Source organism: Leptospira kmetyi serovar Malaysia str. Bejo-Iso9 (assembly GCF_000243735.2).
Classification (GTDB): Bacteria; Spirochaetota; Leptospiria; order Leptospirales; family Leptospiraceae; genus Leptospira; species Leptospira kmetyi.
On sequence record NZ_AHMP02000004.1, the window covers coordinates 2,501 to 95,000 of the forward strand.

At 45.0% G+C, this 92,500-nt stretch carries 75 protein-coding genes and 1 other RNA gene (1 of these 76 only partly in view); 53 read left to right on the forward strand and 23 right to left on the reverse strand.

The window, feature by feature from the left end; all coding sequences use genetic code 11:
* Together LEP1GSC052_RS20230 and lsa26 are read left to right on the forward strand one after the other, a co-directional pair.
* Nucleotides 1-417 carry the 3' portion of a DUF1564 family protein gene (locus LEP1GSC052_RS20230; RefSeq protein WP_020986855.1) on the forward strand. The gene continues 105 nt to the left of window position 1, outside the view, so 417 of the gene's 522 nt are visible here — the last part of the coding sequence; its start codon lies off the left edge, out of view; its stop codon occupies nucleotides 415-417.
* Between the two features lie 195 nt (nucleotides 418-612).
* Nucleotides 613-1,353 (forward strand): surface adhesion protein Lsa26, encoded by a 741-nt coding sequence (gene lsa26 / locus LEP1GSC052_RS20235; protein ID WP_010574181.1) that lies wholly within the window; start codon nucleotides 613-615, stop codon nucleotides 1,351-1,353.
* A 100-nt stretch (nucleotides 1,354-1,453) separates the two neighbouring features.
* On the opposite strand, the gene LEP1GSC052_RS20240 is transcribed toward lsa26, so the two are convergent.
* Nucleotides 1,454-3,283 carry a M23 family metallopeptidase gene (locus tag LEP1GSC052_RS20240; RefSeq protein ID WP_010574182.1) on the reverse strand — a complete coding sequence of 610 codons (1,830 nt, stop codon included), beginning with the start codon at nucleotides 3,281-3,283 and terminating at the stop codon, nucleotides 1,454-1,456.
* Between the two features lie 17 nt (nucleotides 3,284-3,300).
* Between LEP1GSC052_RS20240 and lptE the strand changes: the two genes are divergently transcribed.
* From lptE to LEP1GSC052_RS20305, 13 genes are all read left to right on the forward strand, one after another.
* A complete protein-coding gene (gene lptE / locus LEP1GSC052_RS20245) occupies nucleotides 3,301-3,861 on the forward strand; it encodes an LPS assembly lipoprotein LptE (RefSeq protein WP_010574183.1) in 561 nt (186 codons plus the stop codon).
* 31 nt (nucleotides 3,862-3,892) lie between these two features.
* Nucleotides 3,893-4,375 carry a Fur family transcriptional regulator gene (locus tag LEP1GSC052_RS20250; RefSeq protein ID WP_002996754.1) on the forward strand — a complete coding sequence of 161 codons (483 nt, stop codon included), beginning with the start codon at nucleotides 3,893-3,895 and terminating at the stop codon, nucleotides 4,373-4,375.
* Complete coding sequence (tgt, locus tag LEP1GSC052_RS20255; protein WP_010574184.1) at nucleotides 4,372-5,496, forward strand: tRNA guanosine(34) transglycosylase Tgt; 1,125 nt, start codon at nucleotides 4,372-4,374, stop codon at nucleotides 5,494-5,496. The genes LEP1GSC052_RS20250 and tgt overlap by 4 nt, the downstream gene beginning before the upstream one ends.
* Before the next feature lie 70 nt (nucleotides 5,497-5,566).
* Nucleotides 5,567-5,902: an STAS domain-containing protein gene (locus LEP1GSC052_RS20260; protein WP_002745051.1), complete on the forward strand. Its 336-nt coding sequence runs from the start codon at nucleotides 5,567-5,569 to the stop codon at nucleotides 5,900-5,902.
* A 47-nt stretch (nucleotides 5,903-5,949) separates the two neighbouring features.
* Entirely contained in the window at nucleotides 5,950-7,596 is a 1,647-nt protein-coding gene (locus LEP1GSC052_RS20265; RefSeq protein WP_010574185.1) for a lipoprotein LipL71, read from the forward strand.
* A gap of 364 nt (nucleotides 7,597-7,960) precedes the next feature.
* A complete protein-coding gene (gene nadC / locus LEP1GSC052_RS20270; protein WP_020986871.1) occupies nucleotides 7,961-8,875 on the forward strand; it encodes a carboxylating nicotinate-nucleotide diphosphorylase in 915 nt (304 codons plus the stop codon).
* 1 nt (nucleotide 8,876) lies between these two features.
* Complete coding sequence (locus LEP1GSC052_RS20275) at nucleotides 8,877-10,901, forward strand: RelA/SpoT family protein (protein ID WP_020986856.1); 2,025 nt, start codon at nucleotides 8,877-8,879, stop codon at nucleotides 10,899-10,901.
* Nucleotides 10,902-10,914: 13 nt separating this feature from the next.
* Nucleotides 10,915-12,720, forward strand: coding sequence for an extracellular solute-binding protein (locus LEP1GSC052_RS20280; RefSeq protein ID WP_010574187.1), 1,806 nt, complete (start codon nucleotides 10,915-10,917; stop codon nucleotides 12,718-12,720).
* An 11-nt stretch (nucleotides 12,721-12,731) separates the two neighbouring features.
* Nucleotides 12,732-13,799 carry a hypothetical protein gene (locus tag LEP1GSC052_RS20285; protein WP_010574188.1) on the forward strand — a complete coding sequence of 356 codons (1,068 nt, stop codon included), beginning with the start codon at nucleotides 12,732-12,734 and terminating at the stop codon, nucleotides 13,797-13,799.
* A 178-nt stretch (nucleotides 13,800-13,977) separates the two neighbouring features.
* Nucleotides 13,978-15,279, forward strand: coding sequence for an adenylosuccinate lyase (gene purB, locus LEP1GSC052_RS20290; protein ID WP_010574189.1), 1,302 nt, complete (start codon nucleotides 13,978-13,980; stop codon nucleotides 15,277-15,279).
* On the forward strand, nucleotides 15,280-16,059 hold the full coding sequence (locus LEP1GSC052_RS20295) for a Rossmann-fold NAD(P)-binding domain-containing protein (RefSeq protein WP_010574190.1): 780 nt from the start codon (nucleotides 15,280-15,282) through the stop codon (nucleotides 16,057-16,059). It abuts the gene before it with no gap.
* Nucleotides 16,052-17,152 carry a helix-turn-helix transcriptional regulator gene (locus tag LEP1GSC052_RS20300; RefSeq protein WP_010574191.1) on the forward strand — a complete coding sequence of 367 codons (1,101 nt, stop codon included), beginning with the start codon at nucleotides 16,052-16,054 and terminating at the stop codon, nucleotides 17,150-17,152. The genes LEP1GSC052_RS20295 and LEP1GSC052_RS20300 overlap by 8 nt, the downstream gene beginning before the upstream one ends.
* Before the next feature lie 43 nt (nucleotides 17,153-17,195).
* Nucleotides 17,196-18,029, forward strand: a complete 834-nt coding sequence (locus LEP1GSC052_RS20305) for a sterol desaturase family protein (protein ID WP_010574192.1) — start codon at nucleotides 17,196-17,198, stop codon at nucleotides 18,027-18,029.
* A 4-nt stretch (nucleotides 18,030-18,033) separates the two neighbouring features.
* Here the strand turns inward: LEP1GSC052_RS20305 and LEP1GSC052_RS20310 are convergent, their stop codons facing one another.
* The gene (locus LEP1GSC052_RS20310; RefSeq protein WP_167593889.1) at nucleotides 18,034-20,073 is read right to left on the reverse strand and encodes a sensor histidine kinase; all 2,040 of its coding nucleotides are present in this window, start codon (nucleotides 20,071-20,073) and stop codon (nucleotides 18,034-18,036) included.
* Between the two features lie 346 nt (nucleotides 20,074-20,419).
* Between LEP1GSC052_RS20310 and LEP1GSC052_RS20315 the strand changes: the two genes are divergently transcribed.
* The gene (locus tag LEP1GSC052_RS20315) at nucleotides 20,420-21,034 is read left to right on the forward strand and encodes a hypothetical protein (protein WP_010574195.1); all 615 of its coding nucleotides are present in this window, start codon (nucleotides 20,420-20,422) and stop codon (nucleotides 21,032-21,034) included.
* A gap of 20 nt (nucleotides 21,035-21,054) precedes the next feature.
* Here the strand turns inward: LEP1GSC052_RS20315 and LEP1GSC052_RS20320 are convergent, their stop codons facing one another.
* Together LEP1GSC052_RS20320 and LEP1GSC052_RS20325 are read right to left on the reverse strand one after the other, a co-directional pair.
* Nucleotides 21,055-22,944: a hypothetical protein gene (locus LEP1GSC052_RS20320; RefSeq protein WP_010574196.1), complete on the reverse strand. Its 1,890-nt coding sequence runs from the start codon at nucleotides 22,942-22,944 to the stop codon at nucleotides 21,055-21,057.
* A gap of 27 nt (nucleotides 22,945-22,971) precedes the next feature.
* Nucleotides 22,972-23,973 carry a glycosyltransferase family 2 protein gene (locus LEP1GSC052_RS20325; RefSeq protein WP_010574197.1) on the reverse strand — a complete coding sequence of 334 codons (1,002 nt, stop codon included), beginning with the start codon at nucleotides 23,971-23,973 and terminating at the stop codon, nucleotides 22,972-22,974.
* Between the two features lie 206 nt (nucleotides 23,974-24,179).
* Here LEP1GSC052_RS20325 and LEP1GSC052_RS20330 point away from each other — a divergent pair, with 206 nt between their 5' ends.
* From LEP1GSC052_RS20330 to LEP1GSC052_RS20345, 4 genes are read left to right on the forward strand one after another with little or no spacing between them, the layout of a single operon-like run.
* Nucleotides 24,180-24,521 carry an STAS domain-containing protein gene (locus LEP1GSC052_RS20330; RefSeq protein WP_000695903.1) on the forward strand — a complete coding sequence of 114 codons (342 nt, stop codon included), beginning with the start codon at nucleotides 24,180-24,182 and terminating at the stop codon, nucleotides 24,519-24,521.
* A gap of 14 nt (nucleotides 24,522-24,535) precedes the next feature.
* Nucleotides 24,536-27,550 (forward strand): LIC_11026 family protein, encoded by a 3,015-nt coding sequence (locus tag LEP1GSC052_RS20335; RefSeq protein ID WP_010574198.1) that lies wholly within the window; start codon nucleotides 24,536-24,538, stop codon nucleotides 27,548-27,550.
* 13 nt (nucleotides 27,551-27,563) lie between these two features.
* Nucleotides 27,564-28,190, forward strand: a complete 627-nt coding sequence (locus LEP1GSC052_RS20340; protein ID WP_010574199.1) for a DUF1318 domain-containing protein — start codon at nucleotides 27,564-27,566, stop codon at nucleotides 28,188-28,190.
* A gap of 3 nt (nucleotides 28,191-28,193) precedes the next feature.
* On the forward strand, nucleotides 28,194-36,014 hold the full coding sequence (locus tag LEP1GSC052_RS20345; protein ID WP_010574200.1) for a TolB-like translocation protein: 7,821 nt from the start codon (nucleotides 28,194-28,196) through the stop codon (nucleotides 36,012-36,014).
* Nucleotides 36,015-36,030: 16 nt separating this feature from the next.
* Here the strand turns inward: LEP1GSC052_RS20345 and LEP1GSC052_RS20350 are convergent, their stop codons facing one another.
* A complete protein-coding gene (locus tag LEP1GSC052_RS20350) occupies nucleotides 36,031-37,134 on the reverse strand; it encodes an aminopeptidase (RefSeq protein WP_040913871.1) in 1,104 nt (367 codons plus the stop codon).
* On the opposite strand from LEP1GSC052_RS20350, the gene LEP1GSC052_RS20355 reads away from it, so the two are divergent.
* The 8 genes from LEP1GSC052_RS20355 (at nucleotide 37,133) to LEP1GSC052_RS20395 (ending at nucleotide 45,074) form a co-directional block, all read left to right on the forward strand.
* Nucleotides 37,133-38,239, forward strand: a complete 1,107-nt coding sequence (locus tag LEP1GSC052_RS20355) for a S1C family serine protease (protein WP_040913868.1) — start codon at nucleotides 37,133-37,135, stop codon at nucleotides 38,237-38,239. The two genes, LEP1GSC052_RS20350 and LEP1GSC052_RS20355, sit on opposite strands and share 2 nt — an antisense overlap.
* A gap of 33 nt (nucleotides 38,240-38,272) precedes the next feature.
* The gene (locus LEP1GSC052_RS20360) at nucleotides 38,273-39,577 is read left to right on the forward strand and encodes a pyridoxal phosphate-dependent aminotransferase (RefSeq protein WP_010574203.1); all 1,305 of its coding nucleotides are present in this window, start codon (nucleotides 38,273-38,275) and stop codon (nucleotides 39,575-39,577) included.
* Nucleotides 39,561-40,403 carry a glutamate racemase gene (gene murI / locus LEP1GSC052_RS20365; protein ID WP_156892158.1) on the forward strand — a complete coding sequence of 281 codons (843 nt, stop codon included), beginning with the start codon at nucleotides 39,561-39,563 and terminating at the stop codon, nucleotides 40,401-40,403. Before LEP1GSC052_RS20360 ends, murI begins: the two co-directional genes overlap by 17 nt.
* 1 nt (nucleotide 40,404) lies before the next feature.
* Nucleotides 40,405-40,968, forward strand: coding sequence for an RNA polymerase sigma factor (locus LEP1GSC052_RS20370; protein WP_010574205.1), 564 nt, complete (start codon nucleotides 40,405-40,407; stop codon nucleotides 40,966-40,968).
* Nucleotides 40,969-41,267: 299 nt separating this feature from the next.
* Nucleotides 41,268-41,900 carry a cupin domain-containing protein gene (locus tag LEP1GSC052_RS20380; RefSeq protein ID WP_020986879.1) on the forward strand — a complete coding sequence of 211 codons (633 nt, stop codon included), beginning with the start codon at nucleotides 41,268-41,270 and terminating at the stop codon, nucleotides 41,898-41,900.
* A gap of 155 nt (nucleotides 41,901-42,055) precedes the next feature.
* Nucleotides 42,056-42,652 carry an adhesin Lsa19 gene (lsa19, locus tag LEP1GSC052_RS20385; protein WP_010574207.1) on the forward strand — a complete coding sequence of 199 codons (597 nt, stop codon included), beginning with the start codon at nucleotides 42,056-42,058 and terminating at the stop codon, nucleotides 42,650-42,652.
* A gap of 30 nt (nucleotides 42,653-42,682) precedes the next feature.
* The gene (gene purM, locus LEP1GSC052_RS20390; RefSeq protein WP_084492283.1) at nucleotides 42,683-43,807 is read left to right on the forward strand and encodes a phosphoribosylformylglycinamidine cyclo-ligase; all 1,125 of its coding nucleotides are present in this window, start codon (nucleotides 42,683-42,685) and stop codon (nucleotides 43,805-43,807) included.
* A 73-nt stretch (nucleotides 43,808-43,880) separates the two neighbouring features.
* Complete coding sequence (locus LEP1GSC052_RS20395; protein WP_020986853.1) at nucleotides 43,881-45,074, forward strand: chloride channel protein; 1,194 nt, start codon at nucleotides 43,881-43,883, stop codon at nucleotides 45,072-45,074.
* Here the strand turns inward: LEP1GSC052_RS20395 and LEP1GSC052_RS20400 are convergent.
* Nucleotides 45,071-46,003 (reverse strand): sensor domain-containing diguanylate cyclase, encoded by a 933-nt coding sequence (locus tag LEP1GSC052_RS20400; RefSeq protein WP_010574210.1) that lies wholly within the window; start codon nucleotides 46,001-46,003, stop codon nucleotides 45,071-45,073. The genes LEP1GSC052_RS20395 and LEP1GSC052_RS20400 overlap by 4 nt on opposite strands.
* A 739-nt stretch (nucleotides 46,004-46,742) precedes the next feature.
* Here LEP1GSC052_RS20400 and mutL point away from each other — a divergent pair.
* The 4 genes from mutL (at nucleotide 46,743) to LEP1GSC052_RS20425 (ending at nucleotide 50,694) form a co-directional block, all read left to right on the forward strand.
* On the forward strand, nucleotides 46,743-48,533 hold the full coding sequence (mutL, locus tag LEP1GSC052_RS20410) for a DNA mismatch repair endonuclease MutL (protein ID WP_010574212.1): 1,791 nt from the start codon (nucleotides 46,743-46,745) through the stop codon (nucleotides 48,531-48,533).
* Nucleotides 48,502-49,122 (forward strand): YqaA family protein, encoded by a 621-nt coding sequence (locus tag LEP1GSC052_RS20415; RefSeq protein WP_010574213.1) that lies wholly within the window; start codon nucleotides 48,502-48,504, stop codon nucleotides 49,120-49,122. Before mutL ends, LEP1GSC052_RS20415 begins: the two co-directional genes overlap by 32 nt.
* Nucleotides 49,123-49,198: 76 nt before the next feature.
* Entirely contained in the window at nucleotides 49,199-49,426 is a 228-nt protein-coding gene (locus tag LEP1GSC052_RS20420; protein ID WP_010574214.1) for a hypothetical protein, read from the forward strand.
* Nucleotides 49,423-50,694, forward strand: a complete 1,272-nt coding sequence (locus LEP1GSC052_RS20425; protein WP_010574215.1) for a replication-associated recombination protein A — start codon at nucleotides 49,423-49,425, stop codon at nucleotides 50,692-50,694. The genes LEP1GSC052_RS20420 and LEP1GSC052_RS20425 overlap by 4 nt, the downstream gene beginning before the upstream one ends.
* Here LEP1GSC052_RS20425 and LEP1GSC052_RS21370 read toward each other — a convergent pair whose 3' ends face one another.
* Both LEP1GSC052_RS21370 and hisC read right to left on the reverse strand, forming a co-directional pair.
* On the reverse strand, nucleotides 50,695-50,874 hold the full coding sequence (locus LEP1GSC052_RS21370; RefSeq protein ID WP_020986877.1) for a hypothetical protein: 180 nt from the start codon (nucleotides 50,872-50,874) through the stop codon (nucleotides 50,695-50,697).
* 216 nt (nucleotides 50,875-51,090) lie between these two features.
* A complete protein-coding gene (gene hisC, locus LEP1GSC052_RS20435; RefSeq protein WP_020986861.1) occupies nucleotides 51,091-52,194 on the reverse strand; it encodes a histidinol-phosphate transaminase in 1,104 nt (367 codons plus the stop codon).
* Nucleotides 52,195-52,346: 152 nt separating this feature from the next.
* On the opposite strand from hisC, the gene LEP1GSC052_RS21505 reads away from it, so the two are divergent.
* Nucleotides 52,347-52,517, forward strand: a complete 171-nt coding sequence (locus LEP1GSC052_RS21505; protein WP_010574217.1) for a hypothetical protein — start codon at nucleotides 52,347-52,349, stop codon at nucleotides 52,515-52,517.
* On the opposite strand, the gene LEP1GSC052_RS20440 is transcribed toward LEP1GSC052_RS21505, so the two are convergent.
* From LEP1GSC052_RS20440 to LEP1GSC052_RS20450, 3 genes are all read right to left on the reverse strand, one after another.
* Entirely contained in the window at nucleotides 52,518-53,675 is a 1,158-nt protein-coding gene (locus LEP1GSC052_RS20440) for a M48 family metallopeptidase (RefSeq protein ID WP_010574218.1), read from the reverse strand.
* Between the two features lies 1 nt (nucleotide 53,676).
* Complete coding sequence (locus LEP1GSC052_RS20445) at nucleotides 53,677-54,639, reverse strand: YjgN family protein (RefSeq protein WP_010574219.1); 963 nt, start codon at nucleotides 54,637-54,639, stop codon at nucleotides 53,677-53,679.
* 81 nt (nucleotides 54,640-54,720) lie between these two features.
* Nucleotides 54,721-56,331 carry a peroxidase family protein gene (locus LEP1GSC052_RS20450; protein ID WP_010574220.1) on the reverse strand — a complete coding sequence of 537 codons (1,611 nt, stop codon included), beginning with the start codon at nucleotides 56,329-56,331 and terminating at the stop codon, nucleotides 54,721-54,723.
* Nucleotides 56,332-56,526: 195 nt separating this feature from the next.
* Here LEP1GSC052_RS20450 and LEP1GSC052_RS20455 point away from each other — a divergent pair, with 195 nt between their 5' ends.
* Nucleotides 56,527-58,236 (forward strand): EAL domain-containing response regulator, encoded by a 1,710-nt coding sequence (locus LEP1GSC052_RS20455; RefSeq protein ID WP_010574221.1) that lies wholly within the window; start codon nucleotides 56,527-56,529, stop codon nucleotides 58,234-58,236.
* Between the two features lie 121 nt (nucleotides 58,237-58,357).
* Complete coding sequence (locus tag LEP1GSC052_RS20460; protein ID WP_010574222.1) at nucleotides 58,358-58,747, forward strand: response regulator; 390 nt, start codon at nucleotides 58,358-58,360, stop codon at nucleotides 58,745-58,747.
* 211 nt (nucleotides 58,748-58,958) lie between these two features.
* Here LEP1GSC052_RS20460 and LEP1GSC052_RS20795 read toward each other — a convergent pair whose 3' ends face one another.
* Nucleotides 58,959-63,392, reverse strand: a complete 4,434-nt coding sequence (locus tag LEP1GSC052_RS20795) for a PAS domain-containing protein (protein ID WP_010574223.1) — start codon at nucleotides 63,390-63,392, stop codon at nucleotides 58,959-58,961.
* 661 nt (nucleotides 63,393-64,053) lie between these two features.
* Between LEP1GSC052_RS20795 and LEP1GSC052_RS20475 the strand changes: the two genes are divergently transcribed.
* The gene (locus tag LEP1GSC052_RS20475) at nucleotides 64,054-65,616 is read left to right on the forward strand and encodes an LA_0442/LA_0875 N-terminal domain-containing protein (RefSeq protein WP_010574225.1); all 1,563 of its coding nucleotides are present in this window, start codon (nucleotides 64,054-64,056) and stop codon (nucleotides 65,614-65,616) included.
* A 31-nt stretch (nucleotides 65,617-65,647) separates the two neighbouring features.
* Nucleotides 65,648-67,723, forward strand: a complete 2,076-nt coding sequence (locus LEP1GSC052_RS20480) for a methyl-accepting chemotaxis protein (protein WP_010574226.1) — start codon at nucleotides 65,648-65,650, stop codon at nucleotides 67,721-67,723.
* Between the two features lie 371 nt (nucleotides 67,724-68,094).
* Here LEP1GSC052_RS20480 and LEP1GSC052_RS20485 read toward each other — a convergent pair whose 3' ends face one another.
* On the reverse strand, nucleotides 68,095-69,144 hold the full coding sequence (locus LEP1GSC052_RS20485) for a hypothetical protein (protein ID WP_010574227.1): 1,050 nt from the start codon (nucleotides 69,142-69,144) through the stop codon (nucleotides 68,095-68,097).
* Nucleotides 69,145-69,300: 156 nt separating this feature from the next.
* On the opposite strand from LEP1GSC052_RS20485, the gene LEP1GSC052_RS20490 reads away from it, so the two are divergent.
* From LEP1GSC052_RS20490 to LEP1GSC052_RS20505, 4 genes are all read left to right on the forward strand, one after another.
* On the forward strand, nucleotides 69,301-69,654 hold the full coding sequence (locus LEP1GSC052_RS20490; protein WP_040913875.1) for a hypothetical protein: 354 nt from the start codon (nucleotides 69,301-69,303) through the stop codon (nucleotides 69,652-69,654).
* Nucleotides 69,629-71,011, forward strand: coding sequence for a PP2C family protein-serine/threonine phosphatase (locus LEP1GSC052_RS20495; RefSeq protein ID WP_010574229.1), 1,383 nt, complete (start codon nucleotides 69,629-69,631; stop codon nucleotides 71,009-71,011). Before LEP1GSC052_RS20490 ends, LEP1GSC052_RS20495 begins: the two co-directional genes overlap by 26 nt.
* A 7-nt stretch (nucleotides 71,012-71,018) precedes the next feature.
* Nucleotides 71,019-71,792, forward strand: a complete 774-nt coding sequence (locus LEP1GSC052_RS20500; RefSeq protein ID WP_010574230.1) for an enoyl-CoA hydratase-related protein — start codon at nucleotides 71,019-71,021, stop codon at nucleotides 71,790-71,792.
* Nucleotides 71,793-71,999: 207 nt separating this feature from the next.
* Nucleotides 72,000-72,455 carry a DUF192 domain-containing protein gene (locus LEP1GSC052_RS20505; RefSeq protein ID WP_020986860.1) on the forward strand — a complete coding sequence of 152 codons (456 nt, stop codon included), beginning with the start codon at nucleotides 72,000-72,002 and terminating at the stop codon, nucleotides 72,453-72,455.
* A 53-nt stretch (nucleotides 72,456-72,508) separates the two neighbouring features.
* Here the strand turns inward: LEP1GSC052_RS20505 and LEP1GSC052_RS20510 are convergent, their stop codons facing one another.
* Nucleotides 72,509-73,114 (reverse strand): DUF3332 domain-containing protein, encoded by a 606-nt coding sequence (locus LEP1GSC052_RS20510; protein WP_010574232.1) that lies wholly within the window; start codon nucleotides 73,112-73,114, stop codon nucleotides 72,509-72,511.
* A 177-nt stretch (nucleotides 73,115-73,291) separates the two neighbouring features.
* On the opposite strand from LEP1GSC052_RS20510, the gene LEP1GSC052_RS20515 reads away from it, so the two are divergent.
* From LEP1GSC052_RS20515 to LEP1GSC052_RS20530, 4 genes are all read left to right on the forward strand, one after another.
* On the forward strand, nucleotides 73,292-74,746 hold the full coding sequence (locus LEP1GSC052_RS20515) for an MBOAT family O-acyltransferase (RefSeq protein WP_010574233.1): 1,455 nt from the start codon (nucleotides 73,292-73,294) through the stop codon (nucleotides 74,744-74,746).
* 198 nt (nucleotides 74,747-74,944) lie between these two features.
* Nucleotides 74,945-75,304 carry a PilZ domain-containing protein gene (locus tag LEP1GSC052_RS20520; RefSeq protein WP_040913877.1) on the forward strand — a complete coding sequence of 120 codons (360 nt, stop codon included), beginning with the start codon at nucleotides 74,945-74,947 and terminating at the stop codon, nucleotides 75,302-75,304.
* Between the two features lie 83 nt (nucleotides 75,305-75,387).
* Nucleotides 75,388-75,990: an RNA polymerase sigma factor gene (locus tag LEP1GSC052_RS20525; RefSeq protein ID WP_020986867.1), complete on the forward strand. Its 603-nt coding sequence runs from the start codon at nucleotides 75,388-75,390 to the stop codon at nucleotides 75,988-75,990.
* A 5-nt stretch (nucleotides 75,991-75,995) separates the two neighbouring features.
* Nucleotides 75,996-76,559 carry an LIMLP_12425 family protein gene (locus LEP1GSC052_RS20530; RefSeq protein WP_010574235.1) on the forward strand — a complete coding sequence of 188 codons (564 nt, stop codon included), beginning with the start codon at nucleotides 75,996-75,998 and terminating at the stop codon, nucleotides 76,557-76,559.
* Nucleotides 76,560-76,562: 3 nt separating this feature from the next.
* On the opposite strand, the gene LEP1GSC052_RS20535 is transcribed toward LEP1GSC052_RS20530, so the two are convergent.
* The 3 genes from LEP1GSC052_RS20535 to LEP1GSC052_RS20545 all read right to left on the reverse strand — a co-directional run bounded on the left by LEP1GSC052_RS20535 (nucleotide 76,563) and on the right by LEP1GSC052_RS20545 (nucleotide 78,496).
* On the reverse strand, nucleotides 76,563-77,504 hold the full coding sequence (locus tag LEP1GSC052_RS20535) for a tetratricopeptide repeat protein (RefSeq protein WP_010574236.1): 942 nt from the start codon (nucleotides 77,502-77,504) through the stop codon (nucleotides 76,563-76,565).
* A gap of 64 nt (nucleotides 77,505-77,568) precedes the next feature.
* Nucleotides 77,569-77,856: a ribosome hibernation-promoting factor, HPF/YfiA family gene (hpf, locus tag LEP1GSC052_RS20540; RefSeq protein WP_010574237.1), complete on the reverse strand. Its 288-nt coding sequence runs from the start codon at nucleotides 77,854-77,856 to the stop codon at nucleotides 77,569-77,571.
* Nucleotides 77,857-78,046: 190 nt separating this feature from the next.
* On the reverse strand, nucleotides 78,047-78,496 hold the full coding sequence (locus LEP1GSC052_RS20545) for a tetratricopeptide repeat protein (RefSeq protein WP_010574238.1): 450 nt from the start codon (nucleotides 78,494-78,496) through the stop codon (nucleotides 78,047-78,049).
* A 127-nt stretch (nucleotides 78,497-78,623) separates the two neighbouring features.
* Between LEP1GSC052_RS20545 and rnpB the strand changes: the two genes are divergently transcribed.
* The 3 genes from rnpB to LEP1GSC052_RS20555 all read left to right on the forward strand — a co-directional run bounded on the left by rnpB (nucleotide 78,624) and on the right by LEP1GSC052_RS20555 (nucleotide 81,072).
* Nucleotides 78,624-79,017: RNase P RNA component class A (gene rnpB, locus LEP1GSC052_RS20800), an RNA gene on the forward strand.
* A 153-nt stretch (nucleotides 79,018-79,170) separates the two neighbouring features.
* Nucleotides 79,171-79,599, forward strand: coding sequence for an acyl-CoA thioesterase (locus LEP1GSC052_RS20550; RefSeq protein ID WP_010574239.1), 429 nt, complete (start codon nucleotides 79,171-79,173; stop codon nucleotides 79,597-79,599).
* Nucleotides 79,600-79,713: 114 nt separating this feature from the next.
* On the forward strand, nucleotides 79,714-81,072 hold the full coding sequence (locus tag LEP1GSC052_RS20555) for a peptidase C69 family protein (protein WP_020986874.1): 1,359 nt from the start codon (nucleotides 79,714-79,716) through the stop codon (nucleotides 81,070-81,072).
* Here the strand turns inward: LEP1GSC052_RS20555 and LEP1GSC052_RS20560 are convergent.
* Nucleotides 81,059-81,778, reverse strand: a complete 720-nt coding sequence (locus LEP1GSC052_RS20560) for a TerC family protein (protein WP_010574241.1) — start codon at nucleotides 81,776-81,778, stop codon at nucleotides 81,059-81,061. The two genes, LEP1GSC052_RS20555 and LEP1GSC052_RS20560, sit on opposite strands and share 14 nt — an antisense overlap.
* A 73-nt stretch (nucleotides 81,779-81,851) precedes the next feature.
* On the opposite strand from LEP1GSC052_RS20560, the gene LEP1GSC052_RS20565 reads away from it, so the two are divergent.
* The gene (locus LEP1GSC052_RS20565) at nucleotides 81,852-82,415 is read left to right on the forward strand and encodes a SelL-related redox protein (protein WP_020986869.1); all 564 of its coding nucleotides are present in this window, start codon (nucleotides 81,852-81,854) and stop codon (nucleotides 82,413-82,415) included.
* A gap of 65 nt (nucleotides 82,416-82,480) precedes the next feature.
* Here LEP1GSC052_RS20565 and LEP1GSC052_RS20570 read toward each other — a convergent pair whose 3' ends face one another.
* Nucleotides 82,481-82,915 carry a universal stress protein gene (locus LEP1GSC052_RS20570; protein WP_010574243.1) on the reverse strand — a complete coding sequence of 145 codons (435 nt, stop codon included), beginning with the start codon at nucleotides 82,913-82,915 and terminating at the stop codon, nucleotides 82,481-82,483.
* Between the two features lie 160 nt (nucleotides 82,916-83,075).
* On the opposite strand from LEP1GSC052_RS20570, the gene LEP1GSC052_RS20575 reads away from it, so the two are divergent.
* Entirely contained in the window at nucleotides 83,076-83,927 is an 852-nt protein-coding gene (locus tag LEP1GSC052_RS20575; protein WP_040913878.1) for a hypothetical protein, read from the forward strand.
* 187 nt (nucleotides 83,928-84,114) lie between these two features.
* Entirely contained in the window at nucleotides 84,115-85,917 is a 1,803-nt protein-coding gene (locus LEP1GSC052_RS20580; protein WP_010574245.1) for a methyl-accepting chemotaxis protein, read from the forward strand.
* Between the two features lie 49 nt (nucleotides 85,918-85,966).
* Here LEP1GSC052_RS20580 and LEP1GSC052_RS20585 read toward each other — a convergent pair whose 3' ends face one another.
* Both LEP1GSC052_RS20585 and LEP1GSC052_RS20590 read right to left on the reverse strand, forming a co-directional pair.
* Nucleotides 85,967-87,436 carry a M20 family peptidase gene (locus LEP1GSC052_RS20585; protein ID WP_010574246.1) on the reverse strand — a complete coding sequence of 490 codons (1,470 nt, stop codon included), beginning with the start codon at nucleotides 87,434-87,436 and terminating at the stop codon, nucleotides 85,967-85,969.
* Between the two features lie 3 nt (nucleotides 87,437-87,439).
* Complete coding sequence (locus LEP1GSC052_RS20590) at nucleotides 87,440-88,918, reverse strand: amidohydrolase family protein (RefSeq protein WP_010574247.1); 1,479 nt, start codon at nucleotides 88,916-88,918, stop codon at nucleotides 87,440-87,442.
* A 118-nt stretch (nucleotides 88,919-89,036) separates the two neighbouring features.
* On the opposite strand from LEP1GSC052_RS20590, the gene LEP1GSC052_RS20595 reads away from it, so the two are divergent.
* The gene (locus LEP1GSC052_RS20595) at nucleotides 89,037-89,696 is read left to right on the forward strand and encodes a TetR/AcrR family transcriptional regulator (RefSeq protein WP_010574248.1); all 660 of its coding nucleotides are present in this window, start codon (nucleotides 89,037-89,039) and stop codon (nucleotides 89,694-89,696) included.
* Between the two features lie 42 nt (nucleotides 89,697-89,738).
* On the opposite strand, the gene LEP1GSC052_RS20600 is transcribed toward LEP1GSC052_RS20595, so the two are convergent.
* Both LEP1GSC052_RS20600 and LEP1GSC052_RS20605 read right to left on the reverse strand, forming a co-directional pair.
* Nucleotides 89,739-90,101 carry a hypothetical protein gene (locus LEP1GSC052_RS20600; protein ID WP_040913880.1) on the reverse strand — a complete coding sequence of 121 codons (363 nt, stop codon included), beginning with the start codon at nucleotides 90,099-90,101 and terminating at the stop codon, nucleotides 89,739-89,741.
* Nucleotides 90,102-90,277: 176 nt separating this feature from the next.
* A complete protein-coding gene (locus LEP1GSC052_RS20605) occupies nucleotides 90,278-91,258 on the reverse strand; it encodes a patatin-like phospholipase family protein (protein WP_010574250.1) in 981 nt (326 codons plus the stop codon).
* A 154-nt stretch (nucleotides 91,259-91,412) separates the two neighbouring features.
* Here LEP1GSC052_RS20605 and LEP1GSC052_RS20610 point away from each other — a divergent pair, with 154 nt between their 5' ends.
* The gene (locus LEP1GSC052_RS20610; protein WP_020986866.1) at nucleotides 91,413-92,423 is read left to right on the forward strand and encodes an LA_2444/LA_4059 family outer membrane protein; all 1,011 of its coding nucleotides are present in this window, start codon (nucleotides 91,413-91,415) and stop codon (nucleotides 92,421-92,423) included.
* The last annotated feature ends 77 nt before the right edge of the window (nucleotides 92,424-92,500 follow it).

Below are 92,500 nucleotides of genomic sequence, written 5' to 3' on the forward strand. Positions count from 1 at the left end.
TCTCAAAGGAACCTAAAAAAATTGGGCTCTCCGTCGGATCTGAACGTTCCCAAAGAATTAGTCCCTTATTTGGATAAAAGAATTCGAAGCGCGGGCTCCATGAGATTACTTTTAAATCAATGTATCTACAAGAGATCGGTTTTGTTTTTGATTCAAAAGCAGAATACCGGGGAAAAAATCTTATATCAAAAACAAAAACTCGAACTGAAACGTTATCCTTTTCGTCCGTTTGAAGACGATTGGATCGAACTTAGGAGACTTGCTTTTCTTCACGGAGTGTCCATGTGTCGGATGTTCGTTCGATTGCTCGAAACTGATCTTTATCCCGAATCTAAATTTGCGGAGAATCCGGTTTTCGAAACGATTCCTTCGGAAGTTATCGGCGAACAAAAATCTCATAAAAATACGGGGACCTAAGTTATAGCTTGGGTTCTTTTTTATCCGTTTCAAGGAAGAATGAAATATTCTCAAATTCAGAATATACAAGTTTGTGGAACGTCGATTCTCCACAAAGGATCTAATTTTCAAAATTAGTCAAATATTTCTTGAAAATGAAGATTCTCCCCTTACGGTGTTCGAATCTTAGAATTTAAGAAAATTTTGGAGTGTATAATGTTCAGAAATTTAAAAAGAATCAGCGTTTTAATTTTCTCCATAGGTTCCTTGTTTTTTTCCTCTTCCGTTTTCGCTTTAGGAACTTATTCGGAAGGTTGGGCTGTCGTTAAACTCGTTCAATTCGAAAGCCGCGGATTGATTTTCGATTCTTACGAAGGGCTTATCGAATTTACGACCTTTGAAAAATCCGAAAAATGTGAAGCGGCGAAAGACGAATGTTTTGCTCCTCTTCGGGAAAAGGTTGAGTTTTCGGTTCGTCCCGAGAATGGAGAAGTCGTAAATTTTTTAAGTAACAACCTGAACCAAGAAATTTTAGTTCAATATAGAATTCATAGACTTGAACCGATTGCGCTTTCCACCGATTTCGAAGTCGTTGCGGCGCAAAGGCAGGTTACGATCATTCCTAAAGAAGCGGTGGATAAAATCATCGTGGATAAGACCGGGTCAAAAAGAAATTTCTCGGTGACGGGAAGAATTCTCCAGTTGGAATATCAAGGAACTGCGATTGGAACTTATGAAGGTTTGTATCTGGACGAGGTTCGCGGTAAGGTTCATCCTTTTTCGGTTACCAATGAAGAAGTGGCTAAATTCGCTTGGAATACGATGAAGTTCGGCACGAAATATTTTATCGGGGTTTCCGTTGCTTTTGCGACCGGTTGGAGAAAGTCGGATTACGATATCTTCGAAATCAATTATAAATCTCCGGCGGGCGGGGTTTATTCGGATACGAAGAAGTAGGGTTTTGATGCGAGACTTTTTCGAAGGGGACGGTTTACCGACCTCTTCGAAAAAATCTTGAGATTCCATAAAAGTTAAGATAAAAGCCGTCGGTTCGTTTTTATCCTTTTTCGCCTTCTTGAGTCTTTTCCAAATTGATAAGGTCGGTTAACCACTCGGAAACATTTCCAGCCCGATCTTTGATTCTTGCCTGCAATAAAAATCGTTTCTTAAACTTTCCAAAGGATTTCGGAATCTTTACCAAGATCATTTTACGATCGGATTCGAATTCGTAAGGAAATACTTCTCCGTCCAAAAGGATCTCAGCCCCACCGGCGTAGCCGGAGCCGATGTCGGAGACGGAATACATTCTTTCTATAACGGAAGATGGTCGGACCTCCGGCGTAAATCGATGACGGGAGATCAAAAACGGATGGTCGATTCTCGGTTTAGAACGATCTTCCAAAACCGCAATGATTCCGATCTTATTTAGAACCGCACTGATTCCTCCTCCTTCTGGAGAAGTTTTTAAAATCACCCAGCGTTTGGTTCCCTCTTCGAGTAGATAAAGATTTTCTCCTTTTCCAAAGCGTTTGTTTTTCCAAAGAAGTTTCGCTTCTCCAGACCAACTAATTCCGGTTGACTCGATTTCGAAGAGTTCGCTTTTTAAAACCAAACCATCCGGCAACGTGTTTTCGGGCGGAGTTCCGACCCTCTCAAAAAGAATATTCCCTTTACCGAACGTATTTCCCTTCGGAGTTTTTAACAAAAACCTTCCGTCTTTCGAAGAATATTCCGTTGCAATGGTCTTTTCCGAAATCCCTTTGGACCCAGAATTCAGAATTTTAATCTTTAAAGAAGAATGATTCTCTTCCTTGTCGCCCGCGATTATTTCCAAGGAAATCTCTTGGTTTTCCGGAAATTCTCTCAGATCGATACTCGATTTTAACGACGGAAATAAGTTATAAACATAAACGGGCGGATTGAGAGAGGAACGATTGGAATCATAAATGGATTGATGATCTCTCGCTTCCGCGTAACTCATCTTTTCGAACTTTCTTTCATAGAGAATTCTCCCTTCGGATAAAAGTCTCGCGAAATAAAGGTTGTTCTTGTTCCGAGAATTCATTCGATCGAATGCTCCCAGTTTGATTCTCACTTCTCCACCGACCTTCAGAGGTTCTGGATCGCTCAACTCGTAGATTCCATTCTCCTTTTTCTTGAGCGGCATCCGAAATTTTTGGCCATCGGATGAATCGACGTAAAGAACTAACAATTCGGGCGGAGTTCCGTCCCGATCGTTCATTCTTAGATAAGCGAGAGGATTGAACGTGTCCCCATTTCCGTGAAGTTCGAAATGCAAATGAGGAACTCCGGTCCCCGATTCTCCGATTCTTGCGATCGCCTGTCCTTGTTTTACGAAGAATTTGTGATCTAAAAATTTTACAGAGAAGATTCCGTCGTTGAGAAGATGGAGCGCTTGTCTGAGATTCTCGAGTTCTTTTTTGGCGCCTTCTAAGTTGAAAAGATGCGCGAACTTTGCTCTGAGTCCGGATGCGGATCGGACCATCAAATTGAGTCCGTAGCCGGTCGGTGATTCCGAAACGGATTCTACTACTCCGTCGAATGGAGCGATGGCCGGAAGACCGTTCAAATGAAACGTCTTAAAGTCCGCGCCCATATGAAGGTGATGCGTTCTATATTCTGCAAAAGAACCGGAGATCGGAGTTTGAAACTCCATCGGGAATCGGAGTTTTCCCTGCAACTCAGGAAATAGTTGTAATTCTGGTCGGTCCTCCGCCCTCAATCCCTGAAAAGTCCAGATCAACACAAGAACGTAAGCCGAAAGCGCGGAGAATCGTTTCATCTTCCGAAAAAACTGGACTGAAAATCGAAATTTGTAAAGTCGAAAAGCGTTCCGAAAAAACTCCTTGCGCGGAGGTCCGACCAAGAAAGATCCTTCTAAGTATGTTCCTGGCCCGACTGGCAATTCTCCTTTTAGTCATCCTCACTACTTACAACTGCACCTATTTCACAAGAGAACCCAGAAATCCACCGAAGATCGACGGAGTTCCAATTCCGGACGATCAAAGAAGATTGTATGTGCAGAATTTCAGAAACAATTCTTACGGAATGGGCGTACAAACTCTTCTTACGGAACTCGTTCGTGCGGAAATCGACACGAGGGGAAGATTCATCCAAACCAGAGAAAAGTCCATCGCGGCTTATCGACTTTATGGAGAAATCGTACATTATCAACTCGTCGGAAATCTTCTCGATCAGGGAGGACAATCCATTTCGAGAGAAATGTTGATCATCGTTCGACTCGAATTGCAGAAGGCGGGCGGACAAAAAATAACCTTGGAAAGGGAAGAAATTCCGGTTAGAATTATCTTCTCCGATCAAGTCGGATTTAGAGAGAGTGAGAGCCAGGCTCAAGCTCGTCTTTTGAAAATAATGGCGATTCGAATCGCCGAGGAGATGGAAAGAGCTTGGTATTTTTCTATTGCCGGGAAGATCGATCCCTGATAATCTTGACCCGCCCCTTGAGTAATCTCTTATGAATCGAGAAAAACAGGAAGCCATTCTAAACAAAACGGAACCCGCGGTCCGCATGGAAATGCAGACATTTTCGGAATACCTTCAGAAGGAAGGTCTAAAAATCACGAACCAGAGAATGCTCGTTGCGGAAAGAATTTTTTCTCTCCACAATCACTTCACTGCGGAAGGACTTTTGGAGGAATTCAAGGATCAAAGGGATCAAATCTCCAAGGCAACGATCTATAGAATTCTTTCGATCATGGTATCTGCCGGTTTGTTGCAGGAACACAACTTCGGAAAAGATTATAAATATTACGAACATATCATCGGACACAAACATCACGATCATATCATCTGCACCGTCTGCGGAAAGATCGTAGAATTTGTGGATGAAAGAATCGAACAACTTCAAGAACAAGCCGCAAAAGACAACGGTTTTAAAATTACAGGACATAGCTTGAACATCTATGGAACCTGCAACGAGCATTCTTCCGGTAGATGATTTTTAAGACGACTTCCGAAGATTCTCAGACAAGAGCCAGAACCGGAATTCTCGAACTGAACGGTGTAAAACTGGAGACTCCGGTTTTTATGCCCGTCGGTACAAGAGGAGTCGTAAAGACTCTTTCGATGGACGATCTCGAAGAACTTGAGTATTCTTTAATATTAGGGAATACATATCATCTCTATCTTCGTCCCGGTACGGATGTTTTGGATCAGTTCGGAGGTCTTAAAAAATTCTCCACTTGGAAAAAAGCTCTTCTCACCGACAGCGGCGGTTATCAGGTCTTCAGTCTCAATTCTCTTTTTAAATACGAACAAGACGGCGTTCGTTTTCAATCTCATATAGACGGAAGTCGGCACTATTTCACTCCCGGTTCGGTCATCGATATTCAAAGAAGTATCGGTTCCGACATTATGATGGTGCTCGATGATTGTGCTCCTTTCGATTCGAGTCCGGAAAGACTGAGACAATCTTTGGATCGAACGCATCGATGGGCGGAAATGTCGGTGGAATATTGGGAGAAGAATAAGAATTCTCAACATCTTTTCGGAATTTTCCAAGGCGGCATTGATCTCGATTCTCGTTTGGAGAGTTTGAAAGCGATCGCATCACTCCCGTTTGACGGAATCGCGATCGGAGGACTTTCGGTCGGAGAACCTCGCAAGGATTTCATCCGAATTTTGGACGGTATTTCGACCCACACGGATCGTACTCGACCTCTTTACTTGATGGGAGTGGGAACCGTTCCGGATATTTTGGATGGAGTGAAGAACGGAGTCGATATGTTCGACTGTGTACTTCCGACCCGAAACGCAAGAAACGGTCAAGTTTTCACAACACTCGGAAAAATTAATTTGAGAAATGAGAAGTGGAAGAACTCGGACGCACCTATGGACCCGAATTGCGGCTGTAAGGTGTGCAAGAGATATAGCATCGGGTACATCCGACACTTGCATCACGTCGGAGAGATCACTGCATTCTCACTTTCAACGTATCACAATTTATATTTTATGAAAAGTTTTCTCTCTGAGATACAAAAGTCCATTCAAGCGGGAGAATTTTTAGAAACTTATGCCAGATGGAAAAATTTGTACGAAAAGCCTGAATTTTCCGGTTGACTATTTACAGAATCGCCTTTCCTTTAGTAGAGCTGGCCGGAAAGAGACAGAAAGGAGTTGCTGATTATTTATGGAAATAACCAGAAGAGAAAGCGGGAACATTGTGATTCTGGACATAAACGGAGAGATCGATCTCTACAATGCCCCAGAGATTAAAGATGTAATCGCTAAACTCATCGAGGAACAAAAATATTATACCATTATCAATCTGGAAAAAGTTTCCTACATTGACTCGTCTGGTATTGGTGCACTGATTTCCAGCCTCTCCAACCTGAAGAAGTATCAGGGTGGACTTAAAATTATCAACGTCTCCGGCTCTGTAAGAAAGGTGTTCGAGCTTACCAAGCTGACTTCCTTTTTTGAGATTTTTGATAATGAGGCAGAAGCAGTATCTGCCTTTAAGTAAGATCGGATTATAATTTTATCCTACCTTTTCTGAAACCTGGTGCCGCAATGAAATCAACACAAAGAAAAATATTTTCTTCTTTTATAATCTTACTCGCAGGATTCCTCATTTCCTGCGGGGCTGAACTCCCCATTCAGGAGTTGAGCGACGCGAAAAACTCTATTACAAGAGCCAAAGCTGCGGGCGCAGAAAAATACGCTCCCGGAGAATTGGAAGAAGCTCGTAAAAGTTTATTAACCGCGCACCAAAAAGCTTCGGAAGAGGATCTCGGAGAAACGAAAAAATCTGCGGAATACGCAAGAGCGAAAGCTTTAGACGCTTCCGAAAAATCGTTTCCGTCTTCCGTAGATGACGCTCGCAAAGAATCTACGGCTGCAATCGATTCGGCCGACGAAGCCTACGCTTCTCAGCTTGCTTCCGAACCTTACAACGCTTCGGTTCAACTTCGTAAAGAAGGGGATACTCTTCGCGAAACCGCGGACAGAACCTTGGAATCTTATCCGAGAGAATCCGGCGACGACGCAAAACTAAGAACCAGACTTGCGGCCTTCGATCAGTACGAAGCTTCTCGTCAAAAATATGCGGATTCCAAAAAAGCCGCAGACGAATCCAAAGTATTAGCGCTTTCTCAAAAACAACAATTGATCGATTCTCTTGCGGATATCGAAAAGAATCTGAACGACGCGGATAAATACGCGGAAGGAAAAGATCCAGAAGTTGCGGAAACCAAAAGTCGTTTGGATGGCGCAAAGTATAAGATCGAAGAAGGAAAGATCAAAGAGGGTTATGCGGAAATCGATGATATTCGTAAGAAATCCGGCGAACTTGTCGCAAAAAATATCAAAGCTTACGCTGAGAAACAAAAGGAACTTGCGAAACAAAGTGTAGCAAGTGCGACCACAAAACTTGCATCTTTTGATAAGAATAAAGTCAACGCTTCCAGAGATTTCCAAGTTTCTTACCAAAGAGCGGAAGAAAATCTGAAAGCTGCTGAAGAATCCAGAGTATCCGCTGAAGATTTATATTCTTCCGAAAAATACGAAGATTCTATCTCTCGCTCCGAAGAAGCGATTCGTCTTTCCAGAATCGTAGTGGATCAGTCCACCGAACTCGCAGAGAGAATGGAAAGAAAAACGACCGGCGATAAGGTTGCAGGACGCGACACAAAAACCGGTGACGACAAAAAGAATAGTACTAAGAATCAAAACACGACCGAAGGAAAAAATTCTTCCACAAAATGGGGAGAAGACGGTTTACCGGAAGGTTGGAAACGTTATGTGGTTCGTAAAAAAGTTCCTGCGGATTGTCTCTGGAGAATTTCCAAAGATAAAAGACATTACGGAACTGCTAAGCTTTGGAGAAGAATCTACGAAGCGAACCGCAGCAAAATTAGAAATCCGAATTTGATTTATCCGAAACAAGTTCTTTTGATTCCGCCTAAAAAAGGACCGACTAAGTTTGATAAGAGTCAGGCTCCGAGTAAGAAAAAGCCTACTGCAGAAGAAGTAGAGGCAATCGAGCAGAATCAAAAACCAGCGGCTCCGGAAGAATCCGAGTCGGGGGAACCGGATAACAAAAAGAAAACGGAAACAGCTACTCCACCTCCAGCGGAAGATAATTCCGACGCGGCAGGCGGGGAAGAAGCTCCTGAAGAAGAAAACGGAGAAGAGGAAAATCCGGAAAATCTTCAGTAGTAAAGAAGCTGAGAGTTTTCAGAAGAAAGGCTTGGTAGAAATACCGGGCCTTTTTTGTTTTCGGGGGATGTGGGCGGAGTTACGACCACTTTCTCAGTAAATCGGCGCTGCGCTCGAGAACTCGGCGCGGCAAAATTGTTTTAACGCGCATCCAAAGTATTCGATCTTTCGACATTCGACGATCTATCCTGTACTCCAAAAGTGGTCGTTACTCCAGCCACAAAAAAACTTCCGTTGACATTCACGAAAAATTGAAATCCCGAACCTCGCATTTGGTAAAGATTTTGAACAAAAAGAAATTGAACTTAACTTGGAGAAGCTACGACAGACGCTTATTTTAAAATCACCTTTGAAATTCACTTGATTGTGGCTTTCGCATTGTAAAACTTTCTTTTGTAGTCAAATGAAACGCGCTTATACTCATCCGATCTCTTCCGTAAGCTATCAAGACTATGAAACCCTGGTAAAACTCGCCTGGGAAGAAGATTGCCCGGAAGAAGACATCACATCCGTATCTCTATTCTCACCCGACCAAAAAGCAACCGCAAGTTTGAACGCAAGAGAACCCGGAATTCTCTGTGGAACAGGAGTATTAGAAGTTTTGAATGTTCTTTGCGGAAACGGAATCCGGTCGGAACATTTTAAAAAGGACGCGGAGAATTTTCAAAAAGGCGAAACACTTCTGAAAATTCACGGAAGCCTCGTTCATATCTTGAGAATCGAAAGAATTCTTCTTAATTTTTTACAATATCTTTCCGGCATCTCCACTCGAACCGGAGAAGTCGTTCAAAAATACGGACAAAAGGGTCTGATGATTTTGGACACGCGTAAAACTCTTCCGGGTTATCGCAAGCTCGCAAAGTATGCGGTTTACTGCGGAGGCGGAAGCAATCACAGGCTCAATCTTTCCGAGATGGCGATGATCAAGGACAATCATCTCGCGATGTATTCTTCCTCGCACGAACCGGTTGGAAAAATCAAAGCTCGTTTTCCGGGAAGAATCGTGGAAGTGGAGATCGATTCCCTTTCACAACTCGAAGACGCGATCGGTTCAGGAGCGGAAGTGATTCTACTCGATAATTTTTCATTGGAAGATACGAAGTCCGCGTATTCCATTCTCAGGCAAAAGGCGCCTAACGTGCAGATTGAATTTTCGGGAGGAATCACTCCGGAAAAACTAGAAGCTCTTTCCGAGTTTTCAGGAGCGGGCGTGAGCATGGGTTATCTTACGCATACGACCCGTTTTCTGGATCTCGGTCTGGACATAGAACAACATTGAGATGGGATTTGTGAAGGCGCCCGCCACAAAAGACATGCTCCTCGAAGGAGTTCGCGAAACGCTCGGAGATCACGCATACGATTTCGTTCAAAAGGCGTATAACGTATCCGAACAAGCGCACCAAGGACAGTTTCGTCTATCAGGAGAACCTTATATAGTTCATCCTCTTCAGGTCGGATTCATTCTTTACGAACTCGGCCTGGACGAGAAGGTGATTTGCGCCGGACTTCTTCACGACGTAATCGAGGACACGGAATATTCCCGCGACGATATGATCCGAGATTTCGGAGAAGACATCACTGATCTCGTGGAAGGCGTCACAAAAATTTCCAAGATCAAAAGCCAGTCTAAGGAAACCGAAGCGGCCGAGAATATCCGCAAGATCATCGTCGCGACGATCAAGGACATTCGAGTCATTCTCATCAAACTTGCGGACAAGACGCACAACATGCGGACTCTTTCCTTTCAACCTCCCGAAAAACAAAGAAGAATCGCACAGGAAACCCTTTCCTTGTACGCGCCGATCGCGGGTAGATTGGGGATTTATAAAATCAAATCGGAACTCGAAGACCTTGCGTTTCAGATTCTCAATCCGGAAGAATATCAGGAAGTTAAGAAGAATATCAACTCCAAGAAATCGGAAAGAGAAGGGTTTATCGAAACCCTGAAAATCATTCTTCTGCAAAGACTTTCCGAAATTCAGATCGAAGCGGACGTCGACGGAAGGGCGAAACATTTTTATTCCATCTACCGCAAGATGAAACTGAAGGAAAAAACCTTCAACGAAATCTTCGATCTTAGAGCGATTCGAATCATCGCCAACGAAGTGAAGGACTGCTACGGTGTATTAGGAATCGTGCATACACTTTGGAACCCCGTTCCGGGTCGTTTTAAGGATTACATCGCGACTCCGAAGACGAACATGTATCAATCGCTTCATACGACCGTGATCGGGCCGGACGGAAAACCTCTCGAGGTTCAGATCCGTACGCGTGAAATGAACGACATCGCCGAATACGGAATCGCGGCGCACTGGATGTATAAGGAAAGCAAACCTTCCGCATCCGGAAAAAGCGTCAAAGTGAAGTGGCTCGAACTTCTCAGTTCTTGGCAGGATTCGGCTCTTGATCCGAAAGAATTCGTGGAAGAACTCAAATACGATCTTCACGAAGACGAGGTTTTCGTTTTCACACCGAAAGGGGAAATTCTTCAGTTACCGAAGGGCGCGACCATTCTCGACTTTGCGTTTCGAATTCATACCGATGTCGGTTTAAAAGCGAAGGGCGGAAGAATCAACGGAAGAATGCTTCCTCTCCGAACCGAAATTCGTTCCGGAGATCAGATCGAAATCATCACCGATAAAAGAACAAAACCTTCTCCGATTTGGTTGCGTATCGTTCGAACTCCTTCCGCGAGACAAAAACTGCGCGCTTACTTTAGAAGACTTCGAGAAGAAACGAAAAAGGATCTTCAACAAGAAGCGGAGTTTGCGGCGGAGATTACTCTGAACGCGGAAGTTTTAGAGGAACTCAAGAAAAAACCTTCTTCCAAACCGGCGAAACAAATCGACTTGGATGCGGGCAAGGTGATCGTCGCAGGTCTTCGCGGAATTCCGGTTCGACTTTCCGGTTGTTGTTCTCCATTGCCGGGCGACGAGATCATCGGTTTTGTCACTCGGGGAAGAGGAGTGAGCATTCACAAAAAAGGATGCGCGACCGCGAAACAACAGGAACAGGAAGAATCCATGCGGGTCATCACGGTGGAATGGGATTATGGTCAAAGCGAATCGATTCCCGTGATGATCGAAGTGAAGTCGAAGGATCGACAAGGTATCTTTATGGAAATCGTGAAATCGATTTCCAACACACAAACCAATATCCGGGAGTCCAAGGCGAGCACCGATCAACGAGGAAATTTGGTCGCGAGTTTCGAAGTGGACGTCGAACATTTGGATCAGCTCAAGGAAATTCTGAGCAATCTCAAACAGATCCCGGACGTGTATCAGGCGCATAGAATTAAGAATTAAACGAGGTAGTTACTTGAAAAAAATATTATATTCCGTTTTTTGCATTCTTTTTGTTCTTTCTTGTTTCTTCGTTTTAAACTGCGGAGAAAAGGAAGAATCCGAAACCTCCGCGGTTGTGGAAACCCTTCCATGGAACGGAAATCCCGATTCCATTCCGGTCGCTCTTCGCGGACACAACCCGATCGCTTCTCTCGAAGCGAAGAAAGGCGGAACGTTCCGTATCTACAGTCATCAGTTTCCGAAATCCTTGAACTATTATTTGGATCAGATGTCTACCACGGCTCATATCTTCGGTCTGATGTTCGAGCCTCTTTTGGATTATCATCCGCTCACTCTCGAACCGATTCCTCATCTTGCTTCTTCTTGGAGAATTTCTCCGGATAAAAAGAAATTCGTTTTTACGATCGATTCCAACGCGGTTTGGTCGGATGGAAAACCGATCACCGCCCACGATGTGTTGTTCACATACGAAACGTTGATGGATAAGAACAACAATACCGCCGTTTTTAGAATCGATCTTTCCCGTTTTGAAAAACCGGTCGTTTTGAGCGAACGAGAAATCGAGTTCACTCAAAAGGAAATTCATTGGTCGAACTTCAATACGATCGCGAACTCTCTTTATATTCTTCCCGCTCACTATTACCAAGGCAGAAACTTCGATAAGGAGAATTTCGATTTTCCAGTCGTTTCCGGTCCTTACTCCATGCTCTCCGCTAAAAAAGGCCGTTACGTAAAGATGCGTAGAAGAGGGGATTATTGGATGCGTGCGTATCCTTTTTACAAGGGAGTGGATAACTTCGATACGATTCTTTTTAAGGTGTATAACGAGGAACCGATCGCATTTCAAGCATTCAAAAAAGGTGATATAGATATCTATCCAACGTATACGGCTTCCTTTTGGGTAAAGGACGCAGTGGGCGAGAAGTTCGACGAGAGTTATATTCTCAAGCAGAAGATCTACAACTCGAAGCCGATCGGTTTTCAAGGTCTTGTTTTCAACATGAGAAGGGAAATCTTTTCGGACGTAAGAGTGCGTAAGGCGTTCGCACATCTTGTGGATCGAAAACTTCTGATCGAAAAACTCGCTTACAACGAGTACGAACCCACGAACGCATTCTATCAGGATCTTTGGAACGGTTCTTCTCCGAATCCTCCGATCGATTTCGACGTAAAAAAGGCACGGGAACTTCTCGCGCAAGCTGGTTGGAAAACGAACTCGAAAGGGATTTTGGAAAAGGACGGAAAAGAATTTCGGTTTAGCATTTTGGAACGCGATAAAAAATCCGAAAAATATCTGACGTTGATTCAGGAAAGAGCGAAAGAAGTCGGAATCGTTATCAATCTGGAAGCGACGGATCTCGCGGAATGGAGTTCTCGTATGGATAAATACGATTTCGATATGACCTGGGCCGCTTGGGGTGGAGGAATCTTTAAGGATCCGGAAGCGATGTGGTATTCCAAATACGCGGAAGAAAAAGGTCAGCCGAATCTTTCCGGTTTTAAAAACGCGGAAGTGGACAAACTCGTCGAACAACAAAGAACGGAGTTTAACGTTCCGAAACGAAACGAAATTTTGAGAAAAATAGACAAGATTCTCACCGCGGAAGTACCTTATGTTCTTCTTTGGAACACGAGCGCGACCCGGATCATGTATTGGAATCGTTTTAAGGCTCCCAAAAATCCTCTCGGTAAATACGGAAGCGAAAAGGAAGCTTCTTCACTTTGGTGGTTGGATCAAACACAATCCTCCAAACTGGACGAAGCCATTCTGAAGAAAGAAAAACTTTCGTCCGTGCCGGAGAAGGTTTACTTTCAGTAATATTCAAAAATATGAATAAACGGAATCGACTCGGAGAATTAGGCGGCGTCATTCGTGATTTTCTTAGCTCTCCTAAGATTCCGAACTTTATCGAGCTTCTCGAAAAGGGGCTTGATAAGGAACTTTTTTACGATCCCGAAAAGACGAGACCCGAAATTCCGATCGAGGACCTTCCGGTCGATTATCGTCTGCGAGAATCCGGTCTCGTTCGTAAAACATACGAGAGATTCTTCCCCGTTTCGCATCTGTTTCGCATAACGCATCGTTACGACCGGGAATATCTCGACAACTTCATGCCTCTTTCCGCCGAAAAATACATCGGAAGAGGTTCGTATAAATTCGTCTACGCTCTTCCCTGGAATCAGGTCGTTAAGATCGGTAAGTCCAAACTTCCTTCCGATCCGATCTTCGGTTCGTTATACAAACACGTGAATAAGAATCTGGATCGATATCTGAAAACGGAAGAGATTCAACTCATGGATTTTTTGAAATCCAAAACCTGGACGAGATCCGCTAAGGAAGACATTCACTTTAAGTTTTCGCGTTTGGGTTTGGAAAGGCTTCATTACTGGAAGTTGAAATCTTTGATTCCCGATCTTGTTCTTCCGACGCGGTATTTTATGGGGCTTCGTGCGAGAAGAACCCCGTTCGGAATTCCTATTCTTACCTTAACTCCCTGCGACAACCAAAACCTTCTTCCCGGAAAACATCTGAAAGAATTCATCCGACTGAATGAAAAGATCCGACAAAACCCTTTGCAGGACGCATTCTTTCCGAAATGGAAACTGAGTTTCGACACGCATAAGTTCGGAGTGATCAGTCGCTCGAAGTTGAAAAAAATCGCTCTGGATTTTCATCGAGTGATCGAAGTGACCAAACATTTGGCTCAAGAGGAAAAGTTGATTTTCGATATTCATTCCGAAAATATCATCATTACGTTTCCGGATTTTTCCCTGAAAATTTTCGATTATCATGTTTTCGACGAACATCTTTACGAGCCGAGTAAGGAGAATCCTTCTCCCGAGATCGATCATATCAACACGATTCGGGAATTCGTCCGTTCTTTCGAGCTTGGTTGAAAGAGGTCGGTAGACCGTCCACTTTCGGCAATACCGGATTTCTTCGAGCGCACAAAAGGGCCGGAGTTCCGTCCACATCGCGGCTCCCACGTAGTTTGTAGGCCCATTTTTCTTTTTACAGAATGACCTTCCGTGGAAGAGTGGATTTGGACCGAAATTCCAAAAGGAACCTGTAGAAATGATCGATCGTTATTCCAATCCTGAAATTTCCAAAATCTGGGAATTAGAGAACAAATTCGAAATTTGGAAAGAAATAGAAATTCTCGCCTGCGAAATCCGAATGAAACGCGGAGAAGTTCCGGCCGAAGATTTTCAAGAGATCAAATCGAAAGCGAAGTTCAAGGTGGACGAGATTCTCGAAATCGAAAGTAAGGTTCATCACGACGTGATCGCGTTTTTGACGAACATGAATTCCTACATCGGACCCGCGGGAAGACACGTTCACTACGGACTCACGTCATCCGACATCGGAGACACCGCTCTCTGCGTTCAGATGGTTCAGGCGATGGATCTCATCCTGAAAAAAACGGACGCGCTCATCGCGGCGGTCCGCGAAAAAGCGATTCAATACAGGGACCTTCCCTGTATCGGAAGATCGCACGGAATCCACGCGGAACCGATGACGCTCGGACTCAAGTTCGCATTATTTTTTGAAGAATTAAACCGAAATAGAAAAAGAATGGCCGACGCTCGCGACGAGATCGCGGTCGGAAAACTTTCGGGCGCGGTCGGAACTTATTCCAACATCGATCCCGAAATCGAAGCGTATGTTTGCGAGAAGATGGGACTCAGAGTGGACCCGATCGCGACGCAGGTGGTTTCCAGAGATCGTCACGCGTTTTATCTTTCCGTTCTCGGCGTAACCGCTTCGTCTTTGGATAGAATGGCGACGGAGATTCGACTTCTGCAAAAGACGGAAGGAAGAGAAGTGGAGGAACCGTTCTCCGCAGGACAAAAAGGATCTTCCGCGATGCCTCATAAAAGAAATCCGGTGATCTGCGAAAGAATCTCCGGTCTTTCCAGAGTGATTCGCGCCAACGTAAACGTAGGATTACAAGACGTTGCGCTCTGGCACGAAAGGGACATTTCACATTCTTCCGCGGAAAGGGTGGTGCTTCCCGATTCCACCATCGGACTCGAATACATATTGGATAAGATGTTATTCGTGATTAAAAACATTCACGTATATCCGGACGCGATCGAAAGAACGTTAGGCGTAACACGTGGTCTGATCTTTTCTCAAAAGGTTCTTCTCGCTTTGATCGAAAAGGGAAAGATCGTAAGAGAGGACGCGTATCTGATCGTTCAGGAACACGCGATGGCCGTTTGGGCGAACCAATCCGAAACGCTCAAAACAAGACTGGAAAAAGACGCAAGGGTCAACAAGGTCCTCACACAAAAGGATCTGGACGAAATATTCAAGATAGAACCGTATCTCGAAAAAGTGGGATTGATTTACAAACGACTGGGCCTCGAATAGATGCGGATCGGAATTTTCGGTTTAGGTTATACCGGAATTCGGATTTCCGAAACGTTAAGATCCAAAGAAAACGTGGAACTGAACACGTTCTCTTCAAACACGACCGTTGCAGGAACGAGAATATTCGATTTTTCGAATGCAGATTCCTTAAAAAAGTTCGGGGAAGAATTTTCACAAAACTTCTTCGATCTTTGTATCGTAACGTTTCCGATTCAAAAACTTTCCGATCCGAATTCGTTTATCAATTTGGTGTTTTCTTCCTGTAAGAATCCCGTTCTGATCGGAACCACGAGCATTTATCAAAGGGTTCCCGATATCGTCGAAACGACTCCTCTTCAGGAAGACCACGACCGGTTTGCGGTCGAAAAAGAATGGCTCCAAAGAGGAGGTAAAATTCTCAGGGTATCCGGAATCTACGGACCGTTGAGAAACCCCGCGGATTGGGCGAGAAAGGGACTCGTAAAAAAAAGTTCGAGACAACTCAATCTGATTCACGGAGACGATATTGCGCGAACGATTTTCCTGTTAGTCGAAAAGATCGAAAGGGAAGGAATCGAGAGCGTTCCGAACGTTCTCAATCTTTCGGACAATCAATGGCATACTTGGAAAGAAATTTTTTCCTTTCTGGAAGAACACGGAAAAATTTCCAAAACGGAGATCGAAGAATCGCCGAAAGAGGATTGTTTTATCGACAGCGAACGGATTCGAAACCTGCTTCCTGATTTACAAACAAAAGACTTTTGGGCAGAGTTGGAAAATCTGGAAGGAATCAGTGATTAGCGAAATTACGAATATTCTCCATTTCTTTTCCATAGGCGGACTCGTTTCGCTTTTCATTTTTTTTCTGGCGCGTTATTGGTACGATATTCGGGGAAGAATCGCGGTATGTTTTATCGTGACCATTCTCGCGTATCTCATCTTAAACTTGGATGTGAACGTTCAAATTCCTTTTCTCGCGCGCAACATTCTGTTCCTGTGTCTGCTGGCTCTTCCGTTTTTTTATTGGCTGATCACCTTAGCGGCGTTCGACGATCATTTCGAAATCAAAACCTGGTTTTGGTTTCTACTGATCGGCAAGTTGATTATCTCAGCGGTCGTCACGTATCCAGAACTCGGGCAAATTTCGCTTCGCGGTCCCGTGGAATCCGAAAGAACTCTTTCCCGAATTTTATTACCTTCCATCTTTTCTCTCGGTTTCGTTTTGGCCGCGATCATACAAACGTATATCGGAAGAAAGGACGATCTCGTCGAATCCAGAAGAACTCTTAGACAAATCCACATTCTCATTTCGGGAACAGTGATTGCGCTTAACATTTTTTCGCATCTGTTCTTACGCGGAAAAGAATTGTCCGAAATACTCGATCTGATCAACGGACTTCTCGCTTGGGGATTGATCCTCGCGTTTCACTTTTTGATGTTCGAGTTGAAGGAAGGTCTAATCCAAAAACGGGAAGGTGCGGTCGAAGAGGAAAAAACTCCCCCGGTTGATCCGGTTCTTCAGAAAAAGCTAATAGACGCTTTTGAAAAAGAGAAGATGTATCGTTCGGAAGGACTTACGATCCGAAGTCTCGCCGAAGAACTTCAGGTTCACGAATACAAACTCAGAAGGTTGATCAACGGCAATCTGGGTTTTCGTAATTTTAACGATTTTTTAAACCGATATAGAATTCAGGAAGCCTGCGAAATCTTATTGGATTCGGAAAAGGACGAGATTCCCGTTATTCGAATCGCGATGGATCTGGGTTATCAATCCCTCGGTCCTTTCAACCGCGCCTTTAAGGAACTTACGTCCTTTACGCCGACCGAATATAGAAAAAACCGCGTGGAACCGAAAATAAACCTGAACGATTTTGAAAAGAGTAAGCTTAAATAGGGGTTTCAGTTCATAATCAAATCCTATAAAGGGGAGAATGGAAATGGAAGAATTGCTTTCTAAGGTCGGTTACTCCGGCTTCTTCGGAATCGTCTGGGGAACCCTGTTGATACGTTATCTGCTCTTTGCCGGAACCGCCTTCTTGGTCGTTTGGATTTTATTGGGTAAAAAACTTTCCCACAAATTGATCCAGGGTAAAAAACCGGAACGGGAAAAGATTCTTCACGAGGTTAAGTATTCCCTGATCACTTTTTTGATCTTCGCGCTTTCGGGCGTGTTCACCGCTTGGTCTCAGGTGAACGGATACAATCTGATCTACGACGACGTTTCCGATTACGGAATCGGTTATCTGATCTTCAGCGTCTTCGCTTTGATTCTTTTTCACGACACGTATTTTTATTGGACGCATCGTATGATGCATCATAAACTTCTGTTTAAAAGTTTCCATTTGGTTCATCACAAGTCGACCAACCCTTCCCCTTGGGCGGCGTTTTCGTTTCATCCTCTGGAGGCGATCGTGGAATCGGGAATCATTCCGTTGGCTTCGGTGATTCTTCCCTTACATCAGGGAGCGATGATCGTTTTCTTCGTTTATATGACTTCGCTTAACGTTTTGGGTCACCTTTCCTACGAACTTTTTCCCTCCTGGTTTTTAAGAAGCCGATTCACGAATTGGCATAACACGACCACACACCACAACATGCATCATAAGTATTTCAACTGCAACTATTCCCTCTATTTCAATTTTTGGGATAAGGTTATGGGAACCAATCACGAGAAATACAAAGAAACCTTCGAAGAGATCGCTTCGAGGTCTTCTGATTCGTCCGATTCTACATTAGAAAAAGTGAATTCGGAAGGAACGGTCGCGGCTTAATAAATTATTTCTGACCCGTAGGAGGAAAGGAAACGGTCGTCGTAAAACCTTCGGCGCTCGTGGATTCCTCCAGGGTTCCTTTCAGCTGATGCGTAAGTAATTGTACGAGTTCGGTTCCTAAGGAATCCTTTTTCGGTTGAGAATTCGGAGATTTTCCCGGACCGTTGTCGGTCACTTCGAGACGGGAATAGTTTCGATCGTCGAGTTTAAAACTTACGCTTAATTTTTTCAAACCTCGGATTTTCGGAAACGCATGTTTCATCGAATTCGTGATGAGTTCGTTGAGAATCAAACCCAAAGGAATCAGAATCGATTGGTTGAGAACGATCGAATCGCAGTGAACGTCGATCTGAAGTTCGGCCTCATCGTATCCGAAAAAACGCATCAGGTTCGAGATCAGCTTTCGGATGTAATCCGGAAGAAACGTCTGGCTCTCGACACTTTTTGAATATAACGTTTCGTGAATCATCGCCATCGAAGCGATTCGATTCTGACTGTCCTCCAAAACCTTCTTCGCGTTCGGATCCTGGGAATACTCGGATTGTAACCCGATCAGACTTGATAAAACCTGCATATAGTTTTTCACTCTGTGATGGATTTCCCGGAGTAGAAGTTCCTTTTCTTTAAGTGAATTGCTGATCAATTCTTCCGCTCGTTTCGGAAGAGAATAGTCGATGATAACCCCTTCCAAACCTTGCAACGTTCCGTCGGCGGCAAAAACTCCGATTCCTTGTTCGAAACACCACTGGATGCTTCCGTCTTTTTTGCGGATTCTATACGTGATTTGGTACGGAGTCTGGGATTCCACCGAAGACGAGACCCCCGTTGCCACCTCGTCGCGATCCTCTTCCACAATTATATCACCGAAATCTAATATTTTTTTTTCTATAAAATCCTCGGACGAATAACCGGTCAGTTGAAGACAACCTTCGCTGATGTATTCCATCGTCCAATGAGGAGGATCGTTTTTACAACGATAGACGATTCCGGAGATATTGCTGATGATCGTTGAGATCTGTCTTTCGCTTTCGCGGAGTTTTTCCTCGACCTGTTTGAACGACGTGATGTCCACGATCATCGCGAGCGCACCGTCGTAATTCCCCTGATCGTCGTAAAGCGGATTGGCGGAAGCGATCGCGTATTTTTGTTCGCCTTTTGCGTTTACGAAATTGTATTCCGAAATTTCGCTGATTCCTTTTTTTCTCGCCTCCAAACGATCGGCGACGGCCTTTCTACGTTCGGGTTCGACGATGTCCAAGATGTTTCGACCGACCATCTTATCGGGATCGATTCCGTATAATTCTCCGATTTTATGATTGGCAAAGGTCGTACTTCCTTCCCGATCCAAGATCCAAATTCCTTCCTGGGAAGTGTCTATGATTTTCTTATATAAGGAATCGAGTCTGTTCTCCGATTCTCTGGACCATTCGAAGTATATGATTAAAATTGAAATCGAACTCGTTAGACGAAACAGGCCTCCGAGTAAAAATCCGAAAACCGCAAGTTCGGGGACCGGTCTCAAAACGGGATAGTCGATGATATGAATTCCCCAAAGAATAAAGTTCCAACCTCCGATGAGGGTTCCCTTATAATGAGAGGAAGGAAGTTTGAGAAGAATCAAACCGGAATAAATATGCGCGGCGCCGACGATGATATAAATCGGAGTCGAAGCAAGATCGGAACCGGGGAAATAAATTTCTTCCAGGATCGTCCAAAAAATTCCGATCGGAAAGATCCAGTAGATCGTTTTAGGAAATTCTTTTTTGCTAAAAAGAAACGTTCCTAGGAGTAAAAAGAACGCGCGGGTCACGTCCGAAGAATGGATTAGGACGGAAATCCACGCGTTTTCCTCGATCGCCGCTCGGAATAAATTTCCGGAAAGAAAAACCAATTGGAAAAACCAGGAAAGAAACCAGAATAGAAGGAACTTATGTTTTTCCGTCCAGTAAAGAAACAAATAGACTAAGTTGAGTATGATGACCGTCGTTAATGCGAAAAGAATGGAAGGGATAATCCAAGACGGTTGCATGTTACTTGAGAACAAGGTCAGATTAACCCATCCTTCCGGTTTCCGGCAATCCATTTTCCGAGAGTAAGGATTTAATATTCAAAATCCTGCATTTAGTTTTAGCGTTTTAAACCGAATTGAAAGCGGAACCGCTCCCTCAAAGAAAGGATCTTATTTGTTAAGACGGTAATTTTACGATGGATTCGGCTTTCTTTTCGCGCAGGCTCGTTTCCATTCGCGCCGAAGAACGCGATTTCATAATCTCGAACACCTCTTGACACATTTGTTTCATTTTAAATCAATGAAAAGAGGATTCGAAAGAATCGTCCGTTCTTCCGTGTTTTGTTTCGGATTTCAGACTTTGATTGATTAGGAAAAATGTATGCTACTTAGAATTGTCTTTTTTTGTATTTTGATCCAGATCGGATCCGTTTCCTGTAAATCGAAGGAGGAAGACAAGTTGACCGGAGCCGAGTTCGCGGCCTTAGTCGGTCTTCTCGGAAGTTACGGACAAACCAATCAGGACGCGGATACGGCTTGGGGAATCGTCGCAGCTGCGGGAAAATTCAGAACCGATTTGATTCTTACCTATGGCGCGTCTCAAAACGTAACCGATACTTGCCCCGGCGGAGGACAGGTCACCGTCACGGGAAGTTTTACGAAACCTTCCGCGGACACGCTCGTAAATCTTCAGTATCAATTTCAAAGTTGTAAAATTTTATTGGATGCGAACGTTCCGAGTTTTGTTCGAAGCGGTCTTACGTTGACTTCGGATTATACGATTACGGGAACGATGACCGAGTCCGGTTCTTACAATTCCTCGACGACGAATCTGAATTACACGGCGACGAATCTTACCGTCGTAGGTTCTCAAACGAACACTGGTTACGTGTTGGGATCTCCCGCAACGATTTCAAATTCGAACTGCGAGATCACGATCCATAGGCCCGCAAAGGGTCTAAACGGAACGATCTGCACAAGAAGTTTTGCATATTAGAATAAAATAATATTCTTTCGTTACTGGATCGAATATTCCCGAAGACAATAGTTGCCGGAAGGATGTTTATATTCCTTTTTGAGAACCGTATTTTTCCCGACCGCCGCGGAACGGATCGCGAACTTCTCCATCATCTCCTTTTGAGCGCAGGTCGGAGCGATTACGAGAGCGGATGAGAATTCTTCCCAGGACTTCCACTTGTGTCTGGAATCGTTTCTGTATTTTCCTTTGGAGAACGTTTTCATTCTCATAAGAAGGTCGATTTCCGAAGCGATCAAACGGCCCTTCTTGTCGAAGTTAAAGTCCTCGTGAAATCCGTTGAATACGATGTATTTTCCTTCGGGGGAAATTTTCGCGGTTAAGTCTCTCGCGGGTTGAAACAGATCCGTTTGAAATCCTTTCAGACAAAAATACTGAACTTTTTCGAAACTATCGCGAAGAAGTCCGCCTTCCCGAACATACAAACTTCCGCTCCAAACGAACACGACCGTTCCGAGGGTGATCGCGGCGATCCGAACGTTTCTGGATTCGTCTTCGATAAAACGAAAGATCCAAAGCGCAAAGACCGTAAACAAAGCCGGTAAAGGGGGGAACACATGTCTTAACTGTTTATTGCCCGTCGTCGCGTCTATGATGATGTATTGCAAAAATAGAATGCAAGTGATCGCAGTTAACGGATCTCGAAGCGTTTCGGTGATCGAAGAAAGAAGATTTCCCTTGTTTTCTTTGATTCTGTTTTTAAAAAACCAAAGAATCAAAAACAGAACCCCGAAGAAAAAGATCCGAAAGACCCAAGGTTCTTGGAACACGTGACTGACCGGGCTTGTCGTCGTAGGCGAGGAGAATAAGGCGAACACGAAACTTTTTACGTATTCGTTTACGATCATCTGCGCGTTGATCAGGCTCATCACCCGGTCCGGATTCGCAAAGATCCACGCGAGAGAAGGAGCGATCGCATAAAGATAGATTGCTCGGATCGAGGAAGGTGCGATCTTTTTCCATTCTTCCCGTTTGGAATATAAGAAAAGATTAAAGTCGATGAACAATAAAACCGTGCAGTAATAGATGATGAGTTTGAATTGTCTCTGATCGAGATTTAGATTGGTTACGACCCGGAGCACGGGCAGAGACAACACGAGCAATACCACGAGAATTACGAAAATTCTCCGTAAACCCTTGTATCGAGCGGTCAGAGAAAACTTTAGAATTTCGGAATATTCTTTCGGCTTGGAAACGACCTCGTATACAAAGATCGCGATAAAAAGAAGAAGTCCGTACGGATATTTCGTAAAAAATAAACCGAACAGCGAAAGAAAGACGGACCATTCTATCTTTTCCTTGGGATCGAATTCGTTTCGGAATACGTCCGTTTCCGTTTGTCGATAGATCTTATAAAGAGTATAATAAGTCCATAATAGAAAAAACATTCCCTGCGTTTCAAGCATGGACGAAAGACTGTAGGAAGGAGCCTCGGTCGTATGCAGGGTCAACGCCAGAGTAAGAATCGAAGTCAGACCGGCCTTAAAGAACGAACCCGTAATTTGATAAACGACATAGAGAATCGTGGGAAAGCAGATAACGTAGAAAACCAGTCCCAAAAAAGAATCCTTCCAGGTGATCGGCATATCGCCCGGAGTCAAAAGAAGCAACAAGGACAAAAGCGAACGAAGAGGAGGCCAAGTGGGGGATTCTAAAAACGGAAAGAAGGCCCTCCAGAGTTTGAAGTCCCGGAAGTCCTGAAACTGATCGAGAACCACGTTGAGACGGATGTTTTCATCCCAGGTCAAAAGGTCCTTGAGACTGCAGGTCCGAATGAAAATCTCCCAGTTGCGAAATCCCATATAAAACGCAAGTCCCAAGGAAACGAAACAGAGCAGAAGACCCGGAATCAGAAGTTTGTCTTTTTTCATATCTATCTCCAGAGGGAAATCGGGCGTTTAGGATTTTTTCTTTGCGGTCGTCGATTTTTGTTTTTTCGAAACGGAGGAATAAACGTCCTCGATCACGTAAAGCGGTCTGCTTTTGGATTCGTCGTTCACTCGGCTCAGATATTCTCCGATCATCCCGAGCGCGAGCAGTTGTGTTCCGCCTAATATGAGCACTACGATCATCATAGAACTCCAGCCGGTGATCGTTTCGGAAGTGAAAATTCTCAGGTAAATGACGAATAACGCGTAGATCGCGCCGCCGAACGCGGTGAAAAATCCGAGATACGAGGAAAGTTTCAGCGGAGCCGAGGAGAAGGAAGTGATTCCGTCTAACGCGAATTTGAGCATCTTTCCTACCGAGAATTTGGTCACGCCTTCGAAACGTTCTTCTCTTTCGTATTCGAGCCCGGTTTGTTTAAAACCGATCCAGGATATCAAACCTCGGATATAACGGTGTTGTTCCCGCATGGAACAAAGAACGTTCGTAACTCTTCGGCTCATGATTCTAAAATCTCCCGTGTCGATCGGAATGTCGAAGCGGGTGATCTTCTTTAGAATTCTGTAAAATACGTGAGCGGTCAAAAGTTTGAACCAGGATTCTCCCGGTCTTTTTTTCCGTTTCGCGTAAACGACGTCGTATCCTTCGAGTAGTTTCGCGTAAAGATCGCTTACGAATTCGGGAGGATCTTGAAGATCTCCGTCCATCACGACGACCGCGTCTCCGAGAGCCGTGTCGATTCCCGCGGTGATCGCGGTCTGATGTCCGTAATTTCTGGAAAGATTGACGAGTTTATATCCGTTCGTCTGAGAACAGAATTTTTTGAGCACCGAAAAACTTTCGTCTCTCGATCCGTCGTTCACGAAAAGAATTTCTAAGTCGTCTTTTTTAAAGGAATGTTCGGAGCTTAAGAGATCTTGCAAAATGCCGAGTCTTCTCGTAAGTTCGGGAATGGTTTTTTCTTCGTTGTAGATGGGGATGACTACGGAAAGGAGAGGAGGTCTTTCGGCCATAAGATGTACCCGTAAGGATCGTAGAAGACGGCTTTTTGTCCAGAATTATTCCCCCGATTCATGCAAGCTATCGTTTGCTACACTTGCGGACTTATCAGTTTTAACGGATAGGTTTTTGCCCTGATTTTTAGTGCTCCGCGAAAAATTCTCTTTACAAATTGCCAGGAAATTAAATTATACTTGCATCCAATATCCAAGTCAGGGTTATGAAAATCAAAGTCACCACTAAAAACGACGTCCACATCATCAAGATTGAAGGGCCGATAAAAGCGGGAAATGAGTTCGAGTTAGGTCAAAAAATCGAAGAGTACATTTCCAAAGGTGACGTTCCGAAATTTATCATCGATTTGAAAAAAGTTCCCTTTATCAACTCCGCCGGACTCGGTATGTTCCTCAATATCTACAAACATATCGACGGCTTAAAAGGAAGAATGGTCTTTACCAACTTGAATTCCGATATAGAGAACTTAATGGAGATTACAAAACTCGCCAGCATCTTCGAAATCTACAAGACGTTGGAAGAGGCACTTGAATCTTTCGAATACTGATTCGTTCAGAAGTCGTGGAAACTTTCAAACGTCATTTCCAAAAACATAGACGACTCTACTTTTCTCTACTTAGTCTATTAATTATTTACAAACTCGCATTCAACCGGTTTACGGGCCAACTCGTAGTATCCAAGATTCTGCAAGGTTCCATACAAGGAACCGCGAGTTTTACGGTAACGAAATTCTCGCTTCTCTACGGAATCACTCTCGAAAATCTTCTTCTCAAATCGGACTCGAGCTTCGAAGAACGACCGGTTCTTTCCGTAAAGGAGTTGGATCTTTCCTACAATCTCCCTTGGATCTTTTTCGGAAGAGCCAAACTTTCCAGAATCGCGGTCGTGGGTTTGCAGATCGGTCTCAGACAAAAAAAGGGAGAATGGAACCTCGCAAAACTTTTCGCTTCCTCCAAAGAAGAACCGAAACGGGAAGAAGCTCCTTCCTCGCCGCTGGAAGAGATTTCGACTTACGTGCCCGTAAGCGCTTATCTCGGACTCGAACTCAAAGACATCTTCGTTCACGTCGTATCGGACTCGGGCGCGTCCTCTTACAAAGCGGGGATCGACGGTTTTAATCTCGCTTTGGAATTGGATACGGTACGATTTCGAAAAATTCCGTTGAACGTGCGGATTCTTCAGCTAATCGACGTTATACGCTTTCGGATGAATCCCGAAAAAACGGTGCGGATTTATTTCGAAGACGATTCCAAATCCTTGGACCAACCGTTTCGACTCGGTCTCGAGTTGTCCCGAGACGATTCCGTTCCCGGCGGTTTGTTGATCTCGAAAGCGGATATCGGTTCGGATTCGGTTCCGATTCGTGTTCGCAATCAGCTTTTGGCTCCGTTCGGATTCGGACTCAAATATCAACTCGGTTATCTGGAAAAAGAGGACAAACTCAAACTCGAAAGTCTCGAACTCAAGGTCAACCAGGACGTTTGGTTGTCGGGTGCGGGAGAAATTTCGGGAGTTTCCTCCAAGGAAAGAAACGTTCAGTTTTCGATCCGGAATTCATCCATTCGTTTAAAACCTTTATCCGATTTTTTGTCCACGATCCCCGGAATTCCGAAGATGGTTTTGGACGGAGAATTGCGTTTGGCTCCGATCACCGTTTCGGGTAAGGACACGCGTTTAAAGTTGAGCGCGGATATTTCCGCAAAGGATCTTTTGATTTCCACCGGCGGAAAAAATCATAGGATTCCCGAGTTAAAACTCGTGGCGGATTCCATTCTTCATCCGCTTACGGAAGAATCGCCTAACGCGAGTAAGCCGATTCCGCTTCTGGAGAATCTGGAACTCAAGGAATTTTTAGTAACCTACAACGGAATACAGTTGGCCGCGACGGGAAGTATTCGTCACGGAACGGAACTCGACCTGGATCTTGCGGTTCAGAACTTAAATCTTACCGATTACGTAAAAACACTGAACGGAATTTTGGGTCTTCAGATGAAGATCGGAGGAACATTCCGTTCTTTGAATGTGAACGGTTCGGTCCAGCTCGCGGGTTTTCGTTTTCCGATGGGAAGAGGAAAGTCTTCTCCGATTCCGGCCAACTTGGATTTGAAATCTCAGATTCAATTCGGAAAACCGTTCGTTCCCGATCTGATCCGCTTGGATTCTCTTTCTCTCGTTACGAAAGGTGTGGAAGGAAAGGAATCTCTTTCGATCGCTTCGAACGGAACGATGTATCTTACGAAAGGGTTTCGGATGAATCTTCCTTCTCTCGTTTTAAAAACGGAGTTGGATCGTTTGACTCCTACCTTACCACTTTCTCTTCGAGAAAGTCTGGTTCCGGTCCGCAATAATCTCGGAAACAAAATCACTCTTACGGGCGGGGTAGATTATTCGATCGTGGACGGGGCGCAATCGATTTTAGGGAAACTTCTTTTTGACTTACCCGGAATTCAGGTTCGAGATTTAAAAGCGGATCTCGACGTAAAGATCGCAAAGGATTCTTCCATCAGTTTGCCTCGGTTCGATCTTTCCGCGTTCGAATCCAAGTTTAGAATGGATGTAAGCGGTAATCTAAGAAATGCTTCCAAGGGAGAAGAGGGAGTTTTCGGCGATTTGATTCCCGATCTGAAAGGAAGTATCGTTTTAAAATCCGATAAAACGACTTATCTTTTTAAGGGAATCAGCTTCGAGGGGCTTTTTGCGATTCAGTTCCGTTTAAAAAATTCGATCGCGAACGGAAGTCTCGTTTCCAAAAATTCAAACTTCGGTTATGCGAACGCGTTTTGTCCCGGCGAGGATTGTAAACTCTATCAGATCGAAGGATTGAACGCTGAGTTTCCCTTCGTTCACGATCTTTCCGTGAAAACGACTCAGAATCTGATCGACGGAAACAAGGAAAAGTTTATCAAAACCTACGGAAGAATTCCGGTTCCGAATCTGACGATCAAACAAATCGTCGGAACACATCCTTCCATCAGCGGAATTCCCTTCGACTACGTAAAACCCAGAAACGGTCAGCCCGGTTTGTCCGCGAGAATCGACTATTCGGAGAATTTTCTTAAATTAGAATATTTGAAAGTGTTCACGTTAGACGGTCTTGTCAACGGAAAGGATATTCTCGTGAACGTCGGCGAGGGAAAACCGGAAAAGATGGAATTCAGCGCGGTCGTTCAGATCAAGGACATCGATCTAAAACAACTTCTTCCCCCGAAAAGCAGATCCAAGATAGACGACGGTAAGATCAAGGCCGATCTGAACGTCTCGGGAAGAAATCTCGCCGATCCGATTCCGAACATCAATCTTTTCTTCAGCGTTTTTCAGATCGGTCAGGATTTCGCGAAAAGCGCGGTAAACATATTTACTCCTTCGAACATTTTTACGGATTTTATCTACAACAGTTACGCGGTGGACAAGATCGAAGTGGAACTTTCCAAGGGGCTCGTCTACGCGGTCATCCAGTTCAAACGCTCCATTTTAAATACGATCATCAATTTGGAAAACAGCCAGATCTCCCAGCAGAGAATGCCTCTCGCCAATTTCTTGAAGCGGGCAAGATCCGAAATCGACACGTATCAGTGAGGACAAGCCGACTATGAAACGTAAAACTCTAAATCAGAACATTCTAATATTCTTATTTTTAATTCCGTTTTTCCTTGTTGCCGTATCGGGCTGTATCATCAAATCGCCTCTGATTACGTTCACTCAGACCCAAACCTCCTCCGAAAAACAGATGATCGGAGAGGATCGGATTCTGGAAAAAGACGGTTGGCTTATCTCTTCAATCAAAACTTCCTCCGCGGGTTCCGAGGTTTGGAAAAAGGATTTTTCCGGCGATAACTACGCGGGAGGAGATAAGAATATTCTAATATCCTTAAGGGCTCTTGCTTATCTCGCGCCCGAAATCAAAACCTGGAAAGAGGAAGGTTTTTTAGCGGAGGGTCTCGACGGAAAACTCAGGATCAATCCCGCAACTTCCGAAGCGGGGATTAAAAACGAACTTTCCAAAAAAGAGATCAAAGCGCGGATCGATTCTCTTGTGGCTCTTGCCAACGAACACAGAAGTAAGGTGATCGCTTTCCGATCGAATCCGGATTCCAAAGCGCCTAACAAGGAAAATGCGGAACATCTTAAGAACCATCTCGAACAAACCTGGTATCGCCTTGTGGAAAAGGGCGAATACTACGAAAAATCTCCCGGCAAATGGATTCGCAAGGAGTAGGTCATGTTTCGTCTTTGGCTCCGCATTCTTTTTTGTTTCTTCTTTTTTTATCATTGTTCGGTCTTTCGCGCGTCCGCAAAGATCAAACCTCTAGAGTTCAATTATTCTTCGATCGCGGTAAACTACTTCACGCCCGAAAACGAAAAACCGTTTCCTTTGACGGTGCAAAGAGGGAACAACCTTTACAACTCCACGACTTCGGACGGACGTTATCTTTTTTATACGACTGGTCAAAAGGGAAATTACGACATTTGGTTTCGCGATTTAAAAAGTTCGATCACCGTTCCCGTTACGGAACATCCCGCGCCCGAGTTCAAACCCGCGATCAGCCCGGACGGTAAAAAACTCGTATTCGTATCGGAACAATACGATTCTTCCGGGGATCTTGTTCTTTTGGAAATGGATCCGAACTATTGGGCGGAAAAAATTCTTCAGGGGAAACGTTTTCTAAATTCGGATTTTATAATATTAACGAATCCTGATTTTGACGAGCCGGGCAAAAAGGATTCCTTTACGGACACCGATCCTTCTTTTTCGCCGGACAGTCGCCATCTCGTTTTTTCCACGGATCGTTTGACTCCTGGGATTCAGAATCTCGTCGTGTTGGATACGGAAGGAAAACAACCGATGAAACTTCTCACACAAAACGGAGGAGCTTCTCCCGTCTGGTCCGCGGACGGAAGTTCGATCGTTTATCTTTCTTATCAGGAGGGACCCACGGGCGATATCTATCTTTTGGACGTTTCTTCGGGTAAGAATGAAAGGCTTACGAAAGATTCTTATCTGAACTTTTCACCTTCTTTGTCGAACGACAAAAGATATTTGTATTATACTTCCATTCGAAACGATTCGAACGGAAACGGACGTTTGGACGAACGGGACAACAGTCTCATCGTTCGAAAGGATTTGAAAACCGGCGGAGTCCGTCAGTTGACCGGTGGGAACGATTCCTTGTTCGATTCCAAATTCTCCTCTTTCAATGGAGGATCGGTTTTATTCACTGCAGCATATTATAATACTCTAAATATTTATTTTATTCCGGCCTCCGGTTCCGTTTCCAAAGAAAAGGACGTGATTTCCCAATACGAACTCGCTTTGAAATACAGGGACAAACAGAGTTTCGAGGATTTTCTTTTGGCGATCGACGCCATCGAGTTTTATTTCTCGGAAGATCCCATTTATCCTTTGATCCGCGCCAAGGCCCTTCTTTTGAAATACGAAGAGGCGAAAAACGGAGGAAGAACGGGCGTCGCCGAAACTACAAGAAAGGAAATTCTTTCCTCCCGATTGCATCCCGTGAACGGACTCGCCTACGGTTTGTCTCTCGTTCAGGAAAGAAAGAATTCGATTCCGTCCGCGATCCAGGAACTTAGAAAATACTACGATCAGATCCGTTCGGTCTCTTCCGTCGATAAGAACGTCTTGGCCTCGCTTTTGGAAGAGGAAGCTGATCTGTATCGAAAGTCCGGAAACGTGGAACGTTCCCTGCAAGTATATGATGAAATTTTAAATCGTTATTCTTCGTATTATCGGATTCGGGACATCTATCGAAAGTCGGGCGATCTTCAGTATAAGAACGCGTCCTTGCGCGGTTATAAAATTCCGGAAACTTTTTTTACGGTCGCGAACGATCCGCAGATCGGAAAGGAAGACTTAAGACTTCTGTACGAACAGATCGATCGGGAAGTGATCGCCGGTAAGAATTTTGCGGAACGAACGAGCGCCGCGGAAATTTCCATCGTTTCGAATTCTCTCTCCCAAAAATCCAAACGTCTGAACGAATATTTTTTATACGTAAAGTCTCTCGGTTTGAACGGCAAGGGTTCTTTCGAGGAAAGCAACGCCTTGTTAAACACGTTTTTATCCGGCGTTCCCGAAACCGATCCGCTTTTTTTAAAAGGACATCTTTTAAAATCGAACAACTTCAAAGGCCTCGGAGAAGTGCAGAAGTCCTTCGACGAATTGAGGATCTATCTTGAAAAATACGATCCCCTTCTCGGAGTCGATTTGGACGAAAAGGAAATCGAACGTTCCTTTATCTATTTCGAAAACAAGGCTCGGGATCACGACCGTAGAGGAAATCTTCAGGACGCGGCCTTTCATTATTTCTACAACACGGAGAACATGTTTCTCGTCAAAAGCAGAAACTTGTTTCTGGAAACCTTATATAAGGAATACGCGGTATATTATCAAAGGATGATGGTCGATTCCGTCTTTAAACTTTCGGGATCGTTGAGCGAAGAGAAACAAAAAGCGCTTTTGAGTCAGTTGGACGTGATCGACATCGCGAGCGTCGATCCCTTGGCGGAAGAGGGACTCGCCTATATCAATCAATACTATAAGATCGCCGTTCCGAGATCTAGACCCGTTTTGGATTTGGCGACGTTATACGGTTATTCGTATTATCTGGTCAACCGAAGTGTGATCCGCGAAACCTATTACAACGCCGCGAACTCCATGACGTCCGCGAGAAAGGAAGAGATTCTCCGCGACTTTAAACAAGCCGAATACGAACTTCGATGGATCATATTCGCAGATCCGAGATACTACGAAGCCTACCAGCTTTTGGGTTGGATGTATCAGTATGTGGACATTTTGAAAAACAGAAAGTCCGGCGAGGATCAACCGAACGACGAGGAAAAATACTCGAGCGTTTATAAGAAGTATTTTCCCGAAAAGAATTTCGAGGAGAATATAGAACTCTACAGCCAGGTTCTTGAACTTCTCGGCGAGAATTTCGAAAACAAAAAAGCGTTGTCCGATCTCAGGTTGAACCTCGGAAATAATTACTTTCTTTTGAAGAATTATCCGAGAGCCAACGAACAGTATTCCAAGGTGGATTCTCTTTCCGATTATATCATTTCGAAAACCCAATTCGAAAACTATCGTCAGAAGGCGATGTTTCTTTTTAACTCGGCGAGATCCTCGATCTACGTGGCCGATTACAAATCCGCGGTGGGAAAGCTGAAAGCCGCCTCCAATCTCTACTTCGAAAACGAATCCAAAAAGACGATGATCGGAAAGGACAGCGCGGAAAAACTCCAGCAATACAAACTCAAACTCGCATTGTTGTTCACGTTAACCGGTCTTTCGTATATGGAATCGGGAGAATTTTTGAACGCGATTCTTTATTACAAGGACGCGCTTTCATTGAACGGGGAAAACGGATGGATCGATCCGGTCAATCTCCATAACGGATTGGCGCTTTGTTATCAAAAATTAGGAAAGTTTAAACTGTCCGAAACCCATTTGAGCGAAGCGGATAGAATCGTTTCGAATCGGGGAAGCATCGGCTGGATTCCGAAAGGCGTAAAGTTGACCTTTTGGGATTATTTTTGGGACGTCATCTGGGAAGTCGCGCTTCCCGACGGAGTTCGAATTTCGGGAGAAGGAAGATTTCCCGAAGCGATTTCCCCGCAGTTTCAACCGTTGATGACGAGCGGAATCCGGGTCAACAATCTGATCGCTTCGATGGAAGTGGAAAAGGCGATCGAAGAGATCAATTCTCGCCTAACGTATGTTCGTTCCAAAAGTCTGGAATCGACGCTTGCAGGTTCCTTAATACAGTCCAATTCGTTTAACGATTTGGGCTATCTTCATTTTAAAAGGGAAGAATTCTCCAAGGCCGTAAAAATTTACGAACAAGCGGAGGAGTTCGAAACCGACGCCGGCTTCGCTTCCAAGGCGAGAACATCGTTCAAACGCGCGCTTTATTCCTACTTCGGTCATTTGGAAAACGCGAAGGAAGATCCGAAGTCGGAGTTGGAAACTTTGGGCGCCGCGGCGGATCGTCTGCTTTCCTCCAAGGAGAATTTTATCAAGTCCTGTTTGGGGGATTCTTCGTTTCAGGAAGAATTGATCCTTTCCGAAACCAAAAAATGTATATTAAGATTTTATAATTCGTATTCGGACCACGATCCGATTCTCGCGCTCGTTTATTATTACCAAGGAGAACAACATTTCCGTATCGGAGACGTTTTATCGGGGTTCGAATTGTTCGGAAAAGCCGCCGGTCTTTTGGAAAATCCGTCCCAGGTTCCCAAGGAAATCGTAGGACTTGCGGGAGATCCGTATTCGAGAAAGGAAAGAATTCTTCATTCGATCAGCAGAGCCAATCTTTATACGAGACTAGGGGATTCGGAAAAGGCGATTTCCGTTTTGGATTTATCGTCCGAGTCCGCAAACGAATTTTATTATATTCAAGAATGGATCGAAGCGCTCGTGACTCAAGCGGAGATTTTCCGAAAAGAAAAAAGTTATTCCAAGGCCAAGGAAAAAATCGATCGGGCGAGTGCGCTTCTTTTGTCTCATCCGCATTTGATAAGCGAACTTAAGTATTTTGTAATACGAAGGCTGTTTAAGATCCAATCGGAAATCAATTTCGAATCCGGTAAATCCGCCGAAGGATTTAAGAGTTTGGATCGATTGCAACGATTGAATTTGTATCGTCAGTTCGTAAAAATTCCCCACGAATCGGAAAACGAAGAATTTACCGAAGCCGTATTAAAACTTCAGAATTTACTCAAGAAACAAAAGTCCGTCTATGCTTCCGTTCAAACGGCTCTGGAAAAAAAGGAAAAATCGGAATCGCTCATTCGGGATTATCAAGTTCTTTCCAAGGAACTGGAAAAGGAATTGGCTTTGATCCAATCGACCAATCAAAACCTCGACGGTTATCTTGGAATTTTTTCGGAAGAACCTTCCGCCGCGACGCTCTTGAACGCGGGCGAGGGTTATCTGAGAATCGAAACGTCTCAGGACAAGTTTAGAATTTATAAGGCCGCAAACGGCAAAGAAGAATATCTTGAATCGAAAGGAAAACTCGAAGACGGTATATTACAAAACGTAGTTTCGGGTAAGATTCCTTTTTCTTCTCAGAAGACTTGGTTTGTACAACTCGGGGATCATATCGAACTGGAAAAAATTCGAAACGTTCTTCCCGAAAAATTCTCTCTCGTGTTTAGAACCGCGCATCTAAGGCCCTTGCAGGAAAAAGATCAGAGAACCCTTCGAAACATCGCGGTCTTGAACGGAGCGCCTAACGCCGATTCAACGCTGAACGTCCGCAAAATGGGTTCGGGTGTGAATTTAATTTCAGGTCGATGGGAAGAAGTCGCCTTGGACGCCGATCGATTGTTGTTGGATACGGATTTGGTTGCAAGTCCTCTGCCGAAGATCGGAGGGGACAATTCTTTCGGGGAAACCTATTCGTCGAACCGTCTTTCGATCCGAAATCTGTTTCACAATAGAAACGAAATCTCCTCGGCTCTTTTTTACGAGGACGCGGTTTTGGATCTCGGAAAAATTTCGGAAATCTACGAAGTGTTAAACGCATCAGGAATTCGTAATGTAGCGATTTGTGATTCCAAAACGAACTGTAAAATGGTTTCTCCCGAAACGATTCTTTCGGGGAACGTTCCGGGAACTCTTTTGTTGGGTTCGAGTCTGCTTCGGAAAAAAGACAATTATCGATCGAACGAAAATCTTCACGAAGCGGCGCGCGAACAAGAACGAAAAGAAAACGTTCGAGACGCGTATACGCACGCGTTTTCCTTTCGATCCTTTCAGAAAAATCCGGACCCGGTCGCTTCGGGAGAATTGGATCTTCTTCGTTTAAAATGGAAACTTTTCTCCGGTATTTCGATGAAGGAAATCTACGGAGATCATTTAAAAAACTCCAAGGATGAAAGCTCGAAAGATTCGATTCTGTTTTCCGCGCTTTTGACCTGTTATCTGGATAAAAAACCGGAGCTTTGTTCCTCTGGTTCTCCGAACGATCTCAAGGACGTTTCCAAAAAGAATCTTCTCAATTCCTTATATTCTTTTGCGAACGGGGCTCCGGTTTCTCCGTCTTCGCTCAAGATCGCGGACAAAACGATCGCTTCGTTTTACGATCCTTATTTATATTATAAGAATATTCTAAAAATTGCAAGAACCAATTACGAACCCGAAGTGGGGGAGTTTGCGGCCAAAGTCGCGCTCGAACTTTCGAACGATTCCGAGGAAACCAAGGAAGTCGAGGAGATTCTACAGGGTTTATACGCGCAGAAATACTTTCTACAGGGCGCGACACTCAGCAAAAATCAAATTCAACGCAAGGAAGAATTGTATCTGATTCTCTCCGGTAACTGGAAGGACGCGCTCGAACTTTTGAAAAAGAAGGAAGACGAGGAGGATACGGGAAGGTTCCGCGAAAGATTATTCCGAAATTGGAAAAGCGAAATCACGGGCGCGTGGTTTTCTCCGTATTCTCTTTATTCCGAAGTGCACGGAAATTCGTTTCAACTTTTCGAATCCCTCGATCCGGAAGAAAGAAGTCTTTTGTATCATTTGATTTTGTATTCGGTTCCGTTTCAGGAAAACGAAGAAGTGGATCTTCTCGCGGATTCTTTGGTCGGGTACGAATGGAATACGGGCGCGAAGTCCAGAGCGCTTCGTATGGTTTTGGGTTACGCTCAGGCGCTTCTTTCCAGGGGAGAATTGAGGAAAACCGCCGACTGGATCGATAAGATCGGGTCCAAGTTTAAGATCGGAAACGATTTTGCAAGTATATTCAAAGACAAGAATATTCTAATGAATAAACTCGCCTTTCATACCGGAAAAACTCCGGAAGGAGTCGGCTCCGAAGAAAAAACGGAATGGATTTCTTTGTATGAAAAGGCCGCTTCCAAATCTCCGAACGAGTTTATCGAATTTCTAAACGCAACGGTTCGTTCCAAACGGGGTAAAAGTTTTAGTTCCAAGGAAAGAATCGAACTCGGAGATTTTATCACCTATCTGCAAAGGCTTTGTTTTAAAAAGAATAACTCCGAAGTGTTTTTCGATCTCGCGGTTGCAAAGGATTTCTTATCGCTCGCACGTCCTTTGATCTTAAATACGAATCCGGATTACAAGGACATCGGAACGTTTACGTCCGTTGCGGAAAGGCTTAAGGAAAAACTTCCACCCGATCAGGAATTTCTCGCGGTGATGGACTTGGGTCTTGAATCCTTTTACATTCGTTTTTTAAAAGGAAAGTCGAAAGGGGATCTTGCGTTTAAGGACAATCGAAAACTCAGAGCGTCCGTGTTTCAGTATTTGGAAGAATCGGCTCGGGGCGGTTACGAGGTTCTTCTGCGCGAAGAATTGGAAAACGAATATAGAAGAAACATCAAACTCACGAAAAACAAACTTACGTATCTGTATTTGAGTTCGTATCATTTTAGAATTCCTTTGGTGCCGAGAACCGAGGATAAATTCTTTCTTGTAACGGACCCGGAAAGTCTTCTCGTAAATCCCGTTTTTTCCACAAAGGAAGAATTCGTTCCCGACTATCAGATTCAATTTTTAGCAAGTTCCAAACCGCAAGAGGCTTGGAAAAAATCCCTGAAGGATTTGGAAGTTTTCGAAGCGGGTTCGGGTAAGTTGGGCGGCGATTCCAAAAGTCGTCTTTATATTCTTCAGGAGCCTTTGGAGATCGTAAATCAGGTCAGTTTGAACTTTGCGGGAGGTTCTCTTCCTAACTCATACGGCACTTTGAGAAAGGGAAATTGGATTTTTACTTCCTCTTATTTGGATGAGGAACGATACGATATTCAGAATTACAGGGATTCTTTTTATTGGATCGCTCAGAATTTTTTAAGCCCCGGCGTGATCTTTATCGGAGATCAAACGGATACGGCCCATGTCGACTTTTTGAAACGTTTTACGAAACGGAGCAACACCCGGATTCCTTTGTATATCCGTTTTCAGGAAACCTTGGACGCGATCAAGGAAGCGCATCCTCTGGATCGGGTTTGGAACGGTTATCGACTGTATACGAACAGCATTGTATTAGAAGAATAGAATATTCTTCTTTTTTTTATGAATCGCTTTTGAGCAGTTTTTTTCTTTCCTCGTTGGAAAGATCGATGAGCGCCCGCATTCTTTCGTGAAACTTTGCGAAGTTCCGATCCGCTTTTTCGAACTCGCGATGGAAAAAATCGGTTCCGGAATGATACCGAAGATATCCTACGAAGTCCTCGTTGTTCCAGTTTCTCGCCGCGAGTTTATCGAGACGGATCGTCTTAAATTCTCCCTTTGCGGCCAAAAGAGAATTTTTAAAGTCTTCCAGGATTCTTTTTTTCCCTTCTAATTTTTCGGAATCGGTTCCGGAGCTTTCGTATAACGTTCCGAGTTTAGCCGCGGTTTGTACGAGAAAAACTTTGAGCTTTTTCGATTCTTCCTTTTTTAAAAGAATCTCCTTTTTGATCGGACTTTCCTTTCCTTCCGCCGATTCCAGATAATGAAACGCTCCTTCCTCTTCCACGAAGCTCGCATAACTCTCGTTAAAGAGAGAATCTCCGGGAAAATAGACGGTCGCGTGCGCCATCTCGTGAAACACGAGTGAGGCGATCTCGTGCGGTTTCGCGTCGTCCAACTGGGAAGAGAAGATCGGATCTTCGAACCAGCCGAGTGTGGAATATCCGGCGGTGATTCTGATTCTCGTGTCGAACCCTTTGTCTTTCAGTTCCTGTTCTTCCCGTTTCGTTTTTTCTAAATCGAAAAATCCTTTATAGGGAACGGTTCCGGCGATGGGAAACCACCACGTATAAGATTCCAATTTGAGAGGATAACACGCGGATACGTGCCAACCCAATTCTTCCCGATCGAGCCCCACGAACGACTTGAATCCGGCGGAAGGCGCGAGTGAAAGTTCCTTGATTCCGTATTCCCGAAAGGATTCCACTTCTCTGAGTTTGATTTTTAATTCTTCCTTTGCGGACGGATCTTGTAGGATCGTCTCGATCGATTTTCGTTTTAGCAAAATGTCGAGTTGTCCCGTTCCTAAATGCCAGAGATAACCAACGCAGTTCTCGAGAGTAAAACATAAAAAGAGAAGCGACGCGATTCTTCCCAATCGTCGCGAAGTTTTCGATTTACACTTGTTCTTCGAACGAGGAGAATCGAATTTAGGTTCTATTATGGAATTTATACGTTCCCTTCCTAAGGTCGTCGTTTTTAACGGAGTTCTTTTGGTCGTTCTCATTGGAGTTCTGATTTTTCCCAAGGAATGTTCGTTGTCTTCTCTTTTCTCCGGCAAAAGGCCGATCAGCTACGGAGAACAAAAGTCCGCGATCGAAATCCAAAATTCTTTTCGCAACGTTTATCATCTCGTTAAGGATTCGGTGGTTTCCATCCGTACGAAAAAAAGCGAATCGATCACGAGCCCGTATCACTACTTCGATTTTAGAAACGAAAGACTGGCTTCGTTCGGAAGCGGTTTTTTCGTTCATGAAAAAGGTTATATTGTCACCAACTACCACGTCATCGAAGGCGCGGAAAGTATCGAAGTCATCACCTCGAACGGTAGCGTTCATTCCGCGAAATACGTGGGAAGTCACGAACGCGCGGACATCGCTCTTTTAAAAATCCGGGAAGGTTCCGGTTTACGGCCCATCGTTTTCGGAGATTCGGACCGGATCGAAGTGGGAGATTGGGCGATCGCGATCGGTTCTCCCTTCGGTCTCGAACGTTCCTTCAGCGTGGGAGTGGTCTCCGCGAAATATAGGGAGGATTTGGACGAAACCGGTCAGACGCATATCCAAACGGACAGCATGATCAACCCGGGAAGTAGCGGAGGTCCGCTCTTAAACATCTACGGAGAAGTAATCGGAATCAACCGGTTGATCCGAAGCGAAACGGGTCGGAACTCCGGCATCGGTTTTGCGATTCCGAGCAACTATGCGTTGAAGATTATCCGAATGATCGAGTCTAATCAGGGCAGACATATTCGCCCGGCGATTCTCGGAGTGATGGCAACGGTTCCGCTTCCCGATCATAGAATCGCTTTGGGCATTCCCGATTCTTGGACGGGGGTCCTCGTGTACGATATGGATCCTCAGTCTTCGGCGGAACTCGGAGGAATCAAACGTTATGATTTTATTCTCGAGGCGAACGGAGCCCCGATCAAAAATATTAATGATCTGCGCGAACAGGTTGGAATAGTGGGACTTGGGGGCAAGATCAAGCTCCGTATCTACCGGGAGAAAACGATGCTCGAACTTCCGGTGAAGTTGATTCAAAAATAGCGGTTTTAGAATTTTAGAGGAAAGAAAGACGGGATGAGAAGAAACATCGTTCACAGCGGAGCGGACGCTCTGATCTATGAAATCAGACAGATCGTAGCCGTCGCGAAAAAACTGGAGGCGCTCGGTCTTCAGATCACTTACGAAAACATAGGAGATCCGATTCAAAAGGGAGAATCCATTCCCGATTGGATGAAGGAGATCGTTTCCAATCTGGTTCTAAAGGACAAGTCCTGGGCCTACACGGCCACGCAGGGTTACGAACCTACGCGCAAATTCCTCGCCGAAAAAGTAAACGAACGAGGCGGGGCGCAGATCACCGCGGACGATCTTTTATTCTTCAACGGACTCGGAGACGCGGTCGCAAAAATTTTCGGATTTATGAGAAGGGAAGCCCGCGTGTTGGGGCCAAGCCCCGCTTATTCCACGATTTCATCCGCGGAAGCCGCGCACAGCGGATATGAACACCTAACGTATAATCTTCTTCCAGAACACAACTGGATGCCGGATCTCGAGGATATCGAAAACAAGGTTCGTTATAACGATTCCATCACGGGAATTCTTCTCATCAACCCGGACAATCCAACCGGTGCGGTATATGATAAAACCTTAATGAAGGATATCGTAAAGATCTGTGAAAAATACGATTTGATGCTGATCTGCGACGAAACCTACGCGCACGTGAACTATTCCGATCACGGGCCCTTACATCTTTCCGAGGTCATCGGAGATAAGGTTCCGGGAATGGCGCTCAGGTCCATTTCCAAAGAATTTCCTTGGCCGGGCGGTCGTTGCGGTTGGCTCGAAATCTTCAACAAGGACAAGGACCCCGTTTTCAGCCGTTACGTAAAATCGTTGTTAGACGCAAAGATGCTCGAAGTATGTTCGACCACACTTCCGCAGATGGCGATTCCGGAAGTTTATTCTCATCCGGAATTCATTCCGCATCTGAAACGAAGAAACGAAAAGTTTAAAAAACGCGCGCACGCCGCCACCGAATACTTCTCCGGTTTAAAGGGCGTAAAGGTCGTCGAGCCTAAGGGAGCTTTTTATCTTACGGTCGCTTTCGACGACGGAGTTTTGAATTCCAAGATGAAGTTGAACGTGGAAAACAAAAAGGCGGACGAATTCATCCAACCGTTGCTCGCATCGGCGGCGAACGACAGAAGATTCGTATATTATCTGCTCGCTTCCACGGGAATTTGCGTGGTTCCTTTGTCCGCGTTTTGTACGCTCAAGGACGGGTTTCGCGTAACGTTACTCGAGGAGAACGACGAAAAATTCGACTGGATCTATAAGACGCTTAGAGACAAGATCGGTGAGTATATCGCGTCCGCTTAAAATCGGATTGATGGATTCCGGGATGGGCGGCTTGTCCGTTCTTAGGGAACTCCTGAAATACGATTCTGAAATGGAAATCGTATATTACGGAGATCTAAAGAACAGTCCTTACGGGGAAAAACAAGCTTCCGTCGTTCTGGAACTCGTTCGAAACGTATGCAACTTTTTGCAAGCGGAGAATGTGGACGCGATTCTTCTCGCGTGCAACACCGCGACCTCCGCGGCCGCGGAAACTCTCCGAAAGGAATTTACCGTTCCCATTTTCGGAATGGAACCAGCGATCAAACCTGCGATTCTCCAGAACCCCGGAAAAAAAGTAGCGTTACTCGCAACACCCGTCACTCAAAGAGAGGAAAAGCTCCAAAGGTTAAAGGCGGAACTCGGCGCGGAAGAATTGATCGTTCCCGTATCCTGTCCCGGACTCGCCGGTCTTGTGGATAAGGGAGAATTTGCCGAGGCCGAAAAATATCTTCTTCCGATTCTCGCGGATCTTCGGGAAAAAAAAGTGGAGAATCTCGTTCTCGGTTGTACACATTACGTTTTTCTAAAACAGATAATTCTAAAGAACTTTCCGGAAGTTAAGCTCTACGACGGAAATTCGGGAACCGTAAAACATCTTTTGAATTCTCTCGAAGCGAACTTGAACCTGAATGTGAATTCGAGCACAAACGCAAACGCAAACGCGACTGCGAACTCGAGCTTGCGTTCCGAAGAAATCCGCTCCGCATCGGGGCGAGTTCCTCATTACACGTTGATCTTAAACAGCGACGAAACCTTTCATTCCCGATTGGCCGCCGATCTTTTAGAATCTCCGAGCAAGGTCTAAGATGTCCTTCGAGGCGGAACGTCTCATCGAGGGAATCGTTCGCAAGGAACAACGTTCCTTGGAAAAATTCTACGATTTATACGGACCGATGCTTTATTCGGTAGTTTATAAAATTCTAATGGATCGGGAAGAAGCGGAAGAGGTTCTCCAGGAAGTTTTCACGATTCTCTGGACGAAAGCCGAACAATTCGATTCTTCCAAAGCTTCTCCCTTGACCTGGATGACTACGATTGCGCGTAACGCGGCGCTTTCCAAAATTCGATCGGTCGATCATAGAACGAGAAAACAAAGTTTTGAATTTCAGGAAAGTTTTGCCGAGAATTCCAAGGTCGCACAGGATTCCGTTTTTCAAAACGCATTGGATTCGAATCTGAGGGAAAAGGTCAAACAGGCGATTTCCGGTTTGGCTCCGGAGATTTCGATTCTTTTGGAAGAGGCGTATTGGAGCGGGCTCAGTCAAAGCGAGATTGCGAAGAAATATAACCTTCCTTTGGGGACGGTTAAGTCGAGAATTCGGTCGGGTTTGATGGAACTCAGGGATCGGTTGAAGGATTGGTCGTTTTGATTTTTTGTATGAGTTCCTACATTTTTAGTGAAACCGCGCGCCCCACCCTCGTTGGGTGGTGGCGGTGAGGCGGTGGGAAGGAAATCACCGCAAAATCTCCGGTATCAGAAAAATCGAATGCGAACAAGAAGAAAAACATTTCTAAAAATTGTAGGAACTCCTACAAAACCGGACGCCGGTGTAAAAAAAATCGATCCGATCGGAATTTTCCGGGATAAAATCAAGTGGGAGTTCCTACATCGGAACCGATCGAAAGGAAACGTCGAAACAATGAATCGCAGAACTGGGAAAACGAATCTATGACGAACCCGAATTCCGACCCGATCGAACCGACGGAAAGCTGGGAAGATTTCGTCTTTCCGAAAGAAGTTTTTTCTTCTTCAGAGGCGGAGTTGGGCTTGGAGGACGTTTTTCATCTGTTCGGACTTTCTTCGATGGAGGAGTTCCGACCCCGTTCTTCCCTAAGGAATAAAATTATTTCCAAGGTCTTGCAGAGCAAGACCGGCTCAAACGATTCTTCCGCTTCGACGAGTTCATCCGCGTCGAACATTTCGAACGTTTCGAACGAAAAGAATGCGCGGAACTCCGACTTTTTATTCGTACGCAAATCGGAGGAATCGCTCTGGAAACAAAGCGCGTTCGAAGGAGTGGAATATAAAATTCTCAACCGAGATTCTTCCCGCAACACCGTAACCCTGATGATCCGAATGGAACCGGGCGCGGTATTTCCGGCGCACCCGCACGGAAGCGCGGAGGATTGTTTTCTCGTAAGCGGCGATTTGAAAATCGCGGGAACGACGATGTCGGCCGGAGACTTTCACAGAGCGCCGGCGGGATCCAAACATAAAAAATTCACCACTTCTCTCGGAGCGGAATTCCTGATCGTATCGGGAGAATCCGACTTCTCCGAATCCGAGAAATTTTTTTCCTAATTTTTGAAAGCCGATTCTTTGGAAATAAATTTCCAAAAACGAAAAAAGTTTTTTTGAAATAAATTTCCAAACTTTATATTAAAAATTCGATCCGTTTTTTTCGAACTAGAGTATAATACGAAAACTCCTCCATAGAGGATTCATCGGAGCAATGAATGATCCGTTTATTAACCGCGATTGCGGTTTTATTCTCTTTCACCGTTTGTAAACCGAAGGTCGCCGAAAGTTCGGACGCGGTTGTGACCTTTCTCAAAGGAAAGGCTTCCGTAATCGGAACAGGTAAGGAACTTTCTCCACTTGCAAACGTAACCGAAAAACAATCCGTGAAAACGGATTCCGAAGCGGTTCTCGATCTTACTTCCAAACTCGGAAGCTTTCGTTTGTTAGGCGGAAGCACCGCAACCTTAGCGACTCTCAACGCGGAGAGCGCATCCTTTCAAGTTTCCGAAGGAAACGTTTTGATCAAGGCGGGTAAACTCGCAAAAGGTCAAAGCCTTCTTGTGGATACGCCGACCGTAGTCGCCGCCGTTCGTGGAACCCAGTTTTGGGGAAGAGTGAACGGTAAGGACGAATCCGGAACCTTTGCCGTTCGAGAAGGCGCCGTCGAGATCACTCGTAAGTCCGACAACGCAAGAGTATTGATCGAAGCCGGACAAGCCGTGGATCTCAAGCCGGGCGAAAAAGATCTAAAACCAAGAACCGCCGCCAAGGAAGAATTAGCAGCGATGGAGCAGATCGACCAAATGAAATGATTTCCTGAATTCCCGAATCTTCGTCCTTAAGTGCCGGATTTCCTAGTGGGTCCGGTTTTTTTTTGTGTGCAGGGATTTTGTCTTTTCCAAGCTATTCTAAAAAAGAACCGGGAACGGAGAATGGAAGAAAAGATCACATACAAAAGCGCGGGTGTGGACACCGAAAAGGGAAGAGAGTTCGTTCAAAAGATCAAACGAAACGTAGAATCCACGCACGGACCGAGAGTTCTCGGCGGTCTCGGCGGTTTTGCCGGAGCTTACGACGTAAGCGTTCTAAAAAAATTCAACCAACCCATTCTTCTTTCCGGAACCGACGGTGTCGGAACAAAGATAGAACTCGCAAGATTATTAAACACGTTCGATACGGTCGGCATCGATTTGGTCGCGATGTGCGTGAACGACATTCTCGTCTGCGGCGGAGAACCGTTCTTCTTTTTGGATTATATCGCCTGCGGAAAATTGGATCCCGAAAAGATGGATCAAATCGTCGCGGGAATCGTACAAGGATGCAAATTGTCTAATGCTTCCTTACTCGGTGGAGAAACCGCGGAACATCCCGGAACGATGAAGGAAGACGAGTTCGACCTCGCGGGTTTTGTGGTCGGAGCGGTGGAAAAGGATCTGATGATCGACGGTTCCACGATCCAACCGGGCGATAAAATTTTAGGATTGGAATCGAGCGGTCCTCACAGCAACGGATTCTCGCTCATTCGTAAACTTCTTTTGAAAGACGGAAAACAACTTCCATCCGATCCCGAACAGGTAAAATTCTTAAAAGAATACGCGCTCAAACCGACGCGCATCTACGTTCAAAGTATATTAAAACTTTTGCAAAAGGTTCCCGTAAAAGGAATGGTTCACATCACCGGAGGCGGTTATCAGGAAAACGTTCCTAGAGTTCTTCCGAAGGGATCCCAGGCGAAATTTTTCAAGGATAGAATTCCTTCCGGATATTTTTTCGAAAGATTAAAAAAAGATCATAAACTCGACGAGTTGGAAATGTTCGCCACGTTCAACATGGGGATCGGTTATATGGTGATCGTGTCCGAAGAGAACGTTCCTTCCGCGAAAGAATTTTTGGAATCCACCGGAGAATCGGTTCACGAAATCGGAGAGATTCTTTCCGGTAATAAAGAAGAAGTAATCTTCGTCTAACAACGCATCTATGGTCACGATCGCAGATCTTCTTCGGTCCCGTGTTCTGGTATTCTCCAGAAAAAACCCGTTTATGCTTTCGAGACTCACTTTTTTTTACGTGATTCTCGGGATCGCGGGCGGACTTTTTTCGGCCGCGTTTTGGATGTTGCTCGAATATCTTACGCATTTCGCGTCCGCGATTTCCGGGATTTATACGATTCCATTTATGACGGCCACGGGGTTGCTCGTCGGACTCATCATTCATTTTCTCGGAGAACCGGGAGAAATCTCATTAGTAATCGATAATATACGATTTAGAGGCGGAAAGTTGGAAGCGAGTCAGAATCCTTCCATGGCTCTTTCCTCGATCTTAAGCATCTCTTCGGGAGGAAGCGCCGGTCCCGAAGCCCCTCTCGTTCAGATCACCGGATCTTTCGGAAACTGGTTCGCCGAAAAACTCGGGTTAACAGGAGAAGAATACAGATCGATGACCATCGCGGGGATGGCCGCGGGTTTTACTTCGTTGTTCGGTTCTCCGTTGGGAGGCGCGTTATTCGCTCTTGAAATCCTGCAACACAGACACGTGGTCGAATACTATAAAGCCCTTCTTCCGGCGTTTTTATCCAGCACGTCCGCGTTTTTTGTCTTTCTTTGGATGACACACGCGGGTTTACAACCCACTTGGCAGTTTCCGCAGTACGTTCCCGGGGACATTCAAGATTTCTTATATGCTCTTTTACTCGGCGCTCTCGGCGCGCTTCTCGGATGGATGTTTCACGGTTTGTTCATCGCCAATCGTTGGATCTATTCCAAAATTCCGGGACCGATCTATTGGAAGACCTTGCTCGGCGGCGCGGTTTTGGGATGTATCGCTTGGCAGATTCCTTTGACCCGATTTTTCGGGCACGACCAACTCAATCAAATCGTGGAAGGAAAGTTCACTCTCGTTTTTTTAACGGCTTTGATCTTCTGGAAAACGTTTGCGATCACGAGTACGGTTGCGAGCGGTTGGAGAGGAGGGATAATCATTCCCTTGTTTTTTATCGGGGCTTGCGCCGGTAAACTTTTGTTCGGAATTCTTCCCACCGAAAACGAATCCTTTCTGATGATCTGTCTGATGGCTGCGGTCAATTCTTCCGTGACCAAAACCCCGATCTCCACCACGATTTTGTTATCCGAACTCACCGGTCTTTACAGTTTTACACCGGTGTTGATCGCAAGTTTGAGCGGTTACTTTTTATCTCCTAAAGAACCGTTTATCAAAACTCAAGGAAAAGAAGTTTAACCGCATTCGATTCCGGAAGCGTGCGTGCTTCGATTTCTTCCGTGGATCTTGGAATGATACAAGGCCTTATCCGCGGATTCGATCAGATCGGAAAGTTGATTCTTATCCTCCAGCGAGTGTTTCGATTTTCCGAGGAATGTCGCGACGCCGACGCTGATCGTCACGGGCTTTTTCTCCCAGGAGAATTCTCGGGTGATTTGAAGAAGACGTTCCGCGATCAAGATCGAATTTTCTTCGGATGTTTCGGGCAATGCGACGATGAATTCTTCTCCGCCGTATCTTGCAATCACACTTTGATCCGATAAGGCTTCGCTTAACAAAGAGGAAAGTTGGATGAGAACCTTGTCCCCTGCGGGATGGCCGAACGTATCGTTGTATTCTTTGAAGTGATCGACGTCGATCATCATCAAAGAAAAGAATGTTTCGCGATGACATTGAAGTAATGCCCGAAGATTTTCCGTAAACGCTCTTCTGTTTTTCAAACCGGTCAACGGATCGGTCGAAGCTTGTTCGAACAATCGATCGTTCGCTTCCTTTAATTCTGCGGCGAGTTGGCTGATTTTCCGATTGGCTTCGATCGCTTCCGTGATGTCTCTTCCCGTCACGTAGATAAATCCGGCGGCCGTATCCGGAAACGCGGTCCAAGAAAAGAATTTATAACTTCCGTCCGCACATTGAAAGCGATTTTGAAACGAAAGAGTCGGAAGTCCCTGATTCAATTTTTCGAATTCTCGGGAAGTGGATTCCATATCTTCCGGATGAAGCAGGTGAAACGGTTGTTTCCCCACGAGTTCTTCCGCCTTCCATCCGAGGATTCGTTCAAACGACGGGTTGACCTGTAAGACGGTTCCGTCCAATCTCTGGATCGACAGTAAGTCTAAACAATTGTTGACCAACTTTTCCAGATCGTATTCTTTCTTGTGATTCATCTCTTCCGTTCCTTCGGGCTTTCGAAAACCGGAACATTATATTCAAAATATATAAACTAGTTTCGGCTTTGTTTTTTATAAACTTAAGATGTGCGGTTTTTCATAAACCATTATGCGGATTCTTTCGTTTTTTATTTTGTTTTTAGAACTCTTCAAGATCGGATCTTGTTTTTCGGTTTTGTCATCTCGAGAATTCGTTCGCCCGTGATTCGGAGTTTATGGTTCTATTCTGACAAAGGTCCGTTCGGATTTAAAATTTGAATCTTTTCAGATTTGAAAGATGTTCTTTGGATTATAATATGATTTTCAAGTTTTTGTGATTTTTGGCAATTTCGAGACTTGTTTTTAGGGTTATTTAGTATATTCGAATATATGAATGTTTATTTTTGAAGTTGTTCCGTTGGAATCGATTTTTTTCGCGGCTTTGCGTTTACGAGCTCGGTTGGCCGAGCGGTTTAGAATTGCGAACCTAATGTAAACTCGCCATTCTTGCTTTAGCTTGTTGTTCTCCACAAAGAAGGTTAAGATTCTCGTTATCACATAAAATTCTCTGCTGGATTTTTTTAAAAGCAAGGGTTCCTGGTTTGGATTTAGATAACTCAAAAAAATTCTTTTCTGAAAATTCCAACCTTGTGAATCGTAGCTCGGAAATATTTTTTTAAAAGGGGCGGATTGGGAGGGAATTTTCTAAAATTCTCAGCTGACAGCCTTGGTCGGAATTCCGACATTGGAACCATCCATGGGGAAAATTCAGGAACTCAGTCCGGAACTCATCAATCAAATCGCGGCGGGAGAAGTCATCGAATCGGCTCATTCCGTCGTAAAAGAACTTATGGAAAATTCCATGGATGCTGGCGCGACGCAGATCGACGTGGAGTCCAAGGACGGCGGACTTTCCCTTTTGAGAATTACGGACAACGGTTCGGGAATCGATCCGGAAGATTTGGAAGCGGCGCTCAAACGTCACGCGACGAGTAAGATCCGAGATTATAAAGATCTCGAAAGCGTACTGAGTTACGGATTTCGCGGAGAAGCCCTTGCGTCCATCGCATCGGTGTCCCGCCTAACGTTGGAAAGCGGAACGAAGGATCGAAAAACCGCTTGGAAGATTCGTTCCATCGGGGGAACGATTTCCGATCGGGAAGAAATCCCCGGATTTACGGGAACCAAAATTCTCGTGGAAGAATTGTTCTTCAACACGCCGGTCCGGAGAAAGTTTTTAAAATCGATCCGATCCGAGGATAAAAAAATCCGGGATCGAGTTACGACTCAGGCTCTTGCCAGAGAGGACGTTCGCTTTCGTCTTTTTCAAGACGGTAAAGAAGTTTACGTATTGCCTTCCCGAGAAAATAAAAAGGATAGAATCATCGATCTGTTCGGTGAAAACTTTCGAGATCATCTTTTGGAAGTGAGTCTGGAAAGAGGAGGGATCAAAGCCTACGGTTATATCAGCGATCCCGATTTTTATAAATCCAACAGAACAGGACAATTCATCTTTATCAACGGAAGACCGATCGAAATCAAATACAGCTCCGTTCTATTAAAAAAGGCTTATGACGAACTTCTACCACCGAACGGACATCCGTATTGTTTTTTATTTTTCGAGATCGATCCTTCGAGAGTGGACGTCAACGTTCATCCGGCAAAGAAGGAAATCCGCTTTTTGGACGAGGAAGGTTTTAACGGATTCTTTCTTACCTTGATTCAAAAAGAATTGAGATCGAGCACCCCCGTCAGTTTTTTGGAATTGAAAAAACGTCTTTTAAAACCCACGCCCGATACGTTTAAAACGAGTTCGCTTTATCAGGCTCATTCTTCTTCGCGCGCCGGGGAAAGTCCTTTGCTCAGCCGCGAACTTTTTAACGAGGTTCCGAGACAGGAAGGATTCGAACTCGATAGAATGGGCGCGGGAGCTTCTTTATCCGCTTTGACGGACGAACGAGTAAAACATTCTTCCTTTGTTCCCAAAAAACATTTCGGAGTTTTGTTCGAGACATTTATTCTCGCGGAAGCGGAAGACGGTTTTTATATCATCGATCAACATACGGCGCACGAAAGAATCCGCTACGAAGAGGTTCTTAGAAAACTCGAAAAGAAGAACTACGGAATCCAACCGCTTTTGACTCCGATTCGTATCGACGTTTCCAAACAGGAACAGGAAGAGATATTAAACCGAAGAAAAGAATATGAGGAAGTCGGAATCCACTTGGATCCGTTGGGCGAAGACAGCGTGGTTCTCCGAGAAATTCCCGCATATATGGAACCCGGAGAGGAAAAGGAAATCATTCTCGATTTTTTAAACCGAACCGAAGGAAAGGAATCCACCGAACCCGAGTTATACGATCTTATGGCGAAGTGTGTGGCTTGTCGTTCCGCGATCAAAAAAGGGGATCATCTCTCCGATCCGATTTTAGCCGAAATATTAAACAGACTGAGTTATTGCGAAAATCCTTCCCGTTGTCCGCACGGAAGACCCACCCTAGTAAAGTTGAGCAGAGATGACCTCGAAAGAATGTTCCACAGAAAATGAAGAAGTTCCGGGAAAAGAACCGGATCGAGTCGTACGTAAATTATTCCGCCAAACGTTAGTCGGAATCGTGATTCTCGTATTGGGAGTCGTGTTTTTGGCGCGTGTTTTTCCGGAACCCGTGCTCGCCGTTTCCCAAAAGTTCATCGAGATCACCGGAGTTTTCGGGGTGGGGATCGGAATCATGCTCGCTGATTCTTTACACGTTTTTATTCCGCCCGACGTGTTTTTGATGATCGCGGTGGCCGGTAAACTCAATTCGATTCTCGTGATCGTTTCGGCTTCGATCGGAAGTTTGATCGGAGGAACCGTATCGTATCTTACCGGAAGAATTCTTTTACCGAAGATCGAAGGTGTGGCGAGCTTCGTAAAAAAACACGAACAGAAATTGGAACACTATCTGCATCGTTACGGATTTTGGGCCGTCGTATTGGCCGCCTTGACTCCGCTTCCGTATTCCTGGGTTTCTTTGGCGGCAGGTGCGATGAAAATGAGATATCTTCTCTTTTTTCAGGGTTGTCTTTTTCGAATTCCGCGTTTTATAGTATTCTATTATCTGATTCAATTCGGTTGGGTCGGGGGCGGAATGTGAGATCTTTTTTCGGTTTCGATCAGTCCGATATAAGAAAGAATTTTTTGAAGAATCGTTTGTATCAAAGGTAGAATCTTTGGAAGCCAACCAGCCCAATCTATTTCCGAAAACGAGAGAGGAAGTCATCCGAGAAAATCTGGATCTGTTCGATCTTCCGATTCGAATTCAGGCCTTGATCGAAAACATTCTTCAGGGAAATATCCGGGAACAATCCCTGGTGTGTTGTCACAGCGCCTGCGACGTTTGCAACGCGACCATACGAACCTGTCTTAGAAAAATCAAAAACGAGTTGGAACTTAGTTGAGCGATCTTTTTACAAAGAAGCCGATTCCGCCGCTCGCTCATAAAATCCGTCCTTCCAACTTCGAAGACGTAATTGGTCAAACAAGAGCCACAAAACAACTCGTCAATTATCGTTCTCCCGTATCCATCATACTCTACGGACCGCCCGGCACCGGCAAATCCACGTTAGCCGGAATTCTATGCAGAAAATGGAATCTTCCCTACGTGGAATACAACGCCGTATCCACGGGAGTCGCCGAAATCAAAAAACTTTTGGAAAGAGCGGAAAGGGAAGGAACGATTCTTCTTTTCTTGGACGAGATCCATCGTTTCAGCGCGTCTCAACAGGACAGTCTTTTGAAAGGAGTGGAAACGGGGCATCTCGTGTTGATCGGAGCCACGACCGAAAATCCGGCGTTTCGAATCACAAGACCTCTTTTATCCAGATGTCAGATCCTAAAGATAGAACCTCTTTCCCTGGAGGAACAATCCTCCCTTTTGGAAAGAGGAATTCAAAATTTGGCATATTCCATAAATCTAAACAAGGACGCCAAGGAAACTCTGATCCGGTTTTCGGGCGGGGACGGAAGAAAACTTCTCTCCAATCTCGAGGGAATCAGTTTCAGTTTTCCGGAGAATCATACGATCACACAAGCCGACGTGGAGGAATATCTCGAAAGCCGCGTGATCGAATACGATAAAAGCGGAGAATCGCACTACGACGTGATTTCCGCGTTTATCAAATCCGTACGCGGAAGCGATCCCGACGCGGCGTTATACTATCTTGCGGTTTTACTCGAAGGCGGAGAAGATCCGCTTTTTATTATGCGAAGACTGATCATTCTCGCGAGCGAAGACGTAGGAAACGCTTCCATCAACGGATTGCCCTTGGCGGTTTCCGGCTTACACGCGTTAGAGGCGATCGGAATGCCGGAAGGAAGATTGATTCTCGCGCACGTAACCACGTTTCTTGCGTCTTGTCCGAAATCGAACGCGAGTTATAAAGGAATCGGAGCGGCTCTTTCTTTCGTAAGAGAAAAAGGAACGGGGATTCAAATTCCGAACCGTCTTAGAAACGCTCCCACCTTCTTACACAAAAAAGAAGGAGCCTCCCAAGGTTATATTTATCCCCACGATTTCGGCGGATTTAAGGAACAAAATTATTTCCCGGATCAGTTCGCGGACGATCCGCCTCGTTTTTATTTTCCAACCGGAAACGGAGCAGAATTGAAACTCAAAGAATACTTGGATAAGGTTTGGGAAAAAACTCCCTGGAAGAAAGGAAGCTGATTATTTGTCGTAGAGTTCCGGGCGAACTTTGACTTGTTTCGTTTTGGATTCCAGTACTTGGAAACCGGTTTCCGTTTCGTTCGCGTTTCGACTCGAGTCCGAGTTCCAATGATACGCCACCGCGTGTTGGTTTTGGATCGGCTCTTTTATTTTTTTGTGTTTATACTCAGAATTGAACATTTTTCCTCCTTGGGTCGTAAGACCGCCAAGGTTTAGTAATCGTTTCGTGCTTTTCGGTAAAAATCTAAATCTTTTTTTTAAAGATAGAATGGCGATTCCGTTACAAAACGGTTTAATCGCGCAATGGGTCGTAAGACCGGACCCGAACTGCAAAGAAAAATCGAACCTTTTCTAAGATCGACGTTTTGTCGGTCCAAATAAAACGAGGCTCTTTTTTTAGTTGAATTCTTTTTCCAAAGCGGAAAGAACTCGGTCGTTTTGTTCCGGTCTTCCGATCGTGATTCGAAGCGCGTTTAAGTCGTAACTTTTCAAGTCGCGTAGAATGATTCCCTGACGTAAAAGAGACTGCGAGATTTCGGAGGACGTTCTGCCGTGTTTTCTTGCAAAAAACGTAATGAAGTTCGCGTACGAATTCGCAAATTCTATACTTTGTTCCGAAGCGAATTTTTCGTATCGTTTCATTTCGTTTAGATTGATTTCCAGATAAGAATCGACGTGGGACTCGTTCTTCAACGCTTCGGTCGCGGCGAGCGCGGAAAGATTTGCGACGCTGAAAGGAGGGCGCATCTTATACAGATTGGAAATTAATTCCTTACTTCCGATTCCGTAACCGATTCTCATACCGCCGAGTCCGTAGACTTTTGAAAAGGTTCCCGTGTAAAAAACGTTCGGAAAAAGATCGGTGACTTCCTTTGCCGGAATGAACTTGTCCTCGTTCTTTTTTTTGCCGAATTCCATATAAGCCGCGTCAATGACGACTAACGTATCCGGGGAAATCTTTCTTAAAAATTCGTAAACGTCCGATTTGGAAAGCGCGTCTCCCACCGGGTTGGACGGAGTACATAAGAAGATGATCTTCGGACGAACCGACTCCGCAAGATCCAAAAATGCGTTTAGATCGTGTTCGATCGTTTCCGTGGAATGAACCTTCGCGCCGCATTGAAGCGCGTAGATCTTATACATCGCGAACGTGATCCGATTGATCAAAATCGGATCTCCCGGACTCAAAACGCATCTGCACGCGAAATCCAAAACCTGATCGCTTCCGTTTCCGGGAATGATCCGATCCGGGGTGACTCCGAACTTGGAGGCAAGCGCGGTTTTCAAATCCAAATAAGAATCGTCCGGATAATACGACATCGTGGACGCCGCGTTTCGAATCGCTTCCACAACCGCCGGGGCCGTGCCGAACGGATTTTCGTTGGAACCTAGTTTGACGACGTCCTTCGGATCGATCCCGAATTCTCGGACCACGAGTTCGATGGGTTTGCCTGCTTCGTAACTTTTGAGCGAGCTTAGAATGGGTTGAAATGGGATCATCTACTCCCATGCTTTTTTGAGGAAAAAATTTGGGAATCGATTTAAGAATAAATTCGCGTAGGACTCGGAAAAATAATTTCGGTTCGTTGTATTCCCGATTTTTTTCCCTCTAATCCTAAGTATTCGTTCAATATAAAGAATCTGGTATCAAGATGAAAGACACGCAGTTACGCAGAGAAATGGAAGAAGAGATTTTAGATCGTTTAGAGGACTTTTCAAACGGAGAAATTCTGATCCAGGAAATTCTCAAGTCGTTCGAAAACTTCGATCGAGCGTTAGGAAGTACGGTTCAAGAACTCTTTCCCCTGGACGACAAGGAATAATTAAGAACAACTTTCTCGAATCGATTTCCAAGAATCGATACGGATTCCCCTTTGCTTTCCGGGAAGACGCTTCGCATACTCTTTTGCCCTTCGGATTCTACTTTGATTGTCTGGATGTGTGCTCAACCAATCCACAATTTTTTCGGCGTTCCATTCTTTTTCGTCCTTCCGGGTCGACTTATCGTTTTTGGTTTGGGAAGAATTTTTCGAAACCTTCGATTCTTCCCTTTCGAAAAAATCGATAAAACCTCCGAGACCGACTCCCGATTTTTTTAAGATATCGAAGGCTTGTTCGTCCGCTTCCTCTTCGAATTCCCTCGAATACCTAAGAACGGTTAACGTGTTCACGATTTCCGTGATCGTCTCCAAGGTTCCTATGTCGTCGAATCCGATTCCGATCGAAAGTTTGATTACGAGCGATATTCCCAAAAGACGGATCATCTGACGGATTCCGTGACGGCTTTCGACGTGGGAAATTTCGTGAGCGAGTATGGCCGCGATTTCTTCGGGGCTTTCCGATTCCTCGATCAAACCCGAGAACACGTAGATTCTTCCTCCCGGAAGTGCGAATGCGTTTATATCAGAAGTTCTTAATATTTTAATGGAGAATTTATCCCTCGTTTTCGGCGACACGATCGTGTTGCGGATCTTGTTCACGCTTTCGCGCAGTTTCGGATTCTTACATTCGGGGTAGTTTGTTTCGAATCGTTTCGAGATCATTTCTCCGAGTGCTTTGTCCGCCGATTCCGGAACGAGAACGTAGATTTGATCGAGTTTGTTTAAAATCAGAAATCCGATTCCGAACGCGAGAAGTCCTGCGATCAAAATCTGTTGAAACGCGGGAAGCAAAAGAAATCGGGAAAGAAGTCCTTTTAAATCCGTTCCGAGTTTTCGTTTTCTGTATTTCTGAAGGAGATCCGCCTTTTCCTTCGAGAAGAACGTGAAGATGAGATCGTTTCCGAGTTCATGATGATCCGCGAGTTCGAGTCTGTATTCGTTTCCCAGCTTTTCCAGGGAACGGATTTGTGTATAAGAAAAATGGAATGTATTGTTTTCTTCCGAGTTCGTTTCTGCTACGAAGCTGAATCCGGTTTCGTTCGGAACCAAATTTCCCGAAACCGGTTTTGCGGATTTACCGTCGTAGTAAAGGTCGGGCACCTTAGTTTCCGAACACGGAACTGATCGCTTCTCCGGCTTCCTGCAATCCGTCCGCCAACGCGTTCGCATACGGATCTTTTACGCTTTGAATCGCGGATAAGTTCGGAGAGGATTCCAAAGATAACGCTTCCGTAAAAATTCTCATGGAGCGAAGATACGCCCAGGGAATTCCGATCCCCAAAGTGAACACGACTAAAAAGATCGAAATGAACGCGTTGAGAAAAACCGTTCCTCCTTTGAGATCGGAGCGGAAAGAAATTTCCTGAAACTTCGTGTGATTCCAAAAATAGTTATGAAGATTCGCTTCGAACCAGAAGAGATAAATTCCCGCGGTAAACGGAGTGAAAAAGATTCCCTTGAGATAAATGAAGAATAATTCCTTTCCCTTTCCGTGATACTGAAAGTCCGCGTTTCCCAAATGAGAATGTTCTACGAAGAATTTTTCGAGTTTGTTGTAAAACCAAGGAGAATAGATTCCGAGCGTAACTAAGGATAAAAGCGCGTTCGGAATAAAAAGTCTCACGAGATGTCTTACCTTTCCGCTGAATCGAAACCGGATATTGTTAAACGAAGTTCTACTTAGGAAATACCTTCTCGATCCGATCGCGATATACGGGATCGCGAGAAGAATACTGGAATATAAAAGAAGAGTGAAAAGAATCGTAGCCCAAAGTCCGAGTTTGCCGCTTAAAAAAAACAGACCCGCAAAGACCAAACCGAAAAGAGCGATGATTCCCATTCCTTTTAGGAATCCGATAAAATTCTCCTTACCGGTTCCGTGATAATCGAATCTCTGATTTTGAAACAACAGATGTCTGTGAATGAATTTTTGAGTATTTACCTTGGCCCAAAAATAATAAACGCCCGCAGTGATGATCGTAAAGAATATATTCTTAAGATAAATGAGAAACAGTTCTTCTGCCTTTGCATCGAGTGAAAAACGATTTGCCGATTCGGGCCGCATAGTGGTCTCCTAAACTTGTAGATCGATCAGGATAGCGGCCGATTCTTTTCGTTCAAGAAAAAAATTTCCGCGCCGCCCCGTTTAGGCAGTGAGCTTCCGATATGTGGAAACGAAGTCCTCGAAAAACTTGGATTGATCGAGGGCGTAATCCAATACCATCGCTCTGGTTTCGTCGTTTTTCAAAAGTTCCCGGTCGTTCGGGATCAATAGAGGGCCTTCGAGTCCGGCCTTGAGAAGAACGTGAAAGTAACTATTGTCGAAGTTATACGGATTCGACGTAAGAGATTCGTTGCCGAGCCATCCGATCGTACGCGCGCCCGAAATCAAAACCAGATCCCGAACTCCGAGTTTCATCTTTTGAAGACAAGGAAGCTGATCCTTTTGCGTCTGCATGCCCAAGGGAAGAATCTGAACGACTTCGTTTATCAATTCGTCCTTTCTTCCGGATTCGATCGCGATTCTCGGTCCTCCCGATTTTTCGATCGCGACCGCTCCCGCGAGCGCGAGAAAATCCGCGAACGAAATCGGAACCTGGGAACGTTCCACAAACGTTTCTTTGGCTTCTTTGATTTGATAATAATTCTGAACGAGATCTCCGTTTTCCGGAAGTTTGGCGAAGTCTCGAAAGGATTCCGCGGCGGACAATCCGATCCATTCGTTCTTTTCGTTAAAGAGAGAAGAAAGATGATACACGAGTTTCAACCAGCTTCCCGTTTCCCGTACGAGTATGATTCTTCGGAGCGCGTTTCTCGCTTCTTCCCAAGCGTTCACGCTCGCTTTTTTGCGGATCTCCCGGATCTCGTAGAGTTTATATTCTCCCGTTTTTCCCTTGAGTTGTGTGGAGAAGGTTCTTCCTTTGAGAACTCTTTCCTTGATCTGTTCGTACAGAGATTCGGAGATAAGAACGGAAGTTCCTGCCTTTTTCGTTTTCGATTCGATCCGACTCGCTATGTTGACCGAATCTCCGATCGCGGTGTAAGACATGTTCGCGGGATGTCCTAATTGTCCTAATATGCAAGTTCCGTAATGTACTCCGACTCCGATCCGAAACGTTGTGTGAAAATGCGACTTTAGATATTCGTTCAAAGAATAGAGTTCCAACTCCATTTCCTTCGCGGCTCGAAGTGCGGAAAGACATACCTCTTCGGGAGATCCTCCTTCCACTCCGAACAACGCCATCAATCCGTCCCCGATATACTTGTCGATTTTTCCGCCGTGTTTTAATACGATATCTCCCATCTTGTAGAAGTATCGATTGAGAATATGGATCACGTCGTAGGGAAGATGCGATTCCGAAAAACCGGTGAAGTCCCGAATATCGCTGAACAAAATCGCGATCTCCTTTTCTTCTCCCGAAGTTTCCGCAGAACCGGGAATGGTGAGATTGTAATCCTCGTCGTCCAAGACGATTCTTCTGACTCGAACGTCCCCTAAAACCTTGGCTTGGCAAGCGAGTCGAACCGCCTCGGGAAAGCCTTTCTTTTGCGACAGATCTTTTTCTTTTTGTTCCGGTTCGGATAAATTGGAAGGATTTTCCAAAACTAAGACGCGGCAAGTGGAACAACGAGCGTTTCCTCCGCAAGCGTGCGTATGAGGAATCGAATTCGATAGACTAATTTCCAACAGGCTCTGGGGCGCGGAATTTTCAGGTAAACTAATTTCTTTTTCGTTTTCGAAATTTACGAGAATCATTAAAACCTTCCGGATTTGACGGGGATATAAAAAAATAATTGGCGTCTTATATGGAAGAGTAGAATTGCGGACTCGGTTGTCAATAGAAGAACTCGACCGAACGTTGCGGAGCGGCTTCCCGAAAAAACTAACGCGAGTTTGCGGGGATCGGAAGTGAAAACATTGTTAAACGAATTATTGTTTTAGGATCGCTGAATGGACGGAAACCAAAATTCTCCCGAAGAAAATAAGGATTCAAAGCCGGTCATACTTTTGGTCGACGACGAACTGATCATTTTAAGAGGTTTAAAAGAACAACTTAAACTTGCGTTCGGTAAGGACTATGATATCGAAACGGCGGAAGACGCGGAATCGGCTTGGGAAATTTTGGAAGAATACTCCGAGAAGGGAATCGATATTCCCGTGGTTGTCTGCGACCAAGTGATGCCCGGAGTCAAAGGGGACGAACTTCTCATTCGAATCCACAATAAGAATCCGGAGATTCGAAAGATCATGCTTACCGGTCAGGCTTCCGCGGACGCGGTCGGTAACGCGTTGAATCACGCGAACTTATACAGATATTTATCCAAACCCTGGGATTCGAACGATTTGATTCTCACCATCCGAGAGGCTTTGAAGTCCTTCTTTTCGGATCAATCCCTTACGGAACTCAATCGCAAGTTGGAAACGACTCTTTTATACGATCGGGACACCGGTCGTCCGAATTTGGAAAGTTTAAGAAGGGCCTTGGACGCGCGCGAGTCCGAGGGTTTACAATCCACTCTTGCGGTGATTCGGATCGAATCGTCCACGTCTACGACGCACCATTTCGGAGTGGGAGTATATCATAAAGTACTCAGTCAATTTTTGACCTCTCTTTCGACGTTTATGGGAAAGTCGGGAAGACTGTTTCATCTTTATCAGGACGAGGTCGCGGTTCTTTCGGACGTGGAGGAAAGCAAGTTCCATTCTTTGCTGGTGGCGTTTCGGATTCTTTTGCGTTCGGAATACATAGAAGCCGACGGAATTTCCTTTCGTGTGAACGTTTCGATCGGAACGGCGACCCATCAATCCGCTTTGTATTACAAGGCTCGGATCGCGATGATGCACGCGGCGCAAAACCGGGAACTCGAACTGATGAATTATTCCAACGCGATGGAAGAAGGGGATCAATATCAGATCAATCTCGTTCTCGGAAGAAAATTGAACGACGCGATCAACGCGGGGAACGTGATTCCTTATTTTCAGGGAATCTACGACAACAAACTCGAAAAGATTACGAAATTTGAATGTCTTGCGAGAATTCAGGAAGGGGATAAAGTATACTCCCCGGCGAGTTTTATTTCCATCGCGAGATCCACGGGGATCATCCGTCTTCTGACTCCGATTATGATCGAAAAGTCGATCCGCTATTTCGCAAAGTATCCGGAATATTCCTTTTCGGTGAACATCTCCGAATCGGATCTGGAAAAGAAAGGTTTCGCGCTTTGGGTCATCAGCCGTCTGCAGCACTACGAAATCGACCCGAGTCGTCTAACGCTGGAAATACTCGAAACGGACCGTCTTCGCGGGGGAGAAAGGGGTTTGGATACCTTGAAGGAACTCAAGGAATGCGGTTGTAAGATCGCGATCGACGATTTCGGAGTGGATCAATCCAATTTCGAAAGGTTGATGGAAATCGATCCCGATTATATCAAGATCGACGGAAAATTCATCCAAGGAATCCATCTGAGCAAAACTCCGTTCCTTCTCGCCTCTGCAATGACGGAGATGGCTCATCGTATCGGTGCCAAGGTAATTGCCGAATTTGTAGCCGGAAAAGAGGAATTTGACACCGTTCGATCCTTAGGTGTGGAATATTGTCAGGGTTATTATATCATGCAACCGGCTCCGGAGATTCTTCCCATCCCTCAAGTTTCGTTATAACGTTGTTTGTCGTTTTTTTCCAAAATTCGCTTGCCATTATTTTTTTTCCAAATAACGTAACGCCTTGCGTTTTTTGCCAAATAGGTGAGTCGAATAGAATAGGTGAGGGTGAGTACTTCAGTTGGATAAGGCGATTCTTTTTGTAGACGATGAAGCTCTGATCCTGATGAGCATGAAGTCCCAGGTAAAACGTCATCTGGGAGACGGGTACAGGTACGAAACGGCTCTGGACGCCGGTGAGGCTTGGCAGATTATCGAAGAATTAATTCACGAAGACGTAAGAATTCTGATCATCATTTCGGATTGGCTGATGCCGAACGTAAAGGGCGACGAATTCCTAAGACAAGTGCACAGTAAATATCCGGACATTCAAAAAGTGATCGTGACCGGTCACGCGGACGATTCGTCCATCGAAGCCCTCAAGAAAGAAATCAATCTTCGTTCTTATCTCAAAAAACCTTGGGACGAACGAGAACTCGTTTCCACAATTACCACTGCATTAGAAGGTTGAGCGCGCCCTGTCGAACGACCCATTGGAAGTGAGACGCTGAGTTAGGAAGCGTTTCATTGAGTTTCTTAAACGCGAAAGCGGTTCAAATCAAAAGCCAGCGGAGCGCCTGGCGTTGATCCTCAGCGCAGCCGAGCAAAGCGACCCCAGAACATGCGATATTATTCTGTCTTAAGCGCAGCCCAGCAAAGGGCCTCACTTCTCGCCTCCAAACTCAACGTTCGATCGGTAAGAATATCTTAAACGAAGTATTACCGGGAACGCTTGCGAGTTCGATTCTTCCTTCGTGTTTTTGAACGATCTTTTTCACGATGTCCAAACCGAGTCCGCTTCCTTCACCGGGAGCCTTGGTCGTAAAGAACGGTTCGAAAATTCTTTCCTGAATCTCGTTCGGAATTCCAGGGCCGTTGTCCTTAACTTCCACCATCAATTCTTTCCCGAGATTTTTCAAACGAAGAAGAATCGTTCCCTTAAACTGCATCGCCTGCAAGGAATTGTAGATAAGATTGGTCCAGATATGCAATAGGTCGTCCGGAAAACAGAGAATCGGTTCCACGTCTTCGAAGTCCTTTTGAAGATCCACGCCCTTTTTGAGTTGGTTGTGATAGATCGTAAGAACGGTTTCGATCGTGTCCTTGACCGAAGCGGAGATCTTTTCCCCGGCGTTGTCGAAGTGGGAAAAGTTTTTCAACGCGTAAAGAATTTTGGAGATTCGATCCACGGCCACTTGAACCGTTTTTGTGTTCCTAAAAAAGTAGGATTCGAGCGCGGAATATTCCAGGATCAACGCGGATTGTTCCAAAAGGAGAAGAGGAATAAACTTCTCGTTCAATTCTCCCAATCCCATGTCGACTAACGTGTCCGCGTAGGAAACCGCGAGTCTTGTGGGGATTTTTTTGGATTCGAGTACGCTCGTGATCGCTTTTTTGCGGTTCCTTTGTTCCATTCCCGTAAAGTGTTCGTTGCTCTGAATGGCTCGCTCGATGAACTCCGCCGACAATTCCCGCATCTCTTTGTTTAGAGTTCCCATCGCGATCTGAACGTCGGGAAGAAGAGATCTGAATCTATTTAAGCATTCTTGAATATTCTGATTGGATGCCTGAACGGCTCCGATCGGGTTGTTGATTTCGTGCGCGATTCCCGCCATCAATTGTCCGAGCGCGGCCATCTTCTCGGATTGGATCAACTGAGACTGCGTTTTTTTCAGGTTATCCAACGTGTTTTCGAGTTCGTTTTTTTGAATCTCGATCAGTTTGTTTCGGACACGGATCTCGTCGTTGATGATTCTCAATTCTTCCGCTTCCTTAAACGGAGTCGTGTCCACGATATTGATGGAAAAGAACGTGCTTCCCTTGCTTACAAACATTCTCTGGCTGATGATGGCAGGAAAAGAATTTCCGTTTTTCTTTTTCGCGACGACTTCGATGGAATCCTTGTTTCCGATCGCGAATTTTTTTCGCGTGAGTTCGTGGAGCGATTCCTTGGACAACAAACGGGCCACGTTGAGTCCGATCGATTCTTCGGATGTATAACCGAATAATTTCTGAAAGGCCGGGTTCGAATCCGCGATTCGTATCGTTCCTTTTTCAAGAAGAATGATCGCCTCGTTCGAGAATTGATAGAAGGTTTGAAATCTCGTCTCGGACGCCTTCAATTCTTCCTCTGCCTTTCTTCTTTCGGTTACGTCGGTTACGGTTCCCACGATACGGATCGGTTTGGAATTCTTATCTCGGAAAAGTTTCGCCTTCGCTTCGACCCAGGCGATTTCTCCGTCCGGGAACACGACTCTATGTTGAAAGTATAAGTCGTCTCCTTCAGAGTTTCCTTCGAGTATGTCCTTTAAAAGTTTTTCCATACGAGGACGATCGTCTTCGTGTGTTACGTTCCAGATCGTTTGCAGATTGGGTCGAAAGTCTTCCGGTTTGATCTTAAAGATTTGAAACGCCTTTTCGGACCAGGTCAGTTTATCCTCGTGAATCTCCCAACTCCAACTTCCCATGTTCGCGGCGTTCAACGCGAGTCTGAGTCTTTCCTCGCTTTCTTTGAGTTTTTCCTCGGCCTTTTTCTTTTCGCCGATATCGATCATCGCTCCCATCATACGGAACGGTTCGTCGTTTTTATCGTATAGAAAAACTCCGCGATCTTCGACCAAAGTATATCCGCCGTATTTCGTTCGGAAACGATACGTGGATCGGAACTTGGTCCTTTTGGAAACGGCTTCCTCCAATTCCTGAATGACACGATCGAGATCGTTCGGATGAAGATACTCGGTCCATTTATCTATATTAAAGTTTTGGAATTCTTCCAGCTTGAATCCGGTTATGGAGAACACCGCGCCCGCCCAAGTGATGTTGCCCGTGGCTATGTCGTAGTCGTAGACGATGCTACCCGTTTGTTCCGCGACGGTTCTGTATCGGTCTTCGCTGGCTCTGAGTTCCCGTTCCTTCAAAACGTTTTCGGTGATGTCGGTTACGAGAAAAACGAGGGAAACAATTTCCCCGTCCTGATTTTTTACCGGAGAACCGTTTACGGAAAGATACTTGATCTGTTTTTCCGAAGTGACGATGGAATGTCTGATGTCGTATACGGGTTTGCCGGTTCGCATAACAACGGTAAACGGTTGGTCTTCCTCCTTCCATTCGCCGCCGTCGAGGGACTTCGCTTCCCATTGTTTCGAGTTGTAGCTTCTGGAAGTGATGTCTTCGAGTTGGATTCCGAGTACGTGTTCGGAACTTTTGTTGGCGTAAAGAATTTTGCCTTTCGGACTTAAGACCACGATGGACGTCGCGCTATTTTCCGTGATGGAGGAAAGAAGATCGCGTTCTTGAGTCAATTCTTCCTCGACTCTTTTTCTTTCGAGGGCGTTCATTACGATTTCGGCGAAGTTTCTTAGCAGTTGATTCTCGAGCGCGTCGAAATCCGCTTCCTTTTTAACGCCGACTTTTTCGGAACCGAAGCCGAGTCTTCCTCTGAGTTTACCGCCGATCAAAAGCGGAACCGCGGTAAAGGATTCGATTCCGTTGCTCGTTAGAAGAAGACGATCCGAAGTAGCGTCTTTGGGAAGATCGTCCACCTTTTCGATCTTCGCGATTCTTTCGGCCTTCATCTCGGTCGTAAAAAAACTATGAGGATCGATTGCGTCGACCTGATTCAGGGAAGAATTTTTTGCCTTCGCGTTCGGATCGATCCATTCGTGAACCACGGTCCGAGTCGTATAGTTCTCATCGTAAAAGACGATGTTCGCTCGTTGAACGTTTAAGAAGGTTCCCAACTTTTCCAAAGCGGAATGGATCGTGTTCGAAATCTCGGATAAGGGAAGATTGATGATGTCCCTCGAAACGACGGTGGTGATCGATTCGAAACCGAGACGAAACTGAATCAGTTTTTCGATCTTTCTTTTTTCGCTGACGTCCAGAACGGAACCGATGATCTTTAGAATTTCTCCCTTGTCGTTTCGGATCAGTTCGCTTTGATTGAGAATGGTTTTGATCTTTCCGGATTTGGTTACGATTCTATATTCAATTTCTCGAATGTAGTTGTTCGAGATCGCCTCGGAGAAATAATGTTTCACCCTTTCCTTGTCGTCGGGATGAATCAACTCTTCTCCGTAGATTCCCTTTACACTTTCGTTGGAAAGTTCGTAGATCGTGCTGAGTTGTTCGGAAACCGACATGAGGGAAGTGGAAAGATCGTATTCCCAGGAACCGAGTCCCGAAAGTTTTTGAGATCTCGAAAGCGCGGCTTCCTTTTCTTTGAGTTCCTGTTCGGCTCTTTTTCTTCGGTCTATGTCCGCGTGGATTCCGTACATCTTGAGCGGATTTCCGTTTGCGTCGAAGTCCGTGAACTTTCCGACCGTGATTACCCATTTCCAGGAACCGTTCTTACATTTTAAACGGAACTCGGCTTCGTAGACGGGAGATTTTTTTTGGATATAATCGTTTAACGCGGTTTCGACGCGGGGCCAATCCTCGGGATGAATGAGAGATCTCCAAGTGTCCGCGTGGGGCCTAAGTTCGCTCAACTTATAACCCAACATCTCCGCCCAATATTCGTTGTAGGTGTTGCTATCGCTTTTGACGTCCCATTCCCAAAGACCCAATTCTCCGCCTAAGATCGCGGACTCGAGTCTCTTCTGATTTTCCTTCAGTTCGTCTCGGATCTTTTTTTGTTCTCTGAAATCGAGAATACTTCCCCGAACCAAAAGATTTTCTCCGGGAAGGGCGATCAAACGAACCTCGCAGGGAATGATCTCGCCCGACTTCGACCTATGAAGCCATTCGAACGTGACCAGTTCTCCTTGAATCGCTCTTTGCACGTAGGCCATCGCGGCTTCGGCGCTCGGTCTTCCGTCCTCTTGATGCGGCGGACTGATGTCGACCGGACCGAGATTCTTAAATTCTTCTTTTGTGAAATTGAAAATGTCGACGGCGCGTTGATTGACCGAACGGAATTTTCCGGTGGGGATGTCCAGGATTACGATCGCATCGGGAGAATTTTCTATGATCTGAGAGATGCGCATCTCGGATTCTTTGAGGGATTCCCTAAGGGTTTCGTTTTCCCTTACTTTTTGCTCCAAGGAAAGAATTTTCCGAGTGGCTTCCTCGTATTTTTTACGAACGTCTTCGAGAGAAACTTCGTCTTGGTTCATCGTTTATTTTCCCGAGCTAAATTCGGACGAAGGGAAACACATTAGAATTTTATTACATTCTAAAAAGCGGGATTTTGACGAGTTTTGAATCGGTCGTTCGGGTGGAATCGAATTCCAAGTGCGAACGGAAGTGTTATGTCTTAAATGCTTTCTCATGGATGATTTACAAAGAGGACAACCCGCTTAGTTATTAGTCTCTTGTCGCATTAAAATTCATTCGGTCCGAAATGCGATTTTTCGAACTATACTAGGAAATTATAAAATATGGATACTTTTATATAATTTATTCTCAATTTCCGAAATCCCAAACCTCACCGCGCCCGATCGTTCTTCGGAAAACGGGAAGAAAATCCGATCGTAATGTTTCCACGAAGATTATAACCCGAGTTTCTCGAGCGCACCGAAAATTTAGAAAAATTTCCCAAAAAAGACGCAGAATTGTCTCAATTGGTTTTCCCATTCTCCCTTCTTTCTCGTCTGAAAGATCGTTCTCTTTCGTTTCGTCGAAAGAAAATGTTTTTCCGAGTTGATTCTTCTCTTTGTTTTCTATTTCTGTATTCTTCCCGGGTTGCACTTGAATCAAAGAGCGGCCAATCGGAAAAATCATTTCTGCTTGAAATTCGAAAAATAAGAAATAAAAAAATGACAAGGTTGTAAACATATGAGGCTTAAATATTTCCTTCTATCCTTATTCTGTTTGTTCTTCTGTTTCGGAAATTCACTGATCGCCGCCGACATCGTCCGTTTGAAAAACGGACTGATCTATCGAGGTAAGGTCGTTCTGGAGGACGACGAAAAGGTTCTTCTTGCGGAGAACGACGATTTTATACGCTATATCAACAAGGAGAATGTGGTCAGCGTCACATACGAAAGACCTCAGGATAAAAACAAAAATTCTTTTACCTCTTCCGATAAGGACAAGGATAAAGATAAGTCTTCCGCGAAAGAACCTCCTCCGCATGCCAATCCTTATGCGGGAATCGCGACTCCGATAGAAAGAGAACCGCCTCACGCCTCTGCCCAAGGAAACGACACGACCATCGACGTGACTCACGAGATCGTCACGGACTTTATTTGGCGGGGACTTAGTTTTTCCGGAGAGATGGCCAATCGTCGTAGAAACGACAGTTATCCTTCGACCACATTCGTACCCTCGTATCAACCTACGATCGATATCAATACTCCTTTGAAAGGATTTAAGATTCAGTTTTGGGGAAACTTCCAGCTAACGGAAAGAAACGACAAGGATAACGACGGACGTTTTCAATTGTTTCCGGGCGGTCCGGGGCCTTCTTATCCGGGTCAAGGAAATCCATTCACCGCTCCGAATCCGGATCTTTTAAATCAGAGTTGCGTCTACGATACTCAAAGCAACTTCATGAGCGGGAACTACGCGACCGGACCTACTTGCGGAGGTCTTACTCCCACCGCTCATAAGGAACAGAACGGTATGAAACGGGCGGACGGTTTGTTCTACGCTTTTTATTATACGTTCGAAAAGACGAGTTGGGGAAAGTTCACCGTGGGAACCTGGTTCTACAATACGTTTAACAAAAACCCTGCTTACGTCTCTACGCCGTTAGGCGGTTTCAATTCTCTCGCGGCTCAGGGAATCACGAGTTCGAACAACACTTCCAATCAGGTGACAAGACTTGCTTGGCAGGAATATTACATCTTTTGGCAACTTCCGTTTCTTTCTTACTTAACTCCTACGATTTCGTTTTATACTCAGATGAGTCAGGAGAATGCGGGACTCGCGGCGGGTAAGAATTATCTTTCCCTCTATATGAGCCACGAATATTTCGCGGAAAAGTTTTTTAGAATCACTCCCGCGGTCAACATCGGTTACGAAATGTCGAACAACATCGTGGACAACCGTTACGGAATTCAGGACATCACGAGCAGTTTGACTTTTTACTTCGGTAAATTCTTCATCAAAGGAAACCACGTATATCGTCCCAATCTGTATATGTACGATACGGACAATTATTACGGGGCGACCGGAGGCTACGTTAACCGAAACACCAAGGACGGTTTGATCGTGGATCCGCATAAGGTCAACGGTCCGGTGAATCAATACATATTGGATCAGATCACGAACAGTCCTTTGATTCCGGACGCGGGCGACGGGTCGCTTCGACAAGCCATTCGGGAATCGTATTTATTGCAGAAAATACCGGCTCATTTATTTTGGTTCAGCGTCGGTTTTTCTCACAGTTTCTAAATATAAAAAACAAAAGAACATAGGAAGATTCATGAGCATCAGGTTTCGAATTTCATTATATCTTGCACTCGTACTTTTGGCGGGAAGTCTTGCGATCACCACCATGAATACGATCACGACGTATTTTAAGCTATCGCAGGATATCAAGGATTCTTCGTCGATGGTCGCGTCCCGTTATGCGTTTGAAATTCAGGACTTTTTCGACCGCGCTCTCGGGGGCCTACGAGGACTTGAGTTTCAACTTTCTCACGCGAGACCGACTCGGGAAGAGACGATCGAAACCTTAAAGGATCTCGCGAAAACCGATCCGAATTATTTCGGAGCTTGGTCCGTTTTCGAACCGGGAAAATTCGATTCGAAAGATTCTCAATACGTCAACAAACAAGGTTATGACGGAACCGGAAGATTCATTCCTTACTTAAACAAGTCCGGCGGCCCGGATAAACCTCTGGTCTTAGAACCGGTCATCTATTACGAAAACCAGGATGCGAGCGGTTACTTTTACAACGTTCCGAAAAAAACGGGGATCGACTTTATCGCGGATCCGTTTGCGTATCCCGTTTCTGGAAAAGAAATTCTGATGATCTCCGTAGTGAAACCCGTGCGCAGAAACGGCGAAGTCGCGGGTGTAGTCGGTATGGACATCACGATGGAGAATATGCAGGAGATGTTGGCTCCGATTCGTCCGTATCAGGGAGAAGGTTATCTGAGTTTGATTTCGCCCGGAGGTTTTTACGCGGCGAACGGACAAAAACCCGAACTCGTCGGAAAGGAAATTCAAGATCCTGAATGGAAAAAACAAATTCTGGAAGGAAGTCAGAAGAAGGATATTCAGATCTACGAACGGGACGGTTCGACGCATTTCTTTTATTCCTTTTTTCTCGGAAGTTACGATAAGAAATGGATTTTGGAAGTCAGCGTTCCGGACAGCATCTTCTGGAAGAATTTATCCAAGATCATTATGGAAACGATCGCTTCTTCCCTGTTTACGATGATCATCATCGTAATCGTATTAAATCTAATATTCCAAAAATTGATTACGAACGGAATCAACTCCGCGATTTCTTTTTCGGAGGAGATTTCTTCCGGTAACTTAATCGTAGAAAACAAATACGAACGTTCGGACGAAGTGGGCAAGTTGCTTCTTTCCTTGGATCATATGAAGAATAATATCAAGAGAATCATTCTCGAGATCAAAGGTTCTTCCGAATCTCTGAATTCTACGTCCGATAAGATGGCGGAATCCTCGAAAAGTTTTTACGACGTCGCACAGGAACAGGCTTCCGCTTCGGAAGAATCTTCCGCGGCGATCGAAGAATTGGCGGCTTCGGCGGAGAACGTGGGCAAGTCCATGGACAAGGCCATTTCTCACATGAAGGACATCGACGGAAACGTGATTCTTTTGAAGGAACAGATCGCAAGAATCAACGAAGAGATGAAATCTCTCGCTTCTCTCGCCGGAGAATCGCAACAACAAGCGACCACCGGAGAAAGTTCCATGAATCAATCCACGAAAGCGATGGATGAGATCGGAGACAGCGCGTCTCGAATCAACGAGATTCTTTCCATCATCACCGATATTTCCGAAAAGACCAACTTACTCGCGTTAAACGCCGCGATCGAAGCGGCCCGCGCGGGGGAAGCCGGTAAAGGTTTTGCGGTCGTCGCGGAAGAAATTTCCAAACTCGCTTCTCAAACCTCCAACAGCGTTCAAGAGATCGGTCAACTCGTGGAATCCACGAACCGAGCCGTGATGAACGGAACGAGCAAGGTCAAGGAAGCGTCGAGTATTCTCGCGAAGTTAAGAAGTTCCGTGGATATGTTCGGAGTTTCGGCGAAGAACGTTTTGGATTCGGTCAACACTCAGGAAAAAAATACGGAGAAGATTCACCAGAGCGCGAGTTCTTTGATGAGTTTCAGTCTTCAGATCGAAGAGGCGGTTCAGGAACAAAAACGAGCTTCGGATGAAATCACAAAAACGATCGTGAGCATTTCGGAAGGAACTCAGGAGATTGCGAGCGGCGCGGACGATCTCACCGGTTTTTCCAAAAACATGCATACGCAGTCCGAAGGCCTTCTTCGTTTGATCAATAAGTTTAAGATATAGAACGCAATCTATCGAACGACCCGTAGGGAGTGAGATTGAGTTGTAGGAAGCGTTCTGCTGAGTTTAACGAGCGATCTGGAGACGACCCACCGAGTCTAAGAGCGAGCGAATCAACGAACAGTGGAGGTCGTGAACGATTCTTTGCGAAGCAAAGAATGGGGACGGGGGAGAATTTTGTGGGAGCTCCTACAAAAAGACGCCGAAAAATACTCTTGCAAATAGTATGATTTTCTGATATAGGAAGTTTGTTCGGAATTTTTCCCACAAGGCCCGCCTCCACCACCCGATTCCGGGCGGGGGCGCGTTTGTTTCACGATAAAGCCGTCGGAACTCCGACAAGATTCTCCGCAAAAAAAACTTGAAAACGCCGTCTAACGTTCCAGCTCCGCAAACAAACGATCCAAAAAATCCTTTTGTTTTTTGCATCGCGGTTCTTTGATTCCGTTTTTCATTTGAAAGACGACTTTCTCTCCTTCCAAAACCTCGAGATTCCAAACCTTCTTTTGCAAAACGGTATGAACATAGGACACGAACGAATCCGCAAAAAAATCGTCGCCGTTCGCCGCGGAATACAAGGTGGGGAAAGAAGTTTTTTCCAAAGGAGGATAAATGTTTTTCCAATTCGAAGCGAGATCGATCGGTCGGGAAGAATAGAATTTCAACTTCTTACGCATCGGAAAATCGGAATCAAAAACAGAATCGTTTTCAGTTTCCCAAACTCCATTCGAAAATTCGAATATACTAAAGTTCCTGTTTCGTTCCCGAAAGTCCGGAACTATCTTTTTCGAAACGCTCAAAACGTGACCGAATTCGTGTAACAAAATGTATTCGATCGCGGTTTCGATCGTATCGTTTTGATCCGGTTCGATTCTCACTCGAACTTGCGCCGCAACGCTCGGAGCAAAGGGAGAATTCTCCTTTTTCGAAATCCAAACGTTCGCTTTTTGAGTGAGCATTCCCGTATCCAAAAAAATCACACCCCCGAGCGCGTTTTCGTTTTCATAAACAAAACTGCTTAAGCCCGTCCCGCCCAAATTCTTACAAAGAATCACCCGAAACAAGGATCGATCGAGTAGGCGATTCACGGAAGCGGGAAGAGAATTCCTAACGGAGCGTAGGCGATTCTTCCAAGGTTCCAAATCGGTTTCGGCGACGGGAGAATCTTCAAAGCCGTCGATCCGATTCATTTCTTTTACGAAATCTAGTTCTTCGGAATCAAGAGAAGTCGCCCGAGTTTCCCAAGTTCCGGAAAGGGAATAACGTTTCGCTTGTGTGATGGGATGATCCGTAAAGAGCCGATAATACGGATTATTTCCCATTAGAGTTTGAGAAGGTTTGCAAAAACCAAGCCCTAAAAGGACGGATAAGATCCACAACTTTCGGAAATGTTTTTCCAAGACACAGACGGGCAATAATTGCATGGAAAGATTTTTCCGGATTCGGGAAAAAAAGTAAACTCCAATCCGATTTGTTTCGATTTTCAAAAAAAAGAGTTCTTCAAACGGAATGGTTTGCGCTAATCCGGGAGCCTCGTAAACTTGGACGACAAAATTCCCGGGGTGGGAAATTCAGAAACGATGAAGTTCTATTTCCTTTTGCCTGTGCTTTTGACCATCGGTCCGCTTCATTCCATGGAAACCAATCCTTGGAGTCTTTCCATTTTTGAAAGAATCATCAACCGAAAACACGTCTCTCATATCGTGATCGAAACGCGCGCGGATCATACGAGAGTCACACTTTTGTTAAACGAACGCTATCCTTATAATTATAAATCCAGATCGGGTTCCTTTTTTATACGAGTACACGACGAAAAGGAAGCCCTGGAAATTTCCGAAAAACTGGATCGCTATTTGGAGTCGGGTTGGAACCTAAAAATTTATCTTTCCGGATCGGAAATCACTCGGTATGACCTGGATAAAACAATTCAGTAAACTCAAATCCGGCTTCTTAAATCCCTTTACGTTTTTCGAAAGGGAATTCAATTACAGCGAAGCCGAGGCCTGGAAGGATCAGACGAGAATCGATCAGTCGTTTATACGACTCGCGTTTCTGCTTCATTTTACGATGTATCCGACTCTCGCAATACCCGAAGTCAGAAATTCGGAACGGGGAGTTCTTTATCTCGGAATCATCTTTCTTATCAACGTGATGAGTTTGGTTCTATCCTTTCAGGAAAAATTCTTATCCTGGGTGATCCAAATTTCGAACATCGTGATCATCTTTTTGATGATGAATCTTTTTCACGAATCCTTTTACCGTTTTCAGGATTTGGAAAGTCTTCAGATCTACAACAATTACTTTTTGCTAATATCGCTGATCGTAATATTCCAGATGTTCCGTTTGAAAAAGGGATCCTGTTTTCTTACGGGGGTCATCGCGATCTTTCTTCATATCTTTTTCGTTTCGATCAAACGAGTGGAACTCGGACTCGACGATTTCCCGAGAATTCTTTTTGTTCCCGACGTAGTCTACGGACTTTGTATCGTGATCGGAACTTCGTCCGTCATTATTGTTAAGCGACTGATTTCTATTTCTTCCGAACTCGATCTCGAATACAAATACATTCAACAGGATCTCACCGTCGCCAAACAGGTTCAGGAGAATCTTTTTCCCGGACGACTGAGCATCAAAGGGATTCGATACGAGGTGATGAGAATCACTCCGAATCATATCGGCGGAGATTTTTTCGACTTCGTTCAACTCCGGGAAGGAAACACGGGAATTTTTCTCACCGATATCGCGGGTCACGGAATCGCTTCCGCGCTTGTGGCTTCCATGGTGAAGATCATGGTTTCCACGATGCCTTATATTTTAAAAGTGCATCCTTCCCGTTTGATGGATTACATAGACGATTCTTTGCAGAAACAATTCCAATCGTATCACGCGTCCGCGATTTATATGTTTTTGGATTTTATTTCCAAAGAGGTTACGTTTTCCAACGCGGGTCATCCGTACTTGATTCACGGTTCTTTTACGAAAGAATTTCACGAGGTCGAAACCGAAGGAGCCATTCTCGGTTTCGGAATCAAAAAGCCGATCGCGGAACAGGTGAAATTTCCTCTGGTGGAACAGGATCGATTCTTCTTATATACGGACGGTCTGATAGAAAACAAGAATCGGGAAGGAAAACTTCTTGGAACGGAAGGCCTCCTTGAAATATTGAATGAGAATCGATTCGAAAAGGATCTCGGCACGTTTAAGGCCAAGGTGCAAAAGGCCGTGGAAAACTTTTTCGGAGACGTAGCACTGGAGGACGACACTCTCTTTCTCATCGTGGAAGTGGAGTAAATTAGAAATGAGTGAAAAATTAATCAACGTAACCAAAGAAGGTCAGATCGCAATTCTTACCATCCAAAGACCATCCGCTCTCAATGCTCTCAACAGAGAGGTTCTGACCACAATCGGCCAAGAAGTGGACGCGCTTGAAAAAGACAAAGACATCCGAGTCGTGATCGTTACCGGAGAAGGAAAGGCGTTCGTTGCCGGAGCCGACATCGCGGAAATGAAGGACTTAAACATCGCGCAAGGGGAAGAATTCTCCAAACTCGGAAATTCAGTATTCCAAAAATTGCATCAATCCAGAATCGTTTCGATCGCGGCGATCAACGGATTCTCCCTCGGAGGAGGTTTGGAACTGGCTCTTGCTTGCGATATCCGAGTCGGTTCCGAAAAAGCGAAGCTCGGTCTTCCCGAAGTTTCTTTGGGGCTCATTCCCGGTTTCGGTGGAACACAAAGACTTGCGAGATTGATCGGCTACGCAAGGGCGATCGAACTCGTCGTGACCGGCGACATGATCACTGCGGAAGAAGGTTATAGAATCGGAATTCTCAACAAACTCGCAAAAGAAGGCGAGGATCTATTAGCTTTTTCTAAAACGATTGCGAACTCGATTCTGAAAAAAGGTCCGCAGGCGATCGAAAGAGTGAAGAAGACGATTCAACAAGGTTTGGACGTTTCTTTGCAACAGGGAATTTCGATCGAAGAAAAAGCGTTCGGCGCTTGTTTCGACGGCGGTCAATCCAAGGAAGGAATGGGAGCGTTTCTCGAAAAAAGACCCGCGCAGTTTTAATCGACGCGCGGATCGGACGTTTTGCAGGAGTTCCTACGATTTTTTAGAAAAACAAGCGCGCCCCCACCCTGAATTGGGCGGTGGAGGCGGGCCTTGTGGGAATTTTTTCGAGGATTCTTCCAATATCAGAAAATTATACTTTTTGCAAGCGTGATTTTTTAGCGTTATCGTAGGAGTTCCTACTTCATTCGAAAGAAAAAAAATTCTATGCAATCATTGAAACGAAAAATTCTATCGTTCCTCTTCGTTTACTTAGCGGTTTCGCATAACGTAATCGCTCGCGATCTCGAAAAAGTCACGATTTACGTGGACGATCATCCATTGGTCGTCGAAGTGGTGAACACACAAGCCGATCGCGCCAAGGGTTTGATGTTTCGAAAAAGTCTCGGAGAAAACGAAGGAATGTTGTTCGTATTTCCCGAACCCGAATACTTAAGTTTTTGGATGAAGAATACTTGGATTCCTCTCAGCATCGCCTATTTCAATCGGGATCGAAGAATCACGGACATCCACGATATGAAACCGAATCAAACTACGGAATTGTATCATTCCAGCGAAAAGGCTTTGTATGCTTTGGAAGTGAACCGGGGTTGGTTCGCAAAAAGAAAGATCGGAAAATACGGCGTGTTAAAAATACCCGATCGGATTCAAGCGGCTCGATAACCGCGGGAATCGGGGAAGAATCTTCCCCGATTGTTTGAAAAAACCCGAACGAATTACAGGGATTCGGAGGAAAGTTTTTCTTCCAAGTCGCTTAACGTTTTGGTATCGACCACTTTTGTGGATTTGAGTTTTCCTTGTTCCGCCATTTTCAAAATCGTTTTCGAACCAACGGTTTCGGAAGTCACAACGATCTCTTCCAACTTTCCGTTCTTTTCAACGAAGAATTTTCCGGGCTCGGAACGAAGAGCGGAAAGAGTCTGTAGACTTCCGTCTTTTTCAGCGGTGATATCGAGTCTTCTACCGAAATCCGTATAAACCAGAGTCAGTTTCTCGCCTTTTTCTTCGAAACTTTTCACGAACTTACCGTCTTGATCGTATTCGTTGTAACCCACGGGATTGCTTCCGGACCAGAACTCGATGAGGTTGAAAAGAATTAAATCGAAGAAGAAACCCACTGCGTAAAGAATGCTGAATGGAAAATACATTACGAGAGTCTTGATGAATTTCGCAAACAATCCGCTCCCGATATTGAAGCTCTCGTTTACATCGTAAACTTTTTTGGTGATCGCGAATTTACCGAAACAATTCGCAAACGAAGCGAGGAAGAACATCGGGACGAGAATTGCTACGATAGCCTTACGAAACTTGGTTAGTTGCATGAAAGGACAACTCCTTAGTCAGAATTTTTGAGAATTGAATCCTTTCCCGAAAATTATGCAAGATTTTTCTTTTTTCGAAAAGGAAAATCGACTTGGACCGGCGCCGAAGGGCAGGTCATAATTCCTTGACCGGAACCGTGTTCGGAAAAATATAGAGGGAACATTGGGAGCGGAAGGTTGCTTTTTCCTACTTTAGAATTTTTCGTATTTTTTATCTTCGTATTCCTGGTTTACTGGTATGTGATTCCGTATTTTTTCGGAAAAGATACAAAGGCTCTCACGCTCTCTCACTTTTTTCTTCTCGTCGTTAGTTACTATTTCTATATGAGTTGGGATTGGAGATTCGGCGGTCTCATTCTTCTCTCGACCGTGATCGATTTCGTTCTCGCGGCCAAAATCCATTCTTCCCAAGATCAAAGAAACAGATTCATTCTCATCACCGTCAGTTTGGTTTTGAATCTCGTATTCATTTTAGGTTTTTTCAAATATTATAATTTTTTTGCGGACTCGATCAATCTGTTCCTCGGAAACTTCGGAATCGAAAACGCGCTTCCGATTCTGCACATCATTCTTCCCGTGGGAATTTCCTTTTATACGTTTCAATCTTTGAGTTATACGATCGACGTTTATCGCGGACAAATTCTTCCGGAAAAAAGTTTTCTACGATTCGCTTTGTTCGTTTCGTTTTTCCCTCAGCTTGTTGCCGGTCCGATCGTGACCGCGAGAACCTTTTTGCACCAAATGAACACGACGAAGAATCTGACCGATATTCAGTTCAGAATCGCGATCCGTTATTTCATCATGGGTTATATCAAGAAGGTGGTGCTTTCGGATAACGTGGCTCCGATCACGGAAAAAATCTACGCACATCCGGAGAGTTTCGGAACCGCCGCCATTTGGCTCGCGGCGACGTTGTTTATGATTCAGATCTATTGCGACTTCAGCGGTTATACGGACATGGCCTACGCGTCCGCTCTTCTTTTAGGATACGAACTTCCCGAAAACTTTCGTATGCCTTTTATAGGAAGAAGCATCACCGAATACTGGAGAAGATGGCATATCACTCTTTCCACCTGGCTTCGAGATTACGTTTATATTTCTCTCGGCGGGAATCGCGCGGGTGTGTTTCGACATAGATTCAATCTTTGGTTTACGATGTTCGTGGCCGGTTTTTGGCACGGCGCGGCTTGGACCTTTATCATCTGGGGATCCTGTCAAGGAACGCTCCTCCTCATCGAATCGATGTATAAAAGTTATAAGGAAAAACACTTTCCGAACTTCAGACTTCTTCCCGAAAAGATCGGAGTTCCGATTCAGATTATTCTTACGAACTTGATCGGAATTTCGGTCGGCACTTGGTTCAGGGCCGAGTCCATCGAGAAAGAATGGATCATGTTGAAACGAATGTTCGTATATACCGAAGGCGGTTTGCGTCCTTATATGTTGAAGACCGGAATTCCGGTGATTCTCTGCGTGATCGTAGCGCAGTGGCTCGGTTATCAGATCTTCGAAAAAAAGAAAGAATGGAATCCGCCGGTCTGGCTCGAGTTTACGTTTTATCCGATCATCGCCGTCGTTCTCGCGCTTTTGACTCCGGACTTGGAACTGCCGTTTATCTACTTTCAATTTTGATTGTGGAGAATTCTCGACTAACAAAACCGCTACGGTCTTCTTTCGGTTTCGGCCGTTTTGGTTTGCGGCGTTCGTAAACCAAACGACGACGAGTTTACGTTATTCGAGTCTTTTCCGCTTTCGAGGATCTTTTCACGGAACCTTTCCTTGATAAAATCCTTCTCGACAAACCGTCATTCCGTTGTAACCCTGATCGATATGTCCGGCAACCCAGATCAACAGCCAAGAAGCCATAGATACTATCCGGGTAGCTACGCCGACTATATCATACAAATCGAATTCGGTTTGATCACGCTTCACGCAAAACTCGGAAACATTTCCGAAACTGGAATCTGTCTTATCTTAAACGGGCAGGACTTGGACGTAACCGAACCCGTACACGGTTCTGTCATCGAAAAGAAATCGGGAAAACGTCTCGAGTTCGAAGGAGATATCGTCTGGGCCGGACCGGAAACCATCGATCACAAAGAGAGATTCGTCTACGGATTGCGGTTTAGAATGCCCATGGTTTTGACGGAAACCCTGGTTTTGATCAATCTTTCTCTACAAGATCCCTGAACCTATCTTTTCGGTCCCAAGTTTCCGGATTGCCATATCCGCTTCCTTCAGGATCTTTGAATCAGGATTCATCTTCTACAAGCATGGAACAAAAACAAATCATTCCTAAGAAACCCACTTTAAGAGAGATCGAAATCGGTCTTCTCAAGAAGATCAAGGAAGGGGACGACGAGGCTTATATCCAACTCGTAAATCCGTTCCGAGAAAGACTCTATCGCAAAGCCATTTCCATGGTGAAGGACGGAGACGACGCCGAGGACATCGTACAAGACGCCTTGATCTCCGGTTACAGATCCATCCGAAACTTTCGCGCCGAGTCCGGCGTTTATACCTGGCTTTATCGAATCGTGGTCAACAAATCCAAGGACTTGTTAGCGAAACGGAAACGAGCTAAAGAGAATTCCATGGACGATAAGGAATATCAGGTAACGGACGATCGGGTCGGATTCGAAAAAAAAATTGAACTTAGTGATGAGTCCAACTATCTAATTAGCAAAATCAACGAGTTGGAAGATCTCTACAAAGAGGTGATCGAACTCAGATACTTCGAAGAAATGTCCTACGCGCAGATCGCCGAAGTTCTGGGAACCAACGTGGGAACCGTAAAGAGCAGGCTCTTTAAGGCGAAGGAGTTTCTCAAACATTTGATTTTGCAAGACGGTAAGGGTGAAGGATACTTTAGGTAAGAAAGATGAAAAGTTTACAGTCAAAATTCAAGGTTCCGCTTTTCCTGCGAAAGGAAGACGGAGATTTACTCAAGATAGAAAATTCGTTAGTGAAAACGATGTCCGAACTCAGGGACAAAGAACTTCGTAGCATAAACCTAAGTGAAGAATTCTCGATCCGATTGAAAAATCAACTCAAGGCAATCCAACCCGAGCGCGAAAACGGATGGGAAAAAATCCGAGAAAACGTTTTTGCAAACCGCGGTCTTCAGTTATCCTTTTCGGCCATTTTGGCGTTTGCGATCGTCTTTGTAGCCTACAACAGATTTCAAAGTTCCGGCGAACCGATTCTGACGGAAAGATCAGGAACCGTATTCGGACAAACCGAAGCGGGCAATTTTCAAGACATTCCTTCTTCCGGCAAATTTCAAACCGAACTCGACAAATCCCTTCTCAAACAGATTCCGAATACGACCGAAGCCAGAAAAACGATCGATTCTTTACGGAAATATTTTTCCGAAAAAGGCGATCTGAGAATGGCGGAAGAATTGGACCTGATTCTCGAGCAAACCCAAGGAAACAATCCTTAAGTCCTATCTCTTAATCCCGTCTTGACGTCTTTGAAAAAAGCCGGGATCGACGGAGTCCAAAATCCTCTTGGACTCCTGATAGATTTCACTGTACTGCATTCCTCTATAAACGTCCAGGATCAGACAAGCGTGTTGTAAGATTCTGCACCGAATCTTAAAATCGTAAAGATCCTTTCTCGAATTGAGAGTATCCTTCAAACGTATTAGATTTTGATAATATCCGAGAATTTCCTTTTCGGAATAATTTCTGGTTTCTTCGAAAATACCCCGTTCCGCCAAAACGACCGGAAGAACTTCCTTTAAATCCGATTCTTCCTGATAGGAACCTTTCAGCTTTTCGATCCAAACTACGATCGGTTCCGATTTTAAAACTCCCAAAGGAGCGGCGGAAGGGTCCTTTAAAAAGGCTTCGCGAAAAAGAATGAGGGCTCTTCTTTCTTCTCCGGTTTGAAAAAGCGACTCGGCTCTCAGATATAAAAATTCGGGAGAATTTCTTTCCACCGAAGAGGAATAATTGAGAATCTCCAACGCGTTTCTGTAATCCCGAAACCGGATCAATTCCCGAATCAGACTCAATAAAGCGGAAGGATCTTGAAAGTGAAGACCTTCTCTTTGAACGGAAATTTTGAGTTGATCCACGGCTTCGGACAAAACGGATTCCGAAATCGCACGAAAGGAAGAATTCCCCGTAAACTTTCGAAGTTCGAACGCGTTTTGAAATTCCGAAAAATATTGAACGAGAAGATGACTTCTTTCACGGCCTTCTTTCGCGTTGTGAATCCGATCCAAACGATTGTCCCAATACGAAGAGATAAAAAATCCCGCGATCGTTTCCGGATTTTCAGGGTCTTCCGCAAGAAGAGAATCGAAGGCCTTTTTGGCTTTGTCGAAATCTCCGTCGCTTAGGTATTGATTGGCTTCTTCGAGTTTTCTGGAAAAGGACATGGAGAATTTCTTTTAGGTCGGAATCCGGCGGATGTTCCACCGGATGATTGTAGATGCGATCGGATCAGTGGGTTGCTTTTTTATCGTGATGTTTGCTGACTTGTTTTACGATTTTGTCTTCCAAGCCGTCGATACAAGCGTAGATATCCTTATTTGAATTTTGAGCGTTGAACTTGTTTCCGTCTCCGTGCAGATTGAGATTTGCGCTCACTTCTCCATGGATCATTTCGAAAGAGATTTCAAAAGACTGAACCGTATGAAGGTATTTAGAAACTCGATCCAGTTTGCTGTCCGCATATTCTTCCGCCGCTTTGGAATGATCGACGTTTTTCCAGTTATAATTTATTTTCATAGGCCGCTCCGAATTGTTTTTTTGTACCGGATAATATGAGACGACGGGGTTTTAGTCAGAAAACTTCAAGATCCGGAATTTCAGGTTAGTCTTGAAAGGAGAAGAGTCAAATCAAAAAAATCCCGCCCTTTCGGGCGGGCCAAGTCAGTTAGAACTAGAGATGGGATGAATTAGTGGGCACAATCCTTGATTATTGTGCGTTCGCAACATTCTCCATATGGATGGAACATGCTTCTTGATACTTTTTGTAAGCTTCTTCTTCCGCGTTTAATGCGGAGTCGATGTCCCCGATTTTCTGATAGATTGAAATAACGTTTTTGATGTTCTCAAGTGCCTGACAAGACTTGCCTTGACGGAACTCGGAGATGGATTTGAGGTAAAGAACCAGAGCGTATCCGGAAGATTCTTTTTCTCCCATCTTTTCACGAACTGTGAGGGATTGGTTGTAAAGATCGATCGCTGAGTTGTAGTCTCTTACTTTTTGTTTGAGGCTACCCAGTGCGCTGAGCTTATTTGCGAGCTGGATTTCATTCTCAGGTGTGAACTTATTAAGCTCTTCCTCGACCTTTTGGGCCTCTGGCATTGCATAAAGTCCAGTAAAAATGCTTAAAAAGAGAGCGATTGTTGCAAACTTGTTCATCTTGTCACCCCTGATTCAGTGTTCTGTCTATATATATGCAAGGGGCGTGCCAGAATTTTAGAAGATTCTTAGATTCTTTCTTTTTTTTCTCGTTTCGCTTGAGGCCTTCCAAAATAGTCGAAATCAAGCATTCTGCCGGATGATCGCGCCGCTTTTTGGAAACAAAAAGGGTGAGGAAAGTCCGGACACTGGGAAACACGGGACCGGGTAATGCCCGGGATTCAATCCTTGAGAGTAATTTCAGGGCAAAGAGTACGGAAAGTGCAACAGAAAGGATACCGCCGTCGAGGAACTCGACGGTAAGGGTGAAATGGTGGGGTAAGAGCCCACCTCCGATTTTGAGAGAAATCGGGAATGGTAAACCCTCCCGGGTGCAATCTCAAATAGGCGGCCTATCAGTCGTTTCCACGGGGCCGTGGGTAGAGAGCAAGGACTCCGATCGGTAACTTTCGGAGCAAGATAAATGATCATCCATCTCCTTCGGGAGAGGACAGAATCCGGCTTACAGGCAGAATGCGTTTTGTTTTCATTAAAAAAAGCGTCTGGCTGAAGGAGCGCAGCGACTTCGGCAGAATGCGTTTTGTTTTTATTAAAAAAGCGTCTGGCTGAAGGAACGTAAGCGACTTCGGCAGAATGCGGTTCGAAATAATTTTTTTCTTTGGAAAGTTCTCGTTATGCCTAAACCGGTTCGTTACTCTTACAGTTATTTTCAAAAGGTCGCTTGGGGAGATATGGATGCGTTTGGACACGTCAACCACGTCGTCTACGCAAAGTATTTTGAAAACGCAAGAGCCAACTACTTTACGGATCTAAATCTCTGGGACACACCCGATCGTCCATCCGAAGGCGGACCGGTAATCACTCATATCGACGTCGATTATAGAAAACAAGTCCGTTATCCGGACACACTGGAAATCACTCTGCAAGTCGACGGAGTCACTTCCCGATCGTTTCATATTTCCTGCACGATGTGGAACGGAGAAGGGGACTGTGTCGCCACCGCAAGCGGAGAATTTCTTTGGTTCAACTTCGCGACCCAAAAGCCGACACAACTGCCAGAGATTTATAAGAATTTATTTTCACAAAGCCAAGTTTCCCAATAAGAATCCGACCGAAACTTTATCCAATTATAAAGCGCACTTCGTTTTAAAATCAGGTCGGTTTAAACTTTAAAAACGACTTGCCAATCCGTTTCAAACGGAGAATTTTTTGCGATCATGTGCGATACATTCGTTGCCACACCTTCCTTTACCGGAACGGGTTCCATGATCTTTGGAAAGAATTCCGATCGCGAACCCAACGAAGCGCAGGCCTTACTTCGAGTTCCTTCCCGAACCGGGGAAACAAAAACGCGTTGTACGTACATCGAAGTCCCCGGCGTTCCTCAAACGTTGGAAGTGATTCTTTCCAAACCCTTTCAGATGTGGGGAGCCGAAATGGGAGCGAACGCATCCGGAGTTGTGATCGGAAACGAAGCGGTCTTTACGAAAATTCCTTTTGAAAAAAAGAATCAAGGTCTTACCGGAATGGATCTGCTTCGACTCGCTTTGGAAAGAAGCAAGGACGCGGAGACCGCAAGAGAAACGATTTTGGATCTTCTCGAAAAATTCGGTCAGGACGCTTGCGGCGGTTATACGAATTCTTCCTTTTATTATCATAACAGTTTTATCATCGCGGATTCAAAGAACGCGTTCGTGTTGGAAACCGCCGGAAAGTTTTGGGCTTGGAAAAAGATAGAAGGTTTTTATTCGATTTCCAACGGACTTACTTTGGAAGACGACTACGATTCGATTCATCCCAAGGCGATCGAGTTCGCTTTACAAAAAGGTTGGATCAAAAACGGAGAAACGTTTTCGTTTCGTAAGGCGTTTTCGGATTCTTTCTTTACCTTTTTCAGCAAGTGTAAGGTTCGCAGGGCGAGGACCGGCGCGATGGGTATATTCAAAAAAGGGAATTTAGACGCGAGGGCCGCGATGGAAATTCTCAGACAAGAAGGGGAGCCGAAAGACAAAACCGATTTTTATCCTTCTTCCTCGGACATGGGTTCCGTTTGTCTGCACGCAACGGGTCCGATTACGCCTAACGGTACGACCGGTTCCTTGGTCGCGGAGTTGAAGGCGGATTCTTCCCAAAATCGTTTTTGGTTTACGGGAACTTCCATTCCTTCGATTTCTCTGTTTCTTCCCGCGGGTTTTCCGGGAACTTCCTTCTTGGAAAAAAATTTCGAATCTCCGGGCGCGGAGTTGGACACTTCTCTTTGGTGGACTCACGAAAAATTCTACCGGGAAATTCAACGTTTGTATCCCGAAGCCAAGCGGCTCGTTCAACCGAGGATCGATTCCTTGGAAGAGGAGTGGTTTCAGGAATTGAAAAAACTCGAAAAGGATGAGAATCCTTCGAAAGGTTTGGATCTTTTGAGCGAAAAGGCGGCGAGAACCGCCCTTCAGGAATATCGTGTTTGGAACGCGAATTTGTTAAACGAACTGAAAAAAAATCAGCCGAAGAAAGTATTCGCGCCCCTTTACAGATTACAATGGTCTTTTTGGAATCAAAAGGCCGGGATCAATGTTTCTTAGCTCCCGCTTTTCTGATTTTCATATTGATCAACTCCACTCCGAGCGAGAATGCCATCGAAAAATAAACGTATCCTTTCGGGATATGAAAGTGAAGTCCGTCCGCGAACAACATCGCTCCGATCATAATTAAAAACGAAAGCGCCAAAACCTTCATCGTCGGATGTTCGTTGATAAAATCGCTGACCGTTCCCGAAAAGATCAACATCACGATCATGGACAAAATCACCGCAGCTACCATCACTTGAAAGTTGCCGGATAAACCGACGGCGGTTACGATCGAATCGACCGAAAAGATGATATCCAGAACGATCAACTGAAGGATCACACCCCAGAAAGAAATTTTTTCCTTTTTGGATTTCGAATTCTCGTCTTCGATCCCTTCTACTTTTCCGTGAATCTCGCTCGTACTTTTGGCGATTAGAAAAAGTCCTCCGCCGAGCATGATCAAATCCCTTCCCGAAACCGAAAATTCGGCGACCGTAAAAAGGGGAGAAGTTAGGGAGGCGATCCAACTGACCGCGAACAACAAACCGATTCTAAAACCGAGGGCCAGGGTAAGACCGAGATTTCTCGCTTTGCCCTGTTGATTTTTGGGAAGTTTACCGGAAACGATCGAAAGAAAAACTATATTGTCGATCCCAAGAACGATTTCCATCAAGGTCAGGGTCAGAATTGCGATCACTGTATCGAGTGTGAGAAGTTCCATGCTGGCAATTAATTTTTCAAAAACGAGGAAATCAATCGATTTACAAGGGAATTTAAGAAGGCATACTGGAAGTATGGAGTTTCTTCCGGAAAGTTTCTCAACGCGCGAAGCGACAGGAATTCATCTGAGAAGCAAGACCATTCTCCCTTGTTTACCTCCGCGCTTAAGCCTTCTCGTATTCTTAAGACATTCCGGTTGTATCTTCAGCCGGGAGGCGATCTCCGATCTCCGAGAAATTTCGGAAATCTGCCTTTCCTTTCCCCCCGTTTTATTTTTTTTCCCCGGAACACCGAACGATTGCGAAAAATTTTTCGAAGGAGTTTGGGAAGACGCTTCGGTCGTGGCCGATCCGAAGACCGAATTCTATCGCGATTTAAACTTGGATACGGCCAATCTCGTGCAACTCGCGGGTCCCGAGGTTTTGATCGGAACCGCAAGAGCCACGTTAAAGGGACATTTTTACGGAATCCCCGGCCGCAATCCTTTGCAGATGCCGGGAGCGTTCTTAGTGGTGCGGGACCGGATCGTTTGGGAACATAGATACAGACATATCGGAGATCATCCCGATTGGAAAAATCTTCCCGGAGTGACCTTGTTGCCCGGCGCAGAGTTCGGACCCGACGTTATGCCCGCTTGAGTACGCGGACCCGTCCTCGGTTCAAAGGAGAACGACTTCGTTTATCAAGTCGTTTTAAATTCTGATCAACGGACCACGGTGACAGAACAGGTCGCGTGATGAACGATCCGATCGGAAACCGAACCCACTAAAAATCTTCCCACGGCGGAAAGACCTCGGGAACCGATCACAATCATATCATAATTTCCTTTAGTAGCCGTTTCGACGATCGTGTCGGCGGGATAACCTTCCAAAACCAATCGATCCCATTGGATTTCCGGCGACTCGTCCAAGGGAGAATGGATCTTTTCGAATCTTTGCTCCGAAATCCATTTCACTCTGTCCTTTCCTTCGGGAGCCTTTTCGTAGTAACCGGGAAGAGGGCCGAATTCTTCCACGACCTCCAAAACGGTGAGGCTTGCATTGGCCGCTTTCGCGATCGCAATTCCCATCTCCAACGCTTTTTTGGAACTCTCTGAACCGTCCACGGGGACTAAAATTTTTTTGATGAATCTTTGCATGTTCTTTCTCTTTGCAAAAAGTGTATCTCTCCCGAAGGTCTTTTCCAATCAAAAAAAGGAGAATTTTAGGTTTTCAAGGTTTGATTTTGATCAATCGGAGAAGGGCCCTTTGTCGAAAAAACTTGGACAAGAAAGACTCCGAACGAATTTTTTTCCGACAATGTATAAAAAATCGGAACAAGATCGTATATTCATAAATTCTTATTTAGAATATAAAAATTCGGGGAACTCGGACGCTCTGATCGAGCAGGCGGGGTTTTGGATCGGGAAAATCGCGACGAGAAAATTCTCCCTGAGCGAGGACGGAAAAAGCGAAGCCCTCATACGATTTATTCAAAAAATTGAATATTTCTCTGAGATTTACGAAAAGGGAAAATATCTGAACTTCCCGGCGTTTGCGATCGTCTTTTTAAAAAATCTGGTTCTCAACCAGTGGAAAAAGGAAATTCAAAACCGCAAACACGAACCCGGCTTTTTGGATCCGGATTCTCTGATCGGGCCTGCGTTTTATTCCTCCGAAATCGAAACGGAAAGTTCCGCACATCGGATCGTTTTAAACGAAATCCTAAAGAACTTCGACCCGAGGGGAGTTCTCATTCTAAAACTCAAACACAATCTATTTCTTGAGAGACGGGAGATTCTTCTTTTAAAAAGTATTCTTTCCGTTTCGGGAAATTCGATCTCCGATTTTTTGAAGGAAAGAATGGAAAAACGATTCTTTGCCCGAAGACGCGAGCTGGATCTTTTGGAGAGAATGGAGGTCTCGCATCAGATTCTTTTTTCCGAAAGAAGGAATGCGCGCGATCGGTCCTCGAAGTCCAAACTGAAATTGAAACGCAAACTTTTGAGAATCGAAACGATTTATACCTATGACGAGATTTCGTTTTGGTTTTCCTGGAAGGCATCCTTTATCAAAAAGTTATATCTTCAAACGATGAACTCTCTGAAAGATGCGGGGTCGGATTTGAAATTCGTCGTGATCCCTGAAGAAGAGGAACAAAAAGCCGCCTAATCCGGATTAACGCGCGTTATCTTTGTGTCAGAAGATCGTCTTTTGGGGAATTCGGTGAAAAAATAATTTCCCGGGGATTTTCTCAAAGAGTGTAAGCAAAAAAAAACGGGTTCGTCTGATAATTGTGGATTGAATCCGTTCGGTCCGCTCGAATGATTGTCTTCGATTTTTCCACAAAGAGTAAAATATGAATCAGTTAGAATCTAGGAAGTTACGTTGGAAATTGACTCTCGGTTTGGAGTTGCTGACTTCCGTTTTGGCGGTGCCCTTAGCGGTTCTTTTTATTATCACCGCGGGCGGTTACGATTTTAACAAATCGATCGCGTTGATCGTCGCTTCCATGATTTCCTTGACCTGTTCTTATATCGTTCCTTCGATCCGATTTTTGTATCTCGGACGGATTCTCTCCAAGTTGAACGATTCGATTTGGTTCTCGCTCAACTCGAAGGAAAAGAGCGAGGTCAAAACGAGAATTCTCAACTTCCCTCTTTCGAACACTTTCTTTTATCTCGTTCAGTGGAGTTTGGGAGTTCCATACGCTTGGTGGCTCTTGCGTATTTTTTTCGTTCCGACTTTTTTGGAATCCTTTCCGTTTTTGTTTCTTCCGTTTATCATCTATCCGATTCTGGGTGTTTCCCATTTTTTTCTCACCGAGTCCAGCTTCGTGGATCTTCTCGAATCCGAAAGGCTCAACGAAGTGCAAGCCGATTCGGAGAAGATGCGGAAGGTCGGTGTTCACGCGCGGATTTTGAGCACGATCGTAGCGATCGCGACTCTTCCGATCGTTGTGTTGGGTTATCTTTTGTTCGAAGAGACTTCGGGTTGGGTCAAACTCGGAGACGTTACGATACCGTTGATTCTTACCTTAGTCTTTATGCTGATCGCGGTCGTCATCGTTTCGTATCAGCTTTCTTCCACGATCCGAAGAAACTCGGAGAATATGATTCAAATTTTCGGAGAGATGTCCGACGGAAATCTCACTCATATTCTTCCGATGGTTTCCAGCGACGAGTTGGGTTCCAACAGTAAAGCCTTGAACGAATTTGTTAAGCGACTTCGTATTATCGTAAAGAGCGTCGTTCGAGAGGCGGAAAAACTTTCGGGAAGTTCCAAGAGCCTCGGAGAAAACACGCGAGAACTTTCCAGAAAGATGCAGGATCAGGCCGCATCCACCGAAGAGATGAGTTCGGGAGTCGAGGAGATCGCGGCTTCGATTCATTCCACTGCGTCCCGTGCGGAAAGTCAGGCGCAGATCGCAAAGAAGGCTCAGTCTTCTCTCGCGGAGTTGGAGGCGAGAATTCGTCAGGTTCACGTCGCTCTTTTGGAAACGAAAGGGGACGCGGATCGTATGAAGAGCGAAACCAGAAGCGGTGAAGAAGCGCTTCAAGGAACTCAAAAAGCGATGGAAGCCATCGAAGAAAGTACCGCAAAGATGGGAGCGACCGTAAACGTAATCCGCGAGATCACGGATCGGATCGGTTTACTTTCTTTGAACGCCGCGATCGAAGCCGCGAGAGCGGGAGAAGCCGGAAAAGGTTTCGCGGTCGTCGCACAAGAAATCGCAAAACTCGGAGAACAAACGCAGGAGAACGCAAAGAGAATCACGGGCGCGATCTCCGAAGCGTTGAACGCGACCAAAAGCGGAAGAGAAGTGATCGAATCCACACAAACCGTCTTTCAAAGAATCGGAGATACGGTCGCGGTTACGTTGGATCGAGTTTCCGAAGTCGCTTCGTTATCGGATTCTCAGTTGACCGCGAGCGAACAAGTGAAGTCCGCGTTTACCGATCTTTCTCTTTCCTCCGAAGAAATCCGAAATCATACGCAGGAACAAGCGCAGACTTCCACCGAATTCTCGAAGACGATCGTAACGATTTCGGAAACGACCGAATTCTTAAATCAAGTCGTGACACAGATCGACGAGTTGGCCGTGAAGTTGAACGAACAAGCAGGTAAACTCAGGTCCGAAGTGGAATTCTTCAAAACCTAAAAAGCGCCGGGTCCGCGGAGTCGGTTGGACCCGGCTAAATACTTTCCATTTATTGAATATTCGAATTTTTGATGATTTCCGCGTAAAAACGGATGATCTCCTCGTAGTTCGAGACGGAAATTCTTTCGTCGATCCCGTGAAACCGTTTTAGATCGTCCGGTTTGGCGCGCACCGGAAAAAAACGATACGCGTTATCCGAAACCGAAGAATAATGGATCGAGTCCGTATAAGCCGATACGAGCGCCGGAGCTACGACCGCGTCCGGAATCGTACGCAGAATCGCGGTCCGAATCGATTCGAAACTTTTCGAGTCCGTCGCCGAAACTTGGGAAGGTTCGATTATCGTTTCGGGAACGACGATCCTCACTCGATCGTCGTTTATGATTTTGGAAATTCTTTCCAAGACGCTCGCATTCGTATCTCCTTGTAAGATTCTAAAGTTTACGGTCGCTTCGGCTTGGGAAGGCAGGACGTTGTCCTTAAAACCGCCGGAAATTTTTGTGATCGCGGTCGTCGTGTGGAGTTGCGCTCTTGTGGAATTTTTTCCGCTCAATCCGGATTCCAAGATTCTTCCGAAAAGCCATAGATTGGAAAAGACCAAACGGGAGCCGATGTTCATGGAAGGGGCCAACCATTCGAACGTGGATTTGGAAACGGGCGTAAGGGAGAATGGAAACGGAGAATTTTCCAGACGGTGTAAAGCGGACGTTAGAATTCCGATCGCCGTTTCCCGAGGAGGCATGGAAGAATGTCCGCCTTCCTTCAAGTCGACGCGCAGACGGACGGTAAGATAACCCTTACCCGCGATTCCGACTAACGCAACCGGTTTGTCGATTCCGGGGATGATGTTTTCGGCGACGATCTGTCCCTCGTCCAAAACGTATTCGAAACGTAGATTCATTTTTTTGAATGTATCCGTGATGGACTTGGCGCCCGAGATTCCGTAGACGACTTCCTCGTCCTGACCCACGGCGATAAATACGCTTCTTTTCGGACGAAATCCCTTTCGTATTAGAATTTCAACGGATTCTAATATGGCAAACAGACTGCTTTTGTCGTCCCAGGATCCTCTTCCCCAAACGAACCCGTCCCGGACTTCTCCTCCGAACGGATCTGCGGTCCATAAATTTTCGGTCGCCGCGTCCACGTCTACGACATCGGAATGTGCGCAGAGTAGAATCGGTCTCAAACTCGGATCGGAACCCTTCCATTCGTAAAAAAAGGAAGAATCTCCTATCTTCGTTTTTGCAAGTTCGGAATTTAAAAGAGGATAACTCGTTTCGATATGTCGGTTTAACGCGAGGAACTGATCCGCGTTCAAGGACGGATTTTCCAAAGACGAAACGGTTTTAAACCGAATCGATTTCGAAAGTCTTTCCACCGCCTCGTTGATCGGAACGATTTCGGTTTCACCCGCTGAAACCGGAGGAGGGACGTTACGAACCCGAAACGTGTTGAAGATACAAACGAAAGCGAGAATACAAAACGAAACGATCGCGATTTGGGTGATTCTTTTCATGGCTCAGTGTTTGAAATCCTTAGTTTGTTTTTCTAAAGCGATTCTTCCGAGAAACATCGAAATCGTCTCGTAGATCGGATCGTTAAAACGATTCCGATGCGCTTGTGCGAGAAGATCCAAATCTTTTTTTCGATACAACTTACCGCGGGCGATCACCGCGTATAAGCTGGATAGATTCTCAAGATTTTTAACCGGGTCCTTGCGAAACACAAGAAGATCGGGAGAAATTCCTTTTTCGATTTGAAAAGAATTTTCGTTCTTTAAGTTTTCGTTCGCGTCGATCGTCGCGATTTTCCAAACGGCTTCCGATGGAATTCCCGCCCGATGAAAAAGAATCATTTCTCTTTGAACCCCGTCTCCCGGAATCACAAAGGGTTGTTGTGCGTCGGTTCCGATTCTGAGCTTCGCGCCCGCTCGGAACAACTTCAAAAGTAGTTTCAACTTTTTGAATAGGGATTTTTCAACGCTTTCGGTGAGATAGGAGGAATCCAAGTTGCGATACGCAGGAATTCCGGAAGAAGGATTCCAAACGACTTCCCTAAAAAAACGAGGCATCAAAAGAACCGAAGGTTGAAGGACCGCGGATTCGTAATCCCGATACAGAAGAAGTCTTTCTGATGCGACTAACGTGGGAGTGTTTGCAATTCCGTTTTTTACCGAAAAATCCACGATGTCGTTTAACAATTTGCCGTCGACGCGGTCCCAATCGGAAACCCGGTTGACCACGTTGTTTTTCAAAATCCATTCGGGCCTTGGAATTCCGTGAAAGTGTTGAACGTCCGGGATCGCGGCTTGTTCGTATGTGAGTCCGAACGGAACATGACCGAGAACCGTTAGGTTTTCTTTGTTCGCCGCTTCGACGACCGCACGAATCATCGGAACGGTTAAGTTTTCGTACGACTTGATACAATCCGCACCACCTTTCGATTTTAAAGTAAGAACCGCTTGAGCCGCTTCCTCCGGAGAATTGACCACGATCGAATTTTTCCATCGCGGAGGTCCGGTGGTTACGAATGCGTCGCAGGAAAAAATTCTCGGACCGAAAAAATCGTCTTTGGAAATTCCATTCTTAGCATACGGAACGCTGGTTCCGTCGATGTCTCCCGCAATACGAAGAGTTGTAACTCCGTGCGAAAGATAAAGAAGGGAGAAGTAAGGAATCAAATCCAGAAGATTGTTCGGCGGTAGATGAGCGTGCATATCCGTCAATCCCGGAGTTACGATCATATTCGCAAATTCGGAGTTAGGCGAACCCGAGGAAGACGCGTTGACGGACTCGATTTTCGCGTTTTGAAATCGAAGATCCAGGTTCGAAAACGAATTCTTACCAGGATCGAACAGACGAACGCCTTCCAAAAAGAACGTCTCTTCCGGTTCCACCGAAGGAGACGGGAGTTTGAAAGAAAAAAAGAAAATCCAAGCGGACAAAGAGAGAAAAAACAGGATGAGATACAGGATCAAATGCAGAACGACTCGTTTCAAAACCGTCTCCTTTAAAAAATGAGGATGTCTCACTTTTTATAAACCAAATAATGAGTTATCCTCATTTTTTGTCAAGAATGATTGTTGAACGATTTCGCAACCATAAAAGGATGACGTTATGGAAGAAGAATCCGTTCTCCAACCCAGAACCAATCCGGTCCAAAAAAGGGCTCGGGAAAAACAGGAAATCATCCTGAATTCCGCCAAGAAACTGATCTTAAAAAACGGACCGGATAAGTTTACGCTTCAAGATATCGCGGACGCGATCGATTCTCCCATCGGAACGATCTATCGTTATTATTCGGGTAAACCCGCGATCCTGCGCGCCATCGCACAAATTCATTTGGACTTACTTCGCACGGAGTTAAAACAAGAACTGGCCGATCTGGGCAAGACCGCGACGGAAGACATTCGGTTTTACAGGATCGTAAAAAAAATTCTCGATCTTTTCGAAAGAGCGTACGACTCCGATCCCGTCTTTCAAATCGTTTGGAGCGGCTCACAGGCCTTTCCGTTGTTGCGCGAATTGGATCTTGAAGACACTCGAAAGAACGCGGAGATCGTGGCTGATGCCTTGGAATGTTTCGTTCCGAGAATGCAAAGAAACAAACTTCAGGACTTATGCGTTCTTCTTTGTGATTCCATCGGAAGCGCTCTTCGATTGACTTCCATGATGGAGTATAAGGAGAAAAAAAGAATTCTCGCGCAACTGCGCGCGATGATCACAAATCATCTGTATTCGGCCCGAAAAAACTTCGGACCGAAAGAATCCAAATGAGTATTATTCCAAAGAATTAGAATATTCTAAATTATGAATGTTTTAACGCGCCTCCGCGGGTTTCGGCGTTTTTAACAAAAGATTGAGTCCTCCGATAATCGTTCCGAAAATCAAACTGGCAACGATCAACGGGATCAGATGTCCGTAATTTCCGGGAATGACGACTAACGCGATGAACCAGGGAAGATTGAGCAATTCCGTGAGTACAATCGAAGAAACGAATTTCGGAATCCCGAGCTCCGCGAGCGAAACCACGGTCCCGCAGGAAAACCAAAACAACATGGATTGGATCAGAATCCAACGGGAAGCGTTCGGGTCCGCGAAAAAAATCAAAAGACCTTCCAATACGGCCGCCGTAACTCCGACGATCGCCGCGTTTCTTAAACGAATTTTGTTTACGTTCATCATTCTAACTAAAAACTCCTTTCGTTTAAGATCGATGAGGTTCGCAGAACGGTAAAACAAAAACGGATTCGAAAAAGAATTTTATAAAAATGGAATGGGATCGTTACGTCTTCGGTTTAAAAAAGAATTTCAAACCTGTCATATTTCGTTTTAAAGAAAAAAAATAAAAATAATTCTTAAAGAATTTTCCAGCCCTTGTCCTTGAGTTTGGTTTTGAAATGGGAAAATTCTTCCTTGATGGAAGCGACGGCCTTGAATCCGGCTTCGATTCCGCGGTTGATCGAACGTGTGAGTTTTTCCGCGCTCGTGGTCACCATCGTCAATTCCTGATACGACGGAGCGATCACTTGAATGCGAACGTCTTTCGGAGGGTGTTTTAAAATCTGAACCGCGCGGTTGTACATCGTATGATGCACTTTCGTAATCATATGACTGAGTTTTTTATCGGAAGGATACGCGAGCCAACCCGAGAACTTGGAAATCGGATTCGAAAATTCGTTTTGATTGGTATTTAAGACAACCGTAATGTCCTTATAACCTGCTTCGATCACTTTCTCCAAAGGAATCGGATCCGCGATTCCGCCGTCTCCGTAGAACTGATCTTCCAGTTTCCATTTTCCTCTCGTTGCGATCGGAAGGGAAGTCGCGGCCTTTAAAAGATTGAGAGCGTTGGAAGCCGAAGCCTTGATGTACTCGGCTTGGAGTTTCGCGAGATTGGTAACGGCGACATAGAGAGGAGGGGCCTCTTTTTTATCGAAGTTCTCCTTGGGGAGTCTGTATTTTTCACCGAAGATAAAGTCTATTAGATATTCCTGATCGAGTACGGTCTTGCCTTTGAAGGGATGCAGAAAGGAAATAAATTTGTTCCCGATCAATTCCTTTTTCCAGATATCCAAGATTCGAATCGATTCCTCGTAACTTTGTTCGTAACCGGTCGCGTAATACGCCGCGGAACAAGAACCCGAAGAAACGCCCACGATCAGATCGAAATGAGTCGAAGGAATGTATTGATGCAACGCGGCCAACACTCCGCCCGCAAAGGAACCCTTCATTCCGCCGCCGGCGACGATCAAAGCCGTGGATTTTTTTCCGGGTTTCGGGAGAATATGGTTATTTCCCGGAAAGAAAGATTTGCCCGGAGTAAAATAAGAACTCATAAGTTCAGATTTTTAGGCTTGAGGATTCTTTCAACGAGGATACCATTTCGGAGATCGTTTTTTGCGAACCGTAACAAAGAAAAAAGATCCGTGATTCAATTCGGTTCCGCTTAAATTCGAAACTCTTTTATAATTCAGGTTGAAAGAGGAAGTTATGCAAACACGTTATCTCCGCTTTCCGAAGTGGAAAAGAATCTTAGAAGTCGCAATTCTGCTTTGTTTGTTCGGCGTCGTATTGAAAAGCGTAAACGCCGAAACCGAGGAAGAAGGTTCGGACAAAAACGCAAAAAAGAATTCCTTCGAACTCATTCTCAAACGCCAAACCTACCAATGGACTCCGTATGATTACACATCTTATACGGAACGTTCTCCTTTGGAAACCTCGATCAAAACCGATTCCGTCAAACAAAATCAAAAAGTTTTGACGCCTTTCGTATTCCGATTCGATCAAAAGGAAAGGAAGTTTCGCGTGGAAATTTCCGCGTATGAAATCGAATTAGCAAATCCGAATATGATCGTGACGCGGACCGGTTCTTCCGGATTCGAAATCGGAAGACAGTATTTGAATCCGATGATCCGATCCGAAGCCGAGTTGAATCTGTTTAAAATTTTCGATCTACACGAGGACTGGAGAATTTTTGCGGGCGCGGGAATCCGAAATATCAACAAATACAAATACGGCTACTATTTGCGGGAAGGAGCCTATGAAGAATATTTCTACACATACGGACCGCAACTCGTCTTCAGAACCGACTATAGAATCTGGGAAAAATTCTTTCTAAGTTTGGGCGCGGATCTTTTTTATACGGAAGGAAATCGTTTTTACAAACCGAAAACGTTCACCCTCGATTCCGTTTCGTTGTCTTCGGGAACGGCCGGTGTTCGAGGAATCTATCGCGGATATGAAATCGACTTCTCCTTCGCTTATCAAATTTCACAGTCTCTAAAATTCTATTTGGGTTATAGTTATATCGATTCTTATTTTAGTTATTACGGGTTCAATCAAACGGATCTACGTTTTGGAAACGCTTCTACCGATCCGTTTCAAATCGGAACGAGTAACACGCAGCCGAATTACAACACATTCCAAATTTCGCATCCGATTTTATCCGGACATAGGGATCTTCTGCGCGGCGTATATCTCGGACTTTCCGTACAATTTTAAACCGTCACGAGCGTTAAAAAAGAATGAGAAAAACTTCGATCCATCCGAAGAGCCGTTTTCAAAGCGATTCAATCCGA

Coding starts and splice junctions, on each gene's coding strand:
- lsa26 (WP_010574181.1), top strand. CDS start 613: ATGTTCAGAAATTTAAAAAGAATCAGCGTTTTAATTTTCTCCATAGGT.
- lptE (WP_010574183.1), top strand. CDS start 3,301: ATGTTCCTGGCCCGACTGGCAATTCTCCTTTTAGTCATCCTCACTACT.
- LEP1GSC052_RS20250 (WP_002996754.1), top strand. CDS start 3,893: ATGAATCGAGAAAAACAGGAAGCCATTCTAAACAAAACGGAACCCGCG.
- tgt (WP_010574184.1), top strand. CDS start 4,372: ATGATTTTTAAGACGACTTCCGAAGATTCTCAGACAAGAGCCAGAACC.
- LEP1GSC052_RS20260 (WP_002745051.1), top strand. CDS start 5,567: ATGGAAATAACCAGAAGAGAAAGCGGGAACATTGTGATTCTGGACATA.
- LEP1GSC052_RS20265 (WP_010574185.1), top strand. CDS start 5,950: ATGAAATCAACACAAAGAAAAATATTTTCTTCTTTTATAATCTTACTC.
- LEP1GSC052_RS20275 (WP_020986856.1), top strand. CDS start 8,877: ATGGGATTTGTGAAGGCGCCCGCCACAAAAGACATGCTCCTCGAAGGA.
- LEP1GSC052_RS20285 (WP_010574188.1), top strand. CDS start 12,732: ATGAATAAACGGAATCGACTCGGAGAATTAGGCGGCGTCATTCGTGAT.
- purB (WP_010574189.1), top strand. CDS start 13,978: ATGATCGATCGTTATTCCAATCCTGAAATTTCCAAAATCTGGGAATTA.
- LEP1GSC052_RS20295 (WP_010574190.1), top strand. CDS start 15,280: ATGCGGATCGGAATTTTCGGTTTAGGTTATACCGGAATTCGGATTTCC.
- LEP1GSC052_RS20305 (WP_010574192.1), top strand. CDS start 17,196: ATGGAAGAATTGCTTTCTAAGGTCGGTTACTCCGGCTTCTTCGGAATC.
- LEP1GSC052_RS20315 (WP_010574195.1), top strand. CDS start 20,420: ATGCTACTTAGAATTGTCTTTTTTTGTATTTTGATCCAGATCGGATCC.
- LEP1GSC052_RS20320 (WP_010574196.1), bottom strand. CDS start 22,944: ATGAAAAAAGACAAACTTCTGATTCCGGGTCTTCTGCTCTGTTTCGTT.
- LEP1GSC052_RS20325 (WP_010574197.1), bottom strand. CDS start 23,973: ATGGCCGAAAGACCTCCTCTCCTTTCCGTAGTCATCCCCATCTACAAC.
- LEP1GSC052_RS20330 (WP_000695903.1), top strand. CDS start 24,180: ATGAAAATCAAAGTCACCACTAAAAACGACGTCCACATCATCAAGATT.
- LEP1GSC052_RS20340 (WP_010574199.1), top strand. CDS start 27,564: ATGAAACGTAAAACTCTAAATCAGAACATTCTAATATTCTTATTTTTA.
- LEP1GSC052_RS20345 (WP_010574200.1), top strand. CDS start 28,194: ATGTTTCGTCTTTGGCTCCGCATTCTTTTTTGTTTCTTCTTTTTTTAT.
- LEP1GSC052_RS20355 (WP_040913868.1), top strand. CDS start 37,133: ATGGAATTTATACGTTCCCTTCCTAAGGTCGTCGTTTTTAACGGAGTT.
- LEP1GSC052_RS20360 (WP_010574203.1), top strand. CDS start 38,273: ATGAGAAGAAACATCGTTCACAGCGGAGCGGACGCTCTGATCTATGAA.
- LEP1GSC052_RS20370 (WP_010574205.1), top strand. CDS start 40,405: ATGTCCTTCGAGGCGGAACGTCTCATCGAGGGAATCGTTCGCAAGGAA.
- LEP1GSC052_RS20380 (WP_020986879.1), top strand. CDS start 41,268: ATGACGAACCCGAATTCCGACCCGATCGAACCGACGGAAAGCTGGGAA.
- lsa19 (WP_010574207.1), top strand. CDS start 42,056: ATGATCCGTTTATTAACCGCGATTGCGGTTTTATTCTCTTTCACCGTT.
- LEP1GSC052_RS20395 (WP_020986853.1), top strand. CDS start 43,881: ATGCTTTCGAGACTCACTTTTTTTTACGTGATTCTCGGGATCGCGGGC.
- LEP1GSC052_RS20400 (WP_010574210.1), bottom strand. CDS start 46,003: ATGAATCACAAGAAAGAATACGATCTGGAAAAGTTGGTCAACAATTGT.
- mutL (WP_010574212.1), top strand. CDS start 46,743: ATGGGGAAAATTCAGGAACTCAGTCCGGAACTCATCAATCAAATCGCG.
- LEP1GSC052_RS20415 (WP_010574213.1), top strand. CDS start 48,502: ATGACCTCGAAAGAATGTTCCACAGAAAATGAAGAAGTTCCGGGAAAA.
- LEP1GSC052_RS21370 (WP_020986877.1), bottom strand. CDS start 50,874: ATGTTCAATTCTGAGTATAAACACAAAAAAATAAAAGAGCCGATCCAA.
- hisC (WP_020986861.1), bottom strand. CDS start 52,194: ATGATCCCATTTCAACCCATTCTAAGCTCGCTCAAAAGTTACGAAGCA.
- LEP1GSC052_RS21505 (WP_010574217.1), top strand. CDS start 52,347: ATGAAAGACACGCAGTTACGCAGAGAAATGGAAGAAGAGATTTTAGAT.
- LEP1GSC052_RS20445 (WP_010574219.1), bottom strand. CDS start 54,639: ATGCGGCCCGAATCGGCAAATCGTTTTTCACTCGATGCAAAGGCAGAA.
- LEP1GSC052_RS20450 (WP_010574220.1), bottom strand. CDS start 56,331: ATGATTCTCGTAAATTTCGAAAACGAAAAAGAAATTAGTTTACCTGAA.
- LEP1GSC052_RS20455 (WP_010574221.1), top strand. CDS start 56,527: ATGGACGGAAACCAAAATTCTCCCGAAGAAAATAAGGATTCAAAGCCG.
- LEP1GSC052_RS20795 (WP_010574223.1), bottom strand. CDS start 63,392: ATGAACCAAGACGAAGTTTCTCTCGAAGACGTTCGTAAAAAATACGAG.
- LEP1GSC052_RS20475 (WP_010574225.1), top strand. CDS start 64,054: ATGAGGCTTAAATATTTCCTTCTATCCTTATTCTGTTTGTTCTTCTGT.
- LEP1GSC052_RS20480 (WP_010574226.1), top strand. CDS start 65,648: ATGAGCATCAGGTTTCGAATTTCATTATATCTTGCACTCGTACTTTTG.
- LEP1GSC052_RS20485 (WP_010574227.1), bottom strand. CDS start 69,144: ATGCAATTATTGCCCGTCTGTGTCTTGGAAAAACATTTCCGAAAGTTG.
- LEP1GSC052_RS20490 (WP_040913875.1), top strand. CDS start 69,301: ATGAAGTTCTATTTCCTTTTGCCTGTGCTTTTGACCATCGGTCCGCTT.
- LEP1GSC052_RS20495 (WP_010574229.1), top strand. CDS start 69,629: ATGACCTGGATAAAACAATTCAGTAAACTCAAATCCGGCTTCTTAAAT.
- LEP1GSC052_RS20500 (WP_010574230.1), top strand. CDS start 71,019: ATGAGTGAAAAATTAATCAACGTAACCAAAGAAGGTCAGATCGCAATT.
- LEP1GSC052_RS20505 (WP_020986860.1), top strand. CDS start 72,000: ATGCAATCATTGAAACGAAAAATTCTATCGTTCCTCTTCGTTTACTTA.
- LEP1GSC052_RS20510 (WP_010574232.1), bottom strand. CDS start 73,114: ATGCAACTAACCAAGTTTCGTAAGGCTATCGTAGCAATTCTCGTCCCG.
- LEP1GSC052_RS20520 (WP_040913877.1), top strand. CDS start 74,945: ATGTCCGGCAACCCAGATCAACAGCCAAGAAGCCATAGATACTATCCG.
- LEP1GSC052_RS20525 (WP_020986867.1), top strand. CDS start 75,388: ATGGAACAAAAACAAATCATTCCTAAGAAACCCACTTTAAGAGAGATC.
- LEP1GSC052_RS20530 (WP_010574235.1), top strand. CDS start 75,996: ATGAAAAGTTTACAGTCAAAATTCAAGGTTCCGCTTTTCCTGCGAAAG.
- LEP1GSC052_RS20535 (WP_010574236.1), bottom strand. CDS start 77,504: ATGTCCTTTTCCAGAAAACTCGAAGAAGCCAATCAATACCTAAGCGAC.
- hpf (WP_010574237.1), bottom strand. CDS start 77,856: ATGAAAATAAATTATAACTGGAAAAACGTCGATCATTCCAAAGCGGCG.
- LEP1GSC052_RS20545 (WP_010574238.1), bottom strand. CDS start 78,496: ATGAACAAGTTTGCAACAATCGCTCTCTTTTTAAGCATTTTTACTGGA.
- LEP1GSC052_RS20550 (WP_010574239.1), top strand. CDS start 79,171: ATGCCTAAACCGGTTCGTTACTCTTACAGTTATTTTCAAAAGGTCGCT.
- LEP1GSC052_RS20555 (WP_020986874.1), top strand. CDS start 79,714: ATGTGCGATACATTCGTTGCCACACCTTCCTTTACCGGAACGGGTTCC.
- LEP1GSC052_RS20560 (WP_010574241.1), bottom strand. CDS start 81,778: ATGGAACTTCTCACACTCGATACAGTGATCGCAATTCTGACCCTGACC.
- LEP1GSC052_RS20565 (WP_020986869.1), top strand. CDS start 81,852: ATGGAGTTTCTTCCGGAAAGTTTCTCAACGCGCGAAGCGACAGGAATT.
- LEP1GSC052_RS20570 (WP_010574243.1), bottom strand. CDS start 82,915: ATGCAAAGATTCATCAAAAAAATTTTAGTCCCCGTGGACGGTTCAGAG.
- LEP1GSC052_RS20575 (WP_040913878.1), top strand. CDS start 83,076: ATGTATAAAAAATCGGAACAAGATCGTATATTCATAAATTCTTATTTA.
- LEP1GSC052_RS20580 (WP_010574245.1), top strand. CDS start 84,115: ATGAATCAGTTAGAATCTAGGAAGTTACGTTGGAAATTGACTCTCGGT.
- LEP1GSC052_RS20585 (WP_010574246.1), bottom strand. CDS start 87,436: ATGAAAAGAATCACCCAAATCGCGATCGTTTCGTTTTGTATTCTCGCT.
- LEP1GSC052_RS20595 (WP_010574248.1), top strand. CDS start 89,037: ATGGAAGAAGAATCCGTTCTCCAACCCAGAACCAATCCGGTCCAAAAA.
- LEP1GSC052_RS20600 (WP_040913880.1), bottom strand. CDS start 90,101: ATGAACGTAAACAAAATTCGTTTAAGAAACGCGGCGATCGTCGGAGTT.
- LEP1GSC052_RS20605 (WP_010574250.1), bottom strand. CDS start 91,258: ATGAGTTCTTATTTTACTCCGGGCAAATCTTTCTTTCCGGGAAATAAC.
- LEP1GSC052_RS20610 (WP_020986866.1), top strand. CDS start 91,413: ATGCAAACACGTTATCTCCGCTTTCCGAAGTGGAAAAGAATCTTAGAA.